At 74.4% G+C, this 113,517-nt stretch carries 103 protein-coding genes and 1 pseudogene (1 of these 104 only partly in view); 50 read left to right on the top strand and 54 right to left on the bottom strand.

The window, feature by feature from the left end; genetic code table 11:
• Positions 1–143: 143 nt before the first annotated feature.
• Positions 144–1,034, bottom strand: coding sequence for a glutamate ABC transporter substrate-binding protein (locus ACI79A_RS07705; protein ID WP_457081654.1), 891 nt, complete (start codon positions 1,032–1,034; stop codon positions 144–146).
• Positions 1,035–1,064: 30 nt separating this feature from the next.
• A complete protein-coding gene (locus ACI79A_RS07710; RefSeq protein WP_457081656.1) occupies positions 1,065–1,820 on the bottom strand; it encodes an amino acid ABC transporter ATP-binding protein in 756 nt (251 codons plus the stop codon).
• Between the two features lie 154 nt (positions 1,821–1,974).
• Here ACI79A_RS07710 and ACI79A_RS07715 point away from each other — a divergent pair, with 154 nt between their 5' ends.
• Both ACI79A_RS07715 and miaB read left to right on the top strand, forming a co-directional pair.
• Entirely contained in the window at positions 1,975–2,433 is a 459-nt protein-coding gene (locus ACI79A_RS07715) for a hypothetical protein (RefSeq protein WP_457081658.1), read from the top strand.
• A gap of 41 nt (positions 2,434–2,474) precedes the next feature.
• A complete protein-coding gene (gene miaB / locus ACI79A_RS07720; protein ID WP_457081660.1) occupies positions 2,475–3,938 on the top strand; it encodes a tRNA (N6-isopentenyl adenosine(37)-C2)-methylthiotransferase MiaB in 1,464 nt (487 codons plus the stop codon).
• 132 nt (positions 3,939–4,070) lie between these two features.
• Here the strand turns inward: miaB and ACI79A_RS07725 are convergent, their stop codons facing one another.
• The 3 genes from ACI79A_RS07725 to ACI79A_RS07735 all read right to left on the bottom strand — a co-directional run bounded on the left by ACI79A_RS07725 (position 4,071) and on the right by ACI79A_RS07735 (position 8,747).
• The gene (locus ACI79A_RS07725; RefSeq protein WP_457081662.1) at positions 4,071–5,213 is read right to left on the bottom strand and encodes a glutathione-independent formaldehyde dehydrogenase; all 1,143 of its coding nucleotides are present in this window, start codon (positions 5,211–5,213) and stop codon (positions 4,071–4,073) included.
• Between the two features lie 32 nt (positions 5,214–5,245).
• On the bottom strand, positions 5,246–6,799 hold the full coding sequence (locus ACI79A_RS07730) for an alpha/beta hydrolase fold domain-containing protein (RefSeq protein ID WP_457081664.1): 1,554 nt from the start codon (positions 6,797–6,799) through the stop codon (positions 5,246–5,248).
• Positions 6,800–7,019: 220 nt separating this feature from the next.
• The gene (locus ACI79A_RS07735) at positions 7,020–8,747 is read right to left on the bottom strand and encodes a DUF349 domain-containing protein (protein ID WP_457081666.1); all 1,728 of its coding nucleotides are present in this window, start codon (positions 8,745–8,747) and stop codon (positions 7,020–7,022) included.
• A gap of 40 nt (positions 8,748–8,787) precedes the next feature.
• On the opposite strand from ACI79A_RS07735, the gene ACI79A_RS07740 reads away from it, so the two are divergent.
• The 3 genes from ACI79A_RS07740 to dapF are packed head-to-tail and all read left to right on the top strand — an operon-like array spanning position 8,788 to position 11,311.
• On the top strand, positions 8,788–9,480 hold the full coding sequence (locus tag ACI79A_RS07740) for a hypothetical protein (RefSeq protein WP_457081668.1): 693 nt from the start codon (positions 8,788–8,790) through the stop codon (positions 9,478–9,480).
• Entirely contained in the window at positions 9,477–10,412 is a 936-nt protein-coding gene (gene miaA / locus ACI79A_RS07745; protein WP_457081670.1) for a tRNA (adenosine(37)-N6)-dimethylallyltransferase MiaA, read from the top strand. Before ACI79A_RS07740 ends, miaA begins: the two co-directional genes overlap by 4 nt.
• On the top strand, positions 10,409–11,311 hold the full coding sequence (gene dapF / locus ACI79A_RS07750) for a diaminopimelate epimerase (protein WP_457081672.1): 903 nt from the start codon (positions 10,409–10,411) through the stop codon (positions 11,309–11,311). Before miaA ends, dapF begins: the two co-directional genes overlap by 4 nt.
• A 3-nt stretch (positions 11,312–11,314) precedes the next feature.
• Here dapF and ACI79A_RS07755 read toward each other — a convergent pair whose 3' ends face one another.
• Both ACI79A_RS07755 and ACI79A_RS07760 read right to left on the bottom strand, forming a co-directional pair.
• Positions 11,315–11,515: a hypothetical protein gene (locus ACI79A_RS07755; RefSeq protein WP_457081674.1), complete on the bottom strand. Its 201-nt coding sequence runs from the start codon at positions 11,513–11,515 to the stop codon at positions 11,315–11,317.
• Positions 11,516–11,600: 85 nt separating this feature from the next.
• A complete protein-coding gene (locus ACI79A_RS07760; RefSeq protein ID WP_457081676.1) occupies positions 11,601–12,923 on the bottom strand; it encodes an MFS transporter in 1,323 nt (440 codons plus the stop codon).
• A gap of 65 nt (positions 12,924–12,988) precedes the next feature.
• Here ACI79A_RS07760 and ACI79A_RS07765 point away from each other — a divergent pair, with 65 nt between their 5' ends.
• From ACI79A_RS07765 to ACI79A_RS07780, 4 genes are all read left to right on the top strand, one after another.
• Positions 12,989–13,519, top strand: coding sequence for a helix-turn-helix domain-containing protein (locus ACI79A_RS07765; RefSeq protein ID WP_457081678.1), 531 nt, complete (start codon positions 12,989–12,991; stop codon positions 13,517–13,519).
• An 82-nt stretch (positions 13,520–13,601) separates the two neighbouring features.
• Complete coding sequence (gene hflX / locus ACI79A_RS07770; RefSeq protein ID WP_457081680.1) at positions 13,602–15,086, top strand: GTPase HflX; 1,485 nt, start codon at positions 13,602–13,604, stop codon at positions 15,084–15,086.
• 165 nt (positions 15,087–15,251) lie between these two features.
• On the top strand, positions 15,252–15,989 hold the full coding sequence (locus tag ACI79A_RS07775; RefSeq protein WP_457081682.1) for a phosphatase PAP2 family protein: 738 nt from the start codon (positions 15,252–15,254) through the stop codon (positions 15,987–15,989).
• Positions 15,961–17,025, top strand: coding sequence for a hypothetical protein (locus ACI79A_RS07780; protein ID WP_457081684.1), 1,065 nt, complete (start codon positions 15,961–15,963; stop codon positions 17,023–17,025). Before ACI79A_RS07775 ends, ACI79A_RS07780 begins: the two co-directional genes overlap by 29 nt.
• 44 nt (positions 17,026–17,069) lie before the next feature.
• Here the strand turns inward: ACI79A_RS07780 and lexA are convergent, their stop codons facing one another.
• A complete protein-coding gene (gene lexA / locus ACI79A_RS07785; protein ID WP_457081686.1) occupies positions 17,070–17,885 on the bottom strand; it encodes a transcriptional repressor LexA in 816 nt (271 codons plus the stop codon).
• Positions 17,886–18,132: 247 nt separating this feature from the next.
• Here lexA and ACI79A_RS07790 point away from each other — a divergent pair, with 247 nt between their 5' ends.
• From ACI79A_RS07790 to ACI79A_RS07805, 4 genes are all read left to right on the top strand, one after another.
• Entirely contained in the window at positions 18,133–18,675 is a 543-nt protein-coding gene (locus ACI79A_RS07790; RefSeq protein ID WP_457081688.1) for a LysM peptidoglycan-binding domain-containing protein, read from the top strand.
• A 312-nt stretch (positions 18,676–18,987) separates the two neighbouring features.
• Entirely contained in the window at positions 18,988–19,497 is a 510-nt protein-coding gene (gene nrdR / locus ACI79A_RS07795) for a transcriptional regulator NrdR (RefSeq protein WP_457081690.1), read from the top strand.
• A 161-nt stretch (positions 19,498–19,658) separates the two neighbouring features.
• Positions 19,659–22,559 (top strand): vitamin B12-dependent ribonucleotide reductase, encoded by a 2,901-nt coding sequence (locus tag ACI79A_RS07800; RefSeq protein WP_457081692.1) that lies wholly within the window; start codon positions 19,659–19,661, stop codon positions 22,557–22,559.
• Between the two features lie 402 nt (positions 22,560–22,961).
• Complete coding sequence (locus ACI79A_RS07805; protein ID WP_457081694.1) at positions 22,962–23,858, top strand: DUF881 domain-containing protein; 897 nt, start codon at positions 22,962–22,964, stop codon at positions 23,856–23,858.
• Positions 23,859–23,862: 4 nt separating this feature from the next.
• Here ACI79A_RS07805 and ACI79A_RS07810 read toward each other — a convergent pair whose 3' ends face one another.
• The 3 genes from ACI79A_RS07810 to ACI79A_RS07820 all read right to left on the bottom strand — a co-directional run bounded on the left by ACI79A_RS07810 (position 23,863) and on the right by ACI79A_RS07820 (position 26,380).
• Positions 23,863–24,801 (bottom strand): S1C family serine protease, encoded by a 939-nt coding sequence (locus ACI79A_RS07810; RefSeq protein WP_457081696.1) that lies wholly within the window; start codon positions 24,799–24,801, stop codon positions 23,863–23,865.
• Positions 24,802–24,893: 92 nt separating this feature from the next.
• On the bottom strand, positions 24,894–25,772 hold the full coding sequence (locus ACI79A_RS07815) for a YihY/virulence factor BrkB family protein (RefSeq protein WP_457081698.1): 879 nt from the start codon (positions 25,770–25,772) through the stop codon (positions 24,894–24,896).
• Positions 25,769–26,380 (bottom strand): CAP domain-containing protein, encoded by a 612-nt coding sequence (locus ACI79A_RS07820; protein WP_457081700.1) that lies wholly within the window; start codon positions 26,378–26,380, stop codon positions 25,769–25,771. Before ACI79A_RS07820 ends, ACI79A_RS07815 begins: the two co-directional genes overlap by 4 nt.
• Positions 26,381–26,643: 263 nt before the next feature.
• On the opposite strand from ACI79A_RS07820, the gene ACI79A_RS07825 reads away from it, so the two are divergent.
• Together ACI79A_RS07825 and ACI79A_RS07830 are read left to right on the top strand one after the other, a co-directional pair.
• Positions 26,644–27,465, top strand: a complete 822-nt coding sequence (locus tag ACI79A_RS07825; RefSeq protein ID WP_457081702.1) for an SDR family oxidoreductase — start codon at positions 26,644–26,646, stop codon at positions 27,463–27,465.
• Positions 27,466–27,483: 18 nt separating this feature from the next.
• The gene (locus ACI79A_RS07830; protein ID WP_457081704.1) at positions 27,484–28,410 is read left to right on the top strand and encodes a hypothetical protein; all 927 of its coding nucleotides are present in this window, start codon (positions 27,484–27,486) and stop codon (positions 28,408–28,410) included.
• Positions 28,411–28,422: 12 nt separating this feature from the next.
• Here the strand turns inward: ACI79A_RS07830 and ACI79A_RS07835 are convergent, their stop codons facing one another.
• Positions 28,423–29,382: a diguanylate cyclase gene (locus ACI79A_RS07835; RefSeq protein WP_457081706.1), complete on the bottom strand. Its 960-nt coding sequence runs from the start codon at positions 29,380–29,382 to the stop codon at positions 28,423–28,425.
• A 204-nt stretch (positions 29,383–29,586) separates the two neighbouring features.
• On the opposite strand from ACI79A_RS07835, the gene ACI79A_RS07840 reads away from it, so the two are divergent.
• Positions 29,587–31,047 (top strand): benzaldehyde dehydrogenase, encoded by a 1,461-nt coding sequence (locus tag ACI79A_RS07840; RefSeq protein ID WP_457081708.1) that lies wholly within the window; start codon positions 29,587–29,589, stop codon positions 31,045–31,047.
• A 97-nt stretch (positions 31,048–31,144) separates the two neighbouring features.
• On the opposite strand, the gene ACI79A_RS07845 is transcribed toward ACI79A_RS07840, so the two are convergent.
• Positions 31,145–32,548, bottom strand: coding sequence for an NAD(P)/FAD-dependent oxidoreductase (locus ACI79A_RS07845; RefSeq protein ID WP_457081711.1), 1,404 nt, complete (start codon positions 32,546–32,548; stop codon positions 31,145–31,147).
• Between the two features lie 108 nt (positions 32,549–32,656).
• Between ACI79A_RS07845 and ACI79A_RS07850 the strand changes: the two genes are divergently transcribed.
• The gene (locus ACI79A_RS07850; RefSeq protein WP_457081713.1) at positions 32,657–33,331 is read left to right on the top strand and encodes an alpha/beta fold hydrolase; all 675 of its coding nucleotides are present in this window, start codon (positions 32,657–32,659) and stop codon (positions 33,329–33,331) included.
• Here the strand turns inward: ACI79A_RS07850 and ACI79A_RS07855 are convergent.
• The 4 genes from ACI79A_RS07855 to ACI79A_RS07870 form a co-directional block, all read right to left on the bottom strand.
• Positions 33,328–33,930, bottom strand: a complete 603-nt coding sequence (locus ACI79A_RS07855; protein ID WP_457081715.1) for a hypothetical protein — start codon at positions 33,928–33,930, stop codon at positions 33,328–33,330. The two genes, ACI79A_RS07850 and ACI79A_RS07855, sit on opposite strands and share 4 nt — an antisense overlap.
• Positions 33,931–34,088: 158 nt before the next feature.
• Positions 34,089–35,783: a DEAD/DEAH box helicase gene (locus ACI79A_RS07860; RefSeq protein ID WP_457081717.1), complete on the bottom strand. Its 1,695-nt coding sequence runs from the start codon at positions 35,781–35,783 to the stop codon at positions 34,089–34,091.
• Positions 35,784–36,026: 243 nt separating this feature from the next.
• Complete coding sequence (locus ACI79A_RS07865) at positions 36,027–36,539, bottom strand: DUF421 domain-containing protein (protein WP_457081719.1); 513 nt, start codon at positions 36,537–36,539, stop codon at positions 36,027–36,029.
• A gap of 28 nt (positions 36,540–36,567) precedes the next feature.
• Positions 36,568–37,095, bottom strand: coding sequence for a DinB family protein (locus tag ACI79A_RS07870; protein ID WP_457081721.1), 528 nt, complete (start codon positions 37,093–37,095; stop codon positions 36,568–36,570).
• A 90-nt stretch (positions 37,096–37,185) separates the two neighbouring features.
• Between ACI79A_RS07870 and ACI79A_RS07875 the strand changes: the two genes are divergently transcribed.
• Both ACI79A_RS07875 and ACI79A_RS07880 read left to right on the top strand, forming a co-directional pair.
• Entirely contained in the window at positions 37,186–37,623 is a 438-nt protein-coding gene (locus ACI79A_RS07875; protein ID WP_457081723.1) for a helix-turn-helix transcriptional regulator, read from the top strand.
• The gene (locus tag ACI79A_RS07880) at positions 37,617–38,153 is read left to right on the top strand and encodes a helix-turn-helix transcriptional regulator (protein WP_457081725.1); all 537 of its coding nucleotides are present in this window, start codon (positions 37,617–37,619) and stop codon (positions 38,151–38,153) included. The genes ACI79A_RS07875 and ACI79A_RS07880 overlap by 7 nt, the downstream gene beginning before the upstream one ends.
• Here the strand turns inward: ACI79A_RS07880 and ACI79A_RS07885 are convergent.
• Positions 38,128–38,502: an aldehyde dehydrogenase family protein gene (locus ACI79A_RS07885; protein ID WP_457081727.1), complete on the bottom strand. Its 375-nt coding sequence runs from the start codon at positions 38,500–38,502 to the stop codon at positions 38,128–38,130. The two genes, ACI79A_RS07880 and ACI79A_RS07885, sit on opposite strands and share 26 nt — an antisense overlap.
• 192 nt (positions 38,503–38,694) lie before the next feature.
• Between ACI79A_RS07885 and ACI79A_RS07890 the strand changes: the two genes are divergently transcribed.
• The 4 genes from ACI79A_RS07890 to ACI79A_RS07905 are packed head-to-tail and all read left to right on the top strand — an operon-like array spanning position 38,695 to position 42,653.
• On the top strand, positions 38,695–39,606 hold the full coding sequence (locus ACI79A_RS07890; RefSeq protein ID WP_457081729.1) for an SDR family NAD(P)-dependent oxidoreductase: 912 nt from the start codon (positions 38,695–38,697) through the stop codon (positions 39,604–39,606).
• 4 nt (positions 39,607–39,610) lie between these two features.
• Positions 39,611–40,543, top strand: coding sequence for an amidohydrolase family protein (locus tag ACI79A_RS07895; protein ID WP_457081731.1), 933 nt, complete (start codon positions 39,611–39,613; stop codon positions 40,541–40,543).
• A complete protein-coding gene (locus tag ACI79A_RS07900; RefSeq protein WP_457081733.1) occupies positions 40,540–42,162 on the top strand; it encodes an AMP-binding protein in 1,623 nt (540 codons plus the stop codon). The genes ACI79A_RS07895 and ACI79A_RS07900 overlap by 4 nt, the downstream gene beginning before the upstream one ends.
• 26 nt (positions 42,163–42,188) lie before the next feature.
• The gene (locus ACI79A_RS07905) at positions 42,189–42,653 is read left to right on the top strand and encodes a MaoC family dehydratase (protein WP_457081735.1); all 465 of its coding nucleotides are present in this window, start codon (positions 42,189–42,191) and stop codon (positions 42,651–42,653) included.
• A gap of 174 nt (positions 42,654–42,827) precedes the next feature.
• Here the strand turns inward: ACI79A_RS07905 and ACI79A_RS07910 are convergent, their stop codons facing one another.
• Complete coding sequence (locus ACI79A_RS07910; protein ID WP_457081737.1) at positions 42,828–43,550, bottom strand: SDR family NAD(P)-dependent oxidoreductase; 723 nt, start codon at positions 43,548–43,550, stop codon at positions 42,828–42,830.
• Between the two features lie 154 nt (positions 43,551–43,704).
• On the opposite strand from ACI79A_RS07910, the gene ACI79A_RS07915 reads away from it, so the two are divergent.
• Both ACI79A_RS07915 and ACI79A_RS07920 read left to right on the top strand, forming a co-directional pair.
• A complete protein-coding gene (locus ACI79A_RS07915; protein WP_457081739.1) occupies positions 43,705–44,901 on the top strand; it encodes a DUF222 domain-containing protein in 1,197 nt (398 codons plus the stop codon).
• A gap of 132 nt (positions 44,902–45,033) precedes the next feature.
• Positions 45,034–47,976: a sacsin N-terminal ATP-binding-like domain-containing protein gene (locus ACI79A_RS07920; protein ID WP_457081741.1), complete on the top strand. Its 2,943-nt coding sequence runs from the start codon at positions 45,034–45,036 to the stop codon at positions 47,974–47,976.
• A gap of 122 nt (positions 47,977–48,098) precedes the next feature.
• Here the strand turns inward: ACI79A_RS07920 and ACI79A_RS07925 are convergent, their stop codons facing one another.
• Both ACI79A_RS07925 and ACI79A_RS07930 read right to left on the bottom strand, forming a co-directional pair.
• Entirely contained in the window at positions 48,099–48,479 is a 381-nt protein-coding gene (locus ACI79A_RS07925; RefSeq protein WP_457081743.1) for a hypothetical protein, read from the bottom strand.
• A 238-nt stretch (positions 48,480–48,717) separates the two neighbouring features.
• Positions 48,718–49,017: a hypothetical protein gene (locus ACI79A_RS07930; protein ID WP_457081745.1), complete on the bottom strand. Its 300-nt coding sequence runs from the start codon at positions 49,015–49,017 to the stop codon at positions 48,718–48,720.
• 67 nt (positions 49,018–49,084) lie between these two features.
• Here ACI79A_RS07930 and ACI79A_RS07935 point away from each other — a divergent pair, with 67 nt between their 5' ends.
• Positions 49,085–50,209 carry a 5-methyltetrahydropteroyltriglutamate--homocysteine S-methyltransferase gene (locus ACI79A_RS07935; RefSeq protein WP_457081747.1) on the top strand — a complete coding sequence of 375 codons (1,125 nt, stop codon included), beginning with the start codon at positions 49,085–49,087 and terminating at the stop codon, positions 50,207–50,209.
• A gap of 198 nt (positions 50,210–50,407) precedes the next feature.
• Complete coding sequence (locus tag ACI79A_RS07940; RefSeq protein WP_457081749.1) at positions 50,408–50,773, top strand: STAS domain-containing protein; 366 nt, start codon at positions 50,408–50,410, stop codon at positions 50,771–50,773.
• A gap of 96 nt (positions 50,774–50,869) precedes the next feature.
• On the opposite strand, the gene ACI79A_RS07945 is transcribed toward ACI79A_RS07940, so the two are convergent.
• Both ACI79A_RS07945 and ACI79A_RS07950 read right to left on the bottom strand, forming a co-directional pair.
• Positions 50,870–51,745 carry a DUF1206 domain-containing protein gene (locus tag ACI79A_RS07945; protein WP_457081751.1) on the bottom strand — a complete coding sequence of 292 codons (876 nt, stop codon included), beginning with the start codon at positions 51,743–51,745 and terminating at the stop codon, positions 50,870–50,872.
• Positions 51,742–52,581 (bottom strand): DUF1206 domain-containing protein, encoded by an 840-nt coding sequence (locus ACI79A_RS07950; protein ID WP_457081753.1) that lies wholly within the window; start codon positions 52,579–52,581, stop codon positions 51,742–51,744. The genes ACI79A_RS07945 and ACI79A_RS07950 overlap by 4 nt, the downstream gene beginning before the upstream one ends.
• 105 nt (positions 52,582–52,686) lie before the next feature.
• Here ACI79A_RS07950 and ACI79A_RS07955 point away from each other — a divergent pair, with 105 nt between their 5' ends.
• A complete protein-coding gene (locus tag ACI79A_RS07955) occupies positions 52,687–53,319 on the top strand; it encodes a hypothetical protein (RefSeq protein WP_457081755.1) in 633 nt (210 codons plus the stop codon).
• A 290-nt stretch (positions 53,320–53,609) separates the two neighbouring features.
• Here ACI79A_RS07955 and ACI79A_RS07960 read toward each other — a convergent pair whose 3' ends face one another.
• Positions 53,610–54,482 carry a hypothetical protein gene (locus ACI79A_RS07960; protein ID WP_457081757.1) on the bottom strand — a complete coding sequence of 291 codons (873 nt, stop codon included), beginning with the start codon at positions 54,480–54,482 and terminating at the stop codon, positions 53,610–53,612.
• A 64-nt stretch (positions 54,483–54,546) separates the two neighbouring features.
• Between ACI79A_RS07960 and ACI79A_RS07965 the strand changes: the two genes are divergently transcribed.
• The 6 genes from ACI79A_RS07965 (at position 54,547) to ACI79A_RS07990 (ending at position 62,299) form a co-directional block, all read left to right on the top strand.
• Positions 54,547–55,254: a phosphodiesterase gene (locus ACI79A_RS07965; RefSeq protein WP_457081759.1), complete on the top strand. Its 708-nt coding sequence runs from the start codon at positions 54,547–54,549 to the stop codon at positions 55,252–55,254.
• Entirely contained in the window at positions 55,251–56,804 is a 1,554-nt protein-coding gene (locus tag ACI79A_RS07970; protein ID WP_457081761.1) for an SIR2 family protein, read from the top strand. The genes ACI79A_RS07965 and ACI79A_RS07970 overlap by 4 nt, the downstream gene beginning before the upstream one ends.
• Before the next feature lie 46 nt (positions 56,805–56,850).
• The gene (locus ACI79A_RS07975; protein ID WP_457081764.1) at positions 56,851–58,101 is read left to right on the top strand and encodes a cytochrome P450; all 1,251 of its coding nucleotides are present in this window, start codon (positions 56,851–56,853) and stop codon (positions 58,099–58,101) included.
• A 52-nt stretch (positions 58,102–58,153) separates the two neighbouring features.
• Positions 58,154–58,963, top strand: a complete 810-nt coding sequence (locus tag ACI79A_RS07980; protein ID WP_457081766.1) for an alpha/beta fold hydrolase — start codon at positions 58,154–58,156, stop codon at positions 58,961–58,963.
• A gap of 7 nt (positions 58,964–58,970) precedes the next feature.
• Positions 58,971–61,220: a SpoIIE family protein phosphatase gene (locus tag ACI79A_RS07985; RefSeq protein WP_457081768.1), complete on the top strand. Its 2,250-nt coding sequence runs from the start codon at positions 58,971–58,973 to the stop codon at positions 61,218–61,220.
• Positions 61,221–61,291: 71 nt separating this feature from the next.
• Entirely contained in the window at positions 61,292–62,299 is a 1,008-nt protein-coding gene (locus ACI79A_RS07990; protein ID WP_457081770.1) for an Acg family FMN-binding oxidoreductase, read from the top strand.
• 74 nt (positions 62,300–62,373) lie between these two features.
• Here the strand turns inward: ACI79A_RS07990 and ACI79A_RS07995 are convergent, their stop codons facing one another.
• The 3 genes from ACI79A_RS07995 to ACI79A_RS08005 all read right to left on the bottom strand — a co-directional run bounded on the left by ACI79A_RS07995 (position 62,374) and on the right by ACI79A_RS08005 (position 65,952).
• Positions 62,374–64,665: a HelD family protein gene (locus tag ACI79A_RS07995; protein WP_457081773.1), complete on the bottom strand. Its 2,292-nt coding sequence runs from the start codon at positions 64,663–64,665 to the stop codon at positions 62,374–62,376.
• A 213-nt stretch (positions 64,666–64,878) separates the two neighbouring features.
• Positions 64,879–65,304, bottom strand: coding sequence for a DUF1810 domain-containing protein (locus tag ACI79A_RS08000; protein WP_457081775.1), 426 nt, complete (start codon positions 65,302–65,304; stop codon positions 64,879–64,881).
• 24 nt (positions 65,305–65,328) lie between these two features.
• Complete coding sequence (locus tag ACI79A_RS08005; protein ID WP_457081777.1) at positions 65,329–65,952, bottom strand: antibiotic biosynthesis monooxygenase; 624 nt, start codon at positions 65,950–65,952, stop codon at positions 65,329–65,331.
• Positions 65,953–66,159: 207 nt separating this feature from the next.
• Between ACI79A_RS08005 and murJ the strand changes: the two genes are divergently transcribed.
• Both murJ and ACI79A_RS08015 read left to right on the top strand, forming a co-directional pair.
• A complete protein-coding gene (gene murJ, locus ACI79A_RS08010) occupies positions 66,160–67,755 on the top strand; it encodes a murein biosynthesis integral membrane protein MurJ (protein ID WP_457081779.1) in 1,596 nt (531 codons plus the stop codon).
• A gap of 63 nt (positions 67,756–67,818) precedes the next feature.
• Positions 67,819–68,982, top strand: a complete 1,164-nt coding sequence (locus ACI79A_RS08015; protein WP_457081781.1) for an ATP-grasp domain-containing protein — start codon at positions 67,819–67,821, stop codon at positions 68,980–68,982.
• Here ACI79A_RS08015 and ACI79A_RS08020 read toward each other — a convergent pair.
• Complete coding sequence (locus ACI79A_RS08020) at positions 68,972–69,811, bottom strand: hypothetical protein (RefSeq protein WP_457081784.1); 840 nt, start codon at positions 69,809–69,811, stop codon at positions 68,972–68,974. The two genes, ACI79A_RS08015 and ACI79A_RS08020, sit on opposite strands and share 11 nt — an antisense overlap.
• A gap of 51 nt (positions 69,812–69,862) precedes the next feature.
• Positions 69,863–70,903 carry a glutathione S-transferase family protein gene (locus tag ACI79A_RS08025; protein ID WP_457081786.1) on the bottom strand — a complete coding sequence of 347 codons (1,041 nt, stop codon included), beginning with the start codon at positions 70,901–70,903 and terminating at the stop codon, positions 69,863–69,865.
• Positions 70,904–71,009: 106 nt separating this feature from the next.
• Between ACI79A_RS08025 and ACI79A_RS08030 the strand changes: the two genes are divergently transcribed.
• On the top strand, positions 71,010–71,261 hold the full coding sequence (locus tag ACI79A_RS08030; RefSeq protein WP_457081788.1) for a hypothetical protein: 252 nt from the start codon (positions 71,010–71,012) through the stop codon (positions 71,259–71,261).
• 91 nt (positions 71,262–71,352) lie between these two features.
• Here the strand turns inward: ACI79A_RS08030 and ACI79A_RS08035 are convergent, their stop codons facing one another.
• The 6 genes from ACI79A_RS08035 to ACI79A_RS08060 form a co-directional block, all read right to left on the bottom strand.
• Positions 71,353–72,207 (bottom strand): formate/nitrite transporter family protein, encoded by an 855-nt coding sequence (locus ACI79A_RS08035; protein ID WP_457081790.1) that lies wholly within the window; start codon positions 72,205–72,207, stop codon positions 71,353–71,355.
• A gap of 113 nt (positions 72,208–72,320) precedes the next feature.
• Positions 72,321–73,874 (bottom strand): protein kinase domain-containing protein, encoded by a 1,554-nt coding sequence (locus ACI79A_RS08040; protein ID WP_457081792.1) that lies wholly within the window; start codon positions 73,872–73,874, stop codon positions 72,321–72,323.
• A 138-nt stretch (positions 73,875–74,012) separates the two neighbouring features.
• On the bottom strand, positions 74,013–75,677 hold the full coding sequence (locus ACI79A_RS08045; protein WP_457081794.1) for a protein kinase domain-containing protein: 1,665 nt from the start codon (positions 75,675–75,677) through the stop codon (positions 74,013–74,015).
• Between the two features lie 118 nt (positions 75,678–75,795).
• Positions 75,796–77,580: a glycoside hydrolase family 15 protein gene (locus ACI79A_RS08050; protein WP_457081796.1), complete on the bottom strand. Its 1,785-nt coding sequence runs from the start codon at positions 77,578–77,580 to the stop codon at positions 75,796–75,798.
• Between the two features lie 68 nt (positions 77,581–77,648).
• Positions 77,649–78,542, bottom strand: a complete 894-nt coding sequence (locus ACI79A_RS08055; protein WP_457081798.1) for a glucose 1-dehydrogenase — start codon at positions 78,540–78,542, stop codon at positions 77,649–77,651.
• A gap of 73 nt (positions 78,543–78,615) precedes the next feature.
• Complete coding sequence (locus tag ACI79A_RS08060; RefSeq protein WP_457081800.1) at positions 78,616–79,047, bottom strand: hypothetical protein; 432 nt, start codon at positions 79,045–79,047, stop codon at positions 78,616–78,618.
• 217 nt (positions 79,048–79,264) lie between these two features.
• On the opposite strand from ACI79A_RS08060, the gene ACI79A_RS08065 reads away from it, so the two are divergent.
• The gene (locus ACI79A_RS08065; protein WP_457081802.1) at positions 79,265–80,698 is read left to right on the top strand and encodes an AAA family ATPase; all 1,434 of its coding nucleotides are present in this window, start codon (positions 79,265–79,267) and stop codon (positions 80,696–80,698) included.
• A 12-nt stretch (positions 80,699–80,710) separates the two neighbouring features.
• Here ACI79A_RS08065 and ACI79A_RS08070 read toward each other — a convergent pair whose 3' ends face one another.
• On the bottom strand, positions 80,711–81,442 hold the full coding sequence (locus ACI79A_RS08070) for a hemerythrin domain-containing protein (protein WP_457081804.1): 732 nt from the start codon (positions 81,440–81,442) through the stop codon (positions 80,711–80,713).
• Between the two features lie 251 nt (positions 81,443–81,693).
• Here ACI79A_RS08070 and ACI79A_RS08075 point away from each other — a divergent pair, with 251 nt between their 5' ends.
• Both ACI79A_RS08075 and ACI79A_RS08080 read left to right on the top strand, forming a co-directional pair.
• Positions 81,694–84,381: a S8 family serine peptidase gene (locus ACI79A_RS08075; protein ID WP_457081806.1), complete on the top strand. Its 2,688-nt coding sequence runs from the start codon at positions 81,694–81,696 to the stop codon at positions 84,379–84,381.
• A gap of 118 nt (positions 84,382–84,499) precedes the next feature.
• The gene (locus ACI79A_RS08080) at positions 84,500–85,513 is read left to right on the top strand and encodes an LLM class flavin-dependent oxidoreductase (RefSeq protein WP_457081808.1); all 1,014 of its coding nucleotides are present in this window, start codon (positions 84,500–84,502) and stop codon (positions 85,511–85,513) included.
• A gap of 289 nt (positions 85,514–85,802) precedes the next feature.
• On the opposite strand, the gene ACI79A_RS08085 is transcribed toward ACI79A_RS08080, so the two are convergent.
• Both ACI79A_RS08085 and ACI79A_RS08090 read right to left on the bottom strand, forming a co-directional pair.
• Complete coding sequence (locus tag ACI79A_RS08085; protein ID WP_457081810.1) at positions 85,803–86,084, bottom strand: hypothetical protein; 282 nt, start codon at positions 86,082–86,084, stop codon at positions 85,803–85,805.
• A 312-nt stretch (positions 86,085–86,396) separates the two neighbouring features.
• A complete protein-coding gene (locus ACI79A_RS08090; RefSeq protein WP_457081812.1) occupies positions 86,397–86,603 on the bottom strand; it encodes a hypothetical protein in 207 nt (68 codons plus the stop codon).
• 177 nt (positions 86,604–86,780) lie between these two features.
• On the opposite strand from ACI79A_RS08090, the gene ACI79A_RS08095 reads away from it, so the two are divergent.
• Together ACI79A_RS08095 and ACI79A_RS08100 are read left to right on the top strand one after the other, a co-directional pair.
• Positions 86,781–88,307: a DUF4407 domain-containing protein gene (locus ACI79A_RS08095; protein ID WP_457081814.1), complete on the top strand. Its 1,527-nt coding sequence runs from the start codon at positions 86,781–86,783 to the stop codon at positions 88,305–88,307.
• 131 nt (positions 88,308–88,438) lie between these two features.
• A complete protein-coding gene (locus ACI79A_RS08100) occupies positions 88,439–88,969 on the top strand; it encodes an NUDIX hydrolase family protein (RefSeq protein ID WP_457081816.1) in 531 nt (176 codons plus the stop codon).
• Between the two features lie 39 nt (positions 88,970–89,008).
• On the opposite strand, the gene ACI79A_RS08105 is transcribed toward ACI79A_RS08100, so the two are convergent.
• From ACI79A_RS08105 to ACI79A_RS08120, 4 genes are all read right to left on the bottom strand, one after another.
• Positions 89,009–89,815 (bottom strand): ABC transporter ATP-binding protein, encoded by an 807-nt coding sequence (locus tag ACI79A_RS08105; protein ID WP_457081818.1) that lies wholly within the window; start codon positions 89,813–89,815, stop codon positions 89,009–89,011.
• A gap of 9 nt (positions 89,816–89,824) precedes the next feature.
• Positions 89,825–90,697 (bottom strand): ABC transporter permease, encoded by an 873-nt coding sequence (locus tag ACI79A_RS08110; RefSeq protein WP_457081820.1) that lies wholly within the window; start codon positions 90,695–90,697, stop codon positions 89,825–89,827.
• Between the two features lie 64 nt (positions 90,698–90,761).
• The gene (locus ACI79A_RS08115) at positions 90,762–91,733 is read right to left on the bottom strand and encodes an ABC transporter substrate-binding protein (protein ID WP_457081822.1); all 972 of its coding nucleotides are present in this window, start codon (positions 91,731–91,733) and stop codon (positions 90,762–90,764) included.
• A 162-nt stretch (positions 91,734–91,895) separates the two neighbouring features.
• Entirely contained in the window at positions 91,896–93,047 is a 1,152-nt protein-coding gene (locus ACI79A_RS08120; RefSeq protein ID WP_457081824.1) for an oxidoreductase, read from the bottom strand.
• Here ACI79A_RS08120 and ACI79A_RS08125 point away from each other — a divergent pair.
• Positions 93,046–93,441: a hypothetical protein gene (locus ACI79A_RS08125; protein WP_457081826.1), complete on the top strand. Its 396-nt coding sequence runs from the start codon at positions 93,046–93,048 to the stop codon at positions 93,439–93,441. The two genes, ACI79A_RS08120 and ACI79A_RS08125, sit on opposite strands and share 2 nt — an antisense overlap.
• A gap of 69 nt (positions 93,442–93,510) precedes the next feature.
• Positions 93,511–94,059 carry a hypothetical protein gene (locus tag ACI79A_RS08130; protein WP_457081828.1) on the top strand — a complete coding sequence of 183 codons (549 nt, stop codon included), beginning with the start codon at positions 93,511–93,513 and terminating at the stop codon, positions 94,057–94,059.
• Positions 94,060–94,132: 73 nt separating this feature from the next.
• Here the strand turns inward: ACI79A_RS08130 and ACI79A_RS08135 are convergent, their stop codons facing one another.
• The 5 genes from ACI79A_RS08135 to ACI79A_RS08155 all read right to left on the bottom strand — a co-directional run bounded on the left by ACI79A_RS08135 (position 94,133) and on the right by ACI79A_RS08155 (position 100,578).
• Positions 94,133–95,116 (bottom strand): NAD(P)-dependent alcohol dehydrogenase, encoded by a 984-nt coding sequence (locus tag ACI79A_RS08135; protein WP_457081830.1) that lies wholly within the window; start codon positions 95,114–95,116, stop codon positions 94,133–94,135.
• Positions 95,117–95,237: 121 nt separating this feature from the next.
• A complete protein-coding gene (locus ACI79A_RS08140) occupies positions 95,238–96,479 on the bottom strand; it encodes an MFS transporter (protein ID WP_457081832.1) in 1,242 nt (413 codons plus the stop codon).
• Between the two features lie 297 nt (positions 96,480–96,776).
• Positions 96,777–97,154, bottom strand: coding sequence for a hypothetical protein (locus ACI79A_RS08145; protein ID WP_457081834.1), 378 nt, complete (start codon positions 97,152–97,154; stop codon positions 96,777–96,779).
• Positions 97,151–99,076, bottom strand: a complete 1,926-nt coding sequence (locus ACI79A_RS08150; protein ID WP_457081836.1) for a primary-amine oxidase — start codon at positions 99,074–99,076, stop codon at positions 97,151–97,153. Before ACI79A_RS08150 ends, ACI79A_RS08145 begins: the two co-directional genes overlap by 4 nt.
• A 26-nt stretch (positions 99,077–99,102) precedes the next feature.
• Positions 99,103–100,578 carry an APC family permease gene (locus ACI79A_RS08155; RefSeq protein WP_457081838.1) on the bottom strand — a complete coding sequence of 492 codons (1,476 nt, stop codon included), beginning with the start codon at positions 100,576–100,578 and terminating at the stop codon, positions 99,103–99,105.
• Positions 100,579–100,812: 234 nt separating this feature from the next.
• Here ACI79A_RS08155 and ACI79A_RS08160 point away from each other — a divergent pair, with 234 nt between their 5' ends.
• From ACI79A_RS08160 to ACI79A_RS08175, 4 genes are all read left to right on the top strand, one after another.
• Positions 100,813–102,240 carry an APC family permease gene (locus tag ACI79A_RS08160; protein ID WP_457081840.1) on the top strand — a complete coding sequence of 476 codons (1,428 nt, stop codon included), beginning with the start codon at positions 100,813–100,815 and terminating at the stop codon, positions 102,238–102,240.
• Positions 102,240–102,983: an IclR family transcriptional regulator gene (locus ACI79A_RS08165; protein WP_457081843.1), complete on the top strand. Its 744-nt coding sequence runs from the start codon at positions 102,240–102,242 to the stop codon at positions 102,981–102,983. Before ACI79A_RS08160 ends, ACI79A_RS08165 begins: the two co-directional genes overlap by 1 nt.
• Before the next feature lie 127 nt (positions 102,984–103,110).
• Positions 103,111–105,027, top strand: a complete 1,917-nt coding sequence (locus ACI79A_RS08170) for a thermonuclease family protein (protein WP_457081897.1) — start codon at positions 103,111–103,113, stop codon at positions 105,025–105,027.
• Between the two features lie 41 nt (positions 105,028–105,068).
• Positions 105,069–105,557: a hypothetical protein gene (locus tag ACI79A_RS08175; RefSeq protein WP_457081844.1), complete on the top strand. Its 489-nt coding sequence runs from the start codon at positions 105,069–105,071 to the stop codon at positions 105,555–105,557.
• Positions 105,558–105,621: 64 nt separating this feature from the next.
• On the opposite strand, the gene ACI79A_RS08180 is transcribed toward ACI79A_RS08175, so the two are convergent.
• Together ACI79A_RS08180 and ACI79A_RS08185 are read right to left on the bottom strand one after the other, a co-directional pair.
• The gene (locus ACI79A_RS08180) at positions 105,622–105,882 is read right to left on the bottom strand and encodes a hypothetical protein (RefSeq protein ID WP_457081847.1); all 261 of its coding nucleotides are present in this window, start codon (positions 105,880–105,882) and stop codon (positions 105,622–105,624) included.
• Positions 105,883–105,885: 3 nt separating this feature from the next.
• Entirely contained in the window at positions 105,886–106,326 is a 441-nt protein-coding gene (locus ACI79A_RS08185) for a hypothetical protein (RefSeq protein WP_457081849.1), read from the bottom strand.
• A gap of 82 nt (positions 106,327–106,408) precedes the next feature.
• Between ACI79A_RS08185 and ACI79A_RS08190 the strand changes: the two genes are divergently transcribed.
• A complete protein-coding gene (locus ACI79A_RS08190; RefSeq protein WP_457081851.1) occupies positions 106,409–106,960 on the top strand; it encodes a GIY-YIG nuclease family protein in 552 nt (183 codons plus the stop codon).
• A gap of 45 nt (positions 106,961–107,005) precedes the next feature.
• Here ACI79A_RS08190 and ACI79A_RS08195 read toward each other — a convergent pair whose 3' ends face one another.
• The 4 genes and pseudogenes from ACI79A_RS08195 to ACI79A_RS08210 form a co-directional block, all read right to left on the bottom strand.
• Positions 107,006–107,839: a class F sortase gene (locus ACI79A_RS08195; protein WP_457081853.1), complete on the bottom strand. Its 834-nt coding sequence runs from the start codon at positions 107,837–107,839 to the stop codon at positions 107,006–107,008.
• 10 nt (positions 107,840–107,849) lie between these two features.
• A complete protein-coding gene (locus ACI79A_RS08200) occupies positions 107,850–108,263 on the bottom strand; it encodes a hypothetical protein (protein WP_457081855.1) in 414 nt (137 codons plus the stop codon).
• A 228-nt stretch (positions 108,264–108,491) separates the two neighbouring features.
• Complete coding sequence (locus tag ACI79A_RS08205) at positions 108,492–109,580, bottom strand: hypothetical protein (protein WP_457081857.1); 1,089 nt, start codon at positions 109,578–109,580, stop codon at positions 108,492–108,494.
• Positions 109,577–110,119, bottom strand: a pseudogene (locus ACI79A_RS08210) (UGSC family (seleno)protein). The gene ACI79A_RS08205 and the pseudogene ACI79A_RS08210 overlap by 4 nt, the downstream one beginning before the upstream one ends.
• Before the next feature lie 214 nt (positions 110,120–110,333).
• On the opposite strand from ACI79A_RS08210, the gene ACI79A_RS08215 reads away from it, so the two are divergent.
• On the top strand, positions 110,334–111,479 hold the full coding sequence (locus ACI79A_RS08215; RefSeq protein WP_457081859.1) for a PD-(D/E)XK nuclease family protein: 1,146 nt from the start codon (positions 110,334–110,336) through the stop codon (positions 111,477–111,479).
• 388 nt (positions 111,480–111,867) lie between these two features.
• Here ACI79A_RS08215 and ACI79A_RS08220 read toward each other — a convergent pair whose 3' ends face one another.
• On the bottom strand, positions 111,868–113,517 hold the 3' portion of the coding sequence (locus ACI79A_RS08220) for a DNA/RNA helicase domain-containing protein (protein WP_457081861.1). Its footprint extends 237 nt past the window's final position; the window shows 1,650 of its 1,887 coding nt (coding positions 238–1,887); its start codon lies beyond the right edge, outside the window — the gene reads right to left on this strand; it ends in the stop codon at positions 111,868–111,870.

Here is a 113,517-nt window from a genome sequence, read left to right on the forward strand (position 1 = left end):
GGGGGGGGGGGGGGGGGGGGGGGGGGGGGGGGGGGGGGGGGGGGGGGGGGGGGGGGGGGGGGGGGGGGGGGGGGGGGGGGGGGGGGGGGGGGGGGGCGCCCCCCCCCCCCCCCCCCCCCCCCCCCCCCCCCCCCGGGGGTGGATCAGTAGCGCTCGACGGCCGGCGGCTCGGGGGCCTCGGTGCCGGTGATCGAGCCGGCGGTCGCGTCCCACGCGTCCTCCCACGAGCCGTCCTCGTAGGACTGCTCGAGGACGTCGTTGATGAAGTCGCGGAACTCGTCGTCGCCCTTGGCCAGCCCGATGCCGTAGGGCTCCTCGGTGAAGGCGTTGCCGATCAGCTCGAAGTCACCCTCGTTCTGCGCGACCAGACCGGTGAGGATGACGTTGTCGGTGGTCACCGCGTCGACCTGCCCGTTGCGCAGGGCCTCGGCGCACTGCGAGTACTCGCCGAACAGGGTCAGCTGCGCGTCCGGGTAGTTCTCCTGCACGTACTGGGCCGGCGTCGAGCCGTTGACCGAGCAGGTGCGGATGTCGGGGAAGGACTCCGGGCCGGTGACGCCCAGCGGGTTGCCCGCGGCCACCATGATGTCCTGCCCGGCCTCGTAGTACGGCCCCGCGAAGTCGATGACCTCCTTGCGGGCGTCGTTGATGGTGTAGGTGGCGACCACGATGTCGACCTGCCCGTTCTGGATGAACGGCTCCCGGTTCTGGGACTGGGTCTCCACCCAGTCGATGTCCTCGGGGGCGATGCCGAGCTCGGCGGCGACCAGCTTGCCGATCTCCACGTCGAAGCCCTCGGGCTCACCGCTGGGGCCGACCAGGCCGAAACCGGGCTGGTCGAACTTGGTGCCGATCGTGATGGAGCCGGCCTCGGACAGCTCGGCCATGGTCGTGCCGGCCTCGAAGTCGGTGTCCTCGTTGACCTCGACGTTGTTTCCCCCGGCGTTCTCGGCCTGGTCGCCGGCGTCGCTGGAGCAGCCGGTCAGCACGATGCCCAGGGCCGCCAGGCCGGCGGCGTAACGGGTGATGCGCATGAGAGGTCCTCTCGTCGGTGGTGCCGCGGATCAGTGGTTGAGGATCTTGGAGAGGAAGTCCTTGGCCCGGTCGGAGGTCGGGTTGGTGAAGAACTCCTCCGGGGTGGCGGACTCGACGATTCGGCCGCCGTCCATGAAGACCACCCGGTTGGCCGCCCGGCGGGCGAAGCCCATCTCGTGGGTCACCACGACCATCGTCATGCCGTCGCGCGCCAGGCCGGTCATGACGTCGAGGACCTCGTTGATCATCTCCGGGTCCAGCGCGGAGGTCGGCTCGTCGAAGAGCATCACCTTGGGGTCCATCGCCAGCGCACGGGCGATGGCCACCCGCTGCTGCTGGCCGCCGGACAGCTGAGCGGGCACCTTGTCGGCCTGGTGGCCCACGCCCACCCGGTCGAGCAGCTCGCGGGCCCGCTTCTCGGCGTCGGCCTTCGACTGCCTGCGCACCTTGACCGGCCCGAGGGTGACGTTCTCCAGCACCGTCTTGTGCGCGAAGAGGTTGAAGCTCTGGAAGACCATGCCGACGTCGGCACGCAGCCGGGCCAGCTCCTTGCCCTCCTCGGGCAGGCGCTGGCCGTCGATGGTGATCTCGCCCTGCTCGATCGACTCCAGCCGGTTGATCGTGCGGCAGAGCGTCGACTTGCCCGACCCGGACGGGCCGATGACGACGACGACCTCGCCGCGGTCGATCGTCAGATCGATGTCCTGCAGGACGTGCAGTTCGCCGAACCACTTGTTGACGCCGGACAGGCGGACGAGAGGCTCTCCGGTCGGACGTTCGGTCACAGGCGGTGACCCTAGGTGGCTCCCAGACGCCTGGAGGTCGCCGGGCCATCACGATGCCGTAACGAAGGCGTCTCCCGGGCCTCAGACCCCATCGTGGGTGTAGCGGCGGTCACGATCCGTGCGTGCCGACGGCGCTCCCGGGTACCGGCGGGTCATGTCGAAGCCGAGTCTGCTCAGCTCGCTCGCCCGTGGCACGGGCGCCGCACTCGCCGGCACGACGGTGATGACCGCCTTCCAGCGGCTGGTCGAGCAGCCGCTCACCGGCCGTGCGGACAGCTACGCGCCGGCGGAGATCGCCGAGGCGCTGCTGCCGGTCCGCCCCTCGACCCGGGCTGCCTGGACCCGGCTCAACTGGGTGGCGCACTTCGGCTTCGGCACCGTCTGGGGCGTCGGCCACGCGCTCGCCACCCGGGCGGGGCTCCGCGGGCAGCGAGCCGTGCACGTCGTCTTCGCGCTCGGCTACCCCGCCGACGTGCTGGCCGGGAAGGCGCTGGGCGTCTACTCCCCGAGCCGGTGGAACCGGCAGGACTGGGTGGTCGACGTCGTCAACAAGTACGTCGCGCTGCAGGCCACCGCACTCGTCCACGACCGGTTCCTGGCCCCTGGTCGCTGACGCGGGACCGCCCACCGCCCGCGCCTCCGTACGATGCGGTGGTGAACGGCAAGACCTACCTCATGCGCACGTACGGCTGCCAGATGAACGTGCACGACTCCGAGCGCCTCTCCGGGCTGCTGGAGTCCGCCGGCTACACGGCTGCCCCAGAGGGCACCGACGCCGACGTCGTCGTGCTCAACACCTGCGCCGTCCGGGAGAACGCCGACAACCGGCTCTACGGCAACCTGGGGCACCTGCGCCCGGTCAAGGACGCCCACCCCGGCATGCAGATCGCGGTCGGCGGCTGTCTGGCGCAGAAGGACCGCGGCGAGATCGTCCGGCGGGCCCCCTGGGTCGACGTCGTCTTCGGCACCCACAACGTCGGGTCGCTGCCGGCGCTGCTCGAGCGGGCCCGGCACAACGAGGAGGCCCAGGTCGAGATCGCCGAGGCGTTGGAGGTCTTCCCCTCCACGCTGCCGGCCAAGCGGGACTCCGCCCACTCCGGGTGGGTGTCGATCAGCGTGGGGTGCAACAACACCTGCACGTTCTGCATCGTCCCGGCGCTGCGCGGCAAGGAGAAGGACCGCCGCCCCGGCGACATCCTCGCCGAGGTGCAGGCGCTGGTCGACCAGGGCGTGCTCGAGGTGACCCTGCTCGGGCAGAACGTGAACGCCTACGGCGTCGAGTTCCGCGACCGCGGTGCCTTCGCCGACCTGCTGCGCGCCACCGGCGCGATCGAGGGCCTGGAGCGGGTGCGCTTCACCAGTCCGCACCCGCGCGAGTTCACCGACGACGTCATCGCCGCGATGGCGGAGACGCCGGCGGTCTGCCACCAGCTGCACATGCCGCTGCAGTCCGGCTCCGACGAGGTGCTGCGGCGGATGCGCCGCGGCTACCGGCAGGACCGCTACCTGGGGATCATCGACCGGGTGCGCGCCGCGATGCCCGACGCCGCGATCACCACCGACATCATCGTCGGCTTCCCCGGTGAGACCGAGGCGGACTTCGAGCAGACCCTGCACGTCGTCCGGCAGGCCCGGTTCGCCAGCGCCTTCACCTTCCAGTACTCCAAGCGCCCCGGGACGCCGGCCGCGGAGATGGACGGGCAGCTGCCCAAGGAGGTCGTGCAGGAGCGCTACCTGCGGCTGACCGCGCTGCAGGACGAGATCAGCTGGGCGGAGAACCGCGCCCTGGTCGGCCGCCGGGTCGAGCTGCTCGTCGCGGCGGGAGAGGGGAGCAAGGACGCCGACCGCGGCCGGCTGTCCGGGCGGGCCCGGGACGGCCGGCTGGTGCACTTCACCGCCGCCGACGGCGTCCGCCCGGGCGACGTCGTCGAGACCGTGGTGACCGCGGGCAAGCCGCACTTCCTGGTCGCCGACGGCGCGCTGCTCTCGCACCGGCGCACCCGCGCCGGTGACGCGGCCGAGGCCGGCACCCGGCCGACGACGCCCGGCGTACTGCTCGGCATGCCGGCCGTCGGCGTCCCCGCGCCGCTGCCGGCCGTGGTGCCCTCCTGCGGCTGAGGCCGGCGCTGCCCCCTCGGGACAGTTCTTGATCAGGTGACCTGACCAAGAACTGTCCCCCTGCACCAATGCTGGTGCAGGGGGACAGTCGGTGATCAGGTCACCTGATCCAACGCTCGGGTCAGGCCGGCCTTACTGACCGGGCTTGAGCAGGACCTTGGTCCAGCCCTGGTCCCGGTCGTCGAAGCGCTGGTAGCCCTCGACGGCCTGGTCCAGGCCCAGCTCGTGGCTGGTGATCATGCCCGGGTTGGCCTTGCCGTCGATGATCAGGTCACGCAGCTGCCGGTTGTACCGCTTGACCGGCGCCTGCCCGGTGCCCATCGACTGGCCCTTGGTGAAGAAGGTGCCGAACTGCCAGGGGATGCGCCCCTCCTTGGAGAGGTCGCTGCTCGCGCCCGGGTCCTGCGGCACGTAGACGCCGACGACGCCGATGCCGCCGGTGGCGCGGACCACCTGGACCAGGTTGTCCAGCACCAGCTCCGGGTGCTCCTCACCGCCGGAGTCGTGTGCCTGGTACCCGACCGCCTCGACGCCGCGGTCCACGCCGCGCCCGCCGGTGGCGTCCAGCAGCTGCTGCACCGGGTCACCGGCGCTGAAGTCGATCGGGGTGGCCCCGTACTTCTCCGCCAGCGCCAGTCGGTCGGTCTCCTTGTCGACGACGAAGACCTCCGACGCGCCGCGGATCATCGCGCTGTGCGCGGCCATCAGCCCGACCGGGCCGCCGCCGAACACCGCCACCCGGTCGCCGACCTGGAAGCCGGACAGCTCCACGCCGTGCCAGCCGGTCGGGAAGATGTCGGAGAGCATCGTGAAGTCGTTCTCGTGCTCGGTGCCCTCGGGCAGGTGGAGGAGGTTGAAGTCCGCCCACGGCACGCGCAGGTACTCGGCCTGGCCGCCGTCGTAGGGGCCCATGTTGGCGTAGCCGTAGGCGGCGCCGTCCATCCCCTCGGTGGGGTTGGCGCGCAGGCAGAACGACGTCCAGCCGTCAGTGCAGTTGCGGCAGGTGCCGCAGGCGATGTTGAACGGGACCGAGACGCGGTCGCCGACCTTGATCCGGTCGACGCCGTCGCCGACGGCCTCGACGACGCCCATGTTCTCGTGACCGAGGACCTTGCCCTCCTCGACGGAGGTGCGGCCCTCGTACATGTGCAGGTCCGACCCGCAGATGTTCGTGGTGGTGATCCGGATGACCGCGTCGGTCGGCGCCTGGATCGTGGCGTCCGGCACCTCCTCGACGGTGACGTTCTTGGGGCCTCGGTAGATGACGGCCTTCATGTGCGCGTGCTCCTTCCGGTGGGGGAAGACGCTCAGCGGCTGCTGAACGCGCGAGTGAGGTGTGCGGCTGCGTCCTGCTGGGCCTGTTCGGCCTCGTCCAGGACGGCGGCCGCGCCGAAGAACTCGTGCATGACGCCGGCGAAGTAGCGGTGGGTGGTCGGCACCCCGGCGGCCTCGAGGTCGCGGGCGAACTGCTGGCCCTGGCTGCGGAGCACGTCGCGCTCGTCGGTGATGACGAGCGTGGGCGGCATGCTGGCGCGCTGCTCGGGCGTCCAGTCCAGCAGCGCGACCCGCGGGTCGGTGGTGGCCTCCGGCTTGCCCTGGAAGGCGTGCATCGCCATCCAGGACAGCAGCGCCCGGTTCAGCGGGCGGCCGTCGGCGGCGTCCTCCATCGACTCGCCGAACTGCTCGGCGGTGGTGAGCGGGTAGACGCAGACCTGCGCCACCGGGGTCGGCTGGCCGTTGGCGGCCAGTTGCAGGGAGGTGGCCGCGGCCATGGTCCCGCCGACGGACTCCCCGCCGATGGCCATCCGGTTGGGGTCCCCGCCGAGCTGCCGGGCGTTCTCCCGCACCCAGGTCCAGGCGGTCAGGACGTCGTCGTGCGAGGCGGGGAAGACCGCCTCGGGCGCCCGCCGGTAGTCCGGGGAGACGACGATCGCGTTGGTCTTGTTGCACAGCCCGCGGCAGGAGGCGTCGTAGGTGTCGACGTCGAACAGCACCCACCCGCCGCCGTGCACCCACATCACGATCGGCACCGGGCCGACGCCGGGGTCGCTCGGCGTGTACACGCGCAGGGTCTGCTCGCCGCCGGCGCCGTCGGGGATCTTCAGGTCCTGCACCGAGCCGACCGGCTCGGCGCCTTCGATGCCGCGGTCGGCCATGACCTTCTTCACCGCGTCGTCCGGGCCGGGCTGCTTGCGGGCCTCGGTCGGGGTGAGGATCTCGAACGGCAGCGGCCCGAGGGAGGAGTGGGCGTCGACGATCGCCTGGGCCTGCGGGTTGAGCAGGCCGCTGGCGTCGGTGGCGAGCTCCTTCTGCCGGCCGGAGAGCATGTCGCGGACGTGGTCCAGCGGCTTGGCCAGCATCCCGGCGATCTTCTCCGCGATCCCCTCGTCGGGGGCGTGCGGGTGCGGCCGGGTCGGCGCCATCCGCTTGTTGGTCAGGAACTTCTCGCCCAGCTCGGCCATCCGCTGCGGACCGGCCTTGGCCCGGAACTGCGGCAGTTCGTCGTTCTCCTCGTCGTCCACGTGGTGGCGGACGACGGAGATCAGCTGGCCGACGGCTTCCTCGAACTCCGGCTGGCCGGGCTCGGTGCGGCCGAGGGTCACCAGCAGTTCCTTGATCTGCTGGTGCTCGTGCTCGGCGTCGTCGTGCTCGTCGGTCATCCCGATCTCCGGCCAGATCGGGTAGAGCACGACCTCTTCGGCGAAGGCGTGCGCCGCGAGCTCGAAGGAGATCTGGTCGACCAGCACCCGGCGGTTGCCGCGGCCGGCCTCGAGGTGCTGGAACTGCCGGTCGACGATCGCGTGGTCGTCGGCGATGAGGTGGTCGATGTCGCCGGGCTGGGTGGGGTAGGACAGGGCCACGAGGGCTCCTTCCGGATCGGTGTCGGCCGCGCACGCATGCGGCGCGGCGCATTCCGTTGTCCACGGCCTACCCGTCGTCCCGGGGGCTACACGACCGTTCCGGAGAACACCGAGGGCCCGTCCGGCGAACGGACGGGCCCAGGTGATGTGCAGGAGCGGTCAGGCCCCGTCCCGAGGCTCACCCAGAGCTTGCGAGGGGTGAGGAGGACGGGGTCCTCCTTCAGCGGCGGCTGGCGGCCTTCTCTGCCTCGGCGAGCCACTCGCGGCGGGTGGCCAGGTTGGCCTCCGCCTCGCTGATCCGCTTGGCGTTGCCGGCGGCCTGCGCCTTGGCCAGTTGCTCCTCGGCCTTGGTGACCGCCGCGCGCATCGAGGTGAGCAGCGGGTTCTCCGGCTGCACCCGCGGGCGGGAGGCGTCGGCGACGCCGCGGAACTTCTCCTCCACGGCCCGCATCCGGTCCTCGAGCTGACGCATCACGCCGCGAGGCACGTGCCCGATGGCGTCGTAGCGCTCCTGGATCTTCCGCAGCGCGTTCTGGTTGCCGCGATTGGCCGGGTCGAGCTTCTCGGCCTCGGCGAGCAGCTCCTCCTTGGCCTTCTGGTTGGCCAGCTCGTCGCTGCTGCGCGCCTGGTCGTTGGCGGTGCGGGCGGCGAAGAAGACGTCCTGCGCGGCGCGGAACTTCTTCCACAGGTCGTCGTCGGTGTCCCGGCCGACCCGGGGCACGGCCTTCCAGCGGTCCATCAGCGTGCGCATCGCGGCGCTGGTCGGCCCCCACTCGGTGGAGGTGGACAGCCGCTCGGCCTCGGCGATGAGCTCCTGCTTGGCCGCGCGGGACTCGCTCCGCTGCTTGTCCAGCTCGGCGAAGTGCGCGCCCCGGCGGCGGCCGAAGGCGTCCCGCGCCGCCGCGAAGCGCTGCCACAGCGCCTCGTCGGTCTTGCGGTCGATGCCCTTGATCGTCTTCCACTCCTCGACGATGGCCTTGAGCCGGTCGCCGGCGGCCTTCCACTGAGTGGACTCCGCCGCGATCTGCTCGGCCTCGGCGGCGAGGGCCTCCTTGCGCGCCACCTGCACGGCCCGCTGGGCAGCCCGCTCACGGCGGTTCGCGGCGACGGCGGTCTCGGCCATGCTGCTGATCGCCCGGGCGCGCAGGGCCAGGTGGTCGAGGTCGCCGACGGCGGCGGCGGTGAGGATCTGCTCGGCGAGCTCCTCGGCCTTGGTCTTGATCTCGTTGGGGTTGCCGGTGTGCGCGGCCAGCCGCGCCTCCAGCAGGGCGACCTCGGTGGCCAGGTCGTCGTAGCGCCGACCGAAGTGGGCCAGCCCCTCGTCGGGGGCACCGGCCTGCCACGAGCCGACGGCGCGCTCACCGGTGGTGGTGCGCACGTAGACGGTGCCCTCGTCGTCGACCCGGCCCCACTCCGACGGGTCGGAGGGGGCGACGGCGGGGACGACCAGCGGCTCGGCGGACGGGGCGCCGGCCCCGCGACCGCGGCCACGGCCACGGTTCCGGCCCGGCTTCGGCGCCGGTGCGTCGGTGGCGGGCTGCGACGACGACTCGGCGGCGGACTCGGCGGACGTGTCGGTGGCGGCCGGGGAGCCGCCGGCGGAGGTGCCGGCGGCGTCGGTCACCGCCTGGGCGGGGGCATCGGTGCCGGTGGGGACGGCGGCGTCGGGGGTCGCGGCCAGGGGCCCCTCGTCGACCGGTGCGACCTCGACCGAGGGCTCGGCCGGCGCGGCTGTAGCGCCCTCTGCTGCTGCCGGGGCCTCCGGGACGTCGCCGCCCTGCTCGGGGGCGCCCTCGTCGGCGGCGTCGGTGGGGACGGCGGCGTCCGGCGTCGCGGCCAGGGGCCCCTCGTCGACCGGCGCGACCGCGGTCGCCGCCGTCTCGGGGGCCTCCTCGGCGCCGGGGGTGGCCTGCTGCGTCCGGTCTCCGGTGTTCTCCGTGCTCGACACGCCAGCAGTCTCCCACGATGCATCCGCGACACTGCCTGGCGTGAGTCCTCCCTCTCCGGTCACGGTGGCGTTCTGCCCTCAGGCGCCGGTGCTGCTGCCCGTCGTCGCCGGTGCGCCCAGCCACGGCCTGTCGGTCCTGCGGGCTGCGGTGTCGGCCGCGGTGCAGACCGTGCTGGACGCCGGACCCGAGGTCGTGGTCGTCGTCGGCGACGGCGCCGACGGGGTCCGGTTCGGTCCCGGGGACGGCGGTGACCTGCACGGACTCGGCGTCGACCGGGAGGTGCCCTTCGCCGGCCGGGTGCGGCCGGGGGGCCGGCGGCCGCCGCTGCCGCACCTGGTCGGCGCGCAGCTGCTCGACCACGCCGGCCACACCGGCTCCCGGCTGGGGGTGGGCCCCGACGACCTGGCGTGCGCGCTGGCCGACCTGCCCGGACCGGTCGGTGTGCTGGCCATGGGCGACGGGTCGGCGCGGCGCACCGAGAAGGCGCCCGGGGCCCTCGACCCGGCGGCTGCGCCGTTCGACGCCGCCGTCGCCGCGGCGCTGGCCGCCGGGGACACCGGGACGCTGGCCGGGCTGGACGCCGCCGAGGGTGCGCGACTGCTCGCCGCCGGGGTGCCGGTCTGGCGGGCCGTGGGCGCCGCGCTCCGGGGCAGGCCGGTCACCGCGGAGCTCCGGCACGACGCTGCGCCCTTCGGCGTGGGCTACCTCGTCGCCTCCTGGACGGCGCGGTGACCGGGCCGTCCGCGGCCCTGCCGCCGGTGGTCGCCGTCGTCGGCCCGACGGCGACGGGCAAGACCGCCCTCGCCGTCGCCCTGGCCCACCGGCTCGGCGGGGAGGTGGTCAACGCCGACTCGATGCAGCTCTACCGCGGCATGGACATCGGCACCGCCAAGCCCACCACCGCCGAGCGGGGCGGGGTGCCGCACCACCTGATGGACCTCTGGCACGTGCGGGAACCGGCCTCGGTGGCCGAGTACCGGCAGCGGGCGCGCGCCGAGATCGGCCGGCTGCGCGCCGCCGGCGTCGTCCCGCTGCTGGTGGGCGGGTCGGGCCTGTACGTCCGCGCCGTCCTGGACGAGCTCGACTTCCCGGGCACCGACGCCGCGGTGCGGTCGCGCCTGGACGGCGAGCTGGCCGCCGAGGGGGGACAGGCCCTGCACGACCGGCTGGCGGCGCTCGACCCCGCGGCCGCCGCGGCCATCCTGCCCAGCAACACCCGCCGGGTGGTGCGCGCGCTGGAGGTCATCGAGCTCACCGGGCAGCCGTTCACCGCCCGGCTGCCCGACCCCCGCCCCGTCTACCCGTCGGTGACCATCGGCCTGGACCGGGCCCCCGAGGAGCTCGACGACCGGGTGGCCCGCCGGGTGGACGCCATGTGGGCCGCCGGCTTCGTCGCGGAGGTCGAGGCCCTGGCCGCCGACGGGCTGCGCGAGGGGCCCACCGCCTCCCGGGCGCTGGGCTACGCGCAGGTGCTCCAGCAGCTCGACGGGGCGCTCACCCCCGCCGAGGCGCGGGAGCGCACGGTCACCACCACCCGGCGGTTCGTCCGCCGTCAGCGCTCCTGGTTCCGCCGTGACGCGGGGACGGCCTGGTTCGACGCCGCCCGCCCCGACCTGGCCGACGCGGTGGCCACGGCGATCACCGACCGTACGATCGGGCGGTGATCGACAGCGCTGGTCCCCGGGTCCTCCTCGGCCACGGCACGGAGAACGACTTCGTCGTCCTGCCCGACCCCGACGGCTCGGTGTGGCCGGAGCGCCGGCTGGACGCGGGGCTGGTGCGCCGGCTCTGCGACCGGCGCGCGGGCCTGGGCGGCGACGGCGTGCTGCGGGTCGTGCCCAGCCGGCACGTGCCCGACGCGGCTGCCGTGCTGGGCGACGCCCTGGATGAGTGCGAGTGGTTCATGGACCACCGCAACGCCGACGGGTCGCACGCGGAGATGTGCGGCAACGGCATCCGGCTGTTCCTGCACGTGCTGGTGACCGAGGGCCTGCTGGACCGGGTGGTGGCCGAGGCCGGCGTGCTGGTCGGCACCCGCGGCGGGCCACGCCGGGTGGGCGCGCTGCCGGACGGCGGGGGGTACTGGGTGGACATGGGCCCGGCCCGGGTGCTCGGCCGCAGCGTCGCCCGGATCTCCGGGCAGGAGTTCCCCGGGCTGGGGGTCTCCATGGGCAACCCGCACCTGGCCGCGCTGACCGACGTCCCGGTCGACACCCTCGACCTCACGGTCCTGCCGGGCGTGGACGCCGGCTTCTTCCCCGACGGGGTCAACGTCGAACTGGTCAACGTGCTGGCCGCCGGGGACGCGCCCGGCGGGGCGAGTGCGCACGTCCGGCTGCGGGTGCACGAGCGCGGGGTGGGGGAGACCCGCTCGTGCGGCACCGGCGCCTGCGCCGCTGCCTACGCGGCCCTGGAGGCCGGGGGCCGGACCGCCGGGACGGTCACGGTGGACGTCCCGGGCGGCCGGCTGTCGGTGCAGTTCGACGGGACGACGACGGTGCTCGCCGGCCCCGCCGTCGTCGTCGCCACCGGGGTGCTCACCCCGGAGTGGCTGGCCGGCTGAGCGTCAGGGCCGGTCCGGCTCGTCGGCCCGGGTCTCCGGGTCGTCGGTCGGCGCCTCGGGCTTGTCGCCCGGCCCGACGTTGCCGACGCCGCGTGGCGCGCCGCGACCGGTGTCCTGGTCCGCGCCGCCCAACGGGTTGCGCGGCGGGTTGAGGCCCACGGGGTCGCGGCCGGGGTCGTCGAGTTCCTGGTCCGGGCTGGTCATCGTCGTCCTCCCTGGTGCAGGTGGTCGGTGCGGATGCGGTCCCCGGCGGGCTACCCGGCGACCGCCCGGCCAACCAGCCGGCTGCTCAGCCGGCCCGTCCGGGGTCGGCGCCCGCGGTCGGCGTCCGGGCCTCGGGGAGAGCGGTGGCGTCGACGGACCCGGTGGCGGTGCGGTCGTGCCCGTCGGGGAGGTCCCGCAGGTGCAGCAGCGGGCTGGCCACCACCCAGCCGGCGGCGAGCACCTGCCCGGCCGCCGCGATCCACAGCGTCGGCAGCACCCCCAGCCAGGTCCCGAGCGCGCCACCGAGCAGGCCGCCCAGCGGCATGGTGCCGAACACGATGAACCGCACGGAGGCGTTCATCCGGCCGAGCAGTACCGGCGGGCAGAGCCGCTGCCGGAAGCTCACCTGGGTCACGTTGTAGGCGACGACCGACCAGCTGAAGCCCAGCTGGCCGAGCGTCAGCAGCACCAGGGGCGCCCCGAGGGCGGCCAGCGGGGTGAGCGCGGTGAACGGCAGCATCGCCAGCACCGACAACGGGATGGCCCGGCCCTCGCCCACCCGCCGGGCGAAGCGCGCCGCGGTCGCCGCGCCGACCAGGCCGCCCACCGCGCCGGCGGAGAAGACCAGGCCCAGGGTGCTCTCCGACAGGTCGAGCTCGCGCAGTGCGTAGAGCACCAGCAGCGTCGTCGTGATCGAGGAGAAGAGGTTCGACGTCGCCGTGCAGGCCACGATCCGGCGCAGCAGTGGCTGCCGGACGACGAAGCGCAGCCCCTCGCCGATCTCGGCGCGCAGCGACCGGCGGCCGGCCTGGTCGGGCACCACGTCGGGCCGGCGGATGCGGCTCAGGAAGAGCGCCGAGACCAGGAACGACGCCGCGTCCAGCGCGACCAGCAGCGGGGCGCCCATCACCCGCAGCAGCACTCCGGTGACACCCGGCCCGGCGACCTGGGCCACCGCGCGGCTGGCCTCCAGCTTGCCGTTGCCGTCGACGAGCTGGTCGCGGTCGACGAGTGCGGGCAGGTAGCTCTGGTAGGCGACGTCGAAGAAGACCGTGGCCGTGCCGGTGAGGGCGGCGACGACGAACAGCTGGCCCAGGGAGAGCACGTCGAGCAGGTACGCCAGCGGCAGCGTGCCCAGCACTCCCGCCCGCACCAGGTCGGCGGTCACCAGCACCCGCCTGCGCCGCCACCGGTCCACCCAGGCGCCGGCGGGGAGGCCGATGAGCAGGAAGGCCGCGGTCTCCAGCGCGGTGAGGAACCCCATCTGCAGCGGCGTCGCGTCCAGCAGCGAGACCGCCAGCACCGGCAGGGCGAGGAGGGTGACCTGGGTGCCGACCTGGCTGACGGTCTCCGCGGCCCACAACCTGCGGAAGTCGGCGTGCCTCAGCAGGCTGCGGTCACTGGTCACCGGGCGAGCCTGGGGCAGTGATCGGGAGATGTCAATCACTGCGGTCGACGTCCTACGCTGGCCGGATGAGCGAGCGGGAGCAGTCGGCGCGGATCTCCGGGGAGCGCCGTCCGGCCACCGACGCCGAGGCCCGCGCGCTGGCCTCCGCCGTCCGGTTGCGGATCCTGCGGCTCTGCCTGCACGAGGCGCTGACGAACAAGGAGATCGCGGCCCGGCTGGGCCGCAACCCGGCCACCGTGCTGCACCACGTGCGCACCCTGGTCGACACCGGCTTCCTCAGCGCCGAGCCGGTGCGGCGCGGCAACCGGGGCGCCCGGGAGGTGCCCTACCGGGCCACCGGGAGGAGCTGGTTGATGGACGGCGCGGGCGCGGCGCCGCCGGGGTCGGACGTGGTGCTTGCGGCCTTCCTCCAGGAGGTCGCCGCCGTGGGCGAGGAGCACCTGGAGAGCACCCGGCTGGGGCTGCAGCTGGACCCGGATTCGGCGGCGGAGTTCCGCAGCCGGCTGTACGGGCTGCTGGACGAGTACGCCCGCCGGCCGGCGGACCCGGCGGGGGAGCGGTGGTCGGTCTACCTCGGGATGCATCCGGAGCCCTGAGGTGTTGTACCGGGCGATGACGACACAGTCGATGACGACAACTCACTCGCCCCGCACCGAGGGGCGTGCCACGCTGGACCCGATGACCACCGCTGCTGACCGCGACGCCCTCGCTGCCGAGGACCGCGCTCCGACCGCTCCCGCCACCACCCGCCCGGCACCGGCCGGGGCCTGGGACGAGCCGGACGACACCACCGGCTCCTACGCGCTCGAGGAGCGCGGCGCCCTGCGGCGGGTGGCCGGTCTCTCCACCGAGCTCACCGACGTCACCGAGGTCGAGTACCGCCAGCTGCGCCTGGAGCGCGTCGTGCTGGTGGGCGTCTGGACCGAGGGCACCGCGGTCGACGCGCAGCGCTCGCTGGCCGAGCTCGCCGCGCTGGCCGAGACGGCCGGCTCCGAGGTGCTGGAGGCCCTGGTCCAGCGCCGCGACAAGCCCGACCCGGCCACCTACGTCGGCTCGGGCAAGGCCACCGAGATCCGCGACATCGTCGCCGCCACCGGCGCCGACACCGTGGTGTTCGACGGCGAGCTCACCCCCGGCCAGCTCAACCAGCTGGAGAAGGTGCTCAAGGTCAAGGTGGTCGACCGGACCGCGCTGATCCTGGACATCTTCGCCCAGCACGCCACCAGCCGGGAGGGCAAGGCACAGGTCGAGCTCGCCCAGATGCAGTACATGATCCCGCGGCTGCGCGGCTGGGGTGAGTCGATGAGCCGGCAGGCCGGTGGCCGCGTCGCCGGCGGTGGCGGCATCGGTACCCGTGGTCCCGGTGAGACGAAGATCGAGACCGACCGCCGTCGGATCCGCGCGCGGGTGAGCAAGCTGCGCAAGGAGATCGCCGGCATGGCGACGGCGCGCGCGACCCAGCGCTCGAGCCGGTCGCGCAACGCCGTCCCGAGCGTGGCGATCGCCGGGTACACCAACGCCGGCAAGTCCAGCCTGCTCAACCGGCTCACCGACGCCGGGGTGCTGGTGCAGGACGCGCTGTTCGCGACGCTGGACCCGACGGTCCGCCGCGCGCAGACGCCGGAGGGGCGCGAGTACACCCTCACCGACACCGTGGGGTTCGTTCGGCACCTGCCGCACCAGCTCGTCGACGCGTTCCGTTCGACGCTGGAGGAGGTGGCCGGCGCCGACCTGCTGCTGCACGTCGTCGACGGCTCCGACCCCGACCCGATCGGGCAGATCAACGCGGTGCACACCGTGCTCTCCGAGATCGACGCCTCGGCGGTGCCCGAGCTCATCGTCGTGAACAAGGTCGACGCGATGAGCGAGGAGGACGTCCTCACGCTGCGCCAGGCCCTGCCCGGGGCGGCCTGGGTATCCGCGCGCACCGGTGAGGGGATCGAGGCGCTGCGCGACGTCGTCGCCGCCCGGCTGCCGCACCCGCACGTCGACGTCGACGTCCTTCTGCCCTACGACCGGGGTGACCTGGTCGCCCGGGTGCACCGGGACGGCGAGGTGCTCGAGGAGCGGCACGAGGCCGACGGCACCCGGCTCAGCGCACGGGTCGACGACGGCCTGGCCGCGGCGCTCGACGAGTTCACCACTCCCGTCGCCGGCGCCTGACCGCCCGGCCGGTGGCGCCGTCCGCCTGGGTGCCCGGGCGGCGGACTCGCCGGCCGGGGCCGGTGGCCAGCTCGACCACTGCGCGGCGCGACCTCGTCCGGTCGCGCCGCGCAGTGCTGTCCCGAGATGGTCACGGAGAGGTCACGGTGCCGGTACCGTGACGTCGTGGCGAGCGGAGCGGTGCGCGTGAGCGGCAGCGCCGCCGGTGACCCCGCGTCCCGAGCCCCGCGGGTGGTCAGCATCGGCCGGCCCCCCTGGTGGCTGGCGCTGGTCTCCGCGCTCGTCGCGGCCGGCATCACCGTGGACCTCCTCGCCGGTGGCCGGCTGGAACGGCTCGACGTGGCGGTCTCCGAGCAGGTCGGCTCCTGGGGGCTGCGCGACTCCGCCGCCTACTGGCCGGTGTGGGCGTTCACCCAGACCGGCGGACGGGTCACCATCCTGCTGGTCCTGTTCGGTCTGGTCGGCTGGCTCTTCTGGCGGCAGCGCACGGTGGCCCCGCTGGTGCGCGTGCTGCTGGCCCTCGCGCTGCTGACGGCAGCGGTCTACGCCTTCAAGTGGGGCACCGGCCGCACCGCCCCGGCCTATCCGGGCTCGTACTTCCACCGGGGCGGGGAGAGCTTCCCGTCCGGGCACGTGGCGAACGCCGTGCTGATGTGGGGCGTGGCCCGCTGGCAGGTGGTCCAGTACGGCCTGCAGCCCCGCCTGCAGCGGGCGGCCTGGCTGCTCAGCGTGCTGGGGCCGGTGGCCACCGGAGTGGCCATGGTGGCGCTGAACTTCCACTGGGTCACCGATGCAGTGGTGGGAGCGGCCGTCGGCATCGTGCTCTTGGGCGTGGTTCACGCACTCGACGCAGTCGTGGTGTCACGCTGGGTCCGTGCCAGAGTGGGCCGGCCGCACGCGTAGCCGCGCCGGCCGCCGTTGCCTGGCGGACGGGGCGCTCCTCGCCCTGCCCGCGGCGGTCCTGCTCGCGGTCCTGCCGCCATCGGCGGCGCTCGCCGAGGAAGCCGCGCCGAGCACGCGCTGCACCATCACCGACCCGCGGCTGCCGGAGATCTCCGGCCTGGCCAGCGCCGGGGAGACGCTCCTGGCGATGAACGACGGTGGTGACCGGGCGGAGGTCTACGTCCTCGACACCTCCTGCGCCGTCGCGGAGGTGCGGTCGGGGAGCGTCGACCCGTACGACCCCGAGGACCTCGCCCTGGCCGCGGACGGCACGGTCTGGCTGGCCGACATCGGGGACAACAACGCCGCCCGGGAGACCGTCGCGCTGATCGGGCTGCGCCCCGACGGCAGCACCACGCTCACCCGGCTCACCTACCCGGACGGGGCGCACGACGCCGAGGCACTGCTGCTGGCGCCTGACGGCACGCCGTACCTGGTGACCAAGGAGGTGCTCGGCGCCTCCGGCGTGTACCGCCCGGATGCGCCGCTGGCCGACGGGGCCACGGTGCCGATGACCCGGGTGGTCGGGCTGGGCCTCACCCTGACCGGCACGCCGGGCGGGCCGGTCGGCCGCGCGGGGCAGCTGCTGGTGACCGGGGGCGCGGTGTCGGCGGACGGGCAGCGCATCGCCCTGCGCACCTACACCGACGCCTACGTCTGGACGCTGACCGGTTCCGACGTGCCCGGCGCGCTGTCCGGCGCGCCGGGCCGGATCGCCCTCCCCGACTCGCCGCAGGGTGAGGCGATCACCTTCGCGGCGAACAACCGCGACCTGCTGGTCACCAGCGAGGGGCTGCCGGCGCCGGTGACCCTGGTTCCGGTGCCGGCTGAGCAGGCTACGAGCACCCCGATCGATCCGGCTCCCAGTGCGGGACCGACCGGGGAGCTGGTGACCGCGGCTCCCGGCGTCGCCCCGGTGACGGCCGGCATCATCGCGGCCGGGGTGGCTACCGTGTTCGTCTGGATCGGCGGGAAGATCCGCCGCCGGCGGGAGTGACCGGCCGCCGGCGGGAATGACCCGGCCGGCGGCCGACGGTGGCGTCAGACCCGGCGCAGCACGGTCACGACCCGGCCGAGGACGGTGGCGTCGTCGCCGGGGATCGGCGCGTAGGCCGGGTTGTGCGGCAGCAGCCACACGTGCCCGTCGCGGCGCTTGTAGGTCTTCACGGTCGCCTCGCCGTCGATCATCGCCGCGACGATCTCGCCGTTCTCGGCGGTGGGCTGCTGGCGGACCACCACCCAGTCGCCGTCGCAGATCGCGGCCTCGACCATCGAGTCACCGGTCACCTTGAGCATGAACAGCGTGCCCTCGCCGACCAGTTCGCGCGGCAGCGGGAAGACGTCTTCGACGGCCTGCTCCGCCAGCACCGGGCCACCGGCGGCGATGCGGCCCACCAAGGGCACGTAGGTGGGTGCCGGGGCGCCCGCCTCGTCGACGCCACTGCCCGCACCGGCGGCGGCGAGCACATCCGCCGAGGCGTCGGCACCGGCGGTCACGCCCTGCTCGCCCGGCAGCCGGACGTCCAGTGCGCGCGGCCGGTTGGGGTCGCGGCGCAGCCAGCCCTTGCGCTGGAGCACCGAGAGCTGGTGGGCGACCGAGGAGGCGGAGGAGAGGCCGACGGCCTCGCCGATCTCGCGGACCGAGGGCGGGTAGCCCCGGCGTTCGATGGAGTCGCGGATGACCTCCAGCACCCGGCGCTGGCGCTGGGTGAGCCCGTCGCCGGCCTCGCCGCGGTCGGGGAACTCGCGCACGGCCGCACCCCCGGTGTCCGCTGCGGGCTCCGCCGCCTGCCCGGCCGGGCGCCTGCGTCGGCTCGACCCCTTGCGCTCGTCCGCCGTCCGGCCGTCGACCGCCATGTGTCCTCCTCGTCCGGCTGCGCGCGCAGCTGCCCGGTGGCATCCCGCCTGCCGGGGCGGGGTGGGACGCCGTCGTGGTCTCCCTGCGCACGGTAGCGGCTCGACGGCGGGTGTTCAAACACGTGTTCGAACACGCGCCGTGTCGGTGCACTCCTGTCGGTGCCGTGCGGTAGACATCGCACAGACGTTCGAATCGAACAGGCGTTCGAGGTCGCACCCGAGGGTGCCTGCTGTGAGGAGTGCACCGATGGTCATCGCCGAGTACCCGGACACCACCGTCGCCCCGCTCCGCCCGCCGCTCCGGCTGGTCTCGCCGGCGCCGACCGCCCGGGCGGGGTCCGCTGGCCGGGTCGGGCCCCGCCCGGCCCGCCGCTCGCAGGTGCGTCCTGGTGGGCGGCCGATGTCCTCACCGGGGGGCGCGGTCGCGCGGCCCGTCCGCGGTGGCGACTGCGGCCCGCCCCGAGCCGTCGCTCCGTGCCCGTCGGCCGGGGAGTGGGCGGAGCTGCCGCTGCGACTCACCCGCCGCGGCCGGCGCGCGGTGGCGGCGCTGTCGGTGGCGGTCGGCCTGGGGGTGGCGGTGGGCACGCTCGCGGTGGTCGCCGACGGGGAGCCCGCGCTGCAGTTGGCCGGCGCCGGCACGGTGGTGGTCCAGCCCGGCGACACGCTCTGGTCGATCGCCGGCGACCTGGCGCCGGACGAGGACCGGCGCGCGGTGGTCGACGCGATCCTCGATCGCAACGACCTCCAGGACGTCGTGCTGCAGCCCGGTCAGGTGCTCGAGCTGCCCTGATGAGGTGCGGCGGGCCCGTCGCCGGGGCCCGGGCTGTGACGGATGGGTGCGCGAGCGGCGGGCGGGTCAGCTGCGGAACACGACACGCACGACAGGGCTTGCACACCTGTAGGGGTGGCCGTACGGTTCCACCACAACATCTAGTGCTTACACGGATGTAAGTCGTCCACAGCCGCTCCACACGTTCTCCCCGGGCCATCCACCGGATGTCCCCGGAGCAGTCCACAGGAGCGGTCCACGGGCCGGTGTCCCACGGTGTCACAGCACCGCGGTGATCCCGGTCGCGACACCTCGGGAGGAGGTGGACCGGCAGTGCGTTGCCCCTTCTGCCACAACCCCGACAGTCGCGTCATCGACTCGCGCGAGACCGACGAGGGCGCGACCACCCGGCGGCGGCGTTCGTGCCCCGGCTGCGGGCGGCGGTTCACCACCGTCGAGGAGGCGGTCCTCGCCGTCGTGAAGCGCAGCGGCGTGAGCGAGCCGTTCACCCGCGCGAAGGTGGTCGCCGGTGTCCGCCGCGCCTGCCAGGGCCGTCCGGTCGACGAGCACCAGCTCGCGCTGCTGGCCCAGCAGGTCGAGGACGCCGTCCGCGCCACCGGGTGTGCCGAGATCCCCAGCCACGAGGTCGGTCTGGCGATCCTGGGCCCGCTGCGCGACCTGGACGAGGTCGCCTACCTCCGCTTCGCCAGCGTCTACCGGAGCTTCAGCTCCGCTGCGGACTTCGAGAAGGAGATCGCCGAGCTGCGGGCCGCCGTGCGCGCCCGAGCCGGTGGGGCACCTGCCACCGAGGACGGGCCGCCAGGCGCGGCCGCCGGGTCCTGAGGGCGCCGCCCCGAACTGTCACACCCCCCGACTACACAGGTCTCGACGAGGAGACCGCACCGCACCACCCGGCTCCGGCACCCGCCGGCTTCCCCAGCCGCTCCGCCCGCACCGCCGCTCAGCTCGACGCCAGAGCACGAACACCAGGGAGCCCTCGCACGATGACCGAGACAGCCGACCGCCTCGCCACCACCCGGACCCGTCGCAGCCCGAAGGCGCCCACCCGGGGCAAGGGCCTGAAGGTCAAGCGCGTCTTCACCACTGCCGGTGTGCACCCCTACGACGAGGTGGTCTGGGAGCGCCGCGACGTCGTCATGACCAACTGGCGGGACGGCTCGATCAACTTCGAGCAGCGCGGCGTCGAGTTCCCGGCCGAGTGGAGCATCAACGCCACCAACATCGTCACCACCAAGTACTTCCGTGGCGCGGTCGGCAGCCCCCAGCGCGAGACGAGCCTCCGCCAGCTGATCGACCGCGTCGTGCTCACCTACGGTGCAGCCGGCCGCGAGCACGACTACTTCGCCTCCGAGGGCGACGCCGAGATCTTCGAGCACGAGCTCACCTGGATGCTGCTGCACCAGGTCTTCAGCTTCAACTCGCCCGTCTGGTTCAACGTCGGCACCGCCTCGCCGCAGCAGGTCAGCGCCTGCTTCATCCTCGCGGTCGACGACACGATGGACTCGATCCTGAACTGGTACCGCGAGGAGGGCCTGATCTTCAAGGGCGGCTCCGGTGCCGGCCTGAACCTCTCCCGGATCCGCTCCTCCAAGGAGCTGCTCTCCTCCGGTGGCACCGCCTCCGGCCCGGTCTCCTTCATGCGCGGTGCCGACGCCTCGGCGGGCACCATCAAGTCCGGTGGCGCCACCCGCCGCGCGGCGAAGATGGTCGTCCTCGACATCGACCACCCCGACATCGAGGAGTTCATCGAGACCAAGGCGCGCGAGGAGGACAAGATCCGCGCGCTGCGCGACGCCGGGTACGACATGGACCTCGGCGGCAAGGACATCACCAGCGTCCAGTACCAGAACGCCAACAACTCGGTCCGGGTCAACGACGAGTTCATGCGCGCGGTCGAGGAGGGCACCGAATTCGGCCTGCGGGCCCGCTCCGACGGCTCGGTGATCGAGACCGTCGACGCCCGCGAGCTGTTCGGCAAGGTCACCCAGGCGGCCTGGGAGTGCGCCGACCCGGGCATCCAGTACGACGACACGATCAACGACTGGCACACCAACCCGGAGACCGGGCGGATCAACGCGTCCAACCCCTGCTCGGAGTACATGAGCCTGGACAACAGCTCGTGCAACCTGGCGTCGCTGAACCTCATGAAGTTCCTCAAGGACGACGGCACGTTCGACTCGAAGAACTTCGTCAAGGCCGTCGAGCTGATCATCACCGCGATGGACATCTCGATCTGCTTCGCCGACTTCCCGACCGACCCGATCGGGGAGACCACCCGGGCCTACCGGCAGCTGGGCATCGGCTACGCCAACCTGGGCGCGATGCTGATGGCCACCGGCCACGCCTACGACTCCCGGGGCGGGCAGACCCTGGCCGCGGCCATCACCTCGCTCATGACCGGCACCGCCTACCGCCGCTCGGCGGAGCTGGCCGGTGTCGTCGGCGCCTACGACGGCTTCGCCCGCAACGCCGACGCCCACGCCCGGGTCATGCGCAAGCACGCCGCGGCGAACGACGCGATCCGCCCGGTCGGTGCCGACGACGCCGACGTGCTCAAGGTCGCCACCCAGCAGTGGCAGGACTGCCTGGCCATCGGTGCCGAGAACGGCTGGCGCAACGCGCAGGCCTCGGTGCTGGCGCCCACCGGCACCATCGGCTTCATGATGGACTGCGACACGACCGGCATCGAGCCGGACTTCTCGCTGGTCAAGTTCAAGAAGCTGGTCGGCGGCGGCTCCATGCAGATCGTCAACCAGACGGTGCCGCGGGCGCTGAAGAGCCTGGGCTACCAGGAGGAGCAGGTCGAGGCGATCGTCGAGTACATCGCCGAGCACGGCCACGTCGTCGACGCCCCGAGCCTGCGCCCGGAGCACTACGAGGTCTTCGACTGCGCCATGGGCGAGCGCGCCATCTCCCCGATGGGGCACGTCCGGATGATGGCCGCGGTCCAGCCGTTCATCTCCGGCGCGATCAGCAAGACGGTCAACATGCCGGAGTCGGCGACCGTCGAGGACGTCGCGGACATCTACTTCCAGGGCTGGAAGATGGGCATCAAGGCGCTGGCCATCTACCGCGACAACTGCAAGGTCGGCCAGCCGCTGTCCGGTGGCAAGGGCAAGAACGACGGCACCAAGGCCGAGGCCGCGGTCGAGGAGACGGCGCCCACCGCCACCGCCGCGCTGGCGCACCCGGTGCGCAAGCGGCTGCCCAAGAAGCGGACCAGCATGACGACGTCGTTCAGCGTCGCCGGCGCCGAGGGCTACATGACCGCCGGCATGTACGAGGACGGCAGCCTCGGTGAGGTCTTCCTGAAGCTCGGCAAGCAGGGCTCGACCCTGGCCGGGGTGATGGATGCCTTCTCGATCGGCATCTCGATCGCGCTGCAGCACGGTGTGCCGCTGGAGACCTACATCCAGAAGTTCACCAACATGCGCTTCGAGCCGGCCGGCATGACCGACGACCCGGACATCCGCATCGCCCAGTCGGTGATGGACTACATCTTCCGTCGCCTGGCGCTGGACCACCTGCCGGTGGACAAGCGGGCGAACCTCGGCATCTTCAGCGCCGAGGAGCGGGCCGCTCAGGTCGCCGGCTACGACACCTCCGCCGCCACCCCGCAGGTGACCGAGGAGGACGAGGTCGACGTCGAGGCGCTGCGCGGCTCGGTGCCCACCGAGGCCCCGGCGAAGGCCGAGACCGAGAAGGTCACCCAGGAGTCGCCGAAGGAGGCGATCAAGGAGGCGCACTCCTCGGCCGAGCTGCTGGAGCTGGTCACCGGCACCGCGACCGACGCGCCGCTGTGCATGACCTGCGGCACGAAGATGCGCCCCGCCGGCAGCTGCTACGTCTGCGAGGGCTGCGGCTCCACCAGCGGCTGCAGCTGATGCGACCGGCCGCGGAGCGTCCTGGTCACTGACCGACCGACGCTCCGCGGCCGCAGCGCCACCGTCCACTGACCCGGTCCCTGCGGGGACCGGGTCAGTGTGCGTCTCCGGCCGCTGCTGCGGGGGTGACCCGCAGCTTCGCGGCGTCCGTGGTGGCGTCGCGGTAGCTGGTGGAAGGGGCGGGGCGCAAGGACGTGCGCGCCTCGGGCCGAGCGGCCCAGGTCAGCGGGGAGCGACCGCGAGGGTGTGCCCACGGACCCGCCGGCCCGAGAGTCGCTCGCCGGCGAGCCGGCGCGGAGTCAGCTGCCCAGCCACTCCGGCAGGCCATCACCTCCGGGCCGGGACCAGCGTTCCCTCGCGCCACCGTCGACACGAGCCGCCGGCCGCCTACGCTGGCTGTCGATGAGCGCCGGCGAGCGGAGCGGACCGTCCCACGACACCGGTCCCGAGCACACCGCGCCCGCCGAGGAGGCCGGCGCGGTTCGCGTCGACCCCACCCCCGACCGGCCCGCCTCCAGCGGACGGGCGCCCGACCAGCCGGGCTCCGACCAGGCAGCGTCTGACCAGGCAGCGTCTGACCAGGCGACGTCCGACCAGGCAGCGTCCAGCGGCGGCGCGAGGCCGGCGTCGGGCCGGCGGCGCCGACGGCTGGTGCTCTCGGCCGTCAGCGGGATCCTCGCGCTCGCGCTCGGGCTGGGCATGACGATCCAGATCCGGGTCAGCAACGCCGACGACCCGCTCAGCACGGCCACCGAGGAGGACCTGGTCACCATCCTCAACGACATCGACGCCAACGAGGACCTGCTGCGCCGGCAGCTCGCGGAGACCCGCCGCACGCTGGACGAGCTGACCGACGACCGGTCGGAGGCCGACGGCGCCCTCGAGCAGGCCCGGGAGCGGGCCCAGGCGATCGACGTCCTGACCGGCGCGGTCCCGGTCCGTGGCCCGGGCATCCGGCTGGCGATCGTCGACCCGGAGGAGGAGGTCGACGCGTCCCTGCTGCTGGAGGCGGTGCAGGAGCTCCGTGGCTCCGGTGCCGAGGCGATCCAGCTCAACGGCGTGCGGGTGGTGGTCTCGACGGCGCTGGTCGACACGGTCGGCGGCGTGCTGGTCGACGGCGAGCGGATCAGCAGCCCCTACGAGGTGCTGGCCATCGGCCCGGCCGAGGAGATGATCGGTGCGCTGAGCGTGCCCAGTGGGGTGCTCAGCGACGTCACGCGCGCCGATGCCACCGCCCGGATCGTCGAGCAGGAGGTCGTCGCCATCGACGCCCTGGCGAGCAGCCCGGTCGACGACTGAACGGTCAGCCGGTCAGCTCGGTCGGCACCGCGACGACGTCGACCATCGCCCCGCGGCGGACCACGGTCACCGGCAGCGGCCGGCCGATCGCCTCGGCGAACAACAGCCGTTGAAGGCTCTGCGCCGACGCCACGGGCGCCCGACCGGCCTCCAGCACCAGGTCGCCGGCCTTCAGCCCGGCCCTGTCGGCGGGGGAGCCGGCGATGACATCCAGCACCTGCAGCCCGCGGCGTCGCCCGGTGCGCGCGGCGAGATCGGCCGGCAGCGCCACGGGGCTGCTGACCACGCCGAGGTACGCGCGGCGCACCCGGCCGTCGCGCACGAGGGTGGTCACGATCCGCCGGCTGGTGTCGTTGACCGGCACGGCGAGCCCCAGGCCCCAGCCGGCGACGGCGGTGTTGATCCCGATCACCCGGCCGTGCGCGTCGGCCAGCGCGCCGCCGGAGTTGCCCGGGTTGAGCGCGGCGTCGGTCTGGATCACGTCCTCCACGACCCGCGCCGACCGGCCGTGCCGGGTCGGCAGGGAGCGGCCCAGCCCGCTCACCACCCCTGCGGTCACCGACCCCGCCAGGCCGAAGGGGTTGCCGACGGCCACCACCAGCTGGCCGACCTGCAGCTCCCCGGCGTCGCCGAGCTCGGCCGGCGGGGGAGTGCCACCCCGGGCGCGCACCACGGCCAGGTCGGACAGCGGATCCGCGCCGACCACCTCGACCGGCACCTCCGAGCCGTCGCTGAACACCGCCCGGCCGGCGGTCGCCCCGCCGACGACGTGGGCGTTGGTCAGCAGCAGGCCGTCGTCGCCGACGACGACGGCCGACCCGGCCCCGCCCCGTTCACCCGGCCCGCCGACCGCGAGCGCAGCGACGTGCGGCGTGAGCTCGGCGGCCACCGTGGTGACCACCCGCGAGTAGGCGTCCAGCGCCGCCTCGTCGACCCCGTCCATCCGAACCTCCGCTGATTACGCGGTTACGGGCACCAGTGAACGCCTGATCGGGCGCGAGTGGGCAACGCCCTGAGCGAACGACGGCGACGCGGTCAGTCGTGGCTGTTCTGGCGGCGCAGTGCCCGGCGCAGCATCACCCGGTAGCCGACCAGCAGCACCGCGTTGCCCAGCAGCAGCCAGAGCCCGAGCAGCACGGCGGTGGCGAGCCAGCTGCTGCCGTACCGCTGCGAGAAGTCGGCGAAGAACTCCAGGTAGACGAGGTAGCCGGCGGTGCCGACCGCCACCAGCCCGGAGGCGGTCAGCGCCCCGATCGCTAGGTCGGACCAGTGGGCGTCGCGGAGTCGGTAGAGCGCGAAGACCAACCCGATGACCGCGGTCAGCACGGCGAAGGCGCCGGCGCCGAGCAGCGCCGTCAGCCACCAGCCCGAGCCCAGCAGCCGGGGCACCAGGTACAGGGCGGCGAGCGCGCCGAACACCACGACGGGGAGCGCCGCGATGATCGCCAGCGCCAGCAGCCGGCCGCGCCAGCCCTGGATCCGCCGCTGGGACTCCGGCGCCACCCGACTGAACGCCCGCGCCAGCGCCGCTCCGTACGCGGTGGCCGGCCAGACGGCGCCGACGACGGCGAACACCCCGACCTGGCTGGCGATGTCGATCAGCTCGCGCAGCACGTCCCCGACCGGCAGCTGCTGGGGCGTCTGCCCGTCGACCTCGCTGCCCAGTCCCTGCAACGTCTCGTCGGAGACGAACACCCCGGCGACCCAGAACGCGATGAGCACCATCGGTGGCAGGGAGATCATCGCGTAGAAGGCCAGGCTGGCACTGACCGTGGACAGCTCCGGGCTGCGCAGCCAGCGGCCGAAGCGGACGACCGGCCGGGGAAGCCGCTCGCGGGCGCGGGCGGTGCGCCGACGTCCGCTGTCCAGCAGCCGGTGCAGGCGGTCGCGGGCCGAGGCGGTGGAACTGCTCATCCGCAGCTGGGTCCGTCGTCCTCCGGCCGGGCGATCGGCTCGGCCGGCGGGGTGGTCGAGGCTACGGCGGGGCGGTCGGCGCCGGTCGTCCGGCCGAACTCCTGGGTGGCCCACACGCCGCCGTCGGGAGCGCAGAAGACGCCCACACCCAGCCGGTCCCACCCCGGGTTGAGCACGTTGACCCGGTGGTCGTCCGAGCGCATCCACCCGGTGTGGATCGTGCCGGCCGGCACCGGGCCGGTGGACTGGAAGATGTTCTCGCCGATCGAGACGAAGCCGGACAGCTCCTCGCGCTGGAGCACCTCCCTGATGTCCTGGTGCTCGAGGGTGTCGTTGTCGGCCATCTCCTCGCTCCAGTTCCGGGCCACGTCGGCCAGGGCGTCGTTCCACGTCACCGGCTCCAGCCCGCGCTCCGCGCGCTCGGCGTTCACCCGGTCGAAGATCTCGCGGGCCATCCGCTGCTCCGCGGGAGCCGAGGTGTCGTCGGCCGGGGCGGACTCCGGCGACGGGGCGGAGCCGGTGGCGCCCGGGCGGGTGTCGACGGCGACGCAGCCACTGGCGCCGACCAGCACCGCCAGGGCGATGAGCAGGGGGCGGGCGACCTTCATGCGCGCCGCCTACCCCGCGGCCGGCCGGAGCACCCGCCGCCGGCCGGAGAGGTCACGAGACCGACATGGTCGGCACGACCCGGTCAGCTGCGCTGCCGGGTGGCCAGCGTGTTCCGCAGGGCGGTGGCCCGGGCGGCGCCGGGCACGGTCACCACGGAGCGCCGCCCGTTCCCGCGGACCACCTCCCGAGCCTCACCGGCGCGCAGCGCGACCTCGTCGCGCCGGTCTGCTTCCTGCGGGTGGTCGGCGGGTAGCGGGCGGGCATGACCGAGAGCCAGCAGTCGACCAGTCAGCAGCGCATCGCCGTCGTCACCGGGGCGGAGTCGGGCATCGGCCGGGCGGTCGCCGTCGCCCTCGCCGAGTCCGGCCACGACGTCGGGATCACCTGGTACCGGGACGAGGCGGCGGGGGAGGAGACCGCCGAGCAGGTGCGCCGCACCGGCCGGCGGGCCGAGGTGCGGCACCTGGACCTGACCCGGCTGCCCGGCGCAGCGGGCGTCGTCGACGAGCTGGCCGACGCCCTCGGCGGGCTCGACGTGCTGGTCAACGACGCCGGCACCGGCCACATGTCGACGATCCTGGACACCGACTACGACACCTGGCGCACCGTGCTCGCCACCGACCTGGACGGCGCGTTCCTCTGCCTGCAGCGGGCGGCCCGCCGGATGGTCGACGCCGGCCGCGGCGGCCGGATCGTCAACATCACCAGCGTGCACGAGCACCTCCCGCGGGTCGGCGCCGCCGCCTACTGCGCGGCCAAGGGCGGGTTGGGCCTGCTCACCAAGGTCGCGGCGCTCGAGCTCGGCGAGCACGGGATCACCGTCAACGCCGTCGCCCCGGGTGAGATCGCCACCCCGATGACCGGGCAGGAGGACGAGGACCCGACCGCGCCGGGCAAGCACCGCGGCGGCATCCCCGTCCCGCGGCCCGGCGACGCCCGGGAGGTCGCGGCCACCGTCGCCTTCCTCGCCTCGCCGGCGGCGGCCTACGTCACCGGTGCCTCGTGGGCGGTCGACGGCGGGATGATGCAGATGGGGCCGATGGCCGGCTCGCACCTGACCTCCGACGACTGGCGCCGCCCCTGACCCGGCAGGATCACGCCCGTGGAGCTCGCCGACGTCGCCGACGAGCTCTACGGCGTGCCGCCGGAGGAGTTCGTGGCTGCCCGCACCGCCGCCCGCGACCGGGCCCGCGCCGCCGGTGACCGGCAACTGGCCAAGGACGTCGCCGCGCTGCCCAAGCCGACCACCGCCGCCTGGGTCTGCAACCTGCTCGCCCGCCGCGCGCCCGACGAGGTCGGCCAGCTGGCCGAGCTGGGCGAGTTGCTGCGGTCGGCGCAGGAGAGCCTCGCCGGTGACCAGCTGCGCGAGCTCGGCCGCCAGCGGAACGAGGTGGTGGCCGCGCTGGCCCGGCAGGCGCGGGCTCTCGCGCACCGGGAGGGCCACGACGTCAGCACCGCCGTCGCCGAGCAGGTCGAGGCGACCCTGCGCGCGGCGATCGCCGACCCGGACGCCGGCGCCGCGCTGCGGGGCGGCCGGCTGACCGCGGCGCTGTCCTACACCGGCCTGGGCCCGGTCGACCTCTCCACCGCGATCGCCGCACCGGGGCGGCCGGCCCCGGCCCGGCCGCCGCGCGGCCCGCGGGTGCCTGCCCCCGCCGACCACGACCGGGACGCCCGGGAGCGGGCCCGCCGGGAGGGGGCCGAGCGCCGGCGCCGCGAACTGGTCCAGGCCGAGCGCGACGCCGAGGAGGCTGCGGCGGTCGCCCGGGACGCCGCCACGGCCGCGGACGACGCCGAACGGGAGCTGACCGAGGCCACCGAGCGCCACGAGCAGCTGCAGGCGCGGGTCGAGGAGCTCACCGCCGCTCTGCACCGCGCCGAGCAGGAGGCCGCCGCCGCGGGCCGCACCGTGCCCGACCGGGTGCGCCGCCGGGACGCGGCGGCCCGCCGGGCGGCCACCGCCGCGACCATCGCGGAACGGGCCCGCGACCGGGTGACCCAGCTGCGCGGGGACGACGGCGGGGGCTGACGCGGCGCGGGTTCAGCGGACGTCGGGCTCGGGTGTGCGGCGGGCGCGCTTCTCCAGGTACAGGGCGGCATCGGCCCGGTTCAGCAGCGCGGTGAGCGAGTCGCCGTCCTCCCGGGTCGCCGTCCCCGCCGACCAGTCCGCCACCGCGCAGGCCCGCAGGCGCTGGAGGATCTCCGCGGCGCCGGCCGGGTCGGTGTCGGGCAGGCACAGCACGAACTCGTCGCCGCCGTACCGGCCCAGCAGGTCCGACGTCCGCAGCCGGCCGGACCAGGCGTGCGCGAGCCGGCGCAGCAACGCATCCCCGGCGTCGTGACCGTCCCGGTCGTTGATCTCCTTGAAGCCGTCCAGGTCGAGCACCGCGAGCGTCAGCGGCGACCCGGTGCGGTGCGCCCGCGCCAGCGTGCGGGCGGCCTCGGCCTGCCAGGCGCGGCGGTTGGCCAGGCCGGTGAGCGGGTCGGTGGAGGCGATCGCCCGCAGCCGTCCGCTGAGCTGGGCCTGCGACTCGGTGAGCGCCAGGGCGGTGACCACCGCGATCAGCCACGGCACGGCGAACCCGACCGGAGCCGCCGCCACCGCACCCGCGGTCACCAGCGCCAGCGCGGTGAGCACGTGGGCGCGGGCCGCGCGCAGCGAGGTGAAGTGCGCCGCGTAGGACCCCAGCGCGATGACCATCGGCCCCAGGCCGACGATCCCGACGGCGGTCGCCGACCGCCAGGCCAGCAGCCCGGTGGCCGCGGCCAGAACGACGAGGGCGGCGTGCACCACCACGACGCCGACCCGGGCGGCGGCGATCCACAGCACCGACCCGAGCAGGACACCGGTGACGCCCAGCACCGCGTTCAGCGTCGTCGGCGCCCCGGGCGACAGCGGCCGGGCCGCCGCGGCCAGGCAGAACGCGCCGCCCACCAGGAACAGCGCGGCCAGCAGGACCACCCGGACGGGTCGCCCGCGCAGCACCGTTCCGCCGTCCATGACGGGGGACTGTCGACCACGGGGGCGGCCACGGCAAGGGGGCACGCTCGCCGCGTCACCCGGAGACGGGAGTCGTCCTACGGTGTGGACGGTCACCGGCCCGCCGCCCACCCGATCTTCCGCAGAACGGAAGGTCGCGGTGGACGGCGGTGGAGCCGGGTGGCAGAACCGTTCCGACTGCTCATCGACGAGACGAGGACTCCCATGGCACTGCTCGAGGACGGCGCGTGGCGCGGCAAGATCTGGACCGGGACGTGGACCGACGGCAGCGGGGGCACCTACACCGCGGTCGAGCCGGCCACCGGCGCGGAGCTCGGTGAGGTCGGCCAGGCCACGCCGGCCGACGTGGAGAAGGCCGGCGCCCGCGCGGCGCAGGCCCAGCGGGAGTGGGCGGCGCTGCCGTTCGAGCAGCGGGCCGCCGTGCTGCGCCGGGCCGGTGACCTGCTCACCGAGCACGCCGCGGAGATCAAGGAGTGGCTGGCCCGGGAGTCCGGCGCCATCCAGCCCTTCGGTGACTTCCAGGTGCACACCACCGCCCAGGAGTGCTACGAGGCCTCCGCCCTGCCCAGCCACCCCTACGGTGAGCTGCTGCGCACCGGGTCGCCCCGGTTGTCCTTCGCCCGTCGCGTGCCGGCCGGTGTGGTCGGGGTGATCGCGCCGTTCAACGTGCCGACGATCCTCGCCATCCGGGCCATCGCGCCGGCGCTGGCCCTGGGCAACGCGGTGCTCCTCAAGCCCGACCCGCGCACCGCCATCTGCGGCGGCGCCGTCTTCGCGCGGGTGTTCGAGGAGGCCGGCCTGCCCGCGGGGGTGTTCCAGGTGCTGCCCGGCGGGGCCGACGTCGGTCAGGCGCTGGTCACCGACCCGACCGTGCGGGTGATCGCCTTCACCGGCTCGACCAAGGCCGGGCGGGCAGTGGGGGCGCTGGCCGGTCAGCACCTCAAGCGCGCGCACCTGGAGCTCGGTGGCAACTCCGCGCTCATCGTGCTGCCCGACGTCGACGTGACCGCGGCCGCCTCGGTCGGCGCCTGGGGCACGTTCTCCCACTCCGGGCAGATCTGCATGGCGACCAGCCGGCACCTGGTGCACGAGTCGATCGCCGAGGAGTACACCCAGGTGCTCGCCGACAAGGTGAAGGACCTCCCGGTGGGCGACACCTTCCGCGAGCAGGTCGCGCTCGGCCCGCTGATCGACGCGACCCAGCGCGACCGGGTGCACGGGCTGGTCACCGCCAGCGTCGACAGCGGCGCCACGGTGCGCACCGGCGGTACCTACGAGGGCCTGTTCTACCGCCCGACCGTGCTCGGCGGCGTGCCGGTCGACTCCCCGGCGTACCAGGAGGAGATCTTCGGGCCGGTGGCGCCGGTGACGTCGTTCTCCTCGCTGGACGAGGTGGCGGCGCTGGCGGCGGGCACGGAGTACGGGCTGAGCCTGGGCATCCTGACCCGCGACGTCTACGCCGGCCTGCAGCTGGCCGAGCGGATCCCCTCCGGGCTGGTGCACATCAACGACCAGACCGTGAACGACGAGGCAGTGGCCCCCTTCGGCGGGGTAGGCGCCTCGGGCACCGGCTCCCGGCACGGGGGGCCGCAGGCCAACATCGAGGCGTTCACCGAGACCCAGTGGGTGACCCTGCGCGGCGACCTGCCGGCCTACCCCTTCTGAGCCCGGACACCGCGCCGGCCCGGCCCCGCAGCAGCGGGGACCGGGCCGGCGTCGGTCGGGCGGTGGTGCTCAGGCGATGGTGTTCAGGTGCGGCCCGTCAGGCGGAGTCGCGCCCGGCGATGTCGACCGGCTCACCCAGGTGGCGCTTGCCACCGGTCTTGGAAACCTCGAAGTCCGGACCGAGGTGCTCCAGCGCCAGCCGGCCGTAGACCTGCTGCTGGGTGCCCACCCGCTGGGAGCGGCCGCGGCCGAGGAAGCTGACCAGCCAGTGCACGACCGTGCTGAACCGGTTCTTGAAGCCCACCTGGTACATCAGGTGCACGACCAGCCACAGCACCCAGGCGGGGAAGCCACCGAACTTGAACTTCCAGGTGTCGGCGACCGCGTGGAACCGCGAGATGGTCGCCATGCTGCCCTTGTCGAAGTAGTGGAACTCCGGCTTCGTCGGCCGGCCGGCGACCCGCGCGGCGACGGCGTCGGCCGCGAACCGGCCACCCTGGATGGCGACCTGCGCCACGCCGGGCAGGCGGTTGAGCGAGATCATGTCGCCGACCACGTGCACCTCGGGATGCCCGGGCAGGGTCAGGTCCGGCTGCACCGAGATGCGGCCGGCCCGGTCGACCTCGGCTCCGGACTGCTCGCCGAGCAGCTTGCCCAGCGGGCTCGCCTGCACGCCGGCGGCCCAGATCTTGGTGGCCGCGTTGATCCGGCGCTCGTGCCCGTCGCCGTCCTTGACCACGATGCCGTCGGCGTCGACGTTGGTGACCATCGCGCCCAGCTGGACCTCGACGCCGATCTCGTTGAGCTGCTTGTGCGCCTTCTGGCTGAGCTTGTCGACGAAGGGGGGCAGCACCTTGGGCGCGGCGTCGAGCAGGATGACCCGCGCGCTGGTGGGGTCGATCCGGCGGAAGTCGTGCCGCAGGGTGCGGCGGGCGAGCTCGGCGATCTGGCCGGCCATCTCCACGCCGGTCGGGCCGGCGCCGACGACGACGAAAGTCAGCAGCCGGTCGATCTCGGCCGGGTCGGTGGCCAGCTCGGCCAGCTCGAAGGCGCCGAAGATCCGGCCGCGCAGCTCCAGGGCGTCGTCGATGCTCTTCATGCCGGGGGCGAACTCGGCGAACTGGTCGTTGCCGAAGTAGGACTGGCCGGCGCCGGCGGCGACGATGAGCTCGTCGTACGGGTGCACCGTGGTGCGGCCGAGCACCGTCGAGGTGACCGTCTTCGCCGTCAGGTCGATGTCGGTGACCTCACCGAGCACCACGCGGGCGTTGTCCTGCTTCTTCAGGATCTCCCGGGTGGGCGGGGCGATCTCGCCCTCGGAGAGGATGCCGGTGGCGACCTGGTAGAGCAGCGGCTGGAAGAGGTGGTGCGTGGTCTTCCCGATGAGCGTGACGTCGACGGGCGCCTTCTTCAGGCGCTGGGCGGCGAAGAGACCGCCGAACCCGGACCCGACGATGACGACGCGAGGTCGTTGTCCGGTGGACGGGGTTGCGGTGGTCACACTGCCTCCTGATGTCGTCATGATGACTCATCCTCCCACTGCGCTGCTGCTGCCGGTCGGCACCCCACGCCGGGGTGCCCCTGCCGGGGCATCCAAGGGCTCACCAGGATGAGCAGCGGAGGTGTCCCGGGTGTTCCGCGAGCCGGTGTGGTGTGGGTCCCGGGGCTGGGACTGGACCGTCGGTCCTCGGCGCGGGTGCGCGGCCGCATCGGCGGGGCCGTCGTGCACCTGCCCGGCCTGGGCCGGCGGGAAACGGTACCGCCTGCACCCGTGCTCACCGCGCAGCTCGCCGAGCAGCTGCCGGCGGGGCGCGTCGTCCTCGTCGGCCACTCGCAGAGCTGCGCCGTCGTCATCGCGGTCGCCGAGCAGGACCCGCGGGTGGCCGGGGTGCTGCTGCTGGGCCCGACGCCCGACCCGCGGACGCGGCGGCTGCGGGTGCTCGCCGCCCGGTGGGTGGGCACCGCCGTCCACGAGCCCTGGTGGCAGGTGCCGCTGCTGCTCCTCCAGTGGCTGACCACCGGGCCGGTCCGGATGACCGCCGTGTGGCGGGCGACGTCGGGGGAGCGGCTCGACGATCGGCTGCGCCGGGTGCCGGTGCCCGTCGTCGTCCTGCGGGGGGACGCCGACGCGCTGTGCCCGCACGACTGGGCGGAGCTGCTGGCCGGGGCCGCACCGCACGGCCGGCTGGTGGAGCTGCCGGGGGCGGCGCACATGACCCCGCACACCCACCCGGACGAGGTCGCCGGGGTGCTGGCCGACCTCGTCCGGGAGGTCTCCCGCTAGGCAGCGACGGCGTCGCGCGCCCGGGCGCTCACGGCACCGGCGGTCGCGGCGGCCCGCGCCAGGGCCCGGTTCTCCGCCGCCGCCAGCCGCGCGCCCTTCCGGCCGGCCTTCCGGCTGCCCTTGTGCGCTGCCTTGCCGGTGGCGCGGCGGGCGGTGCGCCGGGTGGCTGCCCGCTCGGACCGGCCGGTGAACGCCTGGGTCAGCAGGCCGAGGCCGATGCCGAGCATCCACACGTCCTTGGCGATCGTCAGCCCGTCCTGCGTGGGGGCGACGCTGCGGCCGGGCTTGGTCATGCCGGGGGTGCGCAGGTACAGCCCGACCAGGCCACCGGAGAAGCCGGTCAGCGCGGCACCCGCGACGGCGGTCGGGACGAACGGGGTGAGCAGCGCGGCCCCGAGGACGATCTCGGTGGTGGACAGCGCCTTGGCGAACGTGGCGGGCTGCACGTTCTTGAGGAAGGGGTAGGCGCCGGCGGCGAAGCCCTGCAGCCCGGCCGCGGTGCCGCCGTCGACGCTGCGCTTGCCCAGGCCGGAGTTGAGGATGAACGCCCCGGTCGCGATGCGGGGTGCGATCTCGGCGGGGGTGATGGGCAGGCGCATGGGGACCTCACTGGCGACGGGGATGCTGCAGTGCTCAACATCATCGTCGCCGTCCGCGAGCCGCACCGCGACCGGGACCGGGGTGGGGGACGAGCACGGGCCGGTGGTGGTCGTCCGCGGGGACGACCACCACCCGGCCCGGGGGGCTCAGCTCGGGGTCAGCGACCCGAACGGCCGCGGCCGCGGCCGGCGCCCGACGGCGCCTGGCCCGCGCGGGCGGCGAGCTCGGCCCGCGTGCGCGCCGGGCCGGCGGACCGGGCCTGGCCGCCTCGGCCGGAGCCGCCGGAGGACGAGCCCGCGGACGCGCCACCCCCGCCGCCACCGCGCCGACGACGACCGCCGCCGCTGCCCTGCGGCTGCGGCTCGGGAGCCGGGGCCGGCTCGACGTAGGGCGCAGCCGGCCCGGTCAGCGCCGTGATCTCCCGGGCGCCCGGCTTGATCGCCGTGACCTCCGGGGTGATGCCGGCCTGGCGGGCCAGGGTGCGGACCTCACCCGCCTGGTCGGGGGTGGCGATGGTGACCACCGTGCCGCCGGCGCCGGCGCGGGCGGTGCGGCCCGAGCGGTGCAGGTAGGCCTTGTGCTCGGCCGGGGGGTCGACGTGCACGACGATCGAGACGTCGTCGACGTGGATGCCGCGGGCGGCGATGTCCGTGGCGCACAGCACCCGGATCTCCCCGGTGCTGAACGCCTCGAGGTTCCGCTCGCGGGCGTTCTGGCTCAGGTTGCCCTGCAGGTCGACGGCCGGCACCCCGGCGGCGGTGAGCTGCTTGGCCAGCTTCTTCGCCTGGTGCTTGGTGCGGGTGAACAGCACGCTGCGGCCCTCGCCGGAGGCGAGCTCCTTCACGATCTGGTTCTTGTCCAGCGGATCGACCCGGAAGACGTGGTGGGTCATGGTCGAGACGGGGGCGACCGCCGGGTCGACCGAGTGGGTGGTCGGGTTGGTCAGGTAGCGCTTGACCAGCACGTCGACGCCGTTGTCCAGGGTGGCGGAGAACAGCAGCCGCTGGCCGACCTTCGGCGTCCGGTCCAGCAGGCGCTTGACGCCGGGCAGGAAGCCCAGGTCGGCCATGTGGTCGGCCTCGTCGAGGATGGTGACCTCGACCGCGCCGAGGTCGGCGTGGCCCTGACCGATCAGGTCCTCCAGCCGGCCGGGGCAGGCGATGAGCACGTCGATGCCCCCGGCCAGCGCCTGCACCTGGGGGTTCTGGCCGACGCCGCCGAAGACCACGGTGGTCTTCAGGCCCAGCGCGCGGGCCAGCGGATCGACGGTCGCGTTGACCTGGTTGGCGAGCTCCCGGGTCGGCACCAGGATCAGCGCGCGCGGACGCTTGGGCTGGCGCTTGCTGGTCGAGGCGGCGAGCCGCGCGACCAGCGGGAGGGAGAAGGCCAGTGTCTTGCCCGAGCCGGTGCGGCCGCGGCCGAGCACGTCCCGGCCGGCCAGCGAGTCGGGCAGCGTGGCGACCTGGATCGGGAACGGTGAGGTCAGCCCGCTGGCGGTGAGCACCTCGACCAGCGGCGCGGGGACGCCGAGGTCGGCCCAGGAGGCATCGGTGGGGAGCACGGTGGCGTCGGCCCCGACCGGGAGGACGGGGGCGACGGGCGCCGGGGCGACCGGGGCCGACTGCTGCTCGGCCGGGCGGGGACCGGCGCCGCGGCCGCGGCCACCGCGGCGGCGGCGGTTGCCGCCGTCGCTCTCCGGGCGGGACGGGGCGGCGGGCGCGGCCGGCGCGGTGGGGGCGCTGCGGAAGGCGGGAGTGGCGGCCGTCCCGGTGGGGGCGGTGCCCGTGGGTGCGGTGGCGGGGCGGGTGGCGCGACGGCGCGGGCGCTCGTCGTGGGCAGGGCTGGAGGTCATCGAGTTCCTCAACACTCAGGTGGCCACCGTTCGTCCACCCGGTGCGGGGCACCACGGGGGAGCCGCGTCGCATCGACGGGACCGGACGTCTGGTCGCCGGCGCGCCTCGGTGGCGCAGCCTCGCGCCGACGTCGAGTCCACTCGCTCTCGGATGAGCGGGGGCGGCGCCGGTGCCCCCCACTCTGCCAGACCCGGCGCCTCCCCGGGTGTGGCCCGGGGAGGCACTGGTCACATCGAGGGGCGTCAGGCCGGCTCGGTGGAGGTCTCGCTGTTCCGGGCGGGGGAGCTCAGCACGGAGATGCCGCCCTTGGACTCGAAGACCGCCAGGTGCACCTCGCTGACGTCGGCGATGCCCTGCTGGCGCAGCGCGCTGTCCAGGTCGGCCCGCAGCAGACCTGCCTGGCGCAGCACCTTCTGGTCGACCTCGCCGTCGCGGACCAGCACCCGGACCTGCGGGTCGATCGCCTGGTGCACCCAGGGGAGGAAGCGCATCCGGCTGACCGCGGTGTGCACCACGGCAAGGGTGAGCAGCGCCACGGCGCCGGTCAGCCATGGCGTCTCCGACGAGGTGGCCGTGCGGCCGACGATGGCGCCGACCGCCACCGCCACCACGAAGTCGTAGGGCGTCATCTGGCCGACGGTGCGGCGCTCGCTGAACCGCAGCACGGCGAGGGCGGTCAGGAAGAGCAGGGCGGCCTTGAGGGCCGCCCAGCCGGCGGACGCGGGTGAGCCGATGAGGACGTCGGAGAAGCTCATGTTCTCCCCATGCCCAGAGTCGTCCCGGTCAGCCCATCGTCTTCTGGCCGTCGATCGACTCGCGGAGGACGTCCGCGTGCCCGGCGTGCTGCGCCGTCTCGGCGATGACGTGCAGGAAGGTGCGCCGCACCGAGCGGACCGCGCCGGGCTCGAACCAGGGCGCCTCCGGCAGCGGCCAGGTGGTGTCCAGGTCGAGCGTGGCCACGAGCCCGTCGGTCCGCCGGGCGATGTCCGCGTAGTCGGCCAGCACGTCCGCCAGCGTCTCGCCCGGGGCGAGCCGCCACTCCGCGGTCCACTCCTCGGCGTCCCCCGCCGCGCTGCCGAAGGCGTCCGGGCCGTGCTCGGCGAACGCCGTCCAGGCGGCCTCGGTGTGCGCGACGTGCTTCACCAGACCGGCCAGGGTCAGCTCGCTCACCGTCGGCCGGCCGGTGGCCTGCTCGTCGGTGAGACCGCGCACGGTGAACCGGAGGAAGCCGCGGTGGACCTGCAGCGTCTGCAGCAGATCGGCGCGCTCGGCGGTGAGGGCCGGGATGCTGGTGGTGGGGGTGCTGGTCATGGCCGGTGCCTTCCGTCGTCGGGGTGCTGGCACGATGCTCGCGACGCAAGCGGTCAGTTCCTGTCACTTGGGTGCGGCAGGCTCCGCGACGTGGCCGTCACCAGCACCCGGACCCTGCGCCTGCTGTCGCTGCTCCAGTCGCGCCGGCACTGGTCCGGGGCCGACCTCGCCGAGCGGCTCGGCGTCTCGGTCCGCACGCTGCGCCGCGACGTCGACCGGCTGCGCGAGATCGGCTACCCGGTCGACGCCTCCCGCGGGGCCGACGGCGGGTACGCGCTCGCCCCCGGCGCGGCCCTGCCGCCGCTGGTGCTGGACGACGACGAGGCGGTGGCCCTCGCCGTCGGGCTGTCCGCGGCGGCGGCCACGACCGTGACCGGGGTGGGGGAGTCCTCGCTGCGTGCCCTGGCCAAGCTGGTGCAGGTCATGCCGGCCCGGCTGCGCCGCCGGGTGGACGCCGTCCGGGCGATGACCGAGGCCGCTGCCTGGGAGGCGCCGGGCACGGCCGACGGCGTGGACCCGCGGTGCTGACCACGGTGGCCCTCGCGTGCCGGGACGCCGAGCGCATCGCGTTCGGCTACACGGCCGCCGACGGGCAGCGCAGCGACCGGACCGCCGAGCCCCTCCGGCTGGTCTCCCTCGGCCGGCGCTGGTACCTGGCCGCCTGGGACCTCGACCGCGCCGACTGGCGGGTGTTCCGGCTGGACCGGTTGACCGCGCCCCGCGGGACCGGCGCGCGGTTCGCCGCACGCCGGCTGCCGGCCGCCGACGCCGCCACCTTCGTGCGCGAGCGGGTCGGCGGGCTGGCCTGGTCGCACCGGGTCGAGGCGCGGGTGCAGGCGCCGGCCGAGGACGTGCGCCGCCGGATCGGCCGCTGGGTGACCGCGGAGGACGACGGCCCGGACGCCTGCCGGGTGCGGATGGACGTCGACGACCTCGGCTGGGCGGCGACGGCGCTGGGCCTGGCCGGGGCGCCGTTCACCGTCGTCTCCCCGCCGGAGCTGCGGGACACGCTGCGCGAGGTGGCCGCCCGCTTCACCGCCGCGGCGGCGGCCACCTGACCGCTTTCGGCGCGGAAAGCGAGGAGATGGGCTCAGTGGCGCCGGCCGGGCGGCCGGAGCTCATGAAGTCCACCGGGAGCGGGGCCCGCTCGCGGGTGACCGCCTTGGCCCGGGTGAACTCCCGCAGCCCGTCCGCGCCGTGGACCCGGCCGAAGCCGCTCTCCCCGACGCCGCCGAAGGGCTGGGCCGGCACCGAGGCGCCGCCGGCGGCGGCGTCGTGGACCGGGAAGACGCCCACCACCGCGCCGGTGGCCGGGGCGAGCGACTCGAACGTCTCCCCGTCGCCGGGTCGGGCGAGCGTTCCGGCCGGCGCGCCCGGCGTGCGGGCCGACTCCTCGTCGAGTGGCATGGGCCACACACTAGTGACCGGGCGCCCCGGGCGGCCGGGCGCGCCGGGCCACTGGATCCGACCGCACCGGAGCCCTCCTGTTACTGGGCACGAGCGTTGACGTCCGCCACGAAAGTGAATAACGTCCGAACCGGCGCGAGGGGGCTCGACGCGCACCTCCCGCCGTTGGCCGACCGCAACGAGAGGACTCCCATGCAGCTGCACGGCAAGGTCGCCGTCGTCACCGGAGCGGGCCGCGGGCTCGGTCAGGCCTACGCCCGGGCGCTCGCCGCCGCGGGGGCCGCGGTGGTGGTCAACGACCTCGACGCCGAGCTCGCCGAGCAGACCGCCGAGGCCATCCGCGCCGCCGGTGGCCGGGCGGTCGCCGAGCACTCGGCCATCGGCTCGACCGAGGCCGCCGACGCGATCGTGGCGACCGCGGTCCGCGAGTTCGGCCGGCTCGACGTGATGGTCACCAACGCCGGCGTGCTGCGCGACCGCTCGCTGCTGAAGATGGAGGACGCCGACTTCGACGTCGTCGTCGAGACCCACCTGCGCGGCACCTTCACCTGCGGCCGCGCCGCGGCGCGGCAGTTCAAGGAGCAGGGTGGCAACGGCCGGCTCATCCTCATCGGCTCCCCGGCCGGGCAGCGCGCCAGCTTCGGCCAGACCGGCTACACCGCCTCCAAGGCCGGCATCGTGGGCCTGGTGCGCACCTGGGCCGCCGAGCTCGAGCGCAGCGGCTCGACCGTCAACGCCGTCATCCCGGTCGCGCTGACCCGGATGGTCGCGACCATCCCGGGCATGGCCGAGCTGGTCGAGAAGGCGGACAAGGGCGAGCCGATCCCCGCCGACGTCCGCGCCTCCGGTCTCGGCACCGCCGACGACGTCGCCCCGCTGGTGGTCTTCCTCGCCTCCGACGAGGCCGCCGGCGTCACCGGCCAGGCCATCGGCGTCGGCGGTGACCGGATCGCGATCTGGTCCCACCCCACGGAGGTCGCCGTCGAGAGCCGCCCGGGTGGCTGGAGCGCCGACGCGATCGCCGAGGCGTTCCCGACCGCCTTCCAGCCGCACCTGCAGCCGTTCAAGCCCGACACCGTCCCTGGCGCGCCGGAAGGGAAGTGACCGCATGACCGGCAACGTCGCCGGCAGCACGCCCGCTCTGGACGTCGATGCGCTGGTCGCCATCGACGTGCACACCCACGTGCACCGCTCCGCCCGCGGCGCGGCGCACACCGCGGAGGGGGAGGAGGGCATCGAGGCGCTGGGCGAGTACTTCGGCCACGGCGGCATGCGCACCTACACGGTGCCCGAGCTCGCGGCCGAGTACCGCGAGCGCTCGATGGCCGCCGTCGTCTTCGGGGTCGACGACTGGTCCCGGACCGGGGACGACCCGGTGCCGGCCAACGAGGAGGTCGCCGAGCTCGCCGCCGAGCACGCCGACGTCCTCATCCCGTTCGCCAGCATCGACCCCGCCCGGGGCGCCGCCGGGGTGCGCCAGGCGCGCCGGCTCATCGAGCAGCACGGCGTGCGCGGCTTCAAGTTCCACCCCCAGGCGCAGGGGTTCTTCCCGAACGACCGCATGGCCTACCCGCTGTACGAGGTGATCGCCGAGGCAGGTCTGGTGGCCCTGTTCCACACCGGGCAGACCGGGGTGGGCGCCGGCACCCGGGGCGGCGGCGGGATCCGGCTCAAGTACGCCAACCCGATGGACGTCGACGACGTCGCGGTCGACTTCCCGGACCTGGACATCATCCTGGCCCACCCCTCGTTCCCCTGGCAGGACGAGGCGCTGGCCGTGGCCACCCACAAGCCGCGGGTGCACATCGACCTCTCCGGCTGGTCGCCGAAGTACTTCCCGCCCCAGCTGGTGCAGTACGCCAACTCGCTGCTGCAGGACAAGGTGCTCTTCGGTTCGGACTTCCCGGTGATCACCCCCGAGCGCTGGATGAAGGACTTCGACGCCCTCTCGATCAAGGAGACGGTGCGCCCGAAGATCCTCAAGGAGAACGCCGCCCGGCTGTTCGGGCTGCGTCCGGGCTCGGGCGGGGAGCGGTCGTGAACGAGAGCTTCGCGACGATCCTGGAGACCGTCGGTGACGTCCGCCCCGACCGGCTGGCGGTCAGCCACGCCGAGCGCACCCGCACCTGGGCCGAGCTGGAGGAGCGCGCCGCCCGGCTCGCCGGCCACCTCGCCGCGCAGGGCGTCGGCCCCGAGTCGCGGGTGGCGATCGCGCTCTACAACGGCATCGAGTACATCGAGAGCGTCTACGCGGTGCTCAAGCTGCGCGCGGTGCCGCTGAACGTGAACTACCGCTACCGGCGCGAGGAGATCGTCGGACTGCTGGACGACGCGCAGGCCGAGGCGGTGGTTTTCGACGCCGCCCTGACCGAGCGCATGGCCGAGGCCCGACCGGACCTGCCCCGGCTGCGCGCACTGGTCCAGGTGGGCGGCGACGAGGTGCCGGACTGGGCCGCCGACTACGACGCGGCGCTGGCCGCGGCCGAGCCGGCGCCGCGGCAGGAACGCGGCAACGACCACTGGCTGATGTACACCGGCGGCACCACCGGGCGCCCCAAGGGCGTCCTCTCCCGCCACTCGGGGCTGTACAACACCGTCTGCGCCAACGGGTTCCTGCTGCTGGGCGAGCCGTTCCCGCAGAGCCTCGACGAGCTGCGGGCCACCCTCGAGCGGCTCGGGCTCGACCGCGACGCGATGGTCTGCCTGCCCGCACCGCCGCTGATGCACGCCACCGGCATGTACACCACCTTCGGTGCCCTGCTCGCCGGTGGCCGGGTGGTCTACCTGGCTTCGCGGTCCTACGACCCCGACGAGCTGGCCGCCACCGTCGAGCGCGAGCGAGTGGACACCGTCTCCATCGTCGGCGACGTGTTCGCCCGGCCGCTGGCCGAGGCGCTCGACCGGGCCGAGGCCGAGGGCCGCCCCTACGACCTGTCCAGCCTGCGCCGGATCATCAGCGTCGGCGTGACCTGGAGCGCCGACGTCAAGGAGCGGCTCCTGCACCACGCCGACCTCGTGTGCCGCGACCTGGTCGCCTCCTCCGAGGGCGGCCCGTACGCGGTCATCGAGACCCGGCGCGGCGAGCCGACCGAGACCGCGCGCTTCCGGCTGGTCCCCGGCGCGCGGATCATCGACGAGCAGGGGCGCGACGTCGAACCCGGCTCCGGCCAGGTCGGCCTGCTGGCCGCGCCCGTCGACGAGCACATCCGCTACCAGGGCGACGACGCCGCGACCGCGGCCACCTTCCGCGAGATCGGCGGGAAGCGCTGGGTCGTCCCCGGTGACATGGCCAGCCTGGACGCCGACGGCACCGTGGTCTTCCACGGCCGCGGCAGCCGGGTGATCAACACCGGCGGGGAGAAGGTGTTCGCCGAGGAGGTCGAGCAGCTGCTGCTCACCCACCCGGCGGTCCGCGACGCGATGGTCGTGGGCGCACCCGACGAGCGCTGGGGCTCCCGGATCGTCGCCGTCGTCGCCCTGCACCCCGGCGCGGAGCTCACCGAGGCCGAGGCCCGCGCCTACGTCGGCGAGCGGCTGGCCGACCACAAGCGCCCGCGCGAGCTCGTCGTCGTCGACGAGTTGCGGCGCAGCCCGTCGGGCAAGGCAGACCTGCGGTGGGCCAGCTCCGTCGCCACCGGCACGGACACGCCCACCCCCTGATCCACCCCCGACCCGAGGAGAGACCCATGAGCAACCCCATCACCGTCGACGGCATCGAGGGCGTCAAGAGCCTGGCCGGCAAGGACCTGGGCACCAGCGACTGGGTGGAGATCACCCAGGAGATGGTCAACACCTTCGCCGACGCCACCGGCGACCACCAGTGGATCCACGTCGACCCGGAGCGGGCGAAGAAGGAGAGCCCCTTCGGCGGGCCCATCGCGCACGGCTACCTGACCCTGTCGCTCACCCCGCAGTTCCTGCCGCAGCTGATGAACATCACCGGCTTCTCGATGGGCGTCAACTACGGCACCGAGAAGGTCCGCTTCCCCTCCCCGGTGCCGGTGGGCAGCAAGCTCCGCGCCCGCGCCCACGTCGACCAGGTCACCGACGTCCCCGGCGGCGTGCAGATGCAGACCACGCTGACCTTCGAGGTCGAGGGCGGCACCAAGCCGGCCTGCGTCGCGACGATCGTCGTCCGGCAGTACGTGTGATCGTCGGGCCGCGCCGGCCACCGGCGCGGCCCCGACCCCCGTTCCCCACCGCCCCTGAGGCTCGCCCCGTCTGGGGGTGTCCGCAGACCGCCGGTGAACCGGACGCCGGCGACGTGTCGGGCTGGCCGCGCCCTGCGGTTGCCCGCCGAGCTGTCCCGGCCGGGACCGCCGGCGTCAGTGCAGCAGGCCGCCGCCGTCGCACACGATGGTCTGCCCGGTGATCATCCGGGCGTCGGGGCCGGCGAGGAACGAGACGAGGCCGGCGAGGTCGTCGGGCTGCACCCGACGGCGGATCGCCTGCTGAGCCATGGTCCGGTCGAAGTCGTCCTCGGAGTTGTACTGCTCGGTGCCCGGGGTGGCGACCTGCCCGGGCATCACGGCGTTGACGGTGACGCCGTGCTCGCCGAGCTCGCGGGCCAGCACCCGGGTCATCCCGAGCACGGCGCCCTTGCTGGCGACGTAGGCCAGCTGCCCGGGGCCGCCGGTGAAGAACGTGCGCGAGGCGACGTTGACCACGCACCCACGCTCGCCGGCCACCAGCCACGGGTGGGCCGCCTGGGTGGCCAGCGCGTAGCCGACCGCGTTCACGGTCAGGAAGCGCAGCAGCTCCTCCTTGGAGCTCTCGGTGTAGGGACGTCGCGGGGAGATCAGACCGGCGTTGTTGACCAGGACGTCGATGCCGCCGTGCTGCCCGGCAATCGCGGTCATCGCCGCCTCGAGCTGGTCGGGCTCGGTGACGTCGCACTCGGTCCAGGCGGCGGCCAGCTCCGGGTCGTCCGGCGCGACCACGTCGAGCACCGCCACCGCATGCCCGTCGGCGCGCAGCCGGGTCGCGATCGCCGCACCCAGCCCGCGGGCGCCGCCGGTCACCACCGCCGTCGTCGTCGCTGTTCTCATCCCTCGGACGTTACCGGGGGCGGCGTGCTGGTGAACGTGGCCAGCCCGGTCAGCGGAAGGCCGGATTGGGCAGTTGACCTGGGGATTCACCTTGCGGAGCGGCGCGAATCCCGATGCGATTCGTACGCATGCTCGAACACGTCGGGAGGTGGCGGTGAGCAAGTTGCAGTCCGCTCTCGACGCGCTCGCAGCCGACGACCTGCACGCGTTCGGTGACGGTGAGCTGCTCGACCGGGTCGGCGAGCTGGTGCGGCTGCAGAACCGGGCGGCGGCGGAGCTGGCTCGCACGGTGCGGGCCTGCGAGCTCGCGCAGGCCGCGGAGCGTGACGGCCTGGCGTCGATGCGGTCGTGGCTGATCGGGCACCAGCGACTGTCCGCCGGCGAGGCCGGTCGGGCGGTGCGGGCCGGGCGGGCGCTGGAGCACTTCCCGGCGATGGCCGAGGGGTTCGCGGACGGGTCGATCACCGGCGCGCAGGTCGACGTCGTGGCGAGCGCGGTGGGGGAGCAGGAGCGCGCGCAGGCCGCGGAGCAGGGGACCGACCTGGCCGCGTTCGACTCCGCGTGGGCGGACGTTGCGCGGGAGGCGCCGCATGCCTCGCTCGGTGTGGCGGTGCGCGCGTTCGAAGAGGCCCTCGACCCGGACGGGCCGGAGCCTGACCCGACCGAGGGCCGGCGGCTGACGATCGCCGAGCACGCTGATGGCAGCGTCACCGGCCGGTTCGACCTGGATGCGGTGGGTGGGGAGAAGCTGCAGGCAGCGGTCGAGTCGATCGTGCAGGCCAACCGCCCCAAGGGCGACACCCGCACCCGCGCGCAGCAGAACGCCGATGCGCTGGTGCAGCTGTGCGACAACCAGCTCGCCGCGGGTCAGCTGCCGACGCTGCGGACAGTGAAGCCGCACGTGGTGCTGGGCGTCGACCTGGAGGACGTGGTCGACCCCGCCACCGGTCCCGGCGCCGCCACGACCGGCTTCGGGGCGGTGATCTCTGCGGCCCGGGCCCGGTGGATCGCCTGCGACGCCAGCGTCTCCCGGATCGTGATGGGCCCCGACGGCACCCCGCTGGACCTCGGGCGCGACCACCGGGTGGTCACCCCCAGTCTGCGTAAGGCAGTGGAGCGCCGCGACAAGAGCTGCGTCTTCGCCGGCTGCGGCGCCCCGACCTGGTGGTGCGACGTCCACCACTCGGCCATCCCCAGGGGCCCGCGGCGAGCGTGCGAGTCGTGGGGAGGGGCGGTCCTTTCGCACACCAAGGTCCACCACGGGTTCCGGATCGAACGAGATCCCGACGACCGATGGCGCACCTGGCGCCCCGACGGCACCGAAATCCTCATCGGGCCGCTCCTCGAGTAGCGGAGGACTTGCGCCCGAACTCCGGTCACCGGGGCGTTCACCCTGTTCCCGGGCATGCTCGTCTGACGGGCGCGTAGGGCAGCTCCGTCGGCGTCCGCCCGGCGACGTGTCCCTGAGTGGGATGCTCGCCGGGTGCCCGAGCCTGCTGAGCTGCGGCGGCGGGTCCTCGCTGCCTGGACCGACTCCCCAGCCCGGTTTCGGGAGGACGCCAACGCCGAGGAGGACCTGGTCCGCGGCGGCTACCGGGACCGGCTGCTGGTCGAGCTCGCGCAGAACGCCGCCGACGCCGCCCCCCGAGCCGGCGTTCCCGGCCGCCTGCGACTGACCCTCGCCGACGACGTGCTCACCGCCGCGAACACCGGTACTCCGCTGGACGACGCCGGCGTCCAGGCGCTGGCCAGCCTGCGCGCCTCCGCCAAGCGGGACGGCTCGGGCGTCGGCCGGTTCGGTGTCGGCTTCGCCGCGGTGCTCGCGGTCAGCGACGAGCCCGCCGTGCTCTCCACCGACCGGTCGGTGCGGTTCAGCGCCGCCGCCACCCGGGACACGGTCGCCGCCGTCCCGGAGCTCGCCGCCGAGCTGGACCGCCGCGGCGGCGCCGTCCCGATCCTGCGGCTGCCGTTCGACGCATCCGGCGAGGTGCCCGACGGCTTCGCCACCGCCGTCGTCCTCCCGCTGCGCCCAGGCGCAGCCGACACCGTCCGCGCCGCGCTGCGCGACCTCGACGCCAGCCTGCTGCTCAGCCTGCCCGCCCTCGCCGAGGTCGAGGTGGTCGTCGACGGCGACGTCCGCACGCTCCGTTCGCTTTCGGCGCCGAAAGCGAGGGTGGTGCTCGCGGACGGCGAGGCGCGCACCACCTGGGCGGTGGTCTCGCGCACCGGCGAGCTGCCCGCCGAGCTCTTCACCGACCGCCCGGTGGAGGAGCGCGACCGCCGCGGCTACACCGTCACCTGCGCCGTGCCGCTGGACGACGACGGCGCCCCCGCCCCGCTGGCCGGCCCCCAGGTGCTGCACGCGCCTACCCCCAGCGACGAGCCGCTGTCGCTGCCCGCCCGGTTGATCGCGCCGTTCCCGCTCGACCCCGACCGCCGGCACGTCGCCCCCGGTCCGCTCACCGACGCACTCGTCACCGTGCTCGCCGACGCCTACGCCGACCTGATCACCGAGCTCCCCGGCGACCCGGTGCTGCTGCGGCTGGTGCCGAGGGCATCGCTGGCCGCCACCGAGCTGGATGCCGCCCTCTGCCGGGCGGTCCTCGACCGGCTGACCCGCACCGCCTGGCTGCCGGCCGCCGACCCCGAGGAGCCGCCGCTGCGGCCGGACCGGGCCGTCGCCCTCGACGACCCGACGCCCGAGCGGGTCGCGGCGCTGGCCGGCGTGCTGCCCGGCCTGCTGCCGGCCGGCTGGTCCCGGCGGGTCGACGGTCCGGTCCTTGCCGCGCTGGGCGTGCGCCGCGCCGGCCTGGCCGAGGTGGTCGAGGCGGTGCGCGGCGTCCAGCGGCCGGGGGAGTGGTGGGCTGCGCTGTACACCGCGCTGCCCGACGCCGACCGGGAGGAGCTCGCCGCGCTGCCGGTGCCGCTCGCCGACGGCCGCACCGCGCAGTCAGCGGCCGGGGTGCTGCTGCCGGGTCCCGAGCTGCCGACCGCACGCCTCACCCCGCTGGGGCTGCGGATCGCCGATCCGAGCGCCGTCGCCGGGCGGGCCGCGCAGGTGCTGGAACGCCTCGGTGCGCGGCCGGCCACCGCGGCCGCGGTGCTCGCCGACCCGGCGGTCGCCGCGGCGGTGCAGAGCTCGCTGGACCGCGCCGACGACGGCGAGGACGTCGCGCCGCTGGCCGACGCCGTGCTCTCCCTGGTCGTCGCCGCCGGCCCGGAGGAGCACCCGGAGCTGGCCGAGCTTGCGCTGCCCGACGATGACGGCGGCTGGGCGCCGGCCGGGGAGTTGGTGCTTCCCGGCTCGCCGCTGGCCGGCGTCCTCGAACGCGGTGCGCTGGGCACCCTGGACCGGGGGTTCGCCCGCCGGCACGACCGGGCGGCACTGGTCGCCGTCGGGGTGCTCGACGGGTTCGCCACCGTCCGCGCCGAGCACCCCGACGACCTCGACGTCGACCGCGCCGAGGAGTGGGCCGACGCGGTGCTCGACCGGCTGCCCGCCGACTCCCCGCCGCCGGACTGGCCGACGCTGACCGCCGTCCGGGACCTCGAGCTGGTCCGCGACTGGCCCCGCGCGCTGCCGCTGCTGACCGCGGTCCCGGCCGAGGCGCACGCCGACGTCCAGCTCGGCGGCGTCGTCGTCCCCGGCTACCTGCGCTGGTGGCTGCGGACGTCGCCGGTGCTCGACGGCCAGCGGCCCGACCGGCTGCGGCATCCGGCGGCCGTCGAGTTACAGGGACTGTACGAACCGGTCCGGGAGCTCCCCGCCGAAGTGCTGGCGCTCCTCGCCCCACCCCGCACCGTGGCCGACCTGCTGGCCGACGTCGACGACGCGCTGGACCTGCTCGAGCGGCTCGGCGACCCTCGGCGCACCGTCGTCCCCGCCCTGCTGCGGACGGTGTACGCACAGCTCGCGGCGGCGCTGGACGGCGTGGACGTCGACCCGCCGGAGCGGGTGCGGGTGGGTCCGCAGCAGGTCAGCGAGGAGGCCGTCGTGCTCGACGCGCCGTGGTTACAGCCACTGGTCGATCGTGCGCTCGTGCCGGCCGGGGGAGCGCCGGAGGCGGTGGCCGACCTGCTCGACCTCCCGCTGGCCTCGGAGATCGCCGGGCGGGGACGGGTGACCAGCCGGCCGGTGCGGACGCTGCCCTGGGCCGAGGTGCCCGGCGCCGGGCTGGCCGCCGCCCGGCTCGGCGTGGCCGAGCTGACCGGGCAGGTGGCGGTGCACGCGGAGGTCGCCGTCACCGGCGGGCGCACGGTGCCCTGGTGGCCGGGCGAGCCGGACGCGGTCGACGGCACCCCCGCGGCGCTCGGCCGGGCGCTGGCCTGGCGCGCCGGCGCGTGGCCGCTGCGGGCCGCGCTCACCGAGGCGTTCGCGCACCCGGGGCGGGCCGCCGAGCTGGCGGCCGAGGACGCCCTCGGCTGACAACTGCGCCCGCCCCCTCTGCCTGTTGATCATCGGCATCCGGTCGCGCCGACCGGCGTGTCGGGCAGCCAGTTGCCGATGATCAACAGGGAGGCGGCGCCCAGACGGCCCCCGGCCGGCCGCTAGAACCAGCGCGGTGCGGCCTGGGCGCCGGGCGCGTGCCCGTGCCGGCTGTCCGCCCGGCCGGACGACGCGGGCGGCCGTCCGCCGCCGCGCGGCGCCCGCTCGTGCGCCAGCCAGGCCGCGTGCAGGGACAGCCAGTGCGCCGCGGTCAGCGCCGAGGCCCGCGCGGTCGGGGACAGCCCCTCGGCGTGCAGCCAGCGGACGCCGGCGGTGCCGGGCAGCTGGCTGCGCAGGGCCGCGCCCAGGGCGGGCTGCCGGCCGTTGCCGGGGGAGGCGAGAACGGCGTGCACCAGGCGGTCGAAGCCGGCGTGCGCGTCCTCGGGCAGCTGGGCGCGCGCCTCGGCGGCGGCGCCTGCGGGGGCAGGGGTGGGTCGTGACATGGAGGCCTCCGGGAGGGAGCAGAGGGCAGCCCGCGACGTCCGGCGGGCAGGCCGGGGAACGGGGGAGCGCGGTGCGGCCGGTCGGTAGGGACCGGCGGCCGGCGGGGCTGCACGGCAGCGCCCGCGGGCGGATCAGCTCAGGCGGAGGTCCGCAGCCGCAGGAAGGAGGTGCCCATGCCGAGGACCGTAGGGGTCGCGTGCCCGTGCGTCGAACGACTTTCCGACGGGCGGTCCGGGGTCAGCGCTCGGCGCGCTGCCGGGCCTTCTCGGCCTGCCGCGCCTTGTGCGCCTCGTAGCGCTGCCGGTCCCGTTCGCGCGCGGGTGCGTTCGCCTCCCACTTGGCCTTGCGGCGCTCGGCGCGGACCTGCTCGCGGGCCTCGAAGTCGGGGTGCTGGTTCCAGGTGCTGGCCAGCTGGACCATCACCACCCCGATGGCGCCGAAGATGAGCACCACGGCACCGAGGAGCGGGTCGGTGAGGAACGCCAGCACGGTGAGCACCAGCCACACGGCCCCGGCGACGACGGTGCGCTTCGACATGCCGCCAGTATCCCCCGCTGCGGGGGCCGCGTGGGCGGGCGCCGGGGGGCACGGGCATGCTGAGGGCATGCCCGACCTCTCCGGCCCGCCGTTCCGCGCCGACCACGTCGGCAGCCTGCTCCGCCCGCCGTCGCTGCTCGAGGCCCGCGCCCGGCACGCCGCCGGGGAGATCGACGCCGCCGAGCTGCGCGGCATCGAGGACGCCGCCATCGCCGACGCCGTCCGGTTGCAGGCCGACGTGGGCCTGGCCACCGCCACCGACGGCGAGTTCCGCCGCACGACGTGGCACATGGACTTCATCTACGCGATCGACGGCATCAGCAAGGTCGAGGGCTCCGGGGCCAAGGTCCACTTCCGCAACGCCGACGGGAGCATCGACTGGGCGCCCGCCGGGCTGCGGGTCGACGGGCCGCTGCGGATCGACGAGCCGATCTTCGGCGCCGACCTCGCGTTCCTGCAGTCGCAGGTGCAGCCCGGCCAGACGGCGAAGCTGACCATCCCGTCGCCGTCGATGGTCCACTACCGGGGCGGGGCGGCGGCGATCGACCCGGCCGTCTACCCCGACGAGGACGCCTTCTGGGACGCGTTGTCGGCCGCCTACCGCCAGCAGGTGCAGGGCGTCGCCGCGCAGGGCTGCACCTACCTGCAGCTCGACGACACCAGCCTCGCCTACCTCAACGACCCGGCGCAGCGGGCGCAGTTGGCCGACCAGGGGCGGGACGCCGAGCACCAGCACGAGCGCTACATCCGGCAGATGAACTCCGCCCTGGCCGACCGGCCCGCGGGCCTGACGGTCACCACCCACCTGTGCCGGGGCAACTTCCGCTCCTCCTGGGCGGCCGAGGGCGGCTACGACTTCGTCGCCGAGGCGCTGTTCGGCGGGCTGGACGTCGACGGCTTCTTCCTGGAGTACGACGACGACCGCTCCGGTGGGTTCGAGCCGCTGCGGTTCGTGCCGCCCGGCAAGCGCGTCGTCCTCGGGCTGGTCACCAGCAAGCGACCGGAGCTGGAGCGCAAGGACGACCTCAAGCGGCGCATCGACGAGGCCGCCCGCTTCGTGCCGCTGGAGCAGCTGGCGCTCTCGCCGCAGTGCGGGTTCTCCTCCACCGTGGAGGGGAACGCGCTCACCCGGGACGACCAGATCGCCAAGCTGGCGCTGGTGGTGGAGACCGCCCAGGAGGTCTGGGGCTGAGCCGTCGGGGACGGCCGGGCGCCTGGACGCCCCGGCGTGGCGAGTTCCGCCACGCCGGAGACCTCTTGTGCGCGGCCGATCGGCTCCCTAGCGTCAGGGCCACGCGGTTCAACCACCAGCCGTGACCGGGCCCCACTGGGGTCCGGCCGCAAGGCCGGCAGCGTCGCCGGCCGTGCTCGGGCCCCGCCGGAGGCGATCATGACCGCACTGCCCGTCGACATCGACCCGACCCGGATCGACGTCACCGTGAACCTCGCCGCCCTCCCCACCGCCGCCGGGTGCACCGTCACCGTGAGCGGTGAGGTGGACTCCACGACCGCTCCCGGTCTGCGCGGCGCCATCCTCGAGGTGCTCGCCCGACCGGGCCTGGACGTCGTCGAGCTCGACCTGTCGGGGGTCACCTTCCTCGACTCCGCCGGGCTGTCCGTGCTGGCGACCGCGCACCGCACCGCGCTGGCCGCCGGGCGCACCCTGCGGATGCGCTGCGGCACCGCCCGCGCCGTCGTCCGGCCGCTGCAGATTACCGGCCTCTGGGACGTCTTCGACGTCGTCGACGCGCGCTGACGCGACGTTCCACGCTCCTCGTGCGCTTCCCTCGCGCCGCACCGCGGGGGAAGCGCACGACGAGCGTGGAACGGCTGCCTGCGTGAGCGACCTGCGTCAGGTGGAGGGGTCGCGGTCGGGGTAGCGGGCCCGGGCCAGCGCGTACACCCCGAACGCGGCGAACCCCACGGCGACGGCGGTGAGCAGCCACTGCCCGGTCGGCACCGCGCCGATGGCGTGCATGGCGCCGTCCAGCCCGGTCGCCGTCGCCACGTCCCGCACCACGGCCGCGTGGACCAGCAGCCCGCCGGACAGGCCGAAGGCGATGCCCTTCGCCACGTAGCCGACCTGCCCGATCCGCTCGATCAGCGGTTCCCACCGGTCGGGGGCGGTGTGCAGGTCGATGTCCCGCATGAAGCCGCCGGTCACCCCGCGGACCAGCACGTACCCGCCGACCGCCGCGACACCGACGCCCACCGCGCCCACCAGCGTCGAGCCACCGGGGATGCGCAGCGCGTCCCCGGTCAGCTCCTGGAACCGCTCGTCGGCCTGGTACCCGGCGCCGGCGGCGAACAGCAGCGCCGTCACCCCCAGGACGGCGTAGACGACCGCCTTCGCCCCGCACTTGGCGCAGACCACGCACACCCGCAGCCGGTGACCGGGCCGCAGCACCCCGGCCCACCAGCGCAGCACCTCCCCGCCCTGCCACACCGCGAGCGCCAGCAACCCGAGCCCGATCACCCACAGCAGCGCGAGCCCACCGGGTGAGCCGGCCACCGCCTGCAGGGCGCCGGTCTGGTCGGCGTCCTGGGTCTGCGGCTGCAGGACCCAGGCGATCCGGGCCGCCAGCCAGCCGATGAGCAGGTGCAGCACGCCGTAGGCGACCAGCCCGACCCGAGCCAGGTGCTCCAGCGCCGGGTGGTCGGTCACCTCACGGGCGCGGGTGACCGCGTCGTGCACCCGCCGAAGGGCGCCGTCCGCCCCCGCGTTCACGTGCGCTGCGGGAAGCGGGCACGGAAGAACGAGAAGACGCCGAACGCCGCGATGCCGACCGCGACCACGGTGAGCAGCAGCCGGCCGAACGGCGCGTCGAGCAGGGTCTGCAGGGCGCCGTCCAGGCCGCTGGCCTTCTCCGCGTCGAAGGTGAGCGCCGCCCAGCCCAGCAGCCCGCCCACCAGGGCCAGGGCGACCCCCTTGGCCGGGTAGCCGAACTGCCCGAGCCGTTGGATGACCCGCCGCTGGCCGGCCGGGGCCTGCGCGGTGTCGATCTCCTCCAGGAAGCGCTTCGTGAGGCCCTTGTGCACGTGGTGGACGCCGACGCCGATCACGACCAGGGCGGCGACGCCGACGAGCCAGCGTCCGCCGGGCCACCCGAACACGCCGGCCACGGTCTGCTGCTCCTGCCCGGAGCTGGACTGCCCGCCGCCGGTGGCGAACCGGATGGCGGTGACGGCGAGGAATCCGTAGACGACGGCCTTCGCCACCGCCTTCCCGCTGCTGGCGACCGCCTTCTTCCGCCGCTCGCCGGAGCTGCGCAGCCCGTCCCGGCGGCGCAGCAGCTCGGCCAGCTGCCAGACCGCCAGGGCGATCAGCCCGATCGCCAGCACCCACAGCAGGACGCGGCCGAACGGCTGCTGGGCCAGCGTGGCCATCGCGCCGGACTGGTCCGCCGAGCTCCCGCCGCCACCCCAGGCCAGCTGCAGCGCCAGCCAGGCGATGAGCAGGTGGACCACGCCGTAGGCGATCAGCCCGACCCGGGCCAGGTGCTCGAGGGCGTCGCTGCTCCCCGCCTGCCGTGCGGAGGTGCCCGGCCCTGAGGTCGTCCCCACGTGTCACTCCCCGTCGTCCGGACCCTGTGGCGGCGATCAGCGTGGCACAGCCGGGGTGGCGCCGCCCGTGGACGATCACCGGACCGGGTGGGGGACACTGGGCCGGTGACGAACGCCGTGACCGCCGGCCGCCTGCCCGGCACCGCCCCGACCACCCCTGCGCAGGCCCGGCGGACGTGGCCCCGGACGGCCGCTCTCGGCGCCGCGCTGATCGTCCTGGCGGTCCTCGCGCTCACCTGGTCGTGGGGGCCGCAGCTGCTGCTCGGCGCCGCCGGGGTGGTCGCGGTGGTGCGCGGAGCGGCCCTGCTGCGCAGTGCCCGGGCCGGAGAGGTGGCGCGCGCCGGCGCCGTCGGTGGCGCGGTCGCCGTCTGGCTCGGCGTCGTCGCGGTCCTCGTCGCCCTGGTGTCCGCGACGGCCACCGGCTGGGTCCTCGTCGCCGGTGTCGTGCTGGTCCCGACCGGGCTCGCCGTCGCGGCCACCGGCCGGGCGGCCGCGCTCGCGGTGGGTGGCGCGCTGGTGGCCGGTGCGGTCGTCGTCGGCGTCACCGGTGGGGCCGACTCCCTGCTGGCCACCGGACGGGTCGCCGCGGCCGCGCTGGTCGGCGTGCTGGGGTTGGCCGACCTGGTCGCCGCCGCCGGGCTGGTGCGGCTGGCCCGGCGCCCGGAGCCGGCCGCCCCGGCCGGGTGCTCCGGGTGCGCGTGCAGCTCCGGCGGGTGCGGCGCCGCCGCCCTGCGCTGACCCTGCGGCGTCCCCCGGCTCGCGCCGAGTCGTTCCGTCCGCGCAACCTCCCCGTCACCCGACCGGCCTAGCGTCGATCGCGGCGACGACGCCGGTGGTCCCGGCGTCTGCCGGGCACGACGAGGCCGGCTTCCCGGCCGGGGAGGATGCGAGTCCGATGCGCACGATCGAGCGGGCCGTCTGGGTCTGCGAGAACTGCAACCGCTCCAACAGCTCGAGCCGCAAGCGCTGCACCGACTGCGGCACCACCCGGCACTGAGCCGGGGAGGTACCCCGGTCGGTCCGCCGGATCAGCCCCCCAGCAGCTCCGCGACCAGCCCGCGCAGGTGCGCCGCGCCCGCGGCGTCGTCCACCAGCGCCGGGTCGGTGCGCACCGGGTACGGGGTCGCGGGCAGCGGCCCGGCCGGCCGGACGTCGACGTGGGTGACCCGGTGGCCGAGCGCGTGCAGCTGATCGGCCATCCGGTAGTCGCTGCGCGAGTCGCCCACCGTGTGCCACTCCCGGGGCAGCGGACCGTCGGCGGCCAGCAGCGTCAGGGCCCGCCGGGCGCCGAGGTCCTTGCCGACGTCGGCGGACTCGACGTCGGTGGCGATCACCGAGGGGTCGACCCGCCACGGGACGGTGCCGGCGGCGTCCGGGCGCACCTGGTCCCGGTAGCCGACGCCCAGCCCGCGGCCGGCGAGGGCGTCGACGAGCTCGGCGTCGAAGGCCGTCTGGGCCCGGGTGTAGTCCGCGGCAGGCACGTCGGTGCGCGCCTCGACGCTGGCCATCGAGCGCTTGGTGTCGTCGAGGAACATCGTGTCGCGGTACCGGGGGAGCAGCTCGCCCACCACCTCGTGCACGAGCGGGGGCACCGCGAGCGCCTCGTCGACGTGCACCGGGCCCATGCCGTCCGGGCCGATCGAGGTCCACACCGCACCCTTCTCGCAGACCGCGTGCAGCCGCGCGCCGCGCGGCAGCCCACCGGCCAGCAGCGGTGGCACGACCTGCGCGCGCAGGAACGCGTCGGAGCGGCCGGTGTTGAACACCACCGGCACACCGGCGGCCAGCAGGGCGCGGAGGTCCGCCACCAGACCGGGGGCGGCCACCGTGCGGGTGGCCGGGCTGGCGATCGGCCCGTCGACGTCCAGCAGCAGGCCCAGCGGGGGAGCGGTGGTGGTCACCGGGCCATCCTGCTCACCGGACATCCGATGGGTGACGCGGGCCCCGGCTGGTAACCGGGACGGCATGGCAGACCTGGGAACGCTGGCCGGCCGCGCGGTCGCCCGGCCGCTCGTGGCGCTGACCCGGCTGCGGCGGGCCAAGCCGATGCACCCGCACGGCGTCCTGTTCCGGGCCCGCGTCGAGCGCACCGGCCCCACCGCCCCGTGGGGCGTGGACTGGATCGACGCCCCCGGCGAGCAGGAGGCGCTGGTGCGGCTCAGCCGCGGGGCCGGGCTGCCCCGGTCGCTGCCCGACGTGCTCGGCCTGGCGCTGCGCCTGCCGGACGGCGGCTCCGGGGGCCGCCCGGTCGACCTGCTGCTGAGCACCACCGGCCGCGGGCCGCTGACCCGGCTGGTCCCGGTGCTCCGCCGGGACGCCGCCGCCACCTACGGCTCGATCATGGCCTACCGCACGCCGGTCGGGCCGGTGCGGCTCGCCGCCTGGGCGCGCCCGGCGACCCTGCCCAGCGACCGCGTGACGCTGGCGGTCCGGGCGCCCGGCACGGTCTTCACCCTCGCCGCGGCGCTGGACCGGGGGCCGTGGGAGCCGTTCGCCCGGGTCGTGCTGGGCGCGGCTGCCGACCCCCCGGACCCACCGCTGCACTTCGACGCCGTGCTCGACCACCCGCCGGGGCTGGTGCCCGACGGCCTGATCGCCCGGTTCCGGCGGCCGGCCTACGCCGCGGTCCGTGCCGAGCAGCAGCACGGCGACCCGGCGCCGTCCGGCCGGTGACCGGCCACGTCTTCGTCGTCGGGGCCGACCTGACCCGGCTCTCCTGCGACGACGTCCTGGTGCCCACCGACCGCACCGGCCGGGTCGCCACCGGCTGGCTCCCGCTGCTGCCCGCGGAGGCACTGCGCGACCGGGACGCGGAGGGGGCCTGCGTCGCCGGCTGGACCGGTGGCGACCGGGTGCGCGAGGTGCCCGGCTGCGGCGAGCGCCGCGCCTGGCTGGTGGACACCGTCGACACCGTCGACACCGGCCCCCGGGCCGACGACGCCGGGCTGGCCTGGCTGCTCGAGGGGGCGCGGGAGGCGCTGGCCGCGGTCGCGGCCCGGGCGGTCGAGGCACCGGTGCACGGGCGGGCCCGCCGGCTGGTCGGGCTGCCGGCGCTGGGCACCGGCTGGGGTGGCGCGGCCGGCCGGCGCGGGGAGCTGCTGCAGCAGCTGCTCCCCGTGCTGCGGTCGGCCGCCGAGGAGCACGGATTCGACGTCGCGCTGGTGCTGCGGCGGCCCAGTGACCTCGCCGCTGCGCAGCGGGTCCGCCGGGCCGAGGGCGGTGGCTGGCGGCTGCCGGAGGAGCTGCGCGCGGTGGCCGAGGAGCTCGGCGGTCGGGCCCGCGCCGGGGAGCTCGCGGTCTTCCTCGGCGCGGGGGTGAGCGCGGCCGCCGGGCTGCCCACCTGGGAGGCGCTGCTGGACGAGCTCGCCGAGCGGGCCGGGCTGACCGGCGCCGAGCGGGCCGGGCTGTCCCACCTGCCGCCCCAGGACGCCGCCGCGCTCCTCGCCCGCTCGATGGGCCGCGACGAGCTCGGCGGGTACGTGCAGGAGCGCTTCGGGCCCGGGCCGTACTCGCTGGCGCACGCGCTGGTCGCCGGGCTGCCGGTGGGCGAGTACGTCACCACCAACTACGACCCGCTGGTCGAGCTCGCCGCCGCCGACGTCGGCCGGCCGCTGCGGGTGCTGCCCTTCGACGAGGCGACCGCCGGCGACCCGTGGCTGCTCAAGCTGCACGGGGACGCCGCCCACCCCGAGAGCATCGTGCTGACCCGTGAGCAGTACCTGGAGTTCGGTGACCACCGGACGGCGCTGGCCGGGGTGCTGCAGTCGCTGCTGCTCACCCGGCACGTGCTGTTCGTCGGCACCTCGATGCTCGACGACGACCTGATCCGGATCGCCCACCAGGTGCGCAGCGTGCTGCACCGGCCGGGCGGGTCCCCACGGCGGCGCACCGGCACGGTGCTCTCGGTGAAGGCCGACCCGGTCCGCGCCCGGCTGTGGGAGCGCGACGTGGACACCGTGGCGATGGCGGACCGCGACACCCCCACCCCGGAGGCGGCCCGGCGGCTGGAGGTGCTGCTGGACCTGCTCGGCTGCCTGTCCAGCCGGCCCACCGGCTACCTGCTCGACCCGGCCTACCGGGGTCTGCTCGACGCGGAGGAGGAGGAGCTGGCCGGCGCCCTGGGCGGCGTGACCGAGGCGCTGGCCAACGGCACGCGCCGCAGCTGGGCCGGGCACGAGGTCCGCCGGCTGCTGGTCGACCTCGGCTGGGCCGACACCGAGTGACCGGCGGCCCGTTTCCCCCCGCCCCTCCGGTGGGCAAGGCAGCACCATGACCTGGAGGCCGCGACTGGACCAGACGATCCCGATGCTCGCCCAGGGCTACGCCTGGTTGCCCGACCGCCGCCGCGCCGCCGGCCGGGACACCGTGCACAGCCGGCTGATGCTCCGCCGGACGCTCGGGGTCAAGGGGCCCGCGGCCGCGCGGTTCCTCTACGACGAGGACAACGTGCGGCGCAGCGGTGCGCTGCCCGAGCCGGTGGTGAGCACGCTGTTCGGCCACGGCGCCGTGCACACCCTGGACGGCGAGGCGCACCGAGTGCGCAAGGGCATGTTCATCGAGCTGCTCATGGGGCCGGAGCGGATCTGGCCGCTGGTCGGACAGGTCTCCGCCGCCTGGGACGCCGCCGTCGACCGCTGGTCCGGGCAGCCGGAGATCGTGCTGATGGACGAGGCCGCCCGGGTGATCACCCGCGGGGTCTGCGACTGGGCCGCCGTCCCGGTGTCCGACGAGGAGCTGCCCGCACTCACCCGGGACCTGACCGTGGAGGTCGACGGGTTCGCCACCGCCGCTCCGCGGCACTGGCGCGCCCGCCGTGCCCGGCAGCGCCGCGAGGCCTGGCTCGCGGGCATCGTGGAGGAGGTCCGGGACGGCACCCGCTCGGTTCCCTCCGGGTCGGTCGTCGACGTCGTCGCCCGGCACCGCGACGCCGACGGCGAGCTGCTGGAGCCGCGGGTCGCCGCGGTCGAGATCCTCAACGTCGTCCGGCCCACCGTCGCGGTCAGCTGGTTCGTCGGCTTCGCCGCGCACGCGCTGCACACCTGGCCGCAGCACCGGGAGCGGCTGCGCGCCGGCGACCGGTCCTTCGCGGTCGCCTTCGCCCACGAGGTGCGCCGGTTCTACCCGTTCGCCCCGTTCATCGGCGGCCGCAGCCCGCAGGAGGTCGAGTTCGACGGCGAGCAGGTGCCCGCCGGGTCGATGGTGCTGCTGGACCTGTGGGGGCAGGACCACGACCCCGAGCTGTTCCCCGAGCCGTTCGCCTTCCGGCCCGAGCGCTTCCTGGACGGTGACGAGGTGCGCGAGATCGGTCAGTGGGAGCTGGTGCCGCAGGGCGCCGGTGACCCGCGGACCGGGCACCGCTGCCCCGGGGAGGACATCACCGTCGCGCTGCTGTCCGCGCTGGTGCTGAAGCTCGCGCAGCTGGACTACACCGTCCCCGAGCAGGACCTGTCGATCTCGCTGAGCCGCATCCCGGCCCGGCCGGCCAGCGGTGTGGTCCTCACCGACGTCCGTCCAACCTGAGTGTTGCGACACGGGGCTGTCGCGGATGCTGGCAGGTCGGTACGGTCGACGCATGATCGTGAGCGCGCGCAACGACGTTCGCGTGACCGGTCCCGACGACGGGCGGCCGATCGTCTTCCTCCACGGCTACGGGTGCAACCAGGACATGTGGCGGTTCCTGGTACCCGAGTTCGCCACCGACCACCGGGTGGTCACCCTCGACCTGGTCGGCTTCGGCGACTCCGACGCCGACGCGTGGGACCCCGAGCGGCACGGGTCGCTGGCCGGGCACGCGGCCGATGTCGTCGCCGTCTGCCGTGACCTGGGCCTGTCCGACGTCGTCCTGGTCGGGCACTCGGTGAGCGCGATGATCGCCGTGCTGGTCCACCAGCAGGCGCCGGAGCTGGTCGGCGCCCTGGTGCTGGTGGGGCCCAACCCGCGCTACGTCGACGACGGTGACTACACCGGCGGGTTCAGCCGCACCGAGATCGCCGAGCTGCTGGACACCCTGGACGGCAACCACACCGGGTGGTCCACGGCCATGGGGCCGGTGATCATGGGCAATCCGGAGCGACCGGAGCTGGCCGCGGAGCTGACCGCCAGCTTCTGCCGCACCGACCCGGAGGTGGCCCGTCTCTTCGCCCGGGTCACCTTCCTCTCCGACAACCGGGCCGACCTGCCCGGCGTCACCGTGCCCACGCTGGTGCTGCAGTGCAGCGAGGACGTCATCGCCCCTGAGGTGGTGGGCCGCTACGTGCACGCGGCGATCCCCGGCAGCGTGTTCACGCAGCTCGCGGCGACCGGTCACTGCCCGCACCTGAGCGCGCCGGAGGAGACGATCGCGGCGATCCGCTCCTTCTTGACTCCCGCGCCGGCCCACTGAGGCGCCGGTGAGCGCGGACACCGGGTCCCGCACCCACCCCGACCTGGCCCGGTTGCTCGAGCAGGACGTCACCGACCTCTACGAGCACGCCCCCTGCGGGTACCTGTCCACGCTGCCCGACGGCACGGTGGTCAAGGTCAACCAGACCTTCTGCGGGTGGATCGGCCGGCCCGCCGCCGAGGTGCTGGGCGTGCAGTTCGCCGACCTGCTGACCGTGGGTGGCCGGGTGCTCGTCCAGACCAACCTGGTGCCGATGCTGCGCACCCAGGGGGCGGTGCGCGAGGTGGCGCTGGACCTGCTGCGGGCCGACGGCGGCACGGTGCCCTGCCTGGCGCACGCGGTCGAGGTCCGCGACGAGGCAGGCCGTCCGGTGCTCACCCGGCTCACCCTCTTCGAGGCGACGGTGCGGCGCCGGTACGAGGCCGACCGGCTCGCCGCCCAGCGCGCCGCGGAGGAGTCCGAACTGCGTGCCCGGACGCTCCACCAGTTCGTCTCGGAGCTGGCCGCCGCGGTCACCACCGCCGATGCCGCAGACGTGGCCGTCCACCGCGCCCGCCGCGCCGTGCGGGCCACCGGCGCCGGGCTGTGGCTGCTGGACCGCAACGGCCGTCGCCGCAGCGACGACGCCCGCGTCGAGCTGACCGCCTGCGAAGGGCTCGACGAGGAGATGTGCGCAGCGCTGACCGAGACCGCCGACGGCCGGGCGGAGCTGGTGCTGGGGGAGGGCGTGCGCACGGTCCCGGTGGCCGATCCGTTGGCGCAGGCGTGGCCCCGGCTGGCCCGCGCCGCGACGGCTGCCGGGTACACCGAGCTCGTCGTCGTCCCGGTGACCGCCGACGAGACCCCGCTGGGCGCCCTCGTGGTGGCGTTGGGCGAGCGCGCCGAGAACGAGCTGATCAGCCTGCAGGAGCCCACCGGGCACCAACGCCTCGGCGCGGCCGACGTCGACCTGCTGGCCACCGTGGGCCGGCAGGCCGGTCAGGCGCTGGAGCGGGCCCGGCTGCACGAGGAGACGGCGCGGCAGGCCGAGCGGGCGGCGTTCCTGCTCGACGCCGCCCGGTTGCTCGCCCGGGCCACCGGCGTCAGCGAGACCGTCGAGCGGCTGGCGGAGATGGTGGTGCCGCGGCTGGCCGACGTCTGCCTGCTGGACCTGGTCACCGACACCGGCGCCGCCCGGGTGGTCGCCCGGCACGGTGACCCGGACCGCCAGCACCTGGTCGACGCGCTGCGCGCCTGGGCACCCCCGGTGCGGGAGCTGCCGTACCCGGCCCGGACGGCGATGGCGGAGGGCCGGACTCACTGGTTCCCGGTGGTCACCGACGAGTGGCTGGCCGGCGTGGTGCGCCACCCCGATGAGCTGGCCGCCGTGCAGGCGCTGGAGCTGGCCGGGGTGGTCAGCGTGCCGCTGGTGGCCGAGGGGCGGGCGCTGGGTGTGCTGACCGTCTCCGCCGACCGCCGCCGTCGTCCGCTGACCGCCGCCGACGTCGAGCTGGTCGAGCAGCTGGCGTTGCAGGTGGCGCTGATGATGGCCAAGGCGCAGCGCTACGAGCTGGAGGCGCGCACCTCGCACACCCTGCAGGCCACCCTGCTGCCCCCGCCGCCGCCCCAGGTGCCCGGCATGCAGGTGGCGGTGCGGTACCTGGCGGCGACGCACGGCGTGGAGATCGGCGGGGACTTCTACGACGTCGCGCCGCTGCCCGGGGACCACGTGGCGATCGCCGTCGGTGACGTCGTCGGGCACGACATCACCGCCGCGGCCACCATGGGCCAGCTGCGCAGCGTCTACCGGGCGCTGCTGGTGGAGAGCCCCTCGCCCACGGCGGTGATCGACCGGCTGCAGGCCAGCTGGCCGCTGCTGGGGCTGCAGCGGATGGCCACCGCGCTGTTCGCCACCCTCGACCTGCCCACCGGCCTGCTGCACGTCGCCTCGGCCGGGCACCCGCCGCCGTTGCTGGTCACCGACGCGGGCGCGGAGTTCCTGCCGGTGCGGCCCAGCCGGATGCTCGGGGCCCCGGCCTCGGCGCCGGTGGAGTGGAGCGGCGTGCTCCCGCCCGGCGGCACCCTGGTGTTGTTCACCGACGGGCTGGTGGAGAGCCGCAGCACCGACATCGACGCCGGGCTCGAGCGGCTGCGCGTGGCGGCCGGCCGGGTGCCGACCGCCGACCCCGACGAGCTCTGCGACCGGCTGCTCACCGACCTGGCCGGCACCCACCGGGCCGACGACATCGCGCTGCTCGCCCTCACCCGGAACCGCTGACCCCCCTTCCCCGCGCGGGACCGGGACCTTCGGCCCGTGACCGCCGGCCCCGCGCGGGGGAGGGTGGGGGCGTGGCGCACGGAGAGGGGACGGCGATGCTGGACGCGGACCGGTGGACGCAGGTGGTCGAGCGGGCGGTGCGGGCGCCGTCGATCCACAACACCCAGCCCTGGTCGTTCCGCGCGGACGGCGACCGGCTGGAGGTGCGGCACGACCCGTCCCGGGCGCTCCCGGCGGTCGACCCGACCGGGCGCCAGCAGGTGCTGAGCGTGGGCGTCGCCGTCGAGTTCGCCGTCGTCGCGCTGGCCGCCCTGGGTGCTGCCGCCGAGGTCGAGGTGCTGCCCGACCCGGCCGACCCCGAGCTGGTCGCCGTCGTCCGGGTCACCGGCGAGCACGAGCCCAGCGCCGCCGACCAGCGCGCCGCGGAGGCGATCGGGCAGCGGCACACCGACCGGGCCCGGTTCCTCGATCAGCCGCTCCCGGCCGGCCTGGTCGAACGTCTCGAGCGCACCCTCGGGCGGGACGGCGTGTGGCTGAAGCTGATCGACCACAGCGAGGAGGAGACCGCGGTCGCCACCCTGCTGGGCGAGGCCGAGGAGTCCGAGCAGCGCGACCCGGCGTACCTGGCGGAGCTGCGGGCCTGGACCCGCACCGACCCCGCGTCGCCGGACGGGGTGCCGGCCGCCGCCGTCCCGGACGGCGAGCAGCGGACGGCGAACATGCCGGTGCGCGACTTCGGCACTGCCCGGCCGGCCCCCGCGGCGGTGCCCGACGACGACGACCCGCCGCCGCCGGTGGAGCACCCCTCGGTGCTGCTGCTGGGCACCGTGGCCGACGACCGTGCCGCCTGGGTGCGCGCCGGGATGGCGCTGGGCCGGCTGCTGCTGGAGCTCACCCAGGCCGGGCTGGTGGCCTCACCGCTCACCCAGGCGCTGGACCAGTCCTGGGCACGGGCACGGCTGACCCGCCGGCTGGACCTGGTCGGCCACCCGCAGATGCTGCTGCGGCTCGGCGCCCCGTCCGGCGCAGCGGTGTCCAGCGGCCGCCGCCCGGTCGCCGAGGTCCTCACCCTCGCCTGACGCCGCTCCGCTGTTCGGCCCTCTCCAGGGGCCCGCCCCGAGCGTGCGAGGGGTGGGGCGGAGAGGGTCCTTTCTCAGTCGTCGGTGAGGCGGGAGAGCTCGGGGGGCAGCTCGCCCGGGTGGACGACGGCCATCCGCTGGGTCGCCCGGGTCAGCGCGACGTACAGGTCGCTGTGCCCGCGCACGCCCTCGTCCAGGATCGCCTGCGGGTCGACGACGACGACCGAGTCGAACTCCAGCCCCTTGGCCTCCACCGGCAGCAGCACCACGGTGCCGCGGGAGGAGTCGGCGGCCGGGCCGGTCTGGGCGCCGGGCAGCGCGGCGGCGACGGCGGCCTGCCGGCTGGGCGGGACGATGACCGCCGCGGTGCCGCCCCGCGCGGCCAGCGCGGCGGCGATTTCCGCGGTCCGGGTCGCCAGCGCGTCCTCCCTCACCCGGTGGGCGGTCGGCGGGACGCCGGTGCTGCGCACCGAGCGGGGCGCCGCGGTCACCGCATCGCTCGCGGCCAGCACGTCGGCGGCGACGTCCATGATCTCGGTCGGCGTGCGGTAGTTGACGGTCAGCTGGGCCAGCCGCCACTGCCCCTCGGCGTGCGGGCGCAGCGCCTGCGCCCAGTCGGTCGCGCCGGCCAGGCTGCCGGTCTGGGCCAGGTCGCCGACGACGGTCATCGACCGGGTCGGGCACTTGCGGGCCAGCAGCCGCCACGCCATCGGGGAGAGCTCCTGCGCCTCGTCGACGACGACGTGCCCGAAGGTCCAGGTGCGGTCGGTGGCGGCCCGCTCCGCGGCGGTGCGGACGTCGACCTCGGTCTCCCGGTCGGCCAGCATCTCGGCGTCGAGCAGGTCGACGGCGGTGAGCTCCTCGCTCTCCTCGTCCTCGTCGGCGTCGTGCGAGCGCGAGCCGTGCAGCAGGTCGAGGGTCTCCTGCGCGTGCTCACGTGCCTGCCGACGGCGCCGGGCCTCCGCGGCCCGCTCGGCGCTGTCGTCGTGGCCGAGCAGCTCGTCGATCTCCTCCAGCAGCGGCACGTCGGCCGGGGTCCACTCGGCGTCGGCCGGGCGGTGCAGCAGCGCCCGGTCCTCGTCGGTCCAGCCTCGGGTGGCCCGCCGGATGCGGTCGGGGTCGGCCAGCAGGTCGCGCAGCAGCTGCTCGGGGGTGAGCACCGGCCACATCTCGTCGATCAGCGCGCGCACCCCGGCGTCGGCGGCCATCTCGCGGCGCACGTCGTCGACGTCCCGGCGCGACAGCAGGCTCTCCGCGCCGCGCACGTCGTTGCCGATCCGGCCGAGGAACCGGTCGGTGACCAGGTCGACCACGGCCCGGGCGAACGCCGGGCGCGCCAGGTTGTGCATCCGCGAGGCGCGCCGGCCCACGGTGCGGCAGCTGGTGAGGTCGGGCCCGCGCAGCCCGATCCGCACCCCGTCGATCACCAGGTCCCGACCGCCGCGGGGCACGACCTCCCGGTCCCGGACGGCGGCCTTGAGGACGTCGACCATCGCCAGCCGGCCCTTGAGCTCGGCCACCTCGGGCGCCTCGGTGCCGCGGGCGTCCAACCCGGGGCGCAGCTGGCCCAGGCCCGACAGCAGGACGCCGGTCTCACCCAGCGCCGGCAGCACGTCGGCGATGTAGCGCAGGAAGGTCGGCGTCGGGCCGACGACGAGCAGGCCGCTGCGGGCCAGCCGCTCGCGGTGGGTGTAGAGCAGGTAGGCCGCGCGGTGCAGGGCGACCGCCGTCTTGCCGGTGCCCGGCCCGCCCTGGACGACGAGCACGCCGCGCACGTCGCTGCGGATGATCGCGTCCTGCTCGGCCTGGATGGTGGCGACGATGTCGGTCATCCGGCCGGTGCGCTCGGCGGTGAGCGCGGCCATCAGCGCGGCCTCGCCGGTGAGCTCCGGGCCGTCGCCGCGCGCGGGGTCGACGGTGAGCACCTCGTCGTTGACCGCGGTGACGGTGCGCCCGCGGGTGCGGATGTGCCGGCGCCGGACGACGCCCTCGGGCCGGAACGCGGTGGCGGTGTAGAACGGCCGGGACGCCGGGGCCCGCCAGTCGACCAGCGCCGGGTCGCCCGCGGGGTCGTCGGCCGGCAGCCCGACCCGGCCGATGTAGAGCGGCTGCGGCGCCGCCTCGCGGTCCAGCCGGCCGATCACCAGCCCGTGCTCGGCGGCGTCCAGCGCGGTGATCCGCGCCGACTGGAACCGGGCCGCGGCCTCCCGCTCACCGAGGGACTGCGGGTTGATCACCGGCATGGCCAGCGCCTGGCGGAACCGCAGCACCGCGAGTTCGCGGGCGGCGTCCAGCCGGCGGTACAGGTCGGCGACGGCCGGCTGCTCGGCCGCTAGCTCGGTGTCCTGCCGAACAGGGTCCTGCACGGAGTCGTCCGCGACCCCGGCCGCCGGTGAGCTCGACAATTCCGGTCTCTCCCTGTTCGTCCGTCGTCGTCCGCGGGGCGTCCGTCCCGCCACCGGGTGGTTCGCGGCGACCAACGATGCCCTGCCGGTCGGTGTTCCGCCCAGCGGTCGGAGATCCTCCCCGAGCGGGCCGACCAGGTCTCCCACCGGGGACCCGGTCGGAGACGGAGGCCGTCAGAGGCGGGTGAGAGTGGCGTCGTCCCGGTCGCCGGCGAAGAAGCGGTCCAGCACGGCGCCGAAGGCGGGCTCCGCGGTGACGGCGGCGAACAGCGTCATCGACGAGCGCAGCTTCTGCGCGTCGACCCCGCCGAGGACGTCGACCGGGTCGCTGGTGCCCAGGTCGAGCAGCGCCCGCGCGCACTCGACCAGCCGCGGGCCGAGCACCGGGTGGGCCAAGTAGGCGCGCGCCTCCTCGGCACCGCCGATCGCGTACCGCTGCGCCATCGGGCTGCGCCCCAGGCCGGCGACCTGCGGGAAGACGAACCACATCCAGTGGCTGCGCTTGCTGCCGGCGCGCAGCTCGGCCAGCGCCTGGGCGTAGGTGCCGCCGGCCTCCTGGGCGTCGACGAAGCGCTGGAGGTCGAACGGGTCGTCGCTCATGCGGCGATCATGACCCGCGGCAGGTCACACCGTCTCGGGCACCCGCAGGTGCGCCACCGACAGCGCGTACTCGCTGACCTCCTGGACCGTCGTCCGGCTGGCCCGGCTGAACTCCTCCCGCAGCGCGCCCCCGGGGTCGACCGCCCGGGCCATCGCCGCCCGGTCGGCGTAGGTGACCGTGGTCGTGGTGCGCCCGGAGAGCCGGTCGACCAGGAAGCTCACGCTGCAGAAACCGGGCAGCTCCTCCAGCCGGGGCAACAGGCTGGTGCGCACGGTGCCGAGGACGTCGTCCATCGAGGCCGGTTCGTGCAGCGCGCCGCGCACCACCCGGCAGCAGGCGCCCTCGCCGGCCGGCCGCACCCGGTGCATCACCGCGATCTCCCAGGTGGCGACCATGGGCACCGCGTCGAGCAGCTCGCCGAACCGGGCGCGGAAGCTGCGGGTGCCCTCCGCGCTGGCCTGCAGGGCGCCCTCGCTGTCCCAGGCGCTGGTCAGCACGCAGCGTCCGTTGCGGTGGTTGGTCAGCAGGGAGAGGCCGACGCAGCCGGCCATCGGCTCCACGGCGGGGAGCACCTCGTCGCGCACGTAGTCGACGGCGGCGTCGATGGCGGCGGGGTCGCCCCGCACGGTGGTGGTTCGGGCGAACATGACGGGCCTCCGTGCCGGGCGGCGACGCCTCGGCCACATCGCCGCGAGGCTCCGACTGTCCCCGCGCCGGGTCGGGCCCGGCGCCCCGGACGGCGTCGCCGGACCCACGGCACGGCGAGCCGTCACCGACCGCCCCCAGCCCGGCACCCGGTCGGCGGGGAGACACCCTGTCCCGACCGTCGACGGCGACCCGGATGATGGACCGCCGTGACCACCGGCCCGGATCCGCGCGCACGGCGCACGCGTGGCCCCGGCCGCGGCATCGCACGGGCGGCCACGCTGCTGGTCTCGCTGACGGCGGTGAGCCAGGTCCTCGGTTTCGTCCGGGACGCGGTGATCGCCGCGGTCTTCGGTGCCGGTGCCGCACTGGATGCCTACCTGGTCTCCCAGGGCGTGATGAACCTGGTGCTCGCGCTGGTGGCGGGCGCGCTGGCCCGCGCCGTCGTGCCGCCGGTCAGCCGTGCGGCGGCCGACGGCGAGCGGGAGCGGGCGGGCCGGACCGTGCAGACGGTGCTCACCCTGGCCGTGCTCGTCCTCGTCGCGGGCGCGGTGCTCGTGCTGCTGGGCACCGAGCAGGTGGTCGCGGTGCTCGCGCCCGGGTTCGACGAGGAGACCGCGGCGCTGGCCGTGGAGCTGACCCGGATCGTGCTGGTGGCCGCGCTGTTCATCGCCGGCACCGACATCCTCGCTGCCGCGGCCCAGGCGCACGGCCGCTTCTTCGGGTCCGGCGTCCAGGGCGTCCCGTTCAACCTCGTGATGATCACCGCGGCGCTGTGGCTCGGCCCCCGCTGGGGCGTCGAGGCGCTCGCGCTCGGGTTCGTGGTCGGCTCGGCGGTCCGGTTGCTGACCCAGCTGCCCGCCGTCCGGTCCGCGGGCATCCGGTTGCGCCCACGGCTGGCGCTGCGCGACCCCGACGTGCGCGAGGTGCTGCGCCTGACCCCGCCGCTGCTCGTGGGCAGTGCGGTGGTCAACGTGAACACCCTGGTCGACCGGGCGGTGGGGTCGAGTCTGGGCGAGGGTGTGATCACCTCGCTCAACCTGGGCTTCCGGCTGGTGAGCCTGGTGGAGTCGCTGCTGGTGGCGACCGTCGTCGCCGCGCTGTACCCCGCCTTCAGCGCCGCCGGTGGCGCCGAGCGCCGGGCGGAGCTGCGGGGGCTGGTGGACCGGGCGCTGCGCGTCCTGCTGCTGGTGCTGGCCCCGGTGACCGCGGTGCTGGTCGTGGCGGCGCGCCCGCTGGTGGAGCTGGCGTTCGGTCGCGGCGACTTCGACGCGGCAGCGATCGCGGCGACCAGCACCGCGGCCGGGTGGTACGCCGCGGCGATCCTGGGCATGGCACTGCGCTCGGTCGCGTCCCGGGCCAGCCTCGCCGTGGGTGACCGCCGGTCCCCGACGCTGGTCGCGCTGGTGGCGATGGCGGTCAACGTCGTCGGTGACCTCACCCTGGGTCTCGCGTTCGGCATCGCCGGCATCGCCGCGGCGACCAGCCTGTCGCTGCTGGTCGCGGCCGCGCTCGGGCTGGCCCTGCTGGCCCGCCGGCACGACGGGGTGGCGCTGTCGGCGCTGTCGGGGTCGCTGGCCCGGCTGGGCGGCGCCGCCCTCGCCGGTGGCCTCCTGGCGGCGGTGCTGCTGGCCTGGCTCGGCCCCGACGAGGGCGGGCTCGTGGGCTCCCTCGTGCGACTGGCCGTCGCCGGGGCCGCCGTCCTGGTCGCCTACCTTGGCGTCCTGGTGGTGCTGCGGGCCCCGGAGCTGGCCGAGCTGCGGACGTTGCCCGGTGTTCCGCGCCGGGCCGGCCGCCGGTCCTGAGGGCGCCGCTCGGAAGGTCGAGGGCGCCCGCACCGCCACCCGTCGATTGGTAGCGTGCGGCCAATGCCTGCGCCCCGCCGAGCTCTCGTACTCACCGCCGGCCGGGCACGGGGCTCCCTCGCCGCGGTCCGCGCGCTCCACCGGGCGGGGTGGACCGTCGGCGTCGGGACGCCGGACGGCGCCGGGATGGTCACCACCTCCCGGGCCTGTGCCCGGCCGCACGTGGTGCCCCGGCCGCGCGGGGACTGCCGGGCGTTCCTCGAGGGGGTGCAGCGCGCCATCGCCGAGGGCGGGTACGACGTCGTCTTCGGTGGCGGTGACGACTGGATGGCCGCGCTCTCCCTGCTCCGGGACGGGGTGCCCACGGCGGTGGCGCACCCGCCGGCGCAGATCGTCGCCGCCGCGCTGGACAAGGTCGGGCTGGTCGAGCGGGCGGGCGCCGTCGGCCTGGCCGCGCCGCGCACCGAGCCGGCCACGGCGGAGGCCGTCGCGTCGTGGTCCGGGGCGGCCGTGGTCAAGTGCCGGGCCCACTGGCGGCCCCAGCACCGGCACGAGCACCGGATCGAGGCCCGCTGGTACCCGGACGCCGCCCGTGCGGCCGACCGGATCGGGCTGCTCCGGGACGCCGGCCTGGAGCCGGTCCTGCAGCAGCCGGTCGACGGCGAGCTGATGGCGCTGATCGGGCTGTTCTCCGACGGGCGCCTGCACGGGCGGGTGCAGCAGCGGTCACCCCGGCTCTGGCCCACCCCGACCGGGGTCTCCTGCCGGGCCGAGACGGTGCCGGTCGAGGAGGACCTGGCCGACCGGGCGACCGCGCTGCTGGCGGACCTGGGGTGGTCGGGTCTGGTCGAGCTGCAGTTCCTGCGGGACGGCGACGGCGTGCCGCACCTCATCGACCTCAACGGGCGCTTCTTCGGCTCGATGGCCCTGGCCAACGCCGCGGGGGCGAACCTGGCGGACGCGTGGGGACGTCAGGTGCTCGGCGAGCCGCCGCCGGTGCTGCCCGACGCCCGCGCCGGGGAGCGCTTCCTGTGGACCGCGGGTGACGTCCGGCGGGCGGTGGCCGAGCGGCGCGGCGGGTTGCTGGCCGACGTCGGCTCGACGCTGCGCTGGCTGCCGGGTGCCACCACCAGCGTCTGGGACCCCCGCGACCCGGCGCCCACCGTGGAGCTCGTCGGGTCGCGGCTGCGGGCCCGCCGGAAGCCGACCACGCCGGTCAGCCGCTGACCCCAGCCCGGCCACCGGTCCGCCCGTCACGGGACTGCCGGTCACCGGGCTGCCGGTCGCTGGTGTGCCGGTGCCACTCCTCGGTCGCCTCGCCGAGGGCCACCGCGGTGGTCAGCCGCAGCGTGCCGGCCAGCCAGACGAGCAGGTCGTGCAGCCGCAGCCGGGTCAGCGGCACGCCCAGCAGACGGACGGCGTCCTCCAGCGCGGCGAAGGCCAGCGGGTTGGTCCGCAGCTCCCGGTGGGCCACGGCCGCGACGCCGCTGTCGCCCTCGCGCAGGTGGGGCACCGTCTGCAGCCAGGTGGGCCGGGCGAGCAGCGGCACCAGGCCGGGGTGGCGGTGGTGCAGCGCGGCCAGCACGTAGCGCGGCCGCGGCTCGGGCAGCTCGGCCAGGCCGCGCAGGTGCGCCCCCACGGTGCCCGGCTCACCGAGCACGGACAGCTCGTCGTCGGGGAGGTCCCAGAGCGCCCGGCCCGCGGCCCGCTCGGTCAGCGCGTCGGCGGTGGGCTGCGCCTCGTCCAGCGCGCGCCGCACGGCCGCCCAGCCGGCCGGGTCGAGCCGGCCGTGCAGCCCCTCGGCGACCAGGACGTCGTCGTCACCGAGCGGGCCGGAGGGCACCGGCCGGGCGTCGAACCGATCGTGGCCGAAGGCGGCCACCTGCACCCACCGGCCCTCGCGTTCGATGGGGGAGCGGTACCGCAGCGGCCGGCGTCCTCGGACGTAGCCCAGGACGGCGGCCAGCGCGGTGTCCCACGGGAGCGGATCGGGGCCCGCGCTGGGTAGGTCGAGGGAGAGCCGGACGGCGTCGTCGGCGTGCACCGTCCCGGTCATGCCCGACAGCATGCGCCCGGCGCCCCGGTGGTGGGGCGCCGGGCGCGACGGTCAGCGGTGGCCGATGCCGCCCGGGCCGTGCTCGGGCGGGATGACCTCGCCGGGGATCGGCGGGCCGGGCGGGGTGCCGTCGCCGAACGGGCGGCCGCCCAGCTCCTCGCGGTGGTGCGGGGTCAGCCAGACCGACGTGTCCGGGCCCACCGGGATGATCTGGGTCGGGTTGATGTCGGCGTGCACCACGTAGTAGTGCTCCTTGATCTGCGGGAAGTCCGTGGTGTCACCGAAGCCCGGGGTCTGGAACAGGTCGCGGGCGTAGCCCCACAGCGCCGGCATCTCGGTCAGCTTGCTCCGGTTGCACTTGAAGTGGCCGTGGTAGACGGCGTCGAACCGGGCCAGCGTGGTGAACAGCCGGACGTCGGCCTCGGTGATGGTGTCGCCCATCAGGAAGCGGCGGGTGGTGAGCCGCTCCTCCAGCCAGTCCATCGCCGTCCACAGCCGCTCGTAGGCCTTGTCGTAGGCGCGCTGGGAGCCGGCGAACCCGCAGCGGTAGACCCCGTTGTTGACCTCGGTGAAGATCCGCTCGATGACCTCGTCCATCTCCGCGCGCAGGTGCTCGGGGTAGAGGTCGGGGGCGCCGTCGCGGTGGAACTCCCACCACTCGGTGGAGAAGTCCAGCGTCATCTGCTTGAAGTCGTTGGTGACCACGGCCCCGGTCGGGACGTCGACCATCGCCGGCACGGTGATCCCGCGCGGGTACTCCGGGTCGCGGGCGAAGAACGCCTGCTGCAGCCGCTCGTAGCCCAGCACCGGGTCGCGGCCGTCGGGGTCGAGGTCGAAGGTCCAGCTGCGCTCGTCGTGGGTCGGGCCGCAGATGCCCATCGAGATGACCTGCTCGAGGCCGAGCAGCCGGCGCACGATCGCCGCGCGGTTGGCCCACGGGCAGGCCCGGGCGATCACCAGCCGGTAGCGCCCGGCCTCGACCGGCCACCCGCTGGAGCCGTCGGCGGTGATCCGGTCGGTGATGTAGTTCTGGTCGCGCTGGTAGTCCTGACCCTTTTCGACGTAGCCGCTGCCGCTGTTCGAGGTGCTCACCGCCCCAGCCTCGCCGACGGCGCGCTGTCGCGCGCGCCGACCCGGCCGGATGCCGCCGGTCGTGGAGTCGGGTGGATCACGTCGGGGCGGCCGCTAGCCTCGGGGGATGGCCGCCGCCCCGTTCCGTCCTCCGTGGTTCGCCCACCCCGTGCTGCCGGTGGTGGCCGGTGGCGCTGCCCTCTACAACGCCGTCCAGCTCGTGCTGCGGTTGGTCGACGGGCTGTGGGGCGAGGCGTTCCTCAGCTTCGCGTGGTGCGCCGTCTTCGGGTACGTGATGGTCGAGTCGCTGCGCTTCCGCCGGGAGCAGGAGGCGGCGCAGGCTGCGGCCGACGACGGGACCACGCCGCCGGCGGAGTGATCGGCCCCGGTGGACCGATCGGCCGCGGGTGGGGCAGCACCACCCCGGACGCCCCCGAGAGTTCCGGGGCGGTGCTGCGTCTGGGGCCGGCTCAGCCGCGTTCGGCCGCCGGCGCGTCGGCTTCGGCGTCGGGCTCGGGGTCGGGCTCGTCGCGCAGGAACAGGTACCAGTAGGAGGTCGACACGAAGACGACGGCGCCGACCAGGTTGCCCAGGCCCGCGAACAGCCAGTTGAGCGCCACGTCGTCCCAGCCGAGCTCGGGCACCCCGGCGAAGATCGCCGCCGGCAGGAAGAACATGTTGGCGACGACGTGGTCGAAGCCCATCGCCACGAAGGCCATGATCGGGAAGAAGATCGCCAGGATCTTGCCGGAGACGGTCTTGGCGGCCAGGGACATCCAGACCGCGAGGCAGACGAGCCAGTTGCAGCCCACCGCGCGCAGGAACACCTGCCACGACGACTCCTCGAGGGCCTTGCCCTCGGAGATCGAGGCCAGCCGCTCGTAGGTGAGGGCGCCGGTGCCGGTGGCCCCGGAGTCGCCGATCACGCCGGTCTGCACGGCCAGGAAGTACGCGACGAAGAGCGCGCCGATCAGGTTGCCGATCAGCACCAGGGAGAGGTTCTTGGCGACGTCACCGAGCCCGATCTTGCCGCGCATCGCGCTCAGCGGCACCAGCGCCATGTTGCCGGTGGCCAGGTCGGAGCCGGCGACGAGCACGAGCACCAGGCCGAGCGTGAAGGTCGCGCCGGTGAAGAGCGTGGGCAGCGTGCCCCAGGTCGCCGGGTCCAGCCCGGAGGAGACGGTGATGGCGACCAGGCCGCCGAAGGCGATGTAGGCACCGGCCAGGAACGCGCTCACCAGCACCTTGTCCCAGGTGCGGCGGGTCTTCTTGGCGCCGGTCTGCGCAGCGGCCTGGGCGATCTCCGGTGGTGTGCGAGCTGGCACGACTGCCTCCTCCGTGTCGAGCGGACCGACCCGTGGTCCCGGGCCCCGGGGTACCAGCCTCTCGGACACCGCGCCGTCCTGCCCGTCGAACCGGCACCGGGGCCGGTGGGTGGTCAGCCGTCCCGGTCGCCGCGATCGCGTCGGCGGTCCCGCCGGTCCTGCCGGTCGCCGTCCGGGTCACCGTCCCGGCCGTCGTACCGGTCACCGTCCCGGCCGTCGTACCGGCCCCCGTCCCTGCCGTGATCCCAGCCGTGGTCGTCCTGCGGCTCGACGGCGTTCTCCGCCGGGGCGGGGAGCGGGGTGGGCGCCGGCGCGGGAGGTGTCGGTGCGGGAGGTGGCGGTGCGGCAGGTGGTGGGGCGACCGCGTGCGTGAGGTCCACGACGGCGCCCGGGAGCACCTGGCCGACCGGGTGGAGAGCGATCACCTGGCCGTCCGGGACGTCGCCGGTCTGCAGCGGCCGCAACGTCACGGCCATCCCGCGCTCGGCCAGCTCGGCGTGCACCTCGGTCACCGGCCGCCCCACGTAGTCGGCCGTCGACAGCGACACCAGCCGCACCGCGGGGGCGGTGGGCGTCGGGGCGGTGCGCGTCGGTGCGGCGGCCGTCGGGTCCGCGCGGTCGGCGGCGAGCTGCAGCAGGCCGGAGGTGCCGCCGGCCACGACCAGGAAGGTGAGCAGTGCGGCGACGAGGAACGGCCAGCGCCGGTGGCGCGCCGGCTCCGGATCGTCCTCGTCGGCCCGGGGGTGGGGCGGCGGAGGCGGCGGCGCGGCCATGCGCACGGCGGGCATCACCAGCGTCCGCGGCCCGTCGGTCGGACCGTCGGCGGGCCGGGCCGCGAGGACGTCGTCGACGGCGGCGCGGAGGGCGGCGCCATCGCTGAACCGCTCGGCGGGGTCCTTCGCGATGGCCCGGTCGATCAGCCGGCGCACCGCCACCGGGACCGCGTCGGGCAGCGGCGGCGGGACCTCCCGGATCCGCCGGAGCGCGACCTCCACCGCGTCACCGCCGTCGTAGCCGCGGTGGCCGGCCAGGCACTCGTAGCCCACCAGGCCGAGGGCGTACACGTCGCTGGCCGGGGTGGCGCGCTCCCCGGCGGCCTGCTCGGGCGAGAGGTAGTGGGCGGTGCCGACGACCTCGCCGGTGACGGTCAGCGGCACGCTGCTCGCGGAGACGGCGACCCCGAAGTCGGTGAGCTTGACCGCACCGTCGTCGCCGAGCAGGACGTTGCCCGGTTTGACGTCGCGGTGGACGACCCCGGCGGCGTGGGCGGCGGCCAGCCCGGCGGCGCACTGCCGGAGCACGGCGAGGGTGCGTTCCGGTGACAGCCGCCGCTCCCGGCGCAGCAGCGTCGACAGCGACTCGCCGCGGACCAGCTCCATCACCAGGTAGGCGAGGTGCTCGCCGCGGGGTGAGGCCGCGGGCAGCACCTCCCCGTAGTCGAAGAGCGTGGCGATGTGCGGGTGCACCAGGCCGGCCGAGTGCTGGGCCTCAGCGCGGAAACGGGCGAGGAACGTGGCGTTGGCGGTGTACTCGCTGCGCAGCACCTTCACCGCGACGTCGCGGCCGAGCACGGTGTCGCGGGCCTGCCACACCTGGCCCATGCCCCCCGAGGCGATCGGCGTCAGCAGGTCGTAGCGCTGCCCGAGCAGCTGACGGTCAGGGAGCACCGGCCGATGGTCCCCGCTGCGCGGCGTCGGTGTGTGACGGCTGGGGCGGGAGTCGCAGCCGGCACGGGAGTTCCCGGAACCGGGACCGTGGGCGACCCGGCACGGCGCCGACCGGGGCTGACCGAGGTGGTGCCGTGGTCAGCCGCCGCCGTTCCCGCCGCCGTTCCCGCCGTTCCCACCGCCGTTCCCGCCGCCGTTCCCGGGCTCGTCCTCGTCGGGTTCGTCCTCGTCGGGCTCGTCCTCGTCGTCCTCGTCCTCGTCGCCGCCGGTCGACGGCGTCGCGGTCGGGGTGGTGGTCGGGGTGGTGGTCGGGGTGGTCGGCCTGCTGGGCGGCGTGGAGGCCGCCGGCGGCGCGGTGGCGTACGCGACGGTCACCGTGCTGCCGGCGCGCAGCTCGCCGGTCGGGGACACCGAGACGACCTGGCCGGGGCCGACGTCGCTGGTCCGGCGGGGGACCAGCTCCACCGCCAGGCCCCGTTCGTTCAGCTCCGCCTGCACGTCGTCGACCGGCCGGCCGACGAGGTCGGCGGCGGCGACGGTGACGGTCTCCGGCGTCTGCGCCCCGGTCGCCTCCGGTGCGGAGGTGTCGGCCCCGGTGGTCGGCGAGGGAGAGGGCTCGGCGTCGCCGGTCGCGGCGCGGTCGGCGAACTGCACGACGCCGAAGACGAGCGCGGCCACGGCCAGCAGCGCCACGGCGGCGGCGGCCAGCTGCCTGCGCCGCCGCGGTCCGGGGGCTGCCGCCGGGCGCGTGCCGCGGCCCGGACCGTCGGGGCGGGCACCGGCGGTGGCCCCGGCCGGGCGGGCGCCGGCACCGGACCCGGCAGGGGGCACCGGGGCGGCGAACACCCGGGTGGCCGGCGTCGAGCGGGTCGTCGGCTCCGGGCCGGCCGGTGGCAGGACCGCCGTCTCGTCGGCGGTGGCGGTGGGCAGCACGGTGGTGCGGTCGGCGGCCGGTCCGGACAGCGGCCGGCCGGCGCGGACGTCGTCGACGGCGTCCCGGAAGGCGGCGCCGTCGGTGATGCGCTGCGCCGGGTCCTTGGCGATCGCGGCCGCGATGAGCGCGCGGACCGGCTCGGGGACGTCGGCCGGCAGCGGCGCCGGGGTGTCCCGGATTTGCATCAGCGCGACCTGCACCGAGCTCTCCGCGTCGAACGGCCGGTGCCCGGCGAGGCACTCGTAGCCGACCAGGCCCAGGGCGTAGACGTCGCTGGCCGGGGTGGCCCGCGAGCCCTGCGCCTGCTCGGGGGAGAGGTAGTGCGCCGTGCCGATGACCTGGCCGGTCTGGGTGAGCGACACGCTGGCCGCCGAGAGGGCCACCCCGAAGTCGGTGAGCTTGACCGTGCCGTCGGCACCGAGCAGCACGTTCCCGGGCTTCACGTCGCGGTGCACCACACCCGCCGCGTGCGCGGCGGCCAGCCCGGCGGCGCACTGCCGCAGCACGTCCAGGGTGCGATCGGGGTCGAGCCGGCCCCGGCTGTGCAGCAGCTGGGACAGCGACTCGCCGCGGACCAGCTCCATGACCAGGTAGGCCAGGTGCTCCTCGCCGGGGTGCTGGGGGGTGACCTCGCCGTAGTCGAAGAGCGTGGCGATGTTCGGGTGCAGCAGCCCGGCCGACAGCTGGGCCTCGCTGCGGAACCGGGCGAGGAACGTGGGGTCGCCGGTGAACTCGCTGCGCAGCAGCTTCACCGCGACGTCCCGGTTCAGCACGGTGTCCCGCGCCTGCCAGACCTGGCCCATCCCGCCGGTCGCGATCAGGGAGGTCAGCTGGTAGCGGCCGTCGATCAGCCGGCCCGTCGGTTCCACCCTGGCCCTCCCGTCGTCATCCCTCGTGGCACCCGGTGGACGCCCGGTGGACGCCCGGTGGACGCCCCGACCGACGACCCTGCCACCCCGGGGGCGCGGGGGCAGGACCGGCGTGCGCTCAGCCGCCGGACCCGCGGTGCTCGGAGACGGTGATGGCGGCGTTGACCAGGGCCAGGTGGGACAGCGCCTGCGGGAGGTTGCCCAGCAGGTCGCCGGTGCGCGGGTCGAGCATCTCGGTGAGCAGGCCGACGTCGTTGGCGGCGCCCATCAGCTCATCCATGAGCGTCACCGCCTCCTCCACCCGCCCGCACAGCGCCAGCGCGGAGACCATCCAGAACGAGCAGGCGAGGCAGGTGCCCTCGTCCGCGTCGGCCCCGCTGTGGCGGTACAGGTGGGGGCCGTCGCCGAGCTCCTCGCGCAGCGCGTCCAGCGTGCGGCTCATCCGCTCGCCGCGGTCGAACCCGCTGATGGCGTGCAGCACGATCGAGGCGTCCAGCTGCTCGGTGCCCGGGTACCAGACGTAGGCACCCCGCTCCTCCGACCAGGCGTGCTCGTCGACCCACCGCCGGATCCGCCCGGCCTCGCTGCGCCAGCGGGCGGGGTCGCCGGGGATGTGCCCGGACTCGGCCAGCTCCACCGCCCGGCTCAGCGCGACCCAGGCGCCGAGCTTGGAGGTCGTGTAGTGCCGGGCCTCGGGCAGCTCCCACATGCCCGAGTCGCGGCTCTGCCAGCGGTCGCAGGCCAGGTCGGCGATGCCGGCCAGCAGCCGGCCGGTCTCGGCGTCGAGCACGTTCCCGTTCGCCACGTAGAGGGAGACGATCGCGAACAGGTCGCCGTAGGGCCCCAGCTGGAGCTGCTCGATGGCGGTGTTGCCGCTGACCACCGGCCCGATGCCGCGCCAGCCGGGGACGTCGCGGACGGCAGCCGGGCGGATCGGCTCGCCGGCCAGGGAGTAGCAGACCGCCGGCTCCGGGCCGTGCCGGCGGATGGTCGACAGCAGCCAGCTGATCGCGCCGTGGGGCTCCTCGCGCAGGCCGAAGCGGAACAGCGCGGTCAGCGCGTACGCCGAGTCGCGCACCCACGCGTACCGGTAGTCCCAGTTCTTCCCGCCGGCCAGCGACTCCGGCACCGAGGTGGTGGCCGCGGCGACCATCGCCCCGCTGGGGGCGTGGATCAGCAGCTTGAGCATCAGCGCGCTTCGCTGCACGGCGGTCTTCCACGGGCCGTCCCAGTCGAAGGTGCGGCACCAGGTGGCCCAGTTCGCCACGGTGCGGTCGATGCCCTCGTCGATCAGCTCCGCCGGGGGCAGGAACAGCGGCTCGTCCTCGGTGGCGACGACGGCGAGCAGGTGCCGCGAGCCGGGGGTGGTCGTGTAGCCGACCGCGATCCGCCGGTCACCGACGTCGACCTCGTCGGGCGCCAGGGTGCGCACGGCGAGGGTCAGCCCCGCCACCCGCAGCACCGGACCGTTCGCCGTCGCGGAGACCCACGGCGCGGCCGCGTTCATGCAGGTGCCCGGCACCACGGCGGCGCGCATCCGCACCGAGCCGGTCAGCCCCTCGACCCGTCGGGCGAACTCCGCCCACGGCAGCCGGCCGGCCACCCCGGTGTTCATCGCGTCGGTGACCCGCACCGAGCCCGAGGCGGTGGTGAAGGTGGTGGTGAGCACGTTGGTGGAGGGGACGTACTCACGGCTGACGGTGAACTCCTCGACCGGGCACAGCTGGATGCACCCGCCGTTCTCGGCGTCGAGCAGCGCACCGAAGACCGGTGCGGCGTCCATCGCCGGCAGCGGCAGCCAGTCGACCCGGCCGTCGCGGGCGATCAGCGCGATGGTGCGCCCGTCGCCGACGGCGGCGTAGGAGCGCAGGTCGGCGTAGCCGGCGGCGTCCCGCTCGTCCACCGGGCCGGACCCGGCGCCGTCCGCACCCCAGTGGAGGGCGGGACGGCGCCGTGCGGGGTCCGCGGACGTCACGGTGTCGGCATCCCACCGTTGACGTGGAGGGTCGCCCCGGTCGTGTAGCTGGACTCCGGGGAGGCGAGGAACACGTAGGCCGGGCCGAGCTCGGCCGGCTGGCCGGCGCGGCCCAGCGGGGTCTCCTGGCCGAACTCCGGCAGCGCCTCGGTCGGCTGACCGCCCGAGGCCTGCAGCGGCGTCCAGAACGGGCCGGGGGCCACCACGTTGACCCGGATCCCCTTCGGCGCGAGCTGCTGGGCCAGCGCCTTGCTCATCGTGTTGATGGCGGCCTTGGTGGTGGCGTAGTCGACCAGCCCGGGGGAGGGCTGGTAGGCCTGGATCGAGCTGGTGTTGATGATCGTGGCGCCGGCCGGCAGGTGCGGGAGCGCCTCCTGCACGATCCAGAACAGCGCGTAGACGTTGGTCTTGAAGGTCTGGTCGAACTGCTCGCTGGTGACGTCGGCGAGGTCGTCGACGAAGGTCTGCTTGCCGGCGATGTTGGCCACGATGTCCAGCCCGCCGAGGGCCTCCAGCGCGGTGTGCACCAGCTGCCGGGCGGCGGTCTCCTCGGAGACGTCCGACGGGGCGAGCACCGCCTTCCGGCCCGCCTCCTCGATGAGCGCGGCGACCTGCTCGGCGTCGGCCTGCTCGCTGGGCAGGTAGTTCAGGACGACGTCGGCGCCCTCGCGGGCGAAGGCGATCGCCGCTGCCCGGCCGATGCCGGAGTCGGCGCCGGTGACCAGCGCCTTGCGGCCGGTGAGCCGCCCGGTGCCCCGGTAGCTGGTCTCGCCGTGGTCGGCGGTGGGCGCCAGGTCCTGGGCGAGGCCGGGGGCGTCCTGGCTCTGCTCGGGGAAGCCGTCGGTGCGGTACATCGTGGTCGGGTCGGTGAACGTGAACTGGTCGGGCACGCGTCTCCTCGGGTGGTGGGTGGCTCGCTCGCAGTGCCCGGTCCGGTTGCGGACCACACACCGGGGCGGCTCGTCAGCGCCACGCCCAGGGCGGCGGCTCGAGCAGCGGCCACACGGTGCCGGCGGCGGCGACGTGCAGGCTCCAGGTGGCGTCCACGCAGTCGGCGAGCTCCTCGTCCAGCGCGTCGGCCCACTCCGCGTCCGCCTCGGTCGCCGTCCCCGCACCCGGGCGACACAGCGCCATTGCGAGGTGGGTGGGGTCGTCGGCCGCCTGGTCGGTGACCGTCTCGTGCAGGGCCAGCAGGTGGCTGAGCACCAGGTGCTCGGGTCGCTCCGGCAGCACCTCTACCGGGACGAGCAGCGGCAGCATCAACCCGTGGCCGTCGAGCCAGGCCAGCCACAGGCTCCGGGCCGGGAAGACCGGCGGTTCCAGCAGCGCGGCCCAGCGCCGGGTCAGGTCGGCGGTCGAGCGGACGGGGTGCTGGGTGAGGGGAGTGGCCGGCATGCGTCCACCGTCACCCGCCGGGGTGGCCACACGTCCGCCGTCCACAGGGTGGCCGTCCCTCCACAGCCGACCGGCCGGCGGCGCCCGCGGCGGGCCGCCATCTGCTATGGACGGCGCCGTCCGGAAAGGGGTGTCGCGCCGGAGCGGGTGCTGGCAGGCTCCGCGCCACCGAGCCGGAGGTGACGCAGTGCAGCGTGGATGGGCCAGCTACACACCCATGAGCGACCAGGTCGTGCCCGCAGCGACCGACGGGCGCCCGCTGGAGCTCGCCGACCTGGGCAAGCTGGCCCGCCGCGGCGTGCGGGCGGTGACCAAGGCGGCCCGCGTGGACGACCAGGTCACCTTCGGCTCGCTGCTGACCGGGTTCCTCGGCACGAGGGACGGCGGCGAGGTCGCCGAGGAGACCTGGCCCGGGTACCAGCACGTCAACGTGCAGGCCGGGCTGGACGCCTGGCTGGCGCAGGAGGGCCGGACCAGCGAGGTGGTCGGCGTGCTCGGCTTCCGGCACCACCACTTCGGGCTGGCCGAGCTGCTCGTGCACACCGACCTCGGCCCGCACGGGCCGCGGCCGGGTACCGCCGCCACGGTCAACCTGCCGGCCGGGCCGGGCGGCGCCACCCGCCCGTGCCTGCGCTGCGCCGTCGTCCTGGTCAGCGAGGGCGAGACCCGCACCGCCCTGCTGGTCCGCGGCGCCGAGCCGGAGAGCGGGCTGGCCCAGGTGTCGGTGCAGGCGCTGGGCGCCGACCCGGCGGCGGCCACCGCCGCGCTGCAGGGCATCCGCGCGGCCGCCGACGAGCACAACGTGTTCCGTCGGCAGGTCCTCTCCTTCGGCATGGAGGTCTTCGGGCACGGGCAGACGCTGCTGCAGCTCCACCCCCGGCCCCGGCTGGCCGCCGACCAGCTGGTGCTCGACCCGGCGGTGATGGCGGTGATCGACCGGCAGGTGGTCGACGTCGCCCGGCACAAGGCCCGGCTGCTCGCCGCGGGCCAGCACCTCAAGCGCGGGCTGCTGCTCTACGGGCCGCCCGGGGTGGGGAAGACCCACACCGTGCGGTACCTGGTCGGGCGGCTGATCGAGACCACCGTCGTCCAGCTCACCGGCAACGCGCTGCACCTGATCGCCGAGGCCTGCTCGGTGGCGCGGGCGCTGCAGCCGGCGATGGTGGTCGTCGAGGACGTCGACCTCATCGCCGAGGACCGGGGGATGCACCCCGGTCAGCACCCGCTGCTGTTCCAGCTGCTCAACGAGATGGACGGGCTGGCCGAGGACGCCGACGTCGTCTTCCTCCTCCTCACCACCAACCGGGCCGACCTGCTGGAGCCGGCGCTGGCCGCCCGCCCCGGCCGGGTCGACCAGGCGGTGGAGCTGACGCTGCCCGACCGGGCCGCCCGGCGGGCGCTGTTCGACCTCTACCGCGGCGGGCTGGCGGTGGACACCAGCGGGTTGGACGACGTCCTGGCGCGCACGGAGGGGGTGACCGCGTCGTTCCTCAAGGAGCTGATCCGCCGGGCCGCGCTGTTCGCCGCCGACCGGACGGGGCAGGGGGCGATCGCGGTGTCCGCCGACGACCTGGCCGCGGCGCTGGACGAGCTGCTGGACACCCGCAACGCGATGACCCGGAACCTGCTCGGCGCCGCCCCCACCGGCTGACTCCCGGGGCGGTCAGGCGGCGGGCGGGGCGCCGCGCAGCCGGACCATCGCGGCGCGGAAGTCGCGCCGGCCGAACAGCCGCCACGCGGTCCGCGCCGCGCGGGGCAGCCCCACCATCAGCCGGGCCCGGTCGCCGGCGCAGGCGTCCTCGAGGGCCAGGCCGAGCACGAGCATCTGCTCCCGGCCGGAGAGCGGGTTGTCCGCGGCACGGCTGATCGCCGCCCAGTCCGCCGAGGTGAGGTGGGTGGCGACCAGCGGCAGCAGCGCGCGCTCCTCGGCGGCGGTGTGCACGCCGACGGCGGCCGCCAGCCGGGCGCACGCCCCGGCGAAGACCTCCTGGGCCCGCTCGCCACCCGAGACCGCCCACTGGCGGCCGGCGGTGGTCAGGTCCCGGAGCAGCTGGTCGATCAGCGTGGCCCGGGTCGTCCAGGCCTGCACCTCACCCCGGGCGTCCTCGCGCACGCCGTCGGGGAGCCCGGTGAGCAGCAGCGGCCAGAGCAGGTCGCGCTCGGTGGTGTGGTGCTGGACGACGACCCGGGCGACCAGGTCGGCGTGGGCGGCCAGCTCGCCGGCGCGGGCGGTGTCGTCGGCCGGCGCCCAGGAGGTCAGCTCGGCGAGCAGCCGGAGCTCGCGGCGGGCGAGCCCGTGCAGCACCCGCTGGTAGGCGACGGCGGCCGTGCTCGGCAGCCGGTCGGGGTCGGGGGTCGGAGCGGCCGCAGGGCGGGGGAGGACCGCAGCGGTCATGGCGCACCTTCTCCGGCTCGGCAGTGGTTCGGACGCCAGCACGGTAGGGCGGCCGAGCCCCGGCCGGACAGCGATTTCGGGGTCCGGCGGCCAAGATCAGCCCAAGGTCGGGGGGACACGCCGCCCGGGTCATCCTCGAGTCGTAGGCGCTCTCACCCATCCGGGTCATCAAGCACGCCTGTGCGCCGGTCGACATCTACCAGGCAGTCCTTGCCCGGGACCTGTGCCCTCGGCGACCAGGAGACACCCGAATGGACCACCAGCGACCCGACGAGCCTGCCGTGCGCCGGCCCGACGCGCCCCCGCGCCGCCGGACCGGGCAGCGGCTGCTCGCCGCCGCCGCGGCCGCGGTGCTGGGGTTCGGCGGGGCCGCGGCGATCGACCACCTGGCGCTGGCTGCCCCGGCTCTGACGGAGGCCGACGGCTGGGGACCCGGGGACGGCCTCACCCGGTTCGTGCTGACCGGTGAGGACGGGCCGGTCAGCCAGGTGACCCTCGACGCCGTGGCTGCGGTCGAGGGGGTCGTGAACGTGCAGTCCTTCCACGACGGTTCGGGTTTCGTCGCCACGGAGGGGCTCGCGCCGGAGGTCCTGGCCGCCGTGCCCGGGATCGCGAGCGTCGAGCTCTCCCCGAGCGTCCCGGTGCTGAGCTCAGCGGACCCGTACTACGACCTGTACGGCTGGAACCTCGACAACACCGGCGCGAACGCATACCAGCAGACGGCGGTCCCCGGTATCGACATCGACGCACCCATCGGGTGGGCGGCCGGCACCGGCCGCGGGATGGTGGTCGCCGTCACCGACACCGGCTACGACTCCGATCACCCGGACCTCGCCGGCGCGCTGTGGACCAACCCCGACGAGCCGTGCGGGTCGGTCGACCACGACGGCAACGGCAAGATCGGTGACTGTCACGGCTGGAACTTCGAGACGAACTCCGCGGACGTCGACAACGGGCCGGGCGGAAGCCATGGCACCAGCGTCTCCGGGGTCGTGGCTGCCCGCGCCGGCAACGGCGTCGGCACGATCGGGGTGGCTCCCGACATCCAGGTCATGCCGCTCGTGATCGGGACCGGGGGCTCCGTCGACGTAAACCTGGCTGCCCAGGCCATCCGCTACGCCGTGGACCACGGTGCCCACGTGATCAACGCGAGCTGGGGTGGGGCGTTCACCGGGACGGCCCTGACGAACCTGAAGTCGGCGGTCGCCTACGCCGCCGCCCACGACGTGCTCGTGGTGGCCGCGGCCGGGAACGACGCCCTCAACCGGGACGTCGACCTCTTCTACCCGGCGAGCCTGCCCGACAGCAACATCATCACGGTGGGCTCCCACACGGCCGCCGACACGGTCAGCGAGTCCTCGGCCCACGGCGCCAGCTCGGTCGACCTCTTTGCCCCCGGCAACAAGGTCGCCGTCGTCTGGAACGACGGGAGCTACCGGGTGTCGTCCGGGACGTCGATCGCCGCGCCGCACGTGGCCGCCGCGATCGCCCTGTACAAGGCGAGGACGCCCAGTGCCACGGCGACCCAGCTCAAGGCCGCGGTGCTCGACGACGTGGCGCTGTCCTCGGCCTACGCCGGGCGGTCGGTGACCGGCGGCCGGTTGTCGCTGGCCGAGTTGGGCGCCAGCGCAGAGGACGTCCGCTACTCCTTCACCGGCATGCGGGCCGAGCCGGGCACGGTCACCCCGCAGGTCTTCGTGGACGGCTCGACGCCAGAGGGCTCCTACAGCGTGCGGTTCGGGCTGGGCATGGAGCACCAGGGTGAGGTCATGGCGGTGGCCGGGCACCAGGTCGCCCTCGGCAACGTCGCGACCGTCACCAACGACGCCGGCGAGGTGACGTTCCCGCTGGGCACCCGCACCAGCGCCGGCCCGCAGGTGCTCAGCCCGTCGACCGAACTCGGTGCCGGGCGCTACGTGCTGACCGCACAGCTCTCCGTGGACGGCGTCCCGGTTGGGCGCCGGTATGCAGCGCCGCTGCTGGTCGCCACCGCGGCCGCCACCCCCACCTCGGCCGCCCCGACGTCGGCCGCGCCGACCTCGGCCGCACCGACGTCCCGGGCTCCCTCCGGTGGGTCGACGGCGCCGACGGCGTCCCCGACCTCGGGGAGCACGGTCGCGCCGTCCCCCGGGACGACGGCCGCCCCGACGTCGTCCGGCCCGGGCGGGTCCGGTGGCACCGCGCCGACGTCGTCCGCCGCGACCCCGACGGCCGGCGGGCCGACGGGCACCGCGCCGGCCCCGACGACCCCGCGGGTGACCTCGTCGCCCACCGCGTCGGCGACCGCCACCCCGACCGCCGGCGGTGGCTCGGGCGGCGCAACGCCGACCGGCTCGTCGTCGGCCTCCTCCACCCCGACCGGCACCGCGTCGCCCACGCGCAGCTCCACCGCGCCGGCGCCGGGCAGCACGCCGACGTCCTCGCCGTCGCCGACGGCGCCGGGTGGTGGCATCACCTACCCGCCGACCGGGGCGTTCGGGCTGACCTCCATCAGCCCCTCGCAGGTGGGCACCGACGGCGGCACGGCGGTGACCATCACCGGCACGGCCATCCCGCTGGACGCCCAGGTGCTGGTCGGCGGCAGCCGCCCGGCGACGGTCACCAGCGTGTCGGCGACCCGCCTCGTGTTCCGGGCACCGGCGCTGGCCGTGGGCACCTATGACGTCACCGTCTTCAACGGCACCAGCACCCAGTCGGCGACGCTGACCGACGGCCTGACCGCCGTGGCCGGTGGCTCCGGTGGTTCCGGTGGCGCGACGCCGACGTCGACCGGCGCCACGCCGACCACGACGGCGGGGCAGGCGCCGGGCGTCGCCCGACCGACCGAGGTGGCGGGCCCGCACGGCCTGCGGCTGGTCCGGTCCCCGCTGCTGGCGTCGCTGGCACCGCGGATCTGGCAGGTCAACTGCTCGTCGGCCTGCAGCGGCCTGGCCGTCTGACCGGAGCTGCCGTCTGACCGGAGCTGCCGTCTGACCGGAGCTGCCGTCTGACCGGACTCCCGCCGGCCCGCCCGCACCAGGGTGGGCCGGCGGTGACATGGCAGGGGAGGATCGGGCCGTGCCCGCTCCCGGTGACCCGCTGCGCTCGCTCGGCTTCCTGACCATCGGCCTGTTCGACGGCGCCGACCCCGGTCCCGGCCACGAGACGACGCTGCAGGTCATCGAGCTGGGGGAGCAGCTGGGCTTCGACAGCGCGTGGCTGCGGCACCGGCACCTGCAGTACGGCATCTCCTCCCCGGTCGCCGTCCTGGCCGCGGCCACCCAGCGCACCTCCCGGATCGCGCTGGGCACCGCGGTGACCCCGCTGGGCTGGGAGAACCCGCTGCGGCTGGCCGAGGACCTCGCCACCGTCGACGTGCTCTCCGGCGGCCGGATCAACCCCGGCGTCAGCGTCGGCCCGCCGATGCACTGGGACGACGTGAAGGCCGCCCTGTACCCGGACACCGCGGAGCTCGAGGACCTCTCCTACGAGCGGGTGTCCCGGCTGGTGCGCTTCCTGGCCGGGGAGCCGGCGTCGACGTTCGCCGGCCGCGAGGGCGTGGTCGAGGAGTGGTCGGACCGGGTGCAGCCGCACTCGCCCGGGCTGGCGTCCCGGGTCTGGTACGGCGGCGGGTCGCTGCGCTCGGCCCAGTGGGCGGGGGAGCACGGGATGCACTTCCTGACCTCGTCGGTGGTCAAGGCCGAGTCCAGCGAGGACTTCGCCACCGAGCAGGCCAGGCAGGTGCAGGCGTTCCGCGCGGCGAACCCGGCGGGCCGGGTGTCGCAGGGGCTGGTGGTCATCCCCACCGACTCGGCGACGGCCGAGCAGCGGGAGAAGTACGCCGCCTACGTCGAGGCGCGACTGCCGCGGACGGCGACGCCGCAGGGGCCGGCGCGGATGATGTTCGCCCCCGACCTGATCGGCACGTCGGAGCAGATCGCCGAGCAGCTGTACGCGCACGCCGGCTTCCGCGAGGTGTCCGAGGTGGTCTTCGCGCTGCCGTTCAGCTTCGAGCCGGCTGACTACGTGCAGATCCTCACCGACACGGCGCGGCACCTCGGCCCGGCGCTGGGCTGGTCGCCGTCCGCCTGACCGGGACCTTCGCCGACGTCGCCTGGTCGGTCAGCGGTCAGCGGTCAGTGGTGAGCGGTCGATGCATCTGCAAAGGCGCGTGCCCAGCCGTCCGGGATCTTGCCGAGTGCTACGAGCCGGACCAGGTCTAGATCGCCTGTGTCGCGGAGGTGACGAGCCCAGTAGACCTCGGTGGAAGGTTCAGCCAGACACCGGTCTTTGAATGCCTCGATGCGCGCAGTGGCCGCTGCCGGATCATGGGGACGGTCGAGCTGTCGCCACAGGGCGCTGATGGCGTCGTGGTCCCCGCTCACCACTTCGGCCTTCTCGCGGCGGCCCCGATGCCTGCGTACGAGCGCAGATAGCGGTTGCGTGATTCGCGCCCGCACTCCCTGGTGACGGAGACGAGAGTGAACAGCCAACAGCCGTTCGGATGGTCGCGCTTCATCTGCTCGACTCCCTGCAGCACTCGTGGGCAGTTCTGCAGATCGGCAATGAGGCTGCTCAAGTCGTTCCAGTCAGTCCGATCCTTCGGGTTTCCCCACAGTCGGAGCACGAGGTCCACCGTCTCGGCTGGATCGGCGACGTCCATGATGAAGAACTCGGGCCTCCCCGCGGGTGACTGAGCCCCGCTGGCCCGAGTTGCCCAGGACGAGGGAGTCGAGAGGTACCCAACGCCTCTATTGGATGGTGATGTCCGCTTCGGATGGCGTCGGCTCGGGGAGGTGAACACGCTGATGCGCTTCCTTGCGGCGCGAGGTGACCGTCGTTGACGTGGCGGCGGGTGCTGGGCATCGCTCTGGACGGGCTGCGCCCGACGGGCGAGCCACTGGCTGCCCCGCCGCTGACGCCCCGGGCAGTTCGACGAGCTGATGAGCCGCGGCCGGGCCTTACCGGCTGTGGCTCAGTCGGCCGGGTCGGCGATCCAGTGACCGGTGTGCGAGAAGTCCTCGGTCGCCGGGCGCTGGCAGGACGGGCAGGGGTCGGCCACCAGGTTGCCCTCGGCGCCCAGTCGCTGGCGCAGCCGACGCATGGAGCGGGCGCCGCCGGACAGCTCGGAGATCCAGCTGTCGAGCGCGTCCGGCTGCGGTGCGTGGTCGATGGTGCTCATGCGCACGTTCTCGGCGGCCTGCCGGCCGGGCGGGACCGCCGCGGCACGCGTGCGCCGGATGAGCCGGATGTGACGGGGCAGCGGCGCAGACCACCCGCCGACGTCGTGGGCGGCGGTACCGGACCGGTCGTGGGCGACCGATAGCGGGGAGGAGATCCCGGCGGAAGGAACCACCCAGTGCGCACCCGCACCCGTTTCGGCGACCGGCTGGCCGTGCTCGGCGGCGCCCGGCTCGACGTCCTGCGTGTCGCCCCCGGCGCCCGCGCCCGGCAGGTCGCCCTCGGCGGCGTGCTGGTGAGCACGGCCGCGCTGGCCGCGCTGTCGGCGGCGTTCGCCGTCCACATGACCCTGGGCGCCTGGTGGGCCCTCGCGGCGGCGATCGGCCTCGGCTGGGGGCTGGTGATCCTCAACCTGGACCGGATGCTGCTCACCGGCATGTCCCACGACCCGTCCTGGAAGCGGAACGTGGCGATGGCGCTGCCGCGCGTGGCGCTCGCCCTGGTGCTGGGGACGGTCATCTCCACCCCGCTGACGCTGCAGGTGTTCAGCAAGGAGATCGACGCGACGGTCGTGACGATGCAGGCCGAGGCGGCACAGGAGTTCAGCGCCGGGCTGGACGCCGACCAGCGGTACGCGCAGATCCCGGTGCTGTCCGAGCGGATCGCCGAGTCGCAGGCGGTGCTCGCCGGTGGGCGCACCGCCGACCCGAACGCCGGCCCCACCGTCGTCGCCGCGCAGGCCGAGCGGGACGCCAAGCGCGCCGCGTACGACGCCGCCGTCGCCCGGTACGACGAGCTGCAGGCCAAGGCGCAGTGCGAGCTGGACGGCACCTGCGGCTCCGGCCGGCCCGGCACCGGCGACGCCTACTTCTCCGCCGCGGCGGCCGCCGCCCAGCAGGCCACCGTGCGCGACCGCGCCAAGGCCGAGCTGGACGACGCCGACGCCGCGCTGCAGCAGACCCGGACGACGGCCGCCCAGGACGCCGCCAGCGCGGATGCCCGCGGGATCGCGCTGGCCCGGACCGACCTGGCCGCCGACTCCGCGGAGCTCACCCGGCTGACCGATGCGCGCAACGCCGAGCAGGCCGCCTTCGACGCGGAGAACGGTGAGAGCGACGGCATCCTGGCCCGGCTGGAGGCGATGGACCGGCTCGGCGAGGAGCGGCCGATGATCGGCACCGCGCACCTCATGCTGTTCCTGCTGTTCCTCTGCATCGAGGTGCTGCCGGTGCTGGTCAAGGTGATGCTCAACTTCTCCCCGCCCAGCGCCTACGACCGGCTGCTGGAGGTGCGCGACGAGGAGGAGGTCGAGGCGGAGAAGATCCGCGTGAACGGCCGGCAGCGGGCGCAGCGGGCCCGCGCCGACCTCGTCGTCGCCGCCGAGACCGACCGGATGGCGCGGGAGATCCTCGAGCGGGAGGCGGCCCAGCGCGAGGAGGCGGCGCGCAAGGCCGCCCGCCGGCGCGCGCGCCGGCTGCCGCGGACCCTGCGGGCGATCTTCCCGGCCCGGGACGGCGCGCCGGCTGCTCCCGAGCTGATCGAGCCGACGCTGGACACCGGCGAGCTCGAGGCGCTGCTCACCGGCTCCTACGAGGCCGGGCTGTACGGCACGTCGTCCCGCGGCACGGACCCGGCCGCGCAGGTGCCCGGCCCCCGGCCGGCCGCCGACGCCGTCCTCGCCGGAGCCGACGACAGCGACCGCTGACCCCAGCCCGCCGACATGGCCATGATGGCGCCCTGCAGGGGCGCCATCATGGCCATTTCTGCTCCCCGACGTGAGTGACGGCACCGCCCCGCTGCGTGCCGGGTCCGGTCGCGTCGGATAGACAGGCAGGCATGACCGAGGTGACGAGCTCCGATTCCAGCTGGCTGTCCCGGGAGGAGATGGACGCCGCCCGGGAGCGGCTGCCGATCCTCTACGTCGACGCGGTGCCGGTGCGGGTCGACGACCACGGCGTCGTCACCTCGGTCGGGCTGCTGCTGCGCATCGGCCAGGACGGCCAGGTGAAGCGGGCGTTGGTGTCGGGTCGGGTGCTCTACCACGAGCGCGTCCGCTCGGCGCTGCTGCGGCACCTGGAGAAGGACCTCGGCCCACTGGCGCTGCCCCGGGTACCGGCCGCGCCGCAGCCGTTCACCATCGCCGAGTACTTCCCGACCCCCGGCGTCACCCCGTTCCACGACCCGCGGCAGCACGCGGTGTCGCTGGCCTACGTGGTGCCGGTGGAGGGTGACTGCGCCCCGCAGCAGGACGCCCTGGAGCTGACCTGGTTCAGCCCCGACGAGGTGCGCGAGCCCGCGGTGCTCGCCGAGCTGGCCAACGGCCAGAGCGCCCTGCTGACCCAGGCGCTGGCCCACCTCGGCGTCTGACGCCCCCGCCCCCCTCCGAGGCACAGGAGGCTCTGCGCGTCAGGCGGGGACGGGCGCGGTGTGCACCAGGTCGGCGATCTGCCGCTTCACCTCGTTGAAGGCAGGTGCGGTGACCTCCCGGTCGGGCAGGTCGACCGGGACGACGGCCTGCACGTGGCCGGGCACGCCGTGCGAGGCGCCTCCGGTCATGACGACGACCCGGTCGGCGAGGTAGACCGCCTCCTCGATCGAGTGGGTCACGAAGACGACCGTCGTCCGGGTCTCGACGTGGATCCGTCGCAGTTCGGCCTGCAGGTCGGCGCGGGTGAGCGCGTCCAGCGCGCCGAAGGGCTCGTCCATCAGCAGCAGCGACGGGTCGTTGGCCAGTACCCGGGCGATGGCGACCCGCTGTTGCATGCCGCCGGAGAGCTGCGCGGGGTACTTCCCAGCGAACCGGGTGAGCCCGACCGCGGCGATGAACCGGTCGGTGACGGCGGTGACCTCGGCCTTGGGCAGCCGCTTGCGGGACGGGCCGTAGGCGACGTTCTCCCGCACCGACAGCCAGGGGAAGAGGCCGTAGTCCTGGAAGACGACGCCGCGGTCGGGGCCCGGCCCGGTGACCGGCTCCCCGCCGACCTCCACCACCCCGGCGGTGGGCCGTTCGAAGCCGGCCAGGATGCGCAGCAGCGTGCTCTTGCCGCAGCCGCTGGCGCCCACGACGGCGACGAACTCGCCGGAGGGGATGGTCAGGTCGACGTCGGCCATGGCGACGACGCCGCCGTCGTAGGCCTTGCTCAGCCCGGCGATGCGGACGTCGGCCATCCGGCCCGCCGCGAGGTGCTCGGTGGTGCTGGGCTCGGTGGTCATCGTCGGCTCCTACTTGATCAGCGGGCGGTCGCGGAACAGGACGCGGAAGAGCAGCGTCAGCAGCCGGTCGGAGACGAACCCGGCGACGGCGATGCAGATCATCCCGACGACGATCTGGTCGGTCTGGACGGTGTCGCGGGCCAAGAAGATGGTGGAGCCCAGGCCGGTGGGGACGCCGGTGGTCTCGCTGAGCACGAGGATCACCCACGCCAGCCCCAGGCCGACCCGCATCCCGTTGACGATCGCCGGGGCCGCGGCGGGCAGCACGACCCGCAGCAGCGTGCCCACCCCTGAGGTGCCGAGCATCCGGGCGGCCTCCAGCAGCCGTTCGGGCACCTGCCGGGCGCCGCTGATCGTGCCCAGCACGATCGGGAAGAACGCGGAGAGGGTGATCAGGAAGATCGATGCCTGGTCGCCGTAGCCGATCAGCAGCGCGACCAGCGGCACCCAGGCAGTGGCGGGGATGGGCCGGAACAGGTTGATCATCGGGTCGAACAGCGCGTGGGTGGTGGCGAACCGGCCCATCAGCACACCGAGCGGGACGGCGATCGCCGTCGCCAGCGCGAAACCGGAGAAGACCCGCAACGCGCTGGCCGGGAGGTCCTCCCACAGGCCGTTGCTGAAGGCGTTGTCCCCGGTGCCCAGGACGTAGTTGGCCAGCCCTTCGGCGACGTCGGCGGGATAGGGGAGGAAACCCATCCGGATGCCGAAGGGCAGCTCCCACTCCTGGGACCGGCCGACCTGCCAGAACAGCAGGAACAGGACCGGCACGGGCAGCCCGAGCAGCGCGGTGCGCAGTCGGCCGCGCCGTCGGCGGGCAGGCCCGGACGGGACGGTCGGGGCTGCGGCCTCCACGGGGACCGCGGCGACGGTGGTGCTCATGGGGTCCTTCCTCCTCGCGGGTGCGGGAGGGGCGCCGCCGCGGGTGCGCGCCGGCGCCCCGAGGTCACTCCGCCGGGGCGAACTGCGGGTCGACGATGTCGGCGATCGGCGGTGCGTCGTCGATGAGCTCGAGGTCGGCCATCTGCCCGGCGAGCGCCTCTACCTGGTCCTGGTACTCCTCGCTGAGGTCGGAGCGGAGCCAGAAGTTCTCCAGCGCCGACTCCAGGACCTCCTGGTCACCGCCGAACTCGCTGACCATCTCCGGCAGCCACTCGTCGACGTTGTCGCTCATGTAGGCGGTGGTCGCGGCGTGCGTGTCGACGACTGCCTGCACCAGCTCCGGGTCGTCGGCGACGAGCTCACCGGTGGTCGCCAGGCCGATGTTCACCCGGCCGATCTCCGTCGAGTACGGGTCGGCGATCTCCGTGCCGCCGGCGGCCTCGGCCAGCGAGACGCCGATCTCCACGCCGAAGAAGGCGTCGACCGAACCGCTGGTGAAGGCAGACGCCATCTCCGCGGCCGGCACGCTCACCAGCTCCAGGTCGGCCGGGTCGATGTCGTTCTCGGCGAGCATCAGCCGCAACGCCACCTCCGGGGCGCTGCCCTGCACGTAGCCAACCGTCTTGCCCACGAGGTCGTCGATGGTCTCGATGCCCTCGCCGCCGAGGAAGCCCCAGCCGCCGTCGGCCGCCGAGGCGACGATCGTCAGGTCCCGGTCCTCGGCGATCGAGGAGATGGTGGAGGTCATGCCGGTGATCGCGAAGTCCACGGTGCCGGCGACGAGCGCGTCGGACAGGGCCGGGGTGCTGTCCAGGGTCACGACCTCGAACTCGACGCCGTCCACGGCGTGCTCCTCGTAGAGGAACGGCGCGTAGAAGTGCGGCTGCCCGCGCAGCGTGCCGATGGTGACCGTCTGGGTCTCGCCGCTGCCGCCCGCGGCGGCGTCCGCGGAGTCGGAGCCACAGGCGGCGAGGGAGAGGACGGTCGCGGCGACGGCGGTGCCGGCGATCGCGCGGCGGACGGCGGTGGGGCTCAACGGGTCTCCTCGGAGGTGGCGGGCTCGGTCGCTGAGCACTCAACGGGCCGTCTGCGCGCGCTCCGTGTCCGGGCTGTAACGAGTCGATGAAGTGACCGTCCCGTGACGTCCGCTCGCCGCGGCATCCGCCTGGTCCATGGGCGTCTCGTCCCGGGGGAGGCGTCAGGCGGGCAGGGGCACCTCGCCGTACTCGGCGACCGGGACCTCGGCCGGGGTCGGCGGCAGGCCGATGCCCGGGGTAGGTCCGCGGAAGTTCGACAGCCACCAGCGCCAGTCCGGGGGGAGCAGGTCGAACGGCGCCGCGACGCCCAGCTCGCGGGCTGCCCACACCGGCCAGTGCGGGTTGGACAGCGCCGGGCGGCCGATCATCGTGACGTCGATCTGCTCGCCGGGATCACCGAGTCGGCGGTCTGCGGGACGCCGAGGTTCCAGCTGGTCGCCACCGGGAGGCCCACCTCGCGGCGCACCCGAGCGGCGCGGGAGGCGAAGCCGGCGGGCTCGTTGAAGAAGTGCGGGTCGACCATGCCGTCGGTGTTGCCGCCCATGCTGAGGTCGGGAGGTCAGCCCGTGCTCCTTCATCCAGCCGATCGCCTCGATGGAGTCCTCGAACTGGACGCCGGCGGGGTGGAAGTCGTCCGAGCCCAGCCGCATGGTCAGCGGCAGCCGCTCGGGCCACACCTCCCGGACGGCGTCCCGCGCCTCGAGCAGGAACCGGGCCCGGTTCCGGTTGCTGCCGCCGTAGGCGTCAGTGCGCTGGTTGGCGAGCGGGGAGACGAAGCTCGCGGCCAGGTGGCCGTGGGCGAGGTGCATCTCCAGCCACTCGTAGCCGGCGTCCAGCGCGCGGCGGGCGGCGTCGGCGTAGCTGCGGTGCAGCGCCTCGATCTCCTCGACGGTCAGCTCGTGCACCGGGAAGGAGTGGTCGCCGCCGGCGGGGACGGCAGAGGGGCCGACGGTCCGCCAGCCGTCGGGGTGGTGCGGCGGGAGCGCCTTCCAGCTGCCCTGGGCGTTGGTCTCCTGGTGCGGCGGGACCTCGCTGCCCTTTCGGCCCGTGTGCCCGAGCTGGATCGCCGGGACGGCGCCGAACCGCTTGATCATCGACGTCACCCGGGCCTGACCCTCGACCTGGGCGTCGGCCCAGATGCCGGCGGCGGGAGGCGCGGCCGCGCGGAGAATGCCCGGGGTGTTCCGGGACGGTCGTCCTGTTACTGCTCGGACACGCAGCGTCGATGTCCGCGCTCTCACGGATTCGTGGCGGTCTCGGAACGACGGTGGACCCTTACCGGGCGGTCGTGGTGCCTCCACCATCCTGGGCATGACGTCAGCAGAGGTGGTCGGCAGCCGGGTCTCCCGTCGCGAGCGCGCCCGCCTCCTCGTGGTGCTCGACGGGGCCACGGGCGGTGCGGCAGAACTGGTCCGTGCGCTGCGGGACGCGGCGCGGCAGGAGGGCAGCGTGCTCGCCTGCACCGTCGTCTCCCCGCGGGCGGACGACGTCGAGCGCGAGCTCGCCCGGGCGGCGCTGCAGGCGCAGGTGGCCCGCGCCGAGCAGCAGACCGGGGTGCGGGAGCGCACCGAGACGGCGCTGCTGGACCCGGCGGTGTTCGAGGCGCTCAGCGGGACGGCGCGCGGCGGGTCGCTCGTCGTCGTCCAGGAGCACCGCCGGCGGGTGCTGCGCTCGGCACCGTTGCGACCGGTCGCCTGGCACGCCTGACCGGGCGAGCCGTTTCCCGGGTGTGTCGCCCGGGAAGATCCCGGTCCCCCGAGACAGAGGAGACCGGCCATGCCCACGTGGGCCGTCGTCGTCATCGTGATCGCAGCCGTCGTGCTGCTGGCGCTCGTCGCCTTCGCCGTGGTCCGCCGCAGCAAGGCGGCCAAGGCGCGGAAGGCCGACCAGGCGCGCGAGGCCCTGCGCGACGCGCAGATCCGCCAGGCGCGCGCGGACAAGGAGCAGGCGCTCGCCGACGAGCAGCTGGCCCGCACCCGGCGGGAACGCGCCGAGGTCGAGGAGCGGCTGGCGCTGGCCGAGCGCGAGGCGCAGGAGCACGCCGGCCGGGCGAACGAGGACCGCTCGGCCGCCCAGCAGCTGCGCGCGAAGGCGGAGAAGCTGGCGCCGGGGGTGTCCGAGCGGGATCTGCAGGGCGCCGACGGCCGGCACCGGGCCGAGGAGGACCCCCAGGTCGACGGCGACCCGCGGGGACCTGGCGACCAGCAGGAGCACGGCGACCACCGGCCGAACGTGGTCGGGCAGCCGAACGTGACCCAGCCGGTCGCGCACGACGAGCGCACGGACCGGGCCACCCCCTCGGGTGGCGGGGCGACCCGCGCCTGATCCCGTCCCGAGCGCCCCGGCTCCCTCGCGGAGCCGGGGCGCTGCCGTCTGCGGAGTGCCTCCCCGGGGACGGTCAGGGCAGAACGATGACGGTCTTGGCGCGGGCATGGCCGGTCTCGACGTGGCGGATCGCCTCGGGGACCCGGGCCAGCTCGTAGGTGCGGTCGACGACCGGGCTGACCGCTCCGGACTCGGCGAGCCCGGCCAGCGCCGTGAGCCGCTCGGTGGTCGGGGTCGCGGTGTAGGGGACGATGCGCTGGCGCAGGAGACGTCCGACGACGGCGCCGGTCGCGATGAGCCTGATGGGGCCGAGCAGGCTCCCGCCGTCCCACACGCCGCCGCCGGCCAGGAGCAGGATCCCGGTGCCGGTCAGCAGGCTGCGCAGGTCCCGCAGCCTCCGGTTGCCGACCAGGTCCAGCACGACGTCGTAGCGCTCGGGGCGCGCGGTGACGTCCTCCACGGTGTAGTCGACGACGTCCGCACCGAGCGAGCGCACCAGGTCGACGTTGCGGGTGCTGCAGACGCCGGTGACCTGGGCGCCGTACGCCCGGGCGATCTGCACGGCGAAGGTGCCCACCCCGCCGGCGGCCCCGTTCACCAGCACCCGCTGCCCGGGCGCCAGGCGTGCGTGGTCGCGGAGGCCCTCCAGGGCGGTGCACCCCGCCAGCGGCATGGCCGCCGCCTGCTCGAAGGTCAGGCCGGCCGGCTTCGGTGCCACCTGATCGGCGGGCAGGCAGGCGAACTCCGCGAACGCGCCCTCGGCCGTCCCGGTCTCGCCGTACACCTCGTCGCCGGGCTGCACGTGCGTGACGTCGGCACCGACGGCCGCCACGACCCCGGCCACGTCCCGGCCGCGGATGCGGGCCTTCGGCCGGCGCAGCCCGAGGACGAGCCGGGCGATCCGTGGGTCCCCGCGCATGACGTGCCAGTCGGCCGCGTTGACCGAGGCGGCGCGGACGTGGACCAGCACCTGGCCGGCAGCGGGGACGGGGGCGTCGACGTGCTGGAGCGTGAGGGTGTCGGCCGATCCGTAGGTGTCCTGGGTGATCGCCTGCATGGCTGCGCCTCTCCGTGCGCGGGACTCCGGGGCGGTCCCGGCGCAGCCGACGTTAGGGCCTGGACCCGGCCAAGATCATCAGGGAGGACCCCGATCCGCACCCCGACTCCTCCGGGGCGGATCAGGCGGGGAGCGGCTCCGGCGAGCGGTGGCGGGACGTCGACACGGTGTGGGCGACTCCGGCGGCCACCACGAGCGCCGCGGCGACAGCGGGGAGCAGGAGCCCGGTCGACGACCCGAACCGGTCGACGACGAACCCGGCGACCGCCGATGCGAGAGCCTGGCCGACGACGACCGCGGAGCCCAGCATCGTCATGGTGGTCGCCGAACGGCCCACCGGGCTGAACCGGGCGGCGAGGCTGAACTGGCTGACCAGGGTCGGCCCGATGCCGCAGCCGAGCACCGTGAGGGCGAGCAGCAGCACCGGCACCGACTGGGCGGAGGCGAACAGGACGGCGGCGGCGAGCATCAGCGACCCGAACGCCAGCCACCGGGCCCGCAGCGTGAAGCGGACCGGGAACGCCGCCGAGCCCAGGGCCAGCGCGGCCGAGCCGATGCCCATGACGCCGTAGAGCAGCCCGGCCCGGTCGCCGTTGCCGTCGTCGGCGAGGAAGCCGGTGAGGGAGGTGAGCGTGGCGCCGAAGAAGAGCCCGACGCCGAGCGTGCCGGCCACCACTGTGAGCAGCGGGAACCGGGCCAGTTCCCGGGCGGGCGCCTGGGCGCCGGCCTGCCCGGAGGTGCCGACCTGCAGGCGCCCGGTCGGGTGCAGGGCGAAGCCGGTGACGAAGACGAGGGTCAGCACCGCGGCGCCGGCGATCGCCAGCCAGGGCGCGACGGCGCTGGCGAGCAGCCCGACGAGGAACGGGCCGACGATGAAGACCGTCTCGTCGGCGGCCGACTCGTAGGCCATCGTCGAGTTGAGCACCTTCTCGCGCCGGTTCGGCGAGATCGCGCGCCGGATGATGGCCACCAGCCGGGTGCGGGACATCGGTGCGATCTGCGGCGCGGAGGCGCCGATCAGCACCGACAGCGCGAGCAGCGCGAGAGCCGGCAGGGAACTGGCGACGACGAACGGGAAGGCGCCGAGCAGAGCCGCGTTGACCAGCCCCACCGGGACGAGTACCCGGCGCTGGCCGAACCGGTCGGCGGCCGCGCCGAGCAGCGGACCGACCAGGGCGGTGCCCAGGCCGGCGGCGGCGGAGTTCAGGCCACCGAGGGTGACCGACCCGCGCTCGGCGACGACGAGGGTGAGCACGCCGACGGTGATCATCGCGTACGGCAGGCGGGCGATGAAGGCGAGCGGGAAGTAGGAGAAGCCAGCCTGCTGGATGAGCTCGTTGCCGGAGCGGCGGGTGTGGAACATGACCTCAGCTGCGGATCGGGCGTGCCGCCTTGCTGCACAGCAGGTAGTTACACACGGGTTGCGGGAACCTCACGACGATAGCCGACGACGGCCACTCTCCGGGGCTGCCGCTCCAGGTCGTCCCCCGCCCGGGATCCCTCGCCGCAACAGCGACATCGGTGAGGGCGCGGTGCGAGCGTGTCCGGGGGCCTCCGCCGGCGGAACGGATGGCTCAGGGGCTCAGCCGGCCTCATCGATGTACGTCCAGTGCCCACTCCGGCTCCGAAATGGGCACTGGACGCGCAGTGCTTCGCGGATTCAGGGACGGCGGAGGGCGGCGGCCGCGGCGAGGGCCAGCTGGGCACCCACCAGCCCGAGCCCCAGCCACATCAGCGCGCCCGGGCCGGCCGTGTGGTGCACGTGCTGGTGGCCGCCCGAGTCGCCGAGCATCTGCGCGTGCAGCACCAGCATCGCGGTGTCCACCAGGGCGGCGAACCGCCACACCGACCCGGTCGGTGACCGCCACAGGTGCCACGCGCACGGCAGGCACGCCGCGGCCATCAGCACCATCACCAGCGACCCGAGCGAGCCGTCGACCAGCAGCAGGTGCACCGCGGCCGACGCCACGGCCAGCCCGGCGGCCACCCGGCCGAGGGCGAGCGCCCTCGGCCGGGCGGCGACGACGGCGGTGGTCACGAGCAGTGCCCCTCGCCGGTCGCACAGTGCGACGACGTGGACTTCGGCACCCCCAGCGCCGGGTTCCGGTCGAAGAAGCCGACCGGCTTGAGCGTGAAGCCGGAGTAGTCGGTGGGCATGACCGGCCAGTCCTCCGGGCGCGGGAAGTGGGTGAGCCCGAAGGTGTGCCAGAGGACGACGTCGGTGTTCTCCACCGGGGCGTCGTCGGCGACGAACGCCGGCAGCCCGCCGTCGCCGGGGTGCTGGTTGACGAAGTCGCCGGCCGGATACCGCTCGGCCGGGTCGTAGGCGGTCACCCAGAGGCTCTTGGTGGAGAAGGTGGCCCGCTTGTTGATCGAGGAGTCGTCGTCGGCGAGCAGCACCGGGGAGTTCTCCGGGTGCAGCGCGTAGCCGACCGGCTGGCCCAGCCGGTTGGTCTTGCCCGGGTTCACGATGTGCCAGGTCCGCCCGACGGTGGCGTCGGTGAGCCGGGCGGCGTCCTGCTCCGTGGTGAGCGGGGTGAGCTTGCGGGTGAACGCGTTGCCGTACGGGTTCTCGGGCGACATCGGCACCCGGACGGCGTCCACCTCGTGCACGGTGTTGTCCACGCCGTCGACCGCCATGTCCAGCCGCGCGGAGAACAGGTGCTGGTGGAACGGCGCGCCCAGGCCGGGAGCGATCTCGGTGGCGTAGGGGTGCTCCTCGCCGCGGTAGGCGGAGGTGAAGACGATCCCGGTGGCCTTGGACTCCAGCTGGATGGTGCCGTCGGTGTAGAGGTACCAGTAGAAGCCGTAGTCGTAGTTGCCGATCGTGGTGAAGAAGCTGATCACCAGCCGCCGAGAGCGCCGGGTCTCGACCATGCCGTTGAACATGTCGGTGTGCTTCCAGGCGACGCCGTAGTCCTCCTCGTGGAGGCAGATGGCGTTCCTGATGGTGCGCGGGTTCCCATCCTCGTCGGCGAGGACACCGTCGAAGTAGTGGATCTCGCCGAGGCAGTCGCAGCCCAGCTCGAGGGAGTTGGTGTACCGGGCGAAGAGGTACTCGCCGGTGTCGAAGTAGTTCTGCCAGAACCGCACCGGCGAGGGGTCGGCGTAGGGCACGACCATCTCCGCGATCGACGCCCGGTGGATCACCGAGCGGCCGTCGATGGAGACCTGGTTGAGGGTCAGGCCCTCGCGGGCGTCGAAGCCGACCCGCACCTCCCAGCCGGCCCAGCGGATGACGTCGTCGTCCACGGTGAAGCTGCGGCCCTCGGGCTGGGTGATCTCGATGGGCTTGAGGTCGCGAACGGCGTGCGGGTGGGTCTCCTGGTCCAGGTCGGCGCGCTCGGCCGGGATGGGTAGGTCGAAGTGGTCCTGGACGTCGATCGCCACGCCGCGGGTGATGTCGACGAACGCGACGACGCCGTCGACCGGGTGCGCCCAGGGCAGGTCGGCCTCGTCGGCCTGGTGGAAGCCGAGCACCCGGACGACGCGGGTGCCGAACTCGTCGGGGAAGTAGGAGCCGGCCGACAGCGGCACGCTGCGCACGTTCGCGACGTCCAGGCCGCGCTTGGCCATCGCGGCGACCCAGCGCTCGTCGGCGGCGAGGATGGGCTCGATCGCCTCGAACTCGGCGTCCAGGATCGGCACCTGCCCGTCGACCAGGGCGTCGATCGGCGTGTTCTTCTCGACCAGGCCGGCCGTGATCGACACGGTGAGGTCGGCGCCGTTACCGGTGGCGCGGTCGAGCAGCAGCACGCGGGCCCGGCGCTCGATCGGGTCGCCGGGCTGCCAGGCCAGGACGACGTTCTTGTGCGGCTCGTCGAGGCCGACGTAGACGAACTTGGTCGACTCGGTGACCAGGCCGGCCGCGGCGACGATCTCGCGGATCGCGGTGAACTCCTCGGCGGAGAGCCGGGAGAGCGGGTGGGTGGCGGTGCTGACGGGTGCGGTCATCGTCATGGGAGTGCGGGTCCTTTCCGGGTTGATCAGTGCGAGAGGTCGGTGTCGGTGAGGGCGGCGGCCTGCGGGCGGGCCTTCGCGAGCACCGGGCCGGCGAGCAGGCAGGCCAGCAGCAGGACGCCGGCGCCGACGCCCAGCGCCGTCGACTCGCCCATCAGCAGCGGCAGGTTCTGCACGAGGACGACGAGGATGGCGGCGAGCCCGAGGAAACCGAGCCCGGGGGCGATCAGCGTCTGCCAGGGCCGGGTGTCGACCCTGGTGCGGCGGAAGAAGACCAGCACCGCGGTGCAGGTGAGCAGCATCAGCCCGACGATGCCGACGGTGGCGATGCCGGACAGCCAGGTGAAAACCTCCAGCACCGGGTCCAGGCCGGCGACCGCGCAGACGACCATCAGCGCGCCGCTGATCACCGTCTGGGTGAGCGAGGCCGACGCCGGGGAGGCGTGCGTGGCGTGGGCGTTGCCGAGCCGGCTGTGCAGCACGCCGGTGTTGCCGAGGTTGAAGTAGTAGCGGGCCAGCACGTTGTGGAAGCTCAGCGCGCAGGCGAACAGGCTGGTCACGAGCAGCACGTTGAGCACGTCGGCGACGACGGTGCCCAGGTGGACCTCCGTCGTCTCCACCACCATGGAGCCCGGGTCCGCGGCGGCGCGGGCCACGGCGGCCTCGTCGCCCCAGGCGGTCACGATCGCCCAGCTGGAGACGGCGTAGAAGACGCCGATGATCGCCAGCGCCAGGTAGGTGGCGCGGGGGATGGTGCGCTCGGGGTCGCGCGCCTCGTCGCGGAAGACGGCGGTGGCCTCGAAGCCGATGAACCCGGCGATGGCGAACATCAGGCCCAGCGCGGGGGAGCCGCTGGTGATCTCGGCCGGGGAGACGATGCCGGCGGAGAAGCCCTCGGGGCCGCCGCCCTGCCCGACGACCGCGACGTCCAGGACGACGACGATCGCGATCTCGGCGATCAGCAGCAGGCCGAGCACCTTGCTGGACAGGTCGATGTGCCGGTAGCCGAGCACCCCGATCAGGGCGACCATCGCCAGCGTCCACACCCACCAGGGCGGGGAGGCGACGCCGTAGCGGTCGAGCAGGTCGCCGATCGCCTGGCCGATGTAGCCGAGCACGGCGCCCTGGATGGTGATGTAGGTGAGCAGCGCGAGCATCGCCGCGCCCAGGCCGAGCGGGCGGCCGAGCCCGCGGGAGATGTAGGAGTAGAAGGCGCCGGCCTGCGGCACGTGCGGGGTCATCGCGACGAAGCCGACGGCGAAGAACAGCAGGATGACCGCGCTGATCGCGTAGCTGGCCGGGTAGCCCGCGCCGTTGCCGATGAGGATGCCGATCGGCACCGACCCGGCGATGACCGTGAGCGGCGCGGCGGCGGCGACCACCATGAAGATGATCGCGCCGACGCCGAGTGAGCCGGTGAGGCTGCGGGTGGAGACGGCGCTGGGCTTGCTGCCGACGGACGACGTCGGCGCGCCGGTGGCGGGCGGGTCGGAGATGGCCAAGGCTGGGCTCCCGGGTCGGGCGGCGCCCCGGTGGCGTCGCGTTGCCCGCAGACCCTGGTCGCGGCCGGTTGCCGCGGCGTCTCCCGTCGCTGACGTTCTGCCGCGTGCTGAATGAGAGAGCCGCGACCGGGCTTTCTCATTCGGGGTGCGACCGGTTGGGGGTTGCGACGTAACACCGGCGCAAAGCCGGGCTGCCTACCCTGCGGCGTTCCCTACCTGCCAGGAGGCGCCCCCGTGCACCGTCTTGCCCGTGTCTCCCCGGTGGCCGGCCTACACCGGCGGCGGCTGTCGTTCTGGGAGGTGCTGGCACAGTCGGTGTCGGCGCTGGCGCCGTCGGCGGCGATGGTGACGACGCCGGCGATCGTGCTGGTGCAGAGCGGCGCGGCGACGCTGCCGGCGTTCGCCGCGGCCACTGTGCTGGTGCTGCTGGTGGGCTGGTGCATCACGCAGTTCGCCCGGCGGATGGCCGCGGTGGGCGGTGTCTACACCTACACCGCGCGTGGGCTGGGCGCCTCCGGGGCGGTGGTCGGCGGGTGGTCGCTGGCGATCGGCTACGCGGCGGTGTCGATGTCGGCGCTGGTGGGGTGCGCCCTGTACCTGCGGGCGCTGCTCGGGCTCTCGGGGACGTCGGCGCTGGCCGTGCTGGTGCTGCTGGTGGGCGGGCTGGCCGGCTGGTGCACGGTCCGCGGCATCCAGCTCTCGGCGCGGGTGGCGCTGGCACTGGAGGTGGTGTCGATCGGGCTGGTGCTCGCCGTCCTCGCCGTCCTGCTGGTGCGGGTGTCGCCGGCGGCCGGCTCGGCGGCGGCGGTGGTCGACGGGGACGTGCGCTGGGGCGGGCTGGCGATCGGCGTGGTGCTGGGCGTCGTCGGGTTCATGGGCTTCGAGAGCGCGAGCGTGCTCGGGGTGGAGGCGCAGCGGCCGCTGCGCGCGGTGCCGCGCGCGGTGCTGTGGACGCCGGCGGTGGCCGGGGTGCTGTTCCTGGCCGGGACGGCGGCGCAGGGGGTGCTGCTGCGGGCCGCACCGCTGGAGGTGCTGCTCAGCCCGGTGCCGGTGGGCCGGCTGGCGGCGCAGATCGGGCCGGTGGCGTGGGCGCTGGAGGCGGGGATCGCGGCGTCGTTCTTCGCCTGCGTGACCGGGTCGGTGAACGCGCTGGCCCGGGTGCTGTTCTCGATGGGCCGGGAGGGGGTGCTGGCGGCGTCGCTGGGCCGGACGCACCGCCGGTTCGGGACGCCGTTCGTGGCGCTGCTGCTGGTGCTGCCGCTCGTGGTCGGGGTGCCGTTCGTCGCGCTGGCCGCCGGTGCCGGTGGGCGGGCGGTGCTGACCGGGACGCTGACGGTGTCGGCGATCGGCTACGTGGTCGCCTACGTGCTGGTCTGCGTGGCGATGCCGCTGTTCCTGCGCCGGATCGGGGAGCTGACCCGCGCGCCGCTGGTCGGCGGGATCGCGGCGGCGGGGCTGTGGTCGGTCGTGCTGGTGGTGGCGGTGAGCGGGTCGGGGTGGGTGGACGGTCGGCTGGCGGCGCTGGTGTACCTGGGCGCGCTGGCGCCGGGGGTGGCCTGGTTGGGGTGGCTCCGTTTCCGGTGGCCCGCGCGGTTGCGGGGGGTGGGCGTCTACGACGAGCCGACGGTGGCCAGCGTGCTGCCCGGGTCGCTGGCGGCCTGATGGCGGTGTCGGACGCGGGGCTGACCGGGCGGCAGCCGAAGGCGGTGCAGAGCGCGCTCGCGGTGCTGGAGTGCGTGGCGCGGATGGGGGCAGGGGTGACGGCCAAGGAGGTGGCCGAGTCGCTGTCGATGCCACCGGCGACGGCGTACCGGCTGCTGAACCTGCTGGTGGGGGAGGAGTACCTGGTGCGGCTGCCGGACCTGCGCGGGTTCGCGCTGGGCCGGAAGGTGGCCGGGCTGGCGGGTGCGATCGCTCCGGTGCGCGTGCCGCAGGCGGCGCGTGAGGTGCTCGCCGAGCTGCGCCGGGAGGTGCGGGCCGGGGTGCACCTGGTGCTGTACACGGCGACGACGCTGCGGGTGGCCGACATGGACCCCGACCTGCCGCTGCAGGACCCGGCGGCGGTCGAGCGGCACCTGCACGCGACGGCGGCGGGAAAGCTGCTGCTGGCCGAGCAGCCCGAGTGGCGCGATCTGCTGCCGCCGAGCCGGCTGACCCGGTTCACGCCCGCGACGGTGACCCGGCCCGACCAGCTCGATGCCTGCCTGGCCGAGGTGCGGGCGCACGGGTGGGCGGCGCAGACGGGGGAGCTGCACGACTGGGTCGCGTGCGCGGTGGCCCCGGTGCGGTCACAAGCCGGCGAACTGGTGGCGGGCGTTGCGGTCAGCGGCAGCGGAGCGGCTCGCGACGACACCCTTGGCGCAGCCCACGTGTCGGCAGCGGCGCTGGTGGCCCTGCTGACGTGAACGACGGACGCCGGCCAATCGGCTCAGTGGCTCGGCGGCCGACGGAAAGACACTCAACACTGCGCCGGTATGTCCCCTCCAAAGGAGGGAGCCAGCTTCAGGACACGGCTGGGGTGCCGATCACTTGGTGCAGCCGCTTCATGGAGGCTCTGACATCGGGGGGATCGAGTTGGCTACTGCGCGGCCGAAGGAACAGCAGCCGAAGGGGCCCGCGCGCGAGAAGGTGGTGGATCCGCAGCTGCTGGCTCCCGGAGTGCAGCTGACCCCGGCTGACAACCTCGCCGACGACGGTCGATTCGTGAAGCGGAGCCTGTTCGCTCTGCCCGCGGCCATTGCCGCGGTGCCCTTCTCCGACGACCTCGGTTTGCCGATCGGCGTGTTCGTGGCCGTGCTGTGCGCGTGGTCCATCGCTGCTGCGGTCAGCAGACGGGTGCGCGGGACCTCAAAGGGGCTTCGCACGCTCCACCTGCCGCAGAAGTGGTACGACAGCAAGCGGTCTGATCTCGACGATCTGCGGCCGCCGGACTTCTCGTTCGACACGGGGACGCCCCCCCGCGGTGGCTGGGGGCCAGAGGTGAGCGCCGCGATCGCTCTGTTGCGGCGGGGCCGGTCGATGGGACTCGGTTCGCGGGCTCCCCATGGTTCCCTCACCAGAGAGATGCGTCAGGCCTGGCGCATGGAGGCAGCCGTCGTACTGGCCGCAGTCGCCCGGATTCAGGAACAGCGGGCCCGCCAGACGGATCGGGACGATGCGGCGATCGCCGCCGCCGTCCGCGACGTGCAGTCCGAGGCCTTCGAGCTCATGCACATCTGGGACTCCGGCGACGGAGCCGATCGGCTGGTGTCGGTGGACGACCGTTCGAGGTCAGACCGGTCAACGGCTCCGGCGAAGCGTCGGATCGGCCGTACGGGCGTGGTCGCCGTCGTGGTCGGCGCCCTGGTACTCGGCGTGGCAGCGACTGCGACTGCTGTACGGCTGGCCAGGGCGAACAGCAGTGTGGAGGCCCAGGTGGTCCGGATCGTCGACGGGGACACGGTGGACGTCTCGGTCGATGGCGATGAACGGCGCGTCCGACTGCTGAACGTGAACACGCCGGAGTCGGTCGACCCGAACAAGCCGGTGGAGTGCCTGGGTCCAGAGGCGAGCGACGCGCTCGCGGACCTGCTTCCGGTGGGATCAGCCGTGACCCTGCAGTACGACGAGGAGCGCACCGACCGGTACGGGCGCGACCTGGCCGGCGTCTTCCGCGGCGACATGCTGGTCAATGCTGAGATCGCCCGGCTGGGCCTGGGTGTGGCCATGGTCGTGGGTGGCAACGACCGCTTCTACGCCGACGTGCAGGCCGGCCAGCGCGAGGCGGTGTCGGCCAAGCGTGGTCTCTATGCGCCGTCCATCGAGTGCACCATCCCCGCCCAGATGGCCGCTCTGGAGGACGCGGCTGCAGACGCCACCAGCAGTGCGCCACCGGCCAGTGGCATGCCGGCAGAGTTCACTGCCCACGGCATGGAACTGGCCGGCGTGGTCGCCCTGGCGGTCGCCCTCGCCGAGGTGCTGGACGGCGACCGCAGCGCCTTCCCCCTCGCTGCTTTCACGGCGGCCAGGATCGGAGACCTGGCAGCTCAGGTCCGGCACGTTCGGAGCGAGGTCGGCCAGGCTCGCGCGACCAACGACAGCTCTCTGGCCAAGGCGGAAGAGCGCGTGCGTCAGGAAGCCGAGGCCGCGCGTCTCGCCGAAGAGGCGGCTCGCGCGGAGGCCGAACGCGTGGCCGCCGAGCAGGCAGCCGCCGAACGTGCAGCGGCTGAGGAAGCCGCGGCCGCTGCCGCCAGGCGACAGCAGGCCGCCCCGCCGCGCGCTTCGAGCCCGACCGCCGCCCAGCCGGCACCGGCACCTGCGCCGGCACCGGCGCCTGCACCAGCGCCCGCGCCGGGTGGCGGCGACAAATACACCGGCTGCCGTGCCTACGGCTCGAACGGCACCTCGATCGACGACCAGGGCCGCCGCTACACCAAGATCGACTGCACGACGAAGCAGCCCATCGGATGACTCTCCTGCCCACCGAAGCACTCCCGAGAAGAGAACCCAGATTGATCAAGCAGGCGCCGCGCATCACCTTCACTGCGCTGACGTTGCTGTTCGTCGCCGGCTGCGGACAGTCGCAGGCGTCGTCCACCGCCGAGGCACAGATCTCTTCGACGTCCTCGGAGGCAACGTCCACCACGGCCGAGACGGCGACACCGTCTGTCTCCGCTGCGACCGAGTCATCGCCGGCGGCGGATGAGGCGCTGCGTACCGCGGTGCAGGGGTATTCGGACGCCTTCCTGGGCGGCGACCCGGCGACCGCCTACGACTACTTCTCGGCCCGCTGTCAGGAGCAGGTGTCGCTGAGCTACTTCACCGGCATCGTCATGGCCGCCACGCAGGTCTACGGCGTGGCGCTGCTGATCACCAGCTACGACGCCGAGGTGTCGGGAGACCTGGCGCGGGTGTCCTACACCTACGACGTGACGGCCCTGGACCAGGCGGCAGAGCCGTGGGCCCGGGAGAACGGTGCCTGGAAGCAGGACGACTGCTGACCGCCGCTGCTGGCTGAGCATGGCCGATTCCCTGCGCACAGTCCGGGACAACAGCCGAGGAGGATCACCGGTCGGCGCGGCCAGCGTCCACGGCGTCCACGATCTCGTCGACAGCGATCCCTCTGTCCGGGAGCGCTGCCAGGAGCGTCGGGTCGTCCGCCCGCCGGTTGACATCCGCCAGTTCGCGGATCGCGACCGCGCTGACCGAGGCGTGCTCGCGTTCGGCCAGCCGGGTCAGCCGCCCGATCACCTCGGCGGGAACGTCGCGCAGGTACAGGTCCGGCATCAGGCGATCGTGCACGGATGAGTCGGGCTGCGCATCCACCTTTCAAGACCCAGGCCACGACCGCCGGGTGAGGAGCGGAACGGCGGTGCGGCCGTCGAGGAGGTGCAGGCTGCAGTCGATGCCGTCGCGCCCGCGCACGATCGACTTGATCGCGGCACACCAGGCGGCGTCGTCCGGGGTGGGCGTTGCGGGCCCGGGCCGCTCCAGGCACATCGCCAGGTGCAGATCCGCCCGGTCGACGTGCTCAGCGTCGACCACGACGGCGTGCAGGTCGGCGAGGGCGCCGATCACCACCCGGTCGGGCTCGGCCGGGAGCTCCTCGACCGGGATGAGCAGGTGGACCATCGTGCCGTCACTCCGCAGCCAGGCGAGGAACAGCCGGCGTTGGTACGGCGGCCCGTCCAGGTGCAGGAGTCCGCGCCACCGTTCGGTGAGCTCGGCGTCGCTGGTCACCGGGATGTCGGGGTGCGGTCGGGTCTCCATGGCGGAGGACTCTGCCGCGCACGGGCCTCTCGCCGCTGGCGTCGTCCACAGGCGGAGTGGGGCGGTGCCGTTGACTGGTGGCATGGACGACGTTCCCGCAGCGCTCCGGTCGACGCCGATCTTCCTGGAACGGGTCGGGGCCGAGCTCCCGGCGGTGCCCGGGCTCTACGCGTGGTGGGCGCCGTTCGGTGCGCTGCCGGGCATTTCCGGACCCCGGCACCCGGAGGCCGGCCTCCAGCTGCTGCACGTGGGGATCGCGCCGAACGGGTCGGCGTCGCAGGCGACACTGCGCAGCCGGGTGGTGGGCGACCACATCCGCGGGACGACCGGCTCGTCGACGTTGCGCCGCACGCTGGCCGCGCTGCTCAGCGACCAGCAGGGCTGGCGGAGCCGGTGGACGACGCGGCCGGTGCTGGTCAACGCCGACGAGCTCCGGCTGTCGGCGTGGATGGGGGAGAAGCTGGCGCTGACCTGGACCGAGCACCCGCAGCCGTGGACGGTCGAGGCCGCGGTGATCGCCGAGCTGGAGCCGCCGCTCAACCAGGCCGACAATTCGGCGCACCCGTTGCACTCGTTCGTGCGGGAGGCTCGGAAGCGCTGGCGCGAGGCAGCGAGGGCAGGGCAGGGGTCATGACCGAGGCCACGGTGATCGCGGCGTTCCGTGCCGACCGCTGGCCGATCAGCCCCCGCTGACCAGCTCGGCGAAGACGATCACGTTGTCCAGGTAGTCACCGGACTCGTCGTCGAAGGCGCCGCCGCAGGTGATCAGACGCAGCCCGGCGTGGTCGATGTCGCCGTAGACGGCGGCGGTGGGGAATTCGTCCTTGCCGTGCTCCTCGACCCGGTCGACCCGGAAGGTGGCCACCGTGCCGTCGGCCCGCTCGATGACGACCTCGTCGCCGGGGAGGAGCTCCCGGAGGCCGTAGAACGCGCCCGGCTCGCCGTGCCAGTCGACGTGACCGGCGAGAACGGCCGGCCCCAGCTGTCCTGGGGTGGGGCTGCCCTCGTACCAGCCGACGGGGTAGGCGCCGGGCGGCACCTCCAGGGAGCCGTCGCGCTCCAGGCCGAGTTCCATGACGTCGGACGTCACCCCGAGCGCGGGGATCTGGATGTGCACCGGGGGGCTCGCCGGCAGCTGCAGGACGGCGTCCGGCGTCGACGGTTGAGGTGCCGCGCTGGGGACGCCGGCCCCGGCGGTCGCGGCGACCGCGACGGGGGCGTCCAGGCGTGCGGAGCTGGGTGCGCCCTGGGGGAGGAACAGCACCGCGCTGAGTCCGGCGACGGCGAGCGCGGCCGACGTGCCGGCCCACACCCGCGGTGCGGTCGATCGGGGTGCACGGTGCCGGGAGCGGTCGTACCGCGTGACGCGCGGTCGGTCAGCGGTCGGGTAGGGCGCCTCGGTGGGCTGGTGGTCGACCAGCGGTGGGGGATAGGCCCCGGTGATGCGCACCGGGCCACCGGTCCGGGTCTCGGTGAGACCCGGACCGGTGGCCCGGAATGCGCGGTGCTGCACGCAGGTGGCGTCAGGCGGTGGTGCGGGAGCTGCGACGCGCGGCCAGCGCGGCGCCACCGGCGCCGGCGAAGGCGAGGCCACCGAGGACGTACGGGAGGACGCTGCCGTCCTCCGCGGCGCTGCCGTCACCGGCCGCGACGGCGCCCTGCGGAGTGGTGGTGACCTGACCGTCGGTGGTGCCGTTCGTACCCGCCGAGACGGTGACCGAGCCGCCGTTGCTCGGCAGCGTCTCGCAGGCGATCTGGTCGTCGTCGTCGTCGAGCTGGTTCGGGTCGCTGGTGTCCTCGTTGAAGACCGCCTGCGCCTCTTCCTGGTACGTGTAGTCGGAGCAGTTGTAGACGTCGGCGGCGAGCGCGGTCCCGGCCATGGGGATCGACAGACCCGCGAAGAGCACGGTGGCGACGGCGGTGCTGCGGAGACGCATTGGTTTCTCCTGTGGAGTAGCCCGGTGTGTGCCCTGAGCCTGGCGTGGTGGCGCGACCAGGCCAGGGCAACAAGCCGAGCGTGTTCCGATATCAAGGGCGCACGGAATTGGCAGGTCTTGTTGTATTCGCCATCGACACTGCTCGTTCCGAGCGGACGGCCGACTCCCGGGGTTGCGAAGACCAGGGCTGAGGGGCCACGTGCAGTCGGTGGCCTCTCAGCGTGGCGATCAGCTGCGGATGACCGCGGTGCCGATCGTCTTGGTGGGGAAGCCCAGCGTCTGCACGACCGTGGAGATCCCGGCGTTGGCGGCGCCGGCCACGACCACGATGACGTCGTCCGGGGTGCGCAGCGTCGTCACCAGGTCGTCGTCCGGGATCTGCTCGATGTCGGACGCCTGCGCCTCGTCGAAGGCGGCGGCACCGGGGTGGTTGGAGAAGACGGCGGTCGACTCACCCCGGCCGGCGGCGCGCAGCGTGCCCGCCGTCCGGCCGCTGTGCTCGGCCAGGTACTCGCGGACGTCCTGCTTGGACATGCCGTGCTTTGCCAGCAGCTGCGCGTGCTCCGGGCCGATGACGACGCCGACCCGGCGGAACCGGCGGGTCATCGACCCGATCCGGCCGCACGTGTCGGCGATGTCGTTGAGCACGGCCTTCGGGTCGCCGGTGTTGCGGTTGTCGACGTGCTCGGTGCTGCGGGAGTGCAGCGCCGACACGGTGCTCACGCCGGCGTCGTGCCCGAGGGTGACCGACAGGGGCTCCCAGGGGCTCTCCTCCTCGTTCTCCGCGATGCAGAGGGAGAACTTGCCGGGGAACCCCTGGGTGGCCTGGTCCAGCTCGTGCGGGCGGATGCCGTAGGCGTTCATGATGATCAGCCGCAGCGCCCGGCCGACCGTGGCGTTGGCCCGGAAGCCCGGCCCGAAGACGTTGCCCTTGCTGTTGAAGGCGAGCTCGGTGCGGACGGGTCCGTTGACGACGAGCAGCGGGCCGCCGCCGGTGGTGCTCTGCCAGCCACCGAGGCCCGGCCAGCCCTCGTCGACCGCGGCCTCCAGCGCGGCAAGGACGACGGGGAAGTGCTCGGGGAGGCAGCCGGCCATGGCGGCGTTGATCGCCGCGGCCTGGACCGTGCAGCCGCGCTTGACCTGCGTCATCGTCCAGACGACCTCGGACGGCGAGCGGTCGGTGTGCTCGAGGAAGCGATACACCAGGCTCGGGATGGGCGGGACGACGGGCAGGCCGTCGGTCCAGCCGTTGGCGTGGCACTCCTCGATCGCGGCGATCAGGTCCTCGGGGGTGAGGCCGGTCTGCTGTTCGGTCACGAGACCTCCCCGCGCAGGATCGCCATCACCTGCGGTGCTGCCAGTCGGGCGTGCTCGGCGATGCCGTCGGCGTCCAGGCTGCTCACCGGGTGGGGGACGACAGCGAACCGGTAACCGGGTGCGCCCTGGATGCGTGCCATGGCGTCGGCGCTCGCCTTGAGTGCGTCCGTGCAGATCGCTGCCGACGGGATTCCGCGCTTCTCCATCAGGATGACGTCGGCCACACTGGCCGCGCTGCAGCTGCCCTAATCACCGACCGCTTCGATGACCAGGTCGCACTCCTGGGCGATGGCGTCGAGCGTCTCGTCGGGCGCCGGCCAGGTGGCGGGGACCGTCTTCCAGATCACCTCGGACGGCGTCAGCTCCGGCTCGACGAGCGCGAAGACCGCCTCCAGCAGCTCCCGGGCGTTGTGCTTGCCGTTGTCCATCAGGACCAGGCGCTTGCCCTGCAGGTCGGCCGGCCGCTGGGCGAGCAGCACTGCCCCGCCCTCGGCCTTGGCCTGCTCGGTCGGGTCCATGAGTTCAAAGCCCACAGCCATGTCCGCCCCCTTGCCTAGTGGTGTGGGTCACGCTAGGCAGCGGCGTCGGGTAGCGCAGGACCTCATCCCGGGTGGTGGAAGAAGTCACCGGGCCGCGCTTCAGCGAGTTGCAGTATGACGTGGGCCCGTGAATAGCGTCCTTCATCAACGGCCCATCGAGTACTCGAATCCGCGCGGAGTCCGTCTCGTCGCTGGGGCGTGACAGCCTGTGTGCATGAGTGACGTGCGGTTCCCGTTCCGCCATATCGTGCCCTTGGGAAGCGAGAACAGGTGGAGTGATCTCCTGGCGACGCTCATTGAGACGGACCCGAGCGCTGTCGCCGACTTGCTGCTCCTTCCCCAAGTTGACGCTTGCAGCGTGCGCGTTCGACGAGAGGCCCCGGGCCTCGGACGTGACCGGATCGATCTCATCATCAGCGTGGATGGCGAGATCCGCTGCGTCATCGAGGCCAAGGTGCTCTCGGGGCTTGGCTATGGCCAGCTGCAACGTTATGGCGACGCCTATCCGGACGTTCACAATCGAGTGTTCGTGTTTCCTGAGCGTCTGCCCGTGCACATCGGCGAGCAGGCCGGCTGGCGAGAGATGACGTGGGAGCAGTTGCTGCGAGGGCTCGCGGTCAGTGAGGATGCTTGGGTTGCGCACACCGCAGGGGAGTGGCTGGCTCACCTCGAGCGGTCGATGCCTCAGCTCGGCAGCGAGACCCGCTGGAACGACCTGAACGATGGCGAGGACTTCGTGATCGCCATGCGAGCCCGCATGTCGTGGGTCTACCGGCAGCTGAGCCCGGCTGCCCCGATCGGGCATGACCTCGTTGGATCGTCAGCCGGCGTCAGCTGGGTGACTCGGATGTACCTGCCCGCAGCGGCTGACGGGTACTGGATCTATGTCGAGGCGGAGGAGAACCTGCCCGTTCGGGACTTCCCGGCACTCGCCGGCAGGGGGGTCGAGCCTCTTGGCCCCTCGGTCAAGGTGACCCTCCAACAGGCTGGCGTACGGACATCGGCGGGCTTCAACTGGGACTACCTCCTGGCGATGTGGCCCACCATGGCTGCCGCTCGAAGCGACTGGGTTCAGGCGACGGCTCGCCCAAAAGCCGCTCACGACCGTGCCAATTGGAAAGAGATGGTCAACCAGGGTGGTCCTAGGTACCTGGGCATCGGCTTCGGCGACGCACAGGCCAAGGCGCACGGCTCCTGCATGTTCGGCGCACGCTTCCAGCTGCCGCCGGACGTGACGCTGGGGCAGGTGGCTGAGTCACTAACGGCGACGACCGACCTCATGGTCGACATGGCCGCCGTCGCGCCTCCCCTGGTCGAACGGCAGGACGATGCCACCTCGGGCTCATCCGAGGGGTCGTAGCGCGTCACGCGAACAGCGGTCCCACGTGGGTCCCTAGCATCGCCTACGTGTCAGGTGGTCTCTCACTGTTCGGCGATGACCCAACGGACAGGCCGGCTGAGGCGGCGCGCACCGAGGCCCCGATAGCCGACTGGCTGGTTGACCAGCTTCGAGGAGCCCTGGCCGCCCATGACCTGACGACAACCATGGCCGAACGCCAAGCGGCGATCGAGGTCGCGGCTGGGTGTCCCGTCGAGTCCTTGCGGTCCCTCACCCGCGCCGAGGCACTGCGGGTCTTGGAGCAGCTGAAGAACGAACCAGGGGCGCAAGCGCGGTCGGGGTCGTCATGGGATGCCAGGGACGAGGACACCTGGATCGACCGACTTTGACGCGCAGGCTGCGGAGCTAATCAGTTGATGAGGGCGTCCAGTAGCTGCTGGGTCTCCGGATCGGTCGAGTGCAGGTAGACGCCACGGAGACCGCGCGTCAGCAGCACCTTGTAGACGTTGCGCACGAGCAGGTCGAAATCCGCGTCACTGACCCGCTTCGTGTTGCGGAAGTCCGGGTCCCGGTTGGCACTGCGGACGGCGACCCACCGATCTGTGCGCCATACCAGGTCGGGGCCGAGTAGAACGCCGTTCCACTCGTACTCGAAGCCCTGCGCGGTGTAGACGCAGCCGACCTGGCCAAAGCCGCGGTCGTCACTGGCCCACAGGGCGGCCGGCGGGGCGTCACCCACGGAGCGCTCACCTTTGAGGTTCCACGGGCGGGACCAGTCGCCGATCGTCACGTCCGGGACGAGTGACCCGTCGGACCGCGGGTCGCTCCACGGCCAGCAGTAGCCGGCGGCCATCCGAGCGTTCTGGTGCTGGGCCAGCTTCTCCGCGAGTGCTGCCTCCATGGCGGACGGCGAGGCCGCCGTCCGGACCTCGAAGCGTTCGTCCCCGGACCACTTCTCCGGACCCCCCGGAGCCAGACCGAGCAGCCGCTCGACCCATTCGACGTACTCGGCGCTGCCACCACTGCGGTACTGGGTCGCCAGGTCGATCTCGTGAACGTCGATGCCGCGTTCGCGCGCGTGCTTCTCGATGTCCTGGACCGTGCCCATCTCTCCGGGGCGCACGACCTGGTTCTGGTCCAGCAGGAACACCGACACGAAGGCTGCGTCGATCAGCTCGTCGATCTGCCGCTTGTCGCTGCGCAGCTCGGCCTTCGTCCAACGGTTGGCCGAGGTCTCCCGCAGTCGGTGCGCCTCGTCGGCGATCAGGACGTCGAGACTGTTCTTGGCGACGTCCATGAACTGGTTGAAGTACCGGAACAGAGCGGCCGTGCGCGGGGCTCGGCGACCGGCCACCTTGCGCAGCGTCTGGGTGAACGACCGAGAGCCGGTGGCGTGCGCGACGCGGACGCCACGCCGACTGAGTTCACCGAGCAGGGAGAGCGCGATGACGCTCTTCCCGCTGCCCGGCCCGCCCGAGACGATGACGACCGACTTGTGGTCGCCTCCGCGGGCCTTCTCCACCTCATGGAGCACCAGATCGAAGGCGACCCGCTGCTCGTCGAGGAGCACGAACTGCTCGCGCGTGCGGATTTCCTCCGCCGCGACGGCGAGCAGCTGCTTGCTCGGGGCGACAAACGACCGCAGCAACCGGTCGGCGTGGACCGAGGCGTTGGTGGGGGAGAGGCGGTACCGGAGGAAGTCGTGGAAGTCGCCGCGCTCGCGTCCGGTGAACAGGCGGCCCAGCTCGTCCTGCGGGTAGCCGCGGAGCGCACTGATGCGGTCATCGGTCGCGTTGTGCAGGTATGCGGCTCCGGCGAGGACGTCGGTCGTGCCGTGCAGGACGCCGAGGAAGTCGAGCAGGTACTCGCCGTAGTAGCGCACCTGGGCGACCGGGTGCAGCACGGGACGGTCGCCGTACGTCGGCTGGACGACGAGCTCCGGCTCGTCCTCGAACAGGGTTGCCTGCGTCCACTGCTTCAGCTCGAGGACGACGTAGGACGGCCCGCCGCGCCGCGGGTGCTCGCCGGCCAGGATGACGTCGATCCGCTTGCTGGACAG

It is taken from the genome of Modestobacter sp. SYSU DS0657 (genome assembly GCF_054050925.1).

Bases quoted from the DNA above. Each gene is read 5' to 3' on its own strand.
- ACI79A_RS07715 (WP_457081658.1), top strand. From the start codon at position 1,975: ATGTCGAAGCCGAGTCTGCTCAGCTCGCTCGCCCGTGGCACGGGCGCC.
- ACI79A_RS07975 (WP_457081764.1), top strand. From the start codon at position 56,851: ATGACCTGGAGGCCGCGACTGGACCAGACGATCCCGATGCTCGCCCAG.
- ACI79A_RS07815 (WP_457081698.1), bottom strand. From the start codon at position 25,772: ATGAGCAGTTCCACCGCCTCGGCCCGCGACCGCCTGCACCGGCTGCTG.
- ACI79A_RS07705 (WP_457081654.1), bottom strand. From the start codon at position 1,034: ATGCGCATCACCCGTTACGCCGCCGGCCTGGCGGCCCTGGGCATCGTG.
- ACI79A_RS07940 (WP_457081749.1), top strand. From the start codon at position 50,408: ATGACCGCACTGCCCGTCGACATCGACCCGACCCGGATCGACGTCACC.
- ACI79A_RS08065 (WP_457081802.1), top strand. From the start codon at position 79,265: ATGAGCGACCAGGTCGTGCCCGCAGCGACCGACGGGCGCCCGCTGGAG.
- ACI79A_RS08125 (WP_457081826.1), top strand. From the start codon at position 93,046: ATGACGTCAGCAGAGGTGGTCGGCAGCCGGGTCTCCCGTCGCGAGCGC.
- ACI79A_RS07810 (WP_457081696.1), bottom strand. From the start codon at position 24,801: ATGGACGGGGTCGACGAGGCGGCGCTGGACGCCTACTCGCGGGTGGTC.
- ACI79A_RS07800 (WP_457081692.1), top strand. From the start codon at position 19,659: ATGACCGAGACAGCCGACCGCCTCGCCACCACCCGGACCCGTCGCAGC.
- ACI79A_RS07905 (WP_457081735.1), top strand. From the start codon at position 42,189: ATGAGCAACCCCATCACCGTCGACGGCATCGAGGGCGTCAAGAGCCTG.
- ACI79A_RS08030 (WP_457081788.1), top strand. From the start codon at position 71,010: ATGGCCGCCGCCCCGTTCCGTCCTCCGTGGTTCGCCCACCCCGTGCTG.
- ACI79A_RS07935 (WP_457081747.1), top strand. From the start codon at position 49,085: ATGCCCGACCTCTCCGGCCCGCCGTTCCGCGCCGACCACGTCGGCAGC.
- ACI79A_RS08190 (WP_457081851.1), top strand. From the start codon at position 106,409: ATGGACGACGTTCCCGCAGCGCTCCGGTCGACGCCGATCTTCCTGGAA.
- ACI79A_RS07825 (WP_457081702.1), top strand. From the start codon at position 26,644: ATGACCGAGAGCCAGCAGTCGACCAGTCAGCAGCGCATCGCCGTCGTC.
- ACI79A_RS07790 (WP_457081688.1), top strand. From the start codon at position 18,133: ATGGTCATCGCCGAGTACCCGGACACCACCGTCGCCCCGCTCCGCCCG.
- ACI79A_RS08185 (WP_457081849.1), bottom strand. From the start codon at position 106,326: ATGGAGACCCGACCGCACCCCGACATCCCGGTGACCAGCGACGCCGAG.
- lexA (WP_457081686.1), bottom strand. From the start codon at position 17,885: ATGGCGGTCGACGGCCGGACGGCGGACGAGCGCAAGGGGTCGAGCCGA.
- hflX (WP_457081680.1), top strand. From the start codon at position 13,602: ATGACCACCGCTGCTGACCGCGACGCCCTCGCTGCCGAGGACCGCGCT.
- ACI79A_RS07765 (WP_457081678.1), top strand. From the start codon at position 12,989: ATGAGCGAGCGGGAGCAGTCGGCGCGGATCTCCGGGGAGCGCCGTCCG.
- ACI79A_RS07860 (WP_457081717.1), bottom strand. From the start codon at position 35,783: ATGACCTCCAGCCCTGCCCACGACGAGCGCCCGCGCCGTCGCGCCACC.
- ACI79A_RS07865 (WP_457081719.1), bottom strand. From the start codon at position 36,539: ATGAGCTTCTCCGACGTCCTCATCGGCTCACCCGCGTCCGCCGGCTGG.
- ACI79A_RS08130 (WP_457081828.1), top strand. From the start codon at position 93,511: ATGCCCACGTGGGCCGTCGTCGTCATCGTGATCGCAGCCGTCGTGCTG.
- ACI79A_RS08215 (WP_457081859.1), top strand. From the start codon at position 110,334: ATGAGTGACGTGCGGTTCCCGTTCCGCCATATCGTGCCCTTGGGAAGC.
- ACI79A_RS08200 (WP_457081855.1), bottom strand. From the start codon at position 108,263: ATGCGTCTCCGCAGCACCGCCGTCGCCACCGTGCTCTTCGCGGGTCTG.
- ACI79A_RS07890 (WP_457081729.1), top strand. From the start codon at position 38,695: ATGCAGCTGCACGGCAAGGTCGCCGTCGTCACCGGAGCGGGCCGCGGG.
- ACI79A_RS07965 (WP_457081759.1), top strand. From the start codon at position 54,547: ATGGCAGACCTGGGAACGCTGGCCGGCCGCGCGGTCGCCCGGCCGCTC.
- ACI79A_RS08110 (WP_457081820.1), bottom strand. From the start codon at position 90,697: ATGAGCACCACCGTCGCCGCGGTCCCCGTGGAGGCCGCAGCCCCGACC.
- ACI79A_RS08165 (WP_457081843.1), top strand. From the start codon at position 102,240: ATGGCGGTGTCGGACGCGGGGCTGACCGGGCGGCAGCCGAAGGCGGTG.
- ACI79A_RS08015 (WP_457081781.1), top strand. From the start codon at position 67,819: ATGCCTGCGCCCCGCCGAGCTCTCGTACTCACCGCCGGCCGGGCACGG.
- ACI79A_RS07870 (WP_457081721.1), bottom strand. From the start codon at position 37,095: ATGACCAGCACCCCCACCACCAGCATCCCGGCCCTCACCGCCGAGCGC.
- ACI79A_RS08070 (WP_457081804.1), bottom strand. From the start codon at position 81,442: ATGACCGCTGCGGTCCTCCCCCGCCCTGCGGCCGCTCCGACCCCCGAC.
- ACI79A_RS08075 (WP_457081806.1), top strand. From the start codon at position 81,694: ATGGACCACCAGCGACCCGACGAGCCTGCCGTGCGCCGGCCCGACGCG.
- ACI79A_RS07855 (WP_457081715.1), bottom strand. From the start codon at position 33,930: ATGCGCCTGCCCATCACCCCCGCCGAGATCGCACCCCGCATCGCGACC.
- ACI79A_RS08020 (WP_457081784.1), bottom strand. From the start codon at position 69,811: ATGACCGGGACGGTGCACGCCGACGACGCCGTCCGGCTCTCCCTCGAC.
- ACI79A_RS07835 (WP_457081706.1), bottom strand. From the start codon at position 29,382: ATGGACGGCGGAACGGTGCTGCGCGGGCGACCCGTCCGGGTGGTCCTG.
- ACI79A_RS07725 (WP_457081662.1), bottom strand. From the start codon at position 5,213: ATGAAGGCCGTCATCTACCGAGGCCCCAAGAACGTCACCGTCGAGGAG.
- ACI79A_RS08135 (WP_457081830.1), bottom strand. From the start codon at position 95,116: ATGCAGGCGATCACCCAGGACACCTACGGATCGGCCGACACCCTCACG.
- ACI79A_RS07840 (WP_457081708.1), top strand. From the start codon at position 29,587: ATGGCACTGCTCGAGGACGGCGCGTGGCGCGGCAAGATCTGGACCGGG.
- ACI79A_RS07820 (WP_457081700.1), bottom strand. From the start codon at position 26,380: ATGAAGGTCGCCCGCCCCCTGCTCATCGCCCTGGCGGTGCTGGTCGGC.
- ACI79A_RS08100 (WP_457081816.1), top strand. From the start codon at position 88,439: ATGACCGAGGTGACGAGCTCCGATTCCAGCTGGCTGTCCCGGGAGGAG.
- ACI79A_RS07885 (WP_457081727.1), bottom strand. From the start codon at position 38,502: ATGCCACTCGACGAGGAGTCGGCCCGCACGCCGGGCGCGCCGGCCGGA.
- ACI79A_RS08105 (WP_457081818.1), bottom strand. From the start codon at position 89,815: ATGACCACCGAGCCCAGCACCACCGAGCACCTCGCGGCGGGCCGGATG.
- ACI79A_RS08150 (WP_457081836.1), bottom strand. From the start codon at position 99,076: ATGACGATGACCGCACCCGTCAGCACCGCCACCCACCCGCTCTCCCGG.
- ACI79A_RS07755 (WP_457081674.1), bottom strand. From the start codon at position 11,515: ATGACCAGCCCGGACCAGGAACTCGACGACCCCGGCCGCGACCCCGTG.
- ACI79A_RS08120 (WP_457081824.1), bottom strand. From the start codon at position 93,047: ATGCCCAGGATGGTGGAGGCACCACGACCGCCCGGTAAGGGTCCACCG.
- ACI79A_RS07910 (WP_457081737.1), bottom strand. From the start codon at position 43,550: ATGAGAACAGCGACGACGACGGCGGTGGTGACCGGCGGCGCCCGCGGG.
- ACI79A_RS07895 (WP_457081731.1), top strand. From the start codon at position 39,611: ATGACCGGCAACGTCGCCGGCAGCACGCCCGCTCTGGACGTCGATGCG.
- ACI79A_RS08140 (WP_457081832.1), bottom strand. From the start codon at position 96,479: ATGTTCCACACCCGCCGCTCCGGCAACGAGCTCATCCAGCAGGCTGGC.
- ACI79A_RS08005 (WP_457081777.1), bottom strand. From the start codon at position 65,952: ATGTTCGCCCGAACCACCACCGTGCGGGGCGACCCCGCCGCCATCGAC.
- ACI79A_RS08090 (WP_457081812.1), bottom strand. From the start codon at position 86,603: ATGAGCACCATCGACCACGCACCGCAGCCGGACGCGCTCGACAGCTGG.
- ACI79A_RS07930 (WP_457081745.1), bottom strand. From the start codon at position 49,017: ATGTCGAAGCGCACCGTCGTCGCCGGGGCCGTGTGGCTGGTGCTCACC.
- ACI79A_RS07925 (WP_457081743.1), bottom strand. From the start codon at position 48,479: ATGTCACGACCCACCCCTGCCCCCGCAGGCGCCGCCGCCGAGGCGCGC.
- ACI79A_RS07980 (WP_457081766.1), top strand. From the start codon at position 58,154: ATGATCGTGAGCGCGCGCAACGACGTTCGCGTGACCGGTCCCGACGAC.
- ACI79A_RS07850 (WP_457081713.1), top strand. From the start codon at position 32,657: ATGAGCAGCGGAGGTGTCCCGGGTGTTCCGCGAGCCGGTGTGGTGTGG.
- ACI79A_RS08000 (WP_457081775.1), bottom strand. From the start codon at position 65,304: ATGAGCGACGACCCGTTCGACCTCCAGCGCTTCGTCGACGCCCAGGAG.
- ACI79A_RS08060 (WP_457081800.1), bottom strand. From the start codon at position 79,047: ATGCCGGCCACTCCCCTCACCCAGCACCCCGTCCGCTCGACCGCCGAC.
- ACI79A_RS07805 (WP_457081694.1), top strand. From the start codon at position 22,962: ATGAGCGCCGGCGAGCGGAGCGGACCGTCCCACGACACCGGTCCCGAG.
- ACI79A_RS08085 (WP_457081810.1), bottom strand. From the start codon at position 86,084: ATGGACGTCGCCGATCCAGCCGAGACGGTGGACCTCGTGCTCCGACTG.